Raw genomic sequence first — 112,261 nt, 5'->3', positions numbered from 1 at the left:
TGCCGCGGAATCCTGCGCTCGGGTCCGTCTTGGCGAAGAGCACGACAAGGTCGGCTTCCTTCGCGTTGGAGATGTACGTCTTGGATCCGGAGAGATGCCAGCCGTCGTCCTCGCGTCGAGCGACGGTACGCATCGAGGCGATGTCGGAGCCGGCGTCGGGTTCGGTGAGTGCAAATCCGGCCAGCAGTTCGCCCGACGCGAGCTGGGGCAACCAGCGGTGCTTCTGCTCTTCGGAACCGCCGACGAGAATCGGCTCGAGGCCCAGATAGTGCGCGGTGTAAATCGATGCCAGTGCGGCGTCGGTGCGTGCAACTTCTTCGATGGCGACCAGTTGGGTTCGTGTCGACAGGCCCAGACCGCCGAATTCCTCCGGCACGGAAATGCCCATGAGGTCCTGCTGTCCGAGGCGCTTGACCAGCTGCGCCGGGAACTCTTTGGACTCGTCGCGTGCGGCTGCTCCGGGTTGGATCTCGGCGTTGGCGAAGGCTCGGACGGTGCTGCGGAACTCAGCGAGATCAACGCTGTCGATGTCGTGCGCGGTCTGGGTGGTCACGGGGGCTCCTTCGAAGCGAGGTAGTTCACGAATTTCATCTAATGGAATCTAATTGCCACTAGTTGGCACGACTGACTATGGCTGAGGGTGGCGAATTTGTCCAGGGGTGGAGCTGTTGTGTCGCGGCTCACGTTCTGCAATGATCAACTTGTCTAATCCTGTATAGACAAGTTGATCGCGGATCGAACCCACTACAAGTCGGAAGCAGCGTGGCTTTCGGCGGAAGGTGCTGACATGAGCCTCGTTTCAGTCGACACGACACCGGACTCCGAGAATGTGAGGAGGGTGTGCAGTACGTATTTCGAGGGCTTGTCGGCTGATCGATACGCGGCGCTCGCCGAAGACCGCAAGCTTGCGCTGGTCGCCGCGCACATGGATCTTTCGCGCCGACGGGGACACAACTCGTCGATCTCGAGACTCGCGCCGGCCGGGGAGCTGGGGGACGGGCCGGCAATTCAATACGTCGGCGACGACATGCCGCAGCTCGTCGAAGCGGTTCTGGCGACACTTGCCCGCGCGCGCATGGAGCCGGAATTCGTGGTGCACCCAGTGCTTCGCACAGTCGTGCAACCGGCGCACAGCACTGAAGACACCCGGGTCGGGGAGCGTGCCGAATCATGGATCCACATAGGACTACCCGCACATTGTTCGGACGCGCAGGCGCAGGTGATCGCTGATGACGTCGCCGGAATCCTCGACCGTATCGCGCGTGCCTTCCGCGATACCTCGCCCCTGCGGGATCTCGTCGACGAGGCGCGCGGGCAACTGGCCTCGGGCGGTCACGCCGAAGAAGCTGACTTCCTCCAGTGGTGCAGTGCCGGAAACTTCAGTGTCGTCGGCGGTGCGCGAACAATCGACAGGCACGAGCCGTACACCCTCGGCGTGCTCCCCGATCCAACCGGCTCTTCGGATTCGAAGGCGGTGCCCCTCGCGATCGGAGTGGTGTACCTCGGGCAAGGGTTCGGTGGATCCGCATACGCCACAGAGATCGACGTGTCAGTCGGTGACCGTGAATACCGATTCATCGGGTCCTTCACCTCGACCGGACTTGTCGCAGACGTCAGGCGGACCCCCCTCGTGCGAGGGCGCGTCGCAGACATCTTCGACGCCTCCGGATCCACCGTGGATTCGTTTGTCGGACAATCGATGCTGGCGGTGATTCAGTCGATTCCGATCACAGTCCTCTTTGCCGCCGACCCGGCCCGAATTGCGGACGCACTGGACGAACTCACTTCTGTGGACGGCCGCACGTCGTTCCATCTGTTCCTGCAACCCGTGGGATGCTCTCCGACGACGGGGCAAGACCAGGAGCTGTCGGCTTTGCTGTTCGTTCCGCGCGAGAAATTCAGTACGACGATCAGAACAACGGCCGAGTCGGTACTCGCCGAGGCGCTTGGTGCCCGCACCATCGAGTTCTCCAGTCGAGTATCGGAATCTCCCTTGGCTGTCGTGCATTTCACGGCCACAGTCGGCGGCGGCGCGAACTTTGCATCGGCGCGACAAGCGCGGGAGATTCGGGATCTCGTCGTCGACGCGTGCCTGACGTGGGACGAGCGATTCGTTCTGGATGCTTCGCACTACGACGAGCAGCGCAGGCGTGCTCAGTTCGCCGAGCAAGTTCCGGTGGCATACAAGCAGGATTTCGACGCCGTCCGCGCCGCCGAGGACATGGCGGTATTCGACGGCCTCGAACTCGGAGAGGTGAGCCCACGGTTGGCCCGATCTGTCGACGGACCCGGTACTCACCGACTCGGGCTGTACGTATCGGGTGACCCGCTCTCGCTGGGCGAGGTGCTGCCCGTATTGCAGAGCCTGGGGGTCGACGTGGTCGACGAGCGTCCGTACGAGCTCGTCTCGGCAGGCTCGGAACAGTCCTGGATCTACGAGTTCACGCTCGACTATCCGAGTGCGCCGGTCGAAGGCTTCGACAACTTTGCCGCGCGGTTCGCGGCGACGTTTGCCGCGGTTCGAAACGGCTCCGCCGAGCCGGACTCGTTCAACGAACTTGTCGCGATCGCCGGACTCGGTTGGAAACAAGTAGTGGTGCTGCGGGCATACGCGGAGTTCTTGCAGCAAGCAGGATTTCCGTACAGCACCAGTCGCGTCGCCGAGGTACTTGCCGATCATCCCGAGATCGCCGCCGGTCTGTGCGAATTGTTCGAGAGCCGTTTCGATCCCGACGTCGTAGACGGAGATCGAGGTGCGCGTGCAGCAGCGGAGGTGGAAACAGCCGTGGCACAAGTGCAAGGACTCGACGCCGATCGGATCCTGCGCGCGTTGTCCGAGCTGGTCCGTAACACGTTGCGTACCAACTACTTCGTTTATGGCACCGAATCGCTCGGCGCACTCTCGTTGAAGTTCGATTCGGAGAAGCTGTCCGTATTGCCCTTCCCTCGACCGAAGTTCGAGATATTCGTGTACTCACCCGATGTAGCAGGTGTGCACCTTCGCTTCGGTACGGTTGCCCGCGGCGGCTTGCGCTGGTCGGATCGGAAAGAGGACTTCCGCACCGAGGTCCTGGGATTGGTGAAGGCGCAGGCAGTCAAGAACGCGGTCATCGTGCCTGTCGGTGCGAAGGGCGGATTTGTCGTCAAACGCCCGCCGGTTCCAGGACAGGGTGTAGACGCGGACCGAGAAGCCACGTTGGCGGCCGGGATCGAGTGCTACCGATCCTTCATTCGCGGACTACTCGATCTGACCGACAACGTCGACAAACAGAGCGGCGCCGTTGTCGCGGCGCGAAGGGTCGTTCGCCACGACGGGGACGACACTTATCTTGTTGTCGCCGCGGACAAGGGCACTGCAAAGTTTTCCGACATCGCGAACGACGTTGCCGCGCAGTACGGATTCTGGCTCGGCGACGCCTTCGCATCCGGCGGATCGGTCGGCTACGACCACAAAGCCATGGGTATCACGGCGAAGGGCGCCTGGGAGAGTGTCAAGCGGCACTTCCGGGAATTCGGCGTCGATACCCAGCACGACGACTTCACCGCGGTGGGGATCGGAGACATGAGTGGTGACGTCTTCGGCAACGGTATGTTGTGCAGCAAGCACATTCGTCTCATCGCGGCGTTCGATCATCGGCACGTGTTCGTCGACCCGAACCCGTCACCTGAGCGCTCGTACGACGAGCGATCACGTCTCTTCTCGCTCCCACGATCGTCGTGGGCCGACTACGACCCGACCTTGATCAGTGCGGGTGGCGGAGTGTGGGAACGCTCGGCGAAGCGCGTTCCGATCAGTGACGAGATGCGACAGGCACTGGGTCTCGACGCCGACGTCACCGAACTGACTCCACCGCAACTGGTTCGGGCGATTCTGCGGTCCCCGGCAGATCTCTTGTGGAACGGCGGCATCGGAACGTACGTCAAGGCCTCCGGTGAGTCCGACCTCGAAGTCGGTGACAAGAGTAACGACGCGGTTCGGGTGAACGGCAACGAAGTGCGTGCACGTGTGATCGGTGAAGGAGGCAACCTCGGCCTCACCCAAGCAGGACGAATCGAATACGCGCGTATCGGCGGACGGATCAATACAGACGCCCTCGACAATTCCGCGGGAGTCGATTGCTCCGATCACGAGGTGAACATCAAGATCCTTCTCGACTCCCTGATCAGCTCAGGCGTCGTCGCGGACTCACATCGCGACGCACTGCTCGAATCGTTGACCGATCAGGTCGCCGAACTCGTTCTTGCAGACAACCGTTCACAGAACGAACTGATGGGCACCACGCGTGCGGATGCGGGGGCAATGGTCGGCGTGCACGGCAGAGTGATTTCGAACCTCGAATCTCGCGGAATCGTCGACCGCGTCATCGAAGGGTTTCCGACCAAGAAGCAGTTCGCCGCGGCCGAGAAGACGGGAACGGGGCTGACGTCGCCGGAACTCGCCACACTGATGGCCCACGTCAAACTCGATCTGAAGTCCACGCTGTTGGCTGGAAGCTCGATCGACAACCAGATCTACCGCAAGGCGCTGGTGAACTACTTTCCGGAGGGCCTTCGAGATGCAGGGGGCGACGCTCTCGACCGGCACCCATTGCGGCGCGAGATCGTCGCGACCGTGCTGACGAACAACGTCATCGATCGGGGCGGCATCACCTATGCGTATCGGCTCGGTGAAGAGGTCGGCGCTGATCCGGAAGACGCGGTACGTGCCTTCACCGTGGTTTCCGAGGTGTTCGGACTGTGGAAGTTGTGGCACGACATCAGCAAAGCCTCGATCTCGACCGCCGTATCCGACGAGTTGATCCTGCTCACCAGGCGACTGCTCGACCGGGCGTCACGGTGGATGCTGACGCGTCGGCCGCAACCGCTGGCCGTCGGGGCCGAGATCAGCAGATTCGGTGATCGCATCGCGGAGGCGTCGACCGAGCTCGATGACTGGCTGGTAGGCGCAGATCAGCGGAACCTGGCTGCGCGAACGGTCCTCATCACGGACAAGGGCGCGCCGGAGAACCTGGTCAGGCGAGTGGAGATATTGCTCGATCAGTTCGGACTGCTCGATGTGGTGGAGATCGCTGACCTCGCCGATCGCGCAATCTCGGAGACCGGTGAACTCTACTTCCGGCTCGGTGAGCATGTTGGGCTCGTCCCGATGCTCAATCGAGTGTCGGCATTGAGCAAGGACGGAAAATGGAACGCATTGGCGAGGTTGTCGCTGCGGGACGAGTTGTACTCGACGGTGCGGGCCTTGACCCTCGACGTCTTGGCCGACGCGGAAGCGGGTGACTCGACAGCGGAAAAACTCTCCAGGTGGGAAGAAATGAATGCGTCGAGAATCGAGAGGTCGACTCTCGCGCTCGCCGAGATCGAGGCATCGGGGCAACACGATCTTGCTGCGCTTTCGGTTGCGACGAGCCAATTGCGGCGCATGGTGGGCTAGGCCCGGCGCGGACGCCCGCGGATTGATCGGAAAGGTGCGCGAGACGGATAGACTTCGAAGGCCGAACGGGAGAACCGACTCGGTGGTTTTCGACGAACGGGTGGTGGCGATGGCGATTGCTGAAGTGGACGCAGAACTCGCCGTGCTGTTCAACGAGGCAGGCGGCGAGTCCGCCCCTGCCTACGAACGGGTGAAGAACCTCGTGGTCTCGCAGATCAATTCGGGTCGGTGGACCGAAGGCGATCAGCTGCCTTCGGAAAATCAACTGGTCAGTGCGCTTGGGTTGTCACGTATGACGATCAACCGAGCGCTTCGTGAACTCACCAGCGACGGTCTGATCGTGCGGATGATGGGGGTCGGTACTTTTGTCGCCGCCACGAAGACCGCGTCCCCGCTGTTCGAAGTAAAGAACATCGCCGACGAGATTCAGCGCCGCGGCCACCGTCATCGAACCGAGGTCGTGTTCGTTCGTGAGGAAGAAACCGACCACGGGCAGACGTTCCTTCGTGAATCGGTGGGCAAACGGGTGTTCCATTCGCTGATGGTGCACTTCGAGGACGAAACCCCGATTCAGGTGGAAGACCGGTTCGTGAATCCGAACGAGGCGCCCGACTATCTGCGCCAGGACTTCACCGCGATCACCCCCAACAACTACTTGAGTGACGTTGCGCCTCTGGTTCGCGGCGAGCATGTCGTGGAAGCAGTGTTAGGGAGCCCGGACGAATGCGAGCTGCTCCGCATCGATCGAGGGGAACCGTGTCTGTTGATTCGCCGCCGCACCTGGTCGGCCAATGGGTTGGTCAGTGCGGCGCGCTTGATCCACCCCGGTTCACGCAATCGCTTGGAAGGAACCTTCGAGCGCTGATCGTTTCGAGTGGCGAGTCCTGAACGCAGGCTCGTCCGATCGCACCATTTTCGGGGTCGAGTTCGGTGCAATCGACCAGGACGTGACTGCGAGCACACTGAGATCATGGGTGGACGGTTATTGCTTCCGCAACCTCACTTCCCGACGAGTGAGACCTGAGCGGATCGCAGCAACGCTATCTACGCCACTGGCTTCCATGATCGAAGGAGTTCGACCTGTGACCGACTTGCCCAAGGACCTACTTGTCGCCCCGAAGTGGCAGGAACGCCTCGACGAACTGGCAGCCAAGCATTCGGTACCTGGCGCGCAGGTCGGTGTGATCGCGCTGGGCGAAGACGGTGCAGCGGATATCCGTGTCATCACCACCGGAGTGACGAGCCTGAACACGCGTGTCGACGTCGACGCCGACACCCTGTTCCAGTACGGATCCGCGAGCAAGATCTGGACGACGACTCTGATCATGCAGCTCGTCGACGAGGGCAAGCTGACGCTGGACACCCTGGTGGTGGAGGTGCTTCCGGAGTTCACGATCGCGGATCCTTCCAACACGAAGGAAATCACGATCCGCCAGTTGCTCACGCACACAAGCGGTATCGACGGAGACCTGTTCAACGACACCGGCGACGGCGACGACTGCGTCGAGAAGTACGTCGACGAACTCGCGACCGCGATCAGCGTCACCGAGCCCGGCGGGCATCTGAGTTACAGCAATGCAGGTTTCGCCGTTGCCGGCCGTATCGTCGAGGTTCTTCGTGAGATGACGTGGGACGAGGCGTTGGTCGAATACCTCTGGAAGCCACTCGGATTGACGCACATCATCACCAAGGCCAAGGATGCCCCGCTGTTCCGCACCGCCGTCGGTCATGTGGCGAACCCGGATCGGACGTCGCCGGACAAGGTGGTTCCGACCAAGCAGTGGCTGCTTCCCCGCGGTATCGGTCCGGCCGGGATCATCACCGGATCCGTCAGCTCGCTTCTGACCTTCGGCGCTGCACACATGCGTGACGGCCTCGCGTTGACGGGTGAACGCATTCTGTCCGAAGAATCCGCGCGTCTGATGCGCACCCCACAGTTCGACCTGACTGCGGTTTCGAGCGTCGATCAGGCCTGGGGTCTCGGCTGGATCCTGTCCGACTGGGGCGGTGTGACGTCCGCGCAGCACGGTGGTGCGACGATCGGCCAGATCACTCGTTTTCACACCTTCCCCGAGCTCGGCCTGGCCATGGCAGTTGTCACCAACTCGCGTGGTGGCGGTGCCCTGGCTCACGACATCGAGAAGGAGATCGCTCAGGAGCTCGATCTCGTTCTGCCGGAGCCGAAGTCCGAACCGGATGCAGCAGACATCGATCTGTCTCACATTCTCGGGACCTATGAATCGACAACCGTTCGAATCGAACTCACGCGTGGCGACGACGGCGGATTCCAGGTTCAGAACTTCGCCAAGGTCGAGATCGACGGCGAGCCGCCGGCCCCGCCCACCAAGGTCGTGCCTCTGTCTGCTTCCCGGTTCTCGATCAGTAACGAGAGCGCTTCTGGCGAGATGGCTCACCTCACGATCGATGGCGAGGAATATCTGTACATGACACGGCTTTTCAAGAAGATTTCCGACTAGCCGCGGCGAGATGATTCTCTCCGCTGAATGAAATCTCGGGCAGGTCGAGGGCGATGAGGGCCCTCGACCTGCCCGCACTACTTTCTCGAGGAAAACTCATGTTGAAACCTCTCGCTCCTTTTCCGGACGTGAATCACCCAGCGGCACTGGATGCTTACGGCCTTGCGCCGGTCATCGACGGTCACAACGATCTGGCATGGACGGCTCGCGAAACTGCCGCATACTCGGTGGAAAATCTGGAGAAGGATTCCATCTTCCAAACCGACATCGACAAACTCGGTCGCGGTGGCGTCGGTGCGCAGTTCTGGTCGGTTTACACCCCGTGTGGCAGGACGGAGGCCGAGGCTGTTCAGTACACACTCGAGCAGATCGACTACGTGTACCGGATGATCGAGCGGTACCCGGATACTTTCGAATTCGCGCGCACCGGTGACGACGTGCGTCGCATCTGGAGCGAGGGCAAGGTCGCGTCATTGTTGGGCGCGGAGGGCGGTCACAGCATCGGCAGTTCGCTCGGCGTCCTGAGAATGATGGCGCGCCTTGGTCTTCGGTACATGACTCTGACGCACAACGACAACACCGGGTGGGCGGACTCCGCGACGGACACGCGCGTACACGGCGGGCTGACCGACTTCGGTCGCGAGATCGTGCGCGAAATGAACCGGCTCGGCGTACTCGTCGACCTGTCGCACGTCTCGGTGGAAACGATGAGAGATGCCATCGAGACGTCGTCGGCGCCGGTGATCTTCAGCCATTCGTCCTGCACTCAGCTATGCGGTCACCCCCGCAACGTTCCCGACGACGTCATGAGGCTGCTCGCGGACAACGGCGGGGTCATCATGATCGCCTTTGTGCCCATGTTCCTTTCTTCCGAGTACAACGAGTGGTTCAAAGGCGGGCGGGTCGGCCCACGGCCGGCGATGACGGTGGACCATCTGGCCGATCACGTCGAGCATGCCCGAGACGTCGCGGGCATCGACCACATCGGTTTGGGTAGTGACTACGATGGGTTCGACGACTTTCCGGACGGTATGCAGGACGTATCCGGTTTCGCGGTGTTGATAGACCGTCTGGCGGAACGCGGTTGGTCCGCGGAGGACTTGGCAAAGCTGATGGGCAACAACGTGTTGCGTGTGCTCGACGAGACCAGTGCGGCCTCGATATCGAGCCTTTCCTAGCCGTATCGACGCCCGAGAAGATGAGGATGAGAATGAAGAAGATTCGTACCGTTGCACTGAAGGTGGTTGCTTCGGTGTCCGTAGTTCTGGTTGTGCTGGTATCGATAGCGCTCGTATTCAACGTCGGCTCCAGCAAGGCGAACGTTCCGACCGCGGAAACGGGCAACCAGTTCGTGTCCGTCGACGGCAAGAACATGAGCTACTCGATTCGCGGCAGCGGTGATCGGACCATCGTGCTGCTGCCCGGGTTCGGAACGTCCGCGCCGATCCTCGACTTCAAGTCACTCATCGACGAGCTTGCACCTGACTACCGCGTTGTCACGATCGAGCCCTTCGGCTACGGATACAGCGACGCAACCGACAAGGACCGCACGGCTGAGAACATCGTCGAAGAGATACACGAGGCTGTGCAGGCCTTGGGGATTGACGAATACATCCTCATGGGTCACTCCATCACAGGTGTTTATGCCTTGGACTACACCGCGAAGTACGGCGACGAGGTCACCGCTTTCGTGGGCATCGACAGCAGCGTCCCGGGGCAGCCGAACATGGACACCAAGTTCCCGATCGAAGTCTTCCGCGTTGCAAAGAAATTGGGCTTCTCCGACGTTCTGGCGAAACTCGGTGGCAGTGAGGAAACCGATGCCTACCTCGATGAAGCCGAGAAGGCAGAGATGAGCCGACTGGTCGCGAAGAACAACTTCAGCGACACGTATCTCAACGAAATGGATCACCTTTCCAGCAACTTCGCCGCGGCGATCGGCAAGACGTTCCCTGCCGATCTCCCGATTCTGTTGTTCGCTGTACAGAATTCCAAGGTCCAGGGCTGGACAGAGCTGCACGAAGAACAGGCAGCATCGGTCGATCATGGTGAACTGGTCTTGCTGGACGGAGACCACTACCTACACCACACCAAGTCGAAGGAGATCGCCGAGAACCTCGAAAGGTTCCTGGGCGAGCTGAACTGAAACTCGTAGGACGTTAATGTTGAATGCGGGGCCATCGAGTCGAGATGGTCCCGCTTCTTCTTTCTCTACTGATCGTTCGGAGGCATTGTGGCGCAGACCTTGTCACGTGAGGAACTGGCGAGTGCGCTGGACTCGGCGTATTCGAAACTCGACGCGTTACTCGACGGCGTCGCCGAGGCCGATGCGTTCGACGCCGTTGCCGTCGATGCGTGGACGGTGCACGACGTACTCGCTGTGCGTGTCTGGTGGGCAGAGGCCGTCGTAGAGTGGATAGGTGCCGGACTGCGAGACGAGACACCGCAGACGCCGGCTGCGGGTTACAAGTGGACGCAAACACCCGCGCTGAACCAGTCGGTGGTCGAGGCGAGTGCAGGTACCTCGGTTCGAGAGCTTCGGGATCGTTTGCGCGCGGCTGTCGCAGCGCTGCGTCGATACGTGGGAACTCTCGAAGACGATCAACTGCTGTCGGTCGGGGTTTTCTCGTGGACCCGGACGTGGCCGGTCTCGAGGTGGATCGCCGTCAACACGATCACCCAATACGCGTCGTTGTCGAAAATGATTCGGCGAGTGCTGAAGTCGAACAATCAGCCCTGAAGTCGATGCATCCGCCATACGTCCGGTCCGTCGGGGAGCGAGGTCTGGCCGACGATCGTGAAACCGAACCGTTGGTACAGCGGGAGATTTCGTTCGGTCGACGTGTCGAGCCAGCAAGCCTGTTCGGTTCGATCCAGTTCCGCCAAAGCATGTTTCAGTAGTGCAGAGCCCAATCCACTGCCCTGCGAACGCGGTGTCGTACCGATCGTTGCCAACGACCACGCGTGCTCGAGGGCGGGAAGCGCAGACAGTTGTTCGTCAGCCTGGAGAATGCGCTCGAACCGATCTCCGTGCAGTTCCACGATCTTCTCGACAGTCGCTTCATCAGGCTCCGGGGCGTCGGGCGGCAGGACTGCGATGACGCCGTTGCCTGAATCATCGATGTATGAACGTCCGAACGGTAGTGCCAGGTGTTCGAGGTAGATCCGTTGCAGAGCGGCGACCCGTTCCACGTGAGAGTCTTCGGCGACGCACCAGTTCGTCCAGGGATAGTCGGCAAAAGCCTCGCCGAGAACCTCGGCGGCACGGTCGAGGTCGTCGATGGACAGCGGTCGAACAGAATTCTGCATAGTGCCACTTCAGCACAGTGGAGTCTTCTGTCGCCACTCGATTTCGGCGGTGTAGCAGGTGCGCGGGGCCGTGGTCACGTACTTGTGAGTTCATTCAAGAAAGTTGGACGCGGCTGTCGATCCTGCGTTCACTGGTAGTGATCGGGTAATCGCCGAGCTGTCAATTTCGGGCACATGAGATCCGGGTACGGCGATTCCCCGCGAAGGGAATGAATATGAACAGGCTCGAAGGCAAAAATGTAGTGATCACCGGCGCCGCCAGCGGAATCGGGCGTGCAGCAGCACAACTCATGGCGGCAGAAGGCGCCAAGGTGCTGGTCGCCGACCTCGATCCAGCTCGAGCGCAGGAAGCAGCGGCGGCGATACGCGAGACCGGCGGCACTGCGCTGGGTTTCGGCGTCGATGTCATGAACGAGGAGTCCCTGGCAGCGATGATCGAAAGGGCGGTCGCCGAATTCGGTGGCATCAACGTCTTGTGCAATCACGTGGGCGGTAGTAATCCGCGCAAGGATCTCGACCTGCTCCGGATGGACCTGGACGAGTGGGATCGCGTGATGTCGCTCAACGTCCGCAGCACTGTCGTCGCTTCACGACTTGCCATTCCGCACATGAACAGTGCCGGTGGAGGATCGATCGTCAACACGGCCTCGGTAGGTGGATTGATCGGGGATTCCCTGCAGTCTGCCTACGGATCCGCCAAAGCGGCAGTCATTCGTCTGACGCAGTACATAGCAGTCCAGTACGGAGCAAACGGAGTTCGGTGCAACGCCGTAGCACCGGGCGCGATCATGACACCCGCACTCGTGGACAACATCCCCGCTGATGTCATCGACGGCATGAAGCAGGCAAACGCGCTGCCCTACCTCGGTGAACCCGAAGATATCGCACACGCCATGCTCTACCTGGCGTCGGACGAATCTCGCTACATGACGGGGCAGACCTTGGTGGTCGACGGTGGACTCACCAGCAAGAGTCCACTCGCGACCAGCCGTTCGTCGATGTTGAGCTGAGTCAGCTCCGCCAACCGCTGGGGCCGGCGCCCAGAACCTCGATGGATCCCTGACTGGCGTGTGAATGCTTGGTGCGGTGCGTCATTCGCCACCTTCCGTCGATTCGGGTCCACGAATCGTGGTAGTCGCCGAGGGTGAAGAAGTTCAGGTGAGCTTTGCTCCCGGTGCCCACATGCATGTCGCTGACATAGGAGCGGCTGGTGGCAATATCACCGACCACTTCGACCAGCACGTTGCCGATCAGATGTTGGGTGGGACCGCACTCGTCGAGGAACGAGCGGATGGAAGCCACCACCTCGGCAGGTCCACGAAGAGTTCCGGTTCCCAGTTCTGCCGTAGCGTCCGGAGTCATGATTCGGTGGAGTTCATCCCAGTCCCGCGCATCCATGGCTCGGGCGAACTCGAAAATGGAGCGGGTGATCTCGCGTTCGTCGAGAAGAGTGGTGATGTCGACGCCCATGCTGTGCGCCTTTCTTAACGTCGGGGGGTTAATAAAGGCGCACAGCAGAAGTCAGCGGTTCAGCAGCTTGCGCATCGCTTCGGCAGCGCCCTTGACCATCTTGTCGCGGGGGAAGCCGCTGCGCTTCTTGGCGCCTTCGTAGTTTCCTGCAGCAACCCAGATCGGGCCGTCGGCAAGGTGTTCGAGGCCTTCGCGTGCAACATCCTCGGGCTCTGCGACGTTCATGCCCGGGATGTCGAAGTTCAATCCCGCGCGAATCATGGCCGGCGTGCGAGTGACACCGAGAATGAACTCGACGACGTGAACGCCGTACGGCTGGAGTTCGAGCCACAGGCTCTCGGCAAAGATGCGTCCGAATGCCTTGGACGCTGCGTAGATGCTCTGGTGCTCGGAACCCATGAATCCGGCCAGCGAACCGAGCAGCATGATGCCGCCGCGTCCGCGATCCTTCATCAATCCGCCGAAGTGGTGCGAGAGTTCGAGCTGCTTGTTGATGTTCAGCTCGATGACTCCGGCAAATCCCGTCAGATCACCGGTGACGAACTCGTGGCCGTAACTGTTGGCGCCGGCGTTGAAGATGAGCAGGCCAACCTCGACGTCGTCGGTGACAGCCTTGATCTGATCGAGCGCGTCGGGAACCAGCAGATCCAGTGCCAGAGTGCGTACTTCGACGCCGTTGGCACGTGCCTTGGCCGCGGTCTCCTCGAGCGGGCCCGGCTTGCGGGCGATGAGCACGAGGTTGATACCGAGCTTGCTGAGCTCGTCGGCGAACCCCGCGCCGACACCTTCGGAACCGCCGGCGATGACTGCCCACGGGCCGTAGTACTGAGGATCGATCATTACTACCTTCTTCGAAAGATGTTGGCTTGACTAATGAAACGGAGCGGGAACTGGTTCGCTGTCGTCGACGATCGGCTTGGGCACCGGCTCGTCGTTGAGGATCTCGAGCTCGCCTGCCGTTGCAGCGTTCACGATGGACGCGATCAAGGCGCCGCACTCCTTGCGAGGAGCGCCTGGGCGTCCCTCACGTTGCCCGAATTCACGTTCGTCGGCGATCTCGAGGCACTTGGCGCGGGCCTGGTCACTCCACTGAACGGTGGTGTGTTCCCAACTGTTCTTCTGGACCAGGACCTGCGCCTTGCACTCAGCGCACTGAAGAGGCTGCATCTTCGTCTGCCTTCTTCGCAGCGAGGTTGTCTTCGACTTCCTTCTGCCAGGCGGCGACGGGGCGCGCGGTGTCGAGTTCGAATTCGAAGCGTTCGGTCATCTCGGGAGCGATGTCCGCGACGTCGACGTAGAACTGCTCGTACCAGCGACGGAGCTGGTAGACCGGGCCGTCCTCTTCGCACAGGAGTGGGTTCTCGATGCGAGTCTTGTTCTTCCAGATCTCGACGTCCTGCTCGAAGCCCTTGGCGATGAACGTGCCGAAGTTCGCTGCCATCGCGTCGGCGGCTTCACCCTGGAAACGATCCGACTTCTTGACGATGATGCCGTACTGGAGCACGAACTTGTCTGCGCTGACCGGGTAGTGGCAGTTGATGAGTACCGAGTCGACGTTGTAGTCCTCGTACTCGTAGGTCAGGTCGTCGACCATGAAGGAGGGGCCGAAGTACGTGGCGACGGAGTTGCTGCCGACCATCTTCGGGGTGCCTGCTGCGTGCGGACGCATGTCCGAGCGAGCGACGCCGCGCATGTACTGCGTTGCGGCGTGGCCTTCGAAGACGTTCTTGAAGTACGTCGGGAAGGAGTAGTGCACGTAGAAGAAGTGCGCCATGTCGACGATGTTGTCGACGATTTCACGACAGTTGGTGTCGACGGTCGTGGTGTACCAGACCCAGTCGCTCCACTCGTCGCTGAGCGCGCCTTCGATACGGGGGATGGCTACGTCGTCGGTCGGCGGGTTGCCCTCGGGGTCGTGCCAGACGAAGAGCATGCCGTCCTGGTCGAGGGTCTGCCATGCGCGCGTCTTGGCCAGCGGGGGAACGCGGCGTGCATAGGGAATCTTCTGGCACTTGCCGTTGCCGCCCCAGCGCCAATCGTGGAACGGACAGGCAATGGCGTCGCCCTTGATGGTGCCCTGGCTCAGGTCGCCACCCATGTGACGGCAGTACGCGTCGAGGATCTTGACGTTGCCTTCACTGTCGGCGAAGACGACGAGCTTGGTACCGAACGCCTCGATGGAGTGCGGCTGGCCGTCCTTGAAGGACTCCGTGAGCCCAATGCAGTGCCATCCACGTGCAAAGCGAGTAGGCGCGGTTCCAGCTTGGATCTCGCGAACTTCGTCGTTGTCGGACTGATTGATCGTCACGATGAGTCCCGTCCTTTCCAGGGTCAGTGTCGACGCCCGACGCTAGGGGAGCGTGAATTACCGCTGGGGCCTCGTCTCACTGGCCGGGACCAGCGGCGAGCGAGAGGATCCGGCGGCTGATCCCGGCCTCCGGGACTTCCGATCATCGGAACGCGTGACCGACATATCGTGACGGGGCAGCCGTTATGTCTATCTGCCGATCCGCTCCCTCACGGTTCGGTGCGAGGAGTGTCTTCCATGGTCAACAAGGTTCTGAGCTCAGTCCGTGATCTGCTTCCGAAGATCGCGGCCCGCGCTCAGAAGGTCGACGATTCGCGCAAGATCTCCGAACGGACCATCCGGGAGCTTTCCGAAGCCGGCGTCTTCTCCATGCTGGCGCCCAAGAGATATGGGGGCGCCGAGAGCGACCCGGTCCACTTCTACGAAGTGGTCAGGGCAATCTCCGCTGCCTGTGGTTCGACCGGTTGGGTCGCGTCGGTGGTGGGAGTGCACCCGTGGCATCTGGCGCTTTTCGACGACCAGGCACAGGCCGACGTGTGGGGAGAGGATCAGACGACGCTCATCTCGTCCGCGTACGCGCCGGTCGGTCGACTGACGGCGGTGGACGGTGGTTACGAACTGTCGGGCCAGTGGGGCTTCTCTTCCGGCTGTGATCACGCGAGTTGGGCATTGCTGGGCGCGATGGTGGTCGGGATGGACGGCCGGCCGGTCGATTTCATGACGGTGTTGGTGCCGCGTACGGATTACGAGATCCGAGATGTCTGGGATGTCGTGGGGATGCGCGGCACCGCGAGCAACGAGATCGTGGTCGACAAGGCCTTTGTGCCCGAGCACCGATTGAAGCGCAACTACGAGACCGCACAACTTCGCGGCCCAGGCCAAGCAGTCAATCCTGGTCCGCTGTACAAGCTTCCGTTCGGGAGCATCTTCACCTCGACGGTCGCGGCTCCGTGTGTGGGCATCGTCGCCGGTTGTTACGAGGGGTACCTGGACGTGATGCGTGAGCGGGTCCGTCTGAGCTTGGGTGGTGGGCGGTTCAGTGAGGACCAGTTCGCTCAGGTTGCCGTCGCGCGTGCGTCGTCGGAGATCGATGCCGCGATTCTGCAGATGGATCGCAATATCCGGGAGATGTACGAACTTGCTGTCGCCGGCAAGGAGCTTCCGCTCTCGATGAGGCTGCGCGCGCGTCGAGATCAGGTTCGCGCGACGGAACGTTCGGTGGAAGCGATCGACATGCTGTTCAAGACGGCAGGCGGGAACTCCCTCTCTCGTGGAAACCCGATCGAGCGTGCGTGGCGAGACGTTCATGCGGGCAGCGTTCACGTTGCCAACGAACCCGAGCGCGCGTTGGCGCTGTACGGCCGGGCGGCGTTCGGACTGCCGGTGGAGGACAACCTGATCTGACCGGTTGGCGTGCCGCCGAGTGGGGTATTTGCCTCTGGATGAGGGAAGTTCCGGCGCTGACTATCGGCTCGATCGTGGACATGGCGGGTGTCGCGCGGGCGAAAGTGATGCCGGCAGGCCGAAGCGGTGTCTTCGAGGAAGTCGGTGCGGGGGTCTCGCCGAGTTGGAATGTTTTCTGCAGCGACGATCGGATTGCCTTCACCGATTCCTTTTCCGTCGTGGGTGATCTCCGGTTGCGTATCGACCGCTCCGACCTCCGCGATCTCGGCGAGGGTGTGTCGTGGGCGCCGGCCACTTTGTACGAGCAAGACGGTTCGACGGCTGCCGTGTGCACTCGGTCCGCACTCACTGCCGTCGTGGCGCGGCTTGCTGCCGACGGACTGGAAGCTCGGGTGGGTCACGAGATCGAATTCACTCTTTTCGGTGATGCGTGCGACGGAGCGTGGTCGGCGTACGGGTTAGGTGCAGTCCTTCGCCGCGAGGACTTCCTCAAGGACCTTCTGCGCAATGCCGAACGCGCACAACTTCATATCGAGCAAGTTCATGCGGAGTACGGACCGGATCAATTCGAGATCTCCATCGCTCCGGCAACTCCCGTTCAGGCCGCCGATCTTGTGGTGCTGGCCCGGATCTTGATCAGCCGCACTGCCAGAGCCCATGGATTGGCGGCATCGTTTTCACCGATACCTACGATCGGAGGTGCCGGGAACGGTGCACACCAGCACTTTTCGTTGATCTCAGGTGGGCGGCCCGTCTTCTCCGGTGGTGGTCAGGACTACGGGATGACCGACGAAGGATCATCAGCTTTGGGTGGAATCCTTTCTCACCTCACGGAATTCACGGCCGTCTTTGCTTCCTCGCCGCTCTCCGGCCTCAGGCTGCGTCCGGACAATTGGTCGGGGGCCTACGTCTGTTGGGGGCTCGAGAACCGGGAAGCGGCACTGAGGTTCTGCACGGAGTCACCGTCGAATCCACACGGCGCCAACGCCGAAGTCAAGATCATCGATCCATCGGCCAATCCGTATCTGGCCACCGCTGCGGTACTCGGTCTTTCGCAGATCGGTATCGACAATGCCGCGCCATTGCCGCCTGAAATCGTGGTGAACCCGTCGACTCTCACAGAGGCGGAACGTGATGAGCGCGGGGTGACCCGAGTCCCCACCGATCTCGGCGAGATCGTGCAGAAGTTCAACTCCTCCTCGGTGGCGAGGGAAATCTTCGGGGAGTCGATCATCGAAGCGATGGTGTCCGTGAAGGGAGCTGAGCAGGAGACGTTCTCCCAGATGGACGAGGCGACAACCGTCGAGCGGCTTCGATACACCTGGAGTTGAAGGGGTTGACGCTTAGGATCGTGAATTCTATGTTTAAGTTATTCCTTAATTAAGGAGTTGCTTACATGGACGAGCGAAGTGGTCGACTCGATTCAGTGTTCAGCGCACTGGCCGACCCGACGAGGCGTGAAATGCTCTCTCGCCTGACGGATGGTTCGATGACCGTCGGTGAGCTGGCCGAGCCGTTCGAGATGAGTCGACCCGCCATCTCGCAGCATCTGAAGGTGCTCGAGCGAGCCGGTCTCATCGAACGAACCGCCACCGCGCAATGGCGCACGTGCACCCTTCGCGCAGAGGGTCTCGACGACGCCAGCGCATGGGTCGACGAACACCGGCGCGGTTGGAACGAACGCTTCGACCTCCTCGACGAGCGTCTACGTGAGCTGAAGCAACGTCGACCGAAGAAGGAGAAGAACAATGAGTGACCAGAATGCCGATGCCACCGCAAAATTCACCATCACCCGGATCTTCGATGCGCCGCGTGACCTTGTCTGGCAAGCGTGGACCGATCCCGACGAGGCGGCGCGGTGGTGGCACCCTGAGGGTGTCAGCAGCCCTCGGGAGCACGTCACGATCGACCCCAGAGTTGGCGGAACGTACCACTACCTGATGATCAACGACGAGAATGGTGCCGAGTTTCCCACCGGTGGAACCTATCTCGAGGTCGACGAGCCGAAGAAGCTAGTCTTCACCTGGGGGAATCCAGGAGATTCGGTGGACACCGCGCCTCGAATCACGGTCACGCTCGCAGATCGGGGAGACAAGACCGAGATGACATTCCATCTGGTCGGGATCCCGGGTTTCAAGGGCGACGGCAACGTCTACGACGGGTGGGAATCCGCGTTCGACGTGCTGGACAAGGTATACCGCGGCGAGTAGTCGGGAATCGGACACCGCCACCGGGGCACCGGTGATTGAATGGAGTGAACACACCATTCAATCACCGACGTGGGAGAGCCTGATGGCACCAGAGGTTGCGGTAGTTCTCGAGGGATATACCTACTTCGAATGCCCGCGCTGGCACGAGGACCGAATTTGGGTGTCGGACTTCTATACCTACCAGGTGATTTCGGCCCGTGAGGACGGGACCGACGTACGCGTCGAGGCGGAGATTCCAGGGCAGCCGTCCGGGTTGGGGTGGCTTCCGGACGGCAGATTACTGGTCGTCTCCATGCGGGACCAGAAGATTCTGCGGCGAGAATTCGATGGCGATTTGGTGGTGCACGCAGACTTGTCCGGGTACGTGAGTGCCAACGTCAACGACATGCTGGTCGACGCGCAGGGACGAGCGTACGTGGGCAACTTCGGGTTCGACCTGATGAACCTGGCCCCCGTCGAGACGGCAGATCTCCTCCGCGTCGACCCGGACGGATCGGTGCACGTCGTGGCGCGAGATCTCCACTTCCCCAACGGGATGGCTCTGGCGTCGACCGGAGATCTGCTCGTGGACGAAACGCTGGGAAATCGAATCAGTGCGTTTGCCGTCCAGCCCGACGGCTCTCTGGGCGAACGCCGTGATTGGGCGTCGTTCGGGCCGGTACCTGGTGGACCCGAGATGGAGACCACCCTCGCTGAGATCGTCGTTGCGCCCGACGGATGTTGCATCGACGGAGACGATTCGATGTGGGTGGCCGACGCACTCGGAAGTCGAATTCTCCACGTCGACCCGTCTGGCAAGACAATCGATGAAATTGCCTTCGACAGCGGCGTCTTCGCTTGCGGGCTCGGCGGTTCCGACGGTCGTACGCTGTTCGTCTGTGCCGCCCCGGACTTCAACGAACACGCTCGCAAGGTGGCAACAGAAGGAAAGCTGCTGTCGATTCGTCTGGAGCCTTTGGGCTGACATGGAATTGGTGACCTCGCTACCTGCCGACACTCCGCTGCGGCAGGTGGCTCAGCACGTCGAACGCATCGAGAACCTCGGTTTCGACACGGTGCACATCTCCGAGACCATTCGCGACCCCTTTGCCGTGGCGGCACTGGCCGTCGAGCACAGCAGTACTCTCACTGTCCGGACGTCGATGGTTGTCGCGTTTGCGCGCAGTCCCATGGTGACGGCTTTGGCTGCCTGGGATCTTGCAGGTTTCTCGGGTGGGCGATTTCAACTGGGGCTCGCAACGCAGGTGCGCGGGAACATCGTCGGGCGGTACTCGATGCCGTGGACCAATCCTGTTGCACAACTGCGCGATTACGTCAGTGCTGTAAGGGAGATATTTCAAGCGTTCCAGACGGGCGGCGAACTCGACTATGCCGGCTCGCACTACACCTTCAACCGACTGCAGCCCTACTTCAATCCGGGGCCGCTCGACGTTCCAGCTCCCGAGATCTGGACCGGGGGAGTGAACTCCCGCATGTGCTCACTGGCAGGAGCCGTCGCCGACGGCTTTGTTGCTCACCCCACCAGCTCCCATCCGAAGGTGCTCGCGGAGAGGATCATTCCATCATTGACGGCAGGCGGAAGGAAGCCGCGGCTGATTGCCGTTCCGAAGACGATCACCGGCAAAGATCGTGCCGCGATACTTGCTCGACGAGAAGCGGTGCGCAGTGAACTTGCCTTTCTCTACTCCACACCGGCATATCGAACCGCGCTCGAGGTTCTCGGCTTGGCGGGGATCGGCGAGAAGCTGACTGCGATGGCACGAACGGGTGATTGGGCTCGACTACCAGCTGTGCTCACGGACGATGTTCTCGACATCTTGGTCACGCAATGCACCTACGCCGAACTCCCCGGGGTGCTGAGTTCGAAATACGCGAGTCTCTGCGACGGCGTTGCACTGGCAGTGCCGGCGGATCCCGCCGACGACCGCGCCTTCGCAGCGATGTGTGAGGAGATTCGAGCCGCCGCAGCGTCTGCCCCGTGACGTCCAGTCGGCGCGAACTACACTCTCGACATGGGGCGCGTCTACGAAGGCATCGATGAAAAGCTCACCACGTGGTTGCAGGCCCAACCGCTGTTCGTCGTTGCTACCGCACCTTTGTCTCCTGACGGGTTGATCAATTGCTCACCCAAAGGGGGAGTCGGATCGTTCGTGGTGCTGACATCCACCCGCGTGGCGTACCTCGATCTCACTGGCAGCGGTGTGGAAACCATCGCGCACGTGCGCGAGAACTCGCGAATAACCCTGATGTTCATGGCATTTGACGGACCACCGAAGATCGTTCGACTACACGGTCACGGACAAGTTCTGCCCGCAGGGTCGGAACCGTTCAACGAGCTTGTCGGTAGGTTCCCCGAGCACCCGGGACTGCGGTCGATCGTCGTGGTCGATCTGACGCGCATTTCGGATTCGTGCGGATACGCAGTACCGCTGATGGACTACCAATCCGATCGTGACGTGCTCGACCGCGTAGCGGAGAAGAGGGGTCCGGAGCGGCTCATCGCCTATCGCGCCGAGAAGAACGCGAAGAGTGTGGACGGCTTACCTGGCATCGACGCGGAGTGATACAACATCGCGACGCCGTGAGAAAGAGTGTGGGGCAGGTGATTCTGACATTGCCTGCCCCACGACCTCGTTGTGCTGGTTACTTCGCCATGTCCTGAGCTGCTCGGTACGAGAAGACCATGGCCGTGCCGAGTGGAACTCCGGGGCCTGGGTAGAAGCGGCCGCTCAGTGACGCGCTCGTGTTGCCGGCGGCGTACAGGCCGTCGATGGCGCTGCCGTCAGCACGCAGGACTCGGCCGTTGACGTCGGTGACCAATCCGCCTTTGGTGCCGAGGTCACTGAGGACGATGCGGGCCGCGTAGAACGGACCGTTCTCGATGGCCGTCAGTGCCGCATTCGCGCCGCCGTTGGGTGGGCAGAAGAACGCGTCGTACGGGTCTTCGCCGCGATGGAACTCTTCGTCGACGCCCAGTTTTGCGGCATCGTTGAACTTTTCGACAGTGCTGCGCAATGCGTCGGCCGGTAGTCCGGTCTTGGCAGCGAGTTCTTCGAGAGTGTCGGCACCGACCCACGTTCCGGCTTCGAGGTGCTTGGCGGGCGCCGTGTTCGGGATGCAGATGGCGGGCAGTCCGCCACCCTCGCGCGAGTCGAAGATCATGAACGACGGCACGGCAGAACCGTTGTCGTCGTGAGCATCCATGGCTCGTCCGAACTGGTCGTACGGAAGCGACTCGTTGAGGTAGCGCTCACCGGCGCTGTCGACGACGAGCCCACCGCGAACGCCGACCATGAAGGCGGCGCTGCCGTCGGGCTGCTCGACGCCGGGGCAGAACCACGCCTGATCGAGCAAGGCTGTTGCGCCGCCGACAGCAATTCCGGCGGAGATCGCGTCGCCGGTGTTGGCGCCGAAGGGGCCCATACTCCAGATCGCCTTGCCGGGGGTGCCTGCCTGCTCACGCATCTCGGCGTTGCCTTCGATGCCGCCTGCTGCCATCAGGACACCGCGGTTCGCCTTGATTCGCTGGGTTTCGCCGCCGGATTCGACCTCGGCGCCGACAACCCGGCCGTCTTCCACGATCAGGGAGGTGAGGACGGATTCGGTGCGAAGTTCTGCCTTGCCGGTGCTCTGAACTGCGGCCAGCAGACGGCCGATCAGTGCGCGCCCACCGATCATCGGGCCGGGAGCATGATCCTGACCGGTGCGGTCTTGGTCCAGTTCCGGACGCACCTTGCCGGCGAGGTCACCGATGTCGGCGGGATCGAGATCGAGAGGGTTGATGGAGCGTCCCGTGTCCATCCGGCCTTCGGCTTTGTAGTAGTCGGGGAACGCACGGAACTCGAATTCGATGTTCGGGTTCTGCTCGAGTAGAGCGACGACAGCGGGAGCGGTCTCGACGTAGGCGTCCTGGCGCTCGGACTCGGCGTCACCGAGCAACGCGCGCAGATAGGTGCGGGCATTCTCGGTCGAGTCGGGAAGTCCGGCGCGTTCCTGCACCTGGGTACCTGGGAGCCAGATCGAGGCGCCCGAGTAGGCGGAGGTCCCGCCGAAACGATCGGTTTTCTCGAGGACGATCGTCGTCAATCCCTGAGCAGCGGCGGTATATGCGCCGGTCAGCGCTCCGCCGCCGGAGCCGACTACCAACACGTCGCACTCGCTGGTCCAGTCCTGCATCATTGCGTCCTTACTCCAAGAGGGTGGGGTGTCCACGGAATACCGCACGGCACTGGAAGGCCATGCCAGGTCCCACTGAGCGGGCAATATGCCGAGATGGGTGGTCCAGGTGAGAGAATTAGCGCGGTCGTTCGCGGCCGGGACACATAATCGATGATGGGGGCGACGTTGCCGAGAATTGCCGAGGTCAGGGACGCTGCTGAGCCCAGTTCGGACGAGCAGCGGGCGCGCCATGTGCGGATGCTGGAAGCGGCCGCCGAATTGGGGACCGAGAAAGAACTCTCACGGGTTCAGATGCACGAAGTTGCCAAGCGGGCAGGCGTGGCCATCGGCACTCTCTACCGTTATTTCCCTTCGAAGACGCACCTCTTCGTCGCTGTGATGGTCGAGCAGATCGATCAGATCGGCGACAGTTTCGCCAAGCACCAGGTGCAGTCGGCCAATCCGCAGGACGCCGTGTACGAGGTCCTGGTGCGCGCGACTCGCGGGTTACTGCGTCGGCCGGCCCTTTCGACTGCGATGCTGCAGTCGTCCAGTACCGCCAACGTCGCGACGGTGCCGGACGTGGGCAAGATCGATCGCGGCTTCCGGCAGATCATCCTCGATGCGGCCGGGATCGAGAACCCGACCGAGGAAGACAACACCGGGTTGCGTCTGCTGATGCAGCTGTGGTTCGGGGTCATCCAATCGTGCCTCAACGGTCGAATTTCCATCCCGGATGCGGAGTACGACATCCGCAAGGGGTGCGACCTGCTTCTGGTGAATCTCTCACGACACTGACGTGACCTCGCCCCTTCTCGGGGTGGGTTCGTCGTGTCCTCAAAATTGAAATCAATTCTATTATTTGAGTCAGGCTTGGTTCAAAGATGACGTTCATTCCGGCATTGCCCTGACATCAACAATAGAATACATTGCAGAAAAGTTGACGGTGAGTCAGCTCACCGACCGAAAACTCCACGAAGGAGCGCACATCATGGGTCATGCAGTCATCGTCGAGGCCGCTCGGACACCGATCGGCCGTCGTCGCGGCGCCCTGGCGGGGCTGCACCCCGCCGAGATTCTGGGAGCAGCGCAACTCGGCGTTCTCGAACGAGCAGGCGTCGCACCGGAAGACATCGGGCAGATCATCGGTGGCTGTGTCACCCAGGCAGGTGAGCAGTCCAACAACGTCACGCGGCAAGCGTGGCTGCACGCCGGATTGCCGTACAGCACAGCGGCAACCACCATCGACTGCGCCTGTGGATCTGCCCAGCAGGCAGTGCATTTGATTTCCGGCCTGATTTCCTCGGGTCAGATCTCAGCCGGTATCGGCTGCGGCGTCGAGGCGATGAGCCGTGTGTTCCTGGGCCAGGCAAACGCGCCCGGTACGGGAAACCCGTACCCGGACGACTGGACCATCGACATGGGTGACCAGTTCACCTCTGCGCAGCGTATCGCCGAGAAGCGTGGCATCACACGCGCCGACGTCGACGCCTTCGGCCTGGAATCGCAGCGCCGCGCAGCCCAGGCTTGGGCCGAAGGCCGCTTCGACCGTGAGATCGTGCCAGTCAAGGCTCCCGTCGTCACCAAGGAAGGTGTGCCGGCCGGTGAGATCGCCACTGTCACGCGCGACGGTGGCCTGCGCGAGACGACAGCCGAGGCGCTGGCCGGACTCAAGCCGGTCATCGAAGGCCATATCCACACCGCCGGAAACTCGTCGCAGATCAGTGACGGCGCGGCTGCGGTACTGCTGATGAGCGAAGAGCGCGCGCAGGAGTTGGGATTGAAGCCCCGCGCGCGGATCGTCGCGTCCGGCATGGTCGGATCCGATCCCTTCTATCACCTGGACGGACCGATCGAGTCCACCCAGATGGTGCTCGACAAGGCCGGAATGACTCTGAACGACATCGATCTCGTCGAAATCAACGAAGCGTTCGCCTCGGTAGTGCTCTCCTGGGCGCAGGTTCACGACGCAGATCTGTCCAAGGTCAACGTCAACGGCGGTGCGATCGCACTCGGGCATCCCGTCGGTTCGACCGGCGCTCGTCTGATCACGACCGCGCTGCACGAACTCGAGCGCTCGAACAAGTCCACGGGGCTGGTCACGATGTGCGCCGGTGGCGCTCTCTCTACCGCCACCATCATCGAACGCATCTGACCCGTACTCACACAGTCGAATTGACGAGGTAGACATGACCATTGGATTGAGTGAAGAAGATCGTGACCTCCGCGACTCCGTACGGGGCTGGGCGGCACGTCACGCAACACCCACCGCTATCCGTGAAGCGGTCGAGGCGAAGGTCGAAACTCGCCCACAACTCTGGAGCGGGCTTGCCGAGCAGGGACTTCTCGGACTACACGTGGCCGAGGAATTCGGCGGCGCTGGATACGGATTGGTCGAGCTCGCGATCGTCGTCGAGGAACTCGGGCGCTCCATGGTTCCCGGCACGTTCCTGCCGACAGTCGTGGTCAGCGCCGTTCTCAGCGACGCCGGAGTCACCGCTCCGCTGGCCGGACTGGTCGACGGCAGCACGCTCGGAGCCGTTGCACTGCAGCCGGGTTCGCTGAAGATCGCCCGCGACGGCGACACCGCCACCCTCAGCGGAACATCCAGCCAGATTCTCGGTGGCCATGTCGGCGACGTGTTCCTCCTCGCGACGGACAGCGGATTCGTTCTGCTCGGACGTGACCGCCTCGAGGTCACGGACTTGGCCAGCTACGACGTCGTACGTCGTAACTCCGAGGTCACCGTCGACGGTCTGATCCTCGCCGATTCCGAGATCCTCACCATCGATACGCAGCGTGTACTCGACATTGCCGCAACACTGTTCGCGGCCGAGGCATCAGGTTTGGCCGACTGGGCCGTCACGACCTCGGCCGACTACGCGAAGGTGCGTCAGCAGTTCGGTCGCCCGATCGGCCAGTTCCAGGGCGTCAAGCACAAGGCCGCTCGGATGCTCGCTCTTGCCGAGCAGGCGCGCGTCTGCGCGTGGGACGCTGCGCGCGCACTGACGCCCGCCAACGGCGTCGGTGCCGAAGAGGCTTCTCTCGCAGCAGCTGTCGCTGGAGCCACGGCCCTCGAAGCCGGCTTCTCCGTCACGCGTGACTGCATCCAGGTGCTCGGCGGAATCGGCTACACGTGGGAGCACGACGCGCACCTGTACCTGCGCCGCGCGCAGTCCCTGCGAATTCTGCTGGGTTCCACGGCATCCTGGCGTCGTCGCGTTGCCGAGCTGACCATTGCCGGCACCCGTCGCGTGCTCAGCATCGAGTTGCCGCCCGAGGCCGAGGCGATCCGCGCCGACGTCCGCGCCGAGCTCGCTCCTGCACTCGAACTCGAAGGCGCCGCGCAGAAGACGTATCTCGCGGAAAAGGGCTACACCGCACCGCACTTCACGGCTCCGTGGGGCAAATCCGCCGATGCCGTCAGTCAGCTGGTCATCGCCGAAGAACTGCGCGCTGCGAAGATCAAGCCGCACGACATGATCATCGGCAACTGGGTCATCCCGACGCTCATCGCGCACGGCAACGAAGAGCAGCTCGCCAAGTTCGTCCCGCCGTCACTGCGCGGCGACCTCGTCTGGTGCCAGCTCTTCTCCGAGCCCGGCGCAGGTTCCGACCTCGCGGCTCTGAGCACCAAGGCCACCAAGGTCGACGGTGGCTGGAAGTTGCAGGGCCAGAAGGTGTGGACGTCGATGGCACGCGACGCGCACTGGGGAATCTGCCTCGCGCGCACCGACGCCGACGCCCCCAAGCACAAGGGCCTGTCCTACTTCCTGATCGACATCAAGAACAGCGGCCTCGACATTCGCCCGCTTCGCGAGATCACCGGTGAAGCACTGTTCAACGAAGTCTTCTTCGACGACGTCTTCGTCCCCGACGAGTGCCTGGTCGGCGAGCCGGGCGACGGCTGGAAGCTCGCTCGCACCACACTGGCCAACGAGCGTGTCTCGCTGTCCAACGACTCGTCTCTCGGATCGGGTGGTGAGGCTCTTCTGAGCCTGGTCGACGGACTACCCGGTGGCATCGACGACGAGCAGCTGACGGTGCTCGGAAAGGTGCTGTGCGACGCGCAATCCGGCGGTCTGCTCGGTCTGCGCACCACGCTGCGCTCGCTCACCGGCGCGCAGCCGGGGGCCGAATCCTCGGTGGCGAAGTTGATCGGTGTCGAGCACATCCAGCAGGTCTGGGATGTGGCAATGGAGTGGGCCGGGCCGAGTTCACTTCTGGGCGACCAGCATCGGATGTCTGCAACCCAGATGTTCTTGAACTCGCAGTGCATGTCCATCGCGGGTGGTACAACCAATGTTCAGCTCAACATCATCGGTGAGCGAATCCTGGGTCTGCCTCGCGACCCCGAACCGGGAAAGTGACCTGCACATGAGCAATCGCACCTTCGTCATCGGCGTGGGCATGACCAAGTTCGAGAAGATCGAGACCCGCGACTGGGAATACCCGGACATGGTGACCGAAGCCGTCTCGAATGCACTCACCGATGCCGGGATCAGCTACGACCAGATCCAGCGTGCTGCAGTCGGTTACGTGTTCAACGCGTCGACAGCAGGCCAGCGTGCCCTGTACGAAACGGGTCTGTCCGGTATCCCGATCTTCAACGTCAACAATAACTGCGCCACCGGCTCGACGGCACTGATGATGGCGCGCGAGTGGGTACAGGCCGGACAAGCGGACTGCGCACTGGCCGTCGGCTTCGAAAAGATGACCAAAACGGCGCTGACCGGAACCGGTGAGATGCCCAAGGTCACCACTTTGGATTCGCAGCTGAAGATCATGGTCGAGGACTACGGCTTCGCCCGATCGCCCATGACCGCTCAGTTGTTCGGTAATGCCGCCGTCGAGCACATGAAGAAGTACGGCACCACGGTCGAGCAGATTGCAGCCGTGGCGGTCAAGAACCACAAGCACTCGGTCAACAATCCGTATGCGCAGTTCCGTGACGAGTACACCCTCGAACAGGTGCTCGGCGACAAGATGATTCACGAGCCGCTGACGCGCTCGCAGTGTTCACCGACTTCGGACGGTGCCGGTGCTGCCGTCGTCGTGAGTGAGAAGTTCGTCCGTGAGCACGGACTCGAGGACCGTGCGATCGAGATCGTCGCTCAGGCCATGACCACCGACACCTCGGCAGCGTTTGCCGAGAAGTCGATGATCGACGTAGTCGGCGCGCCGATGACGGCTGCGGCCGCCGAGCAGGTCTTTGCCGAAGCCGGCATCAGCATCGACGACGTCGATGTCATCGAACTGCACGACTGCTTCGCGATCAACGAGATCATCACCTACGAAGGTCTCGGAATGTGTGGCGCCGGCGAAGGCGGAAAGCTCGTCGAATCCGGTGCCACGACGTACGGCGGCCAGTGGGTCGTCAACCCGTCTGGCGGTCTGATCTCGAAGGGCCACCCGCTGGGTGCCACCGGGCTGGCACAGTGTGCCGAACTGACGTGGCAGCTTCGCGGGACCGCAGACGCTCGCCAGGTCGAAGGCGCACGAATCGGATTGCAGCACAACCTCGGACTGGGCGGCGCGTGCGTCGTGACCGTCTACCGAGCCGGAACTTTGGAGAACTGATGGCTATCGATCTCGAGGTGGCATTGTCCGCCGAACCGACTGTGCGCGAAGCGTCGTGGACCGACCGCGACGTCATGCTCTACCAGTTGGGGCTCGGCGCCGGCGTGAACGCTCTGGATCCCGCCGAGCTCACCTGGGTGTACGAAAAGGGTCTGAAAGTGCTCCCGACCTTTGCAATGGTTGCAGGCCAGGGAGTTTCGGCGGGTGTACTGCCCGCAGCGTCGATGAGTATGCCGGGAATCGACATCGACCTGCGCAAGATTTTGCACGGTGGGCAGTCGCTGACACTTCACGCGCCGATCCCGTCGACGGGTGCTGCTCGTATTTCCACTCGCATCGCTGCCGTGTGGGACAAGGGCAAGGCTGCCGTCATCGTGCTCGAGACGGCGGCCGAGGACCTTGACGGGAATCCGTTGTGGACCACCGGAATGCAGATCTGGGCCCGCGGCGAAGGTGGCTTCGGCGGCAGCGCCGGTCCCGAAGTTGTTGCGGGGGTGCCTGACCGGGCGCCCGACAAGGTACTGACGTCGAGCACGAGTACCTCACAAGCTCTGGTGTACCGACTCAGTGGCGACATGAACCCGCTGCACGCTGATCCCTCCTTCGCGAAGATGGCGGGATTCGACGCTCCGATTCTGCACGGTCTGGCGTCGTACGGCATCGTCTGCAAGGCGGTGGTCGACGGAATTCTCGACGGAGATCCGACGCGGGTGAAGAACTACTCGGTGCGGTTCGCCGGTTCGCTGTTCCCCGGCGAATCCATCACCACATCGGTATGGCAGGACGGCAACACACTGACCTTGGCGGCGACGTGCCCCGAGCGCGAGAACTCCCCGGTTCTCACACACGCAACAATGGAGATCAACTGATGGACCTCGGCACGCACCCCACGGCAGCCACACACCCGGGCGGCACGATTTTGACGTCGCAGCCGCAGGACGCCCCGGTCGACCGGGCCACGGCAGCAGCGCGTCGCGTTGTCGACGCGATGCTGCGCACCGACCGCGGAAACGCCAATCTGGATCGGGTTGCGGAGGAGCTCAACAGCATTGCCGAGCACCTCGAGCAGCACTCGCCCGAGGTGGCCGAGCGCTTGATCGACATGTGGAACGGTGAGGGCGTGACTCGTCACGATCCGGTGACCGGCCCCGAGAATGCCATTGCGCCGCCGCTGGTTCTGGAAGGGCTCGCTGACGGGTCGGTGCAGGGAGTGGTCACGTTGACGCTGCCGTACCAGGGCCCTCCCGGCCATGTACACGGCGGTGTTTCGGCGCTGCTGCTCGATCACGTTCTTGGCGTCGCGAACGCCTGGGGTGGAACTTCGGGCATGACAGCACAATTGAGCACTCGGTACCATCGCCCGACTCCACTGTTCGAGCCCCTCACGATCAGCGGCAAATTCCTTTCCAAGGACGGCCGCAAGATTCACACCGTCGGTGAGATCAAGACTGCGGACGGCGAATTGTGTGTGTCGGTAGAGGGATTGTTCATCGACAAGACCGTGCCGCGCCCCAGGTAGGGGTTCTGACGAAGGAGGGCCCAGTGGGCAAGCTCGACGGACGTGTAGCAGTGGTCACCGGTGCCGGTATGGGCATCGGGCGCGGAGTGGCAGGCGCGTTCGCGCGTGAAGGCGCGTCGGTGTTGGTTGCCGAGATCGACGAGGCAGCGGGCCTCGAAACCACCCAGTGGTTGCGGGACGAATGGGGCGCGGAGGCGGAATTCGTCCGGACCGACGTCACCGACAAAGCTCAGGTTGTTGCCATGGTCGACAAGTCCGTCGAGCGGTTCGGACGCCTCGACATCCTGGTCAACAATGCTTGGCGGACTTTCGGTTTCGCTCGGCTCGAGAAGATGACCGACGAGCAATTGCGCGGCGGTTTCGACATGGCAGTGATGGCCGCTTTCTGGGCCATGCAGGCTGCGTTGCCGGAACTCGAGCGTCACGGCACCGGCCGCGTGATCAACATGTGCAGCCTCAACGGCGTGAATGCTCACATGTACTCGGTCCAGTACAACGCGGCCAAGGAAGCATTGCGAACGCTGACTCGCACTGCTGCCCGCGAGTGGGCTCCCAAGCACGTGAACTGCAACGTCATCTGTCCCGGTGCGCAGAGTGCGGCGTACAAGCGTGTCGCCGAAGCCAATCCGGAAAACGCGGCAGTGATGGCCGCACAGAACCCGATGGGGCGGATCGGCGATCCCCTCGACGACATCGGCCCCGTTGCGGCCTTCCTGGCGAGCGACGACAGCCGTTACGTCACCGGCAACACTCTCTTCGTCGACGGTGGTGGGCACATCAACGGTGTGCAGTGGGCGCCGACCGTCGACTGATCGGCAGTAATTCGGCTCGAGAATCCGGCGTCTATTTGGCCGTGAATCCCGCATCGACCGGCAACGCGATACCTGTGACGTATCGAGCCTGATCCGAGACCAACCAGGCTATCGCGTTGCTGACGTCGGAAGCTTCGATCAGCCCGACGTCCAAGAGATTGCCGACGTCGGCTCCGCTCGATGCGGGGGAGTCTGCGAACAGTTTCGCGACGGCATCGTTGACGACCATCGGTGTATTCGCTCCCGCCGGATGCACGGAGTTGACACGAATGTTGTGGGGAGCAAGCCAGTGCGCCCACGTGCGCCCCAACCCGACGATGGCGTGTTTACTCGCGCAGTAGCCGTCGGATCCGCCGGTTCCATCACCTCCGCGGCCGACAAGTCCCAGTGTTGATCCGGTCAGGACTATTGCGCCGCCTGTCCCTTGCTCGATCATCGCGGGCGCTGCGGCCTGGACGGTATTCCAGACGCCGAAAAGATTGACCTCCATCTGGTCGCGGAAGGCGCGGGCATCGTCGATGTCCGGGGACATCATGCCGATACCGGCGTTGGCCAGGACGATGTCGAGGCTGCCCAACACTGCGATACTTTCGGCCACTGCAGCTCCCAGCGCGGGTAAATCGCGAACGTCGACTTCTCGCGCGACGGCATTTCGCCCGAGAGCCTCGATCATTGCCGCTGTCTGCCTCAAATCCTCGGCGGTACCCATCGGGTAGGCCACCGATTCGATCTGGCGGCAGATGTCGAGTGCGATGATGTCCGCACCCTCCTGCGCCAATCGCACGGCATGGCTTCGGCCCTGACCTCGGGCGGCTCCGGTGATCAGTGCGGTTTTGCCTTCCAACTGTCCGGGCATGGGTGCTCCGTCTGTCGTGAATCATGAGTACTCGGTCATGAGTACTGACTCGAGGGGACGGCGAAACTCGTCGCCGGCGACGTAGTCTGAGTTCAGATACAGCGGGAACTCGCTTCGGAAGAGAAGAGGCTCGGTATGTCCGATTGGGAGAAGAAGTTCGAAGCTGAAGCCAAGGGCCTCCTGGCCGAGGTTGAAGAAGAGCTGACCGTCCTCGAAGGTGTCGACACCATCGATCCGTTTGGTGAAGACGATCCGGACCCGGTTGCTGGAGACGATCCGTCAGCGGGAGATGACGACACCAAGCCGGCCTCAGACTGACCCGGCGACACGTCGACGCGCCTCGACGCCGCTCGGTATCTCAGAACGGTGGTGGGTCGTCCCCGTAGTCGATGGGTTCTCGGTGGGTTCGCGGTGATTTCCGCCGCTTACATTGAACGTGCTCCTCAGCTCGTTTCTGTATTCGCCGGCGTTGACGATTGCGTTCGGACTGGATACGGGCGGCCTTGTTCTCCGCCTGGGTCCGCCGATCTCGACCGCACTGCGGCGGTATCGGGCCATGCGGCCCGGCTATCAACCCTGCGGGGCGTGTTCGGTAGCAATGCCCGGTCGGCGATGTCAGCGACATGGTCCGATCCTGGTTCGACGCGAATCGCCACCGGTCGGAATGCTTGAGGCGATGGTGGTTGCGGCAGAACGCACTCATATTCGATTCGACTGTCTTGCCGCCACGTTCGGGGTCGCCATGATGGAACGGTTCATTGTGGTCCAGATCGGAATTCCAGGCCGGGACATCACAATGCAGCCATTGGCAGCTGCCCGCGATGATCCGCAACCAGGTATCGAGAACTGAACCAGGCCGGTAGACGTACGCCGAACCGGGCACCGATTCGGTGGCGGTATCAGCGGGTACTCGGACGTTTCGAATTACGGCGTCTTGGGCGATGTCGCGAGCATGCTCAGCGCTGATCACCCCGTACCCGTCGAGGTGAGCGGGCTCGCCGCCTCCGCGCAGAGTGGAATCAGTCATCACGACGTGAACCACGGGCCGACGAACGACAACACCACCGCTACGATCCTGCGGGCAATCAGCTCGGCCACAGTTGCACGGCAAGAACGGTGATCCGTTGGTCAACTCGAAGAGCGCGTCGGCTCGTCGCTGCTCGTATGTTCGAGAGTCGTTTCGGCATACCGACATTGCCAACTCGCGTAGTCGGCCGTCGAATGCCCGAGCCTGCTCTGCCGGAATGCTTCCCAAGATCTTTGCCATCCCGTCCTCGGCAGCGCTGACCCCGACGAAGCGATCGGTGAGAGCGCGGCGTCGACGTTCTCGCATACCTTCCGGGTCCACCATCGCCACGATCCGATCGATCGCCGCTGTCAGTCGCCTTCCCGTCAAGCCCGTTCCGCCGGCTACTGGTGGGGCGAGAACCTGCTCGAGCAGTAGTCGTTCCACTTCGTCGATCAATTCGTCTTTCACGTTCGCGGTCGCGGAATCGATCAAACCAACTCGGTACAGATCCAACTCGCCACGCGCCATCGCCGCTCGAGTGCGATGCAAACGAGTCTTCAACGAGAACCCCAACCCGATCAGCTTGCCTGCAGCCGCGCGGCCCATCGTCAGTGACGCACCGACTTCCGATTCAGCCAACTCGTGTGCGGTCGACGACCACGCACCACTGGCGGCATGCTCTGAGCTTCGCCGCGAAAAGAACTCGGCAATCACAGCGAGCTTGCGTTCGACCAGCATCGCCTCACATGCGTGCAGATCTGTCATGAGATCAACCAGCGCACAATCAGTTTCGGTACCGGTCAGCTGCGCTGAGATACCGAAGATCTCTGTTGTCGGGTTGAACATGCATCCATTCTATTCGAATGTGTGTTCGATATGAACTGAATTCTCAAATCAGTCGGAATAGTCCGAGTTTTCTGATTCTCAGCGAATTTCCAAGGCCTGTCGTAGTGCGCTCAGAGGATCCGAGGCGTCACGACGCCCACGCGGACCAGGCCCTTCGGGGTTGACGAAGCGGCCCTCGTCCGAGCGAGTCCACTCTCGTACGGCCCATCGCTCCTTGATCGCCCAGCGACCGTTGCGACGCTCCATGTGGTCGATGAATCGCGCACCGCTGGTGAAGTTGATCATCCCGATGCCTTCGGGCCCACCCCAGTGTGTGGACATCGAATAGGCCTCGCTGATCGCGTGGTCGCCGTGCAGTTCGACCAGGTGGTTGCCGATGTGATGCATCGTGCCGCCGATCGCCGAGAGTTTTGGTGTCACCCAGGCGATGTACTCGTCGATGTTGCCGTCGAATCCGGTGTGATGGTCGATCGCATCCGGGTGGTAGGCGCTGCGGACGAGATCGAAGTCGAGGCGGTCGATGCCACGGCAGTACGTCAGAACCACCTCACGGATTGCCTGCTTGTCGATGAGATCTTGCAGTGCCCGGTCCATGTCACGCCTCCTTGATGCTGGTCATCCAGTCGAGTAGTTCTGGTAGTTCTTCGGCAGCGCAATCGAATACGGCGGGTCGGAGAACGACGACGGAAGCGCCGCGGGCGAACCAGTCCCGGGCCTTGTCTGCGGTTGCCGAGAGGTCGACGGACCCGTTGTCGCGTCGAATCGGCGCCGCAGACACTTGCACGCGCGCCGACTCCGGGTCACGTTGGTGGGCTTCGAAGGTGTTGCGCAACAGTGCAACACTGTCGGTGAACGTTCCCAGATCGGTCGGGTTCACGGTCCAGCCGTCTGCGACGCGTGCGATGCGGTCGAAGTTCCGCCGGCTTGGTCCGAAACCGAAGAGCACCGGTATTCGGGGTTGGATCGGCAGCGGGAGGCTGTGGTAGTTCTCGAAAGCGAAGTCGCGCCCCTTGAAGGTGGCCGGTGCATTGGTCCACAGTTCGCGGCAGGCTGCGACGGTCTCCTCCATGCGCCCGAATCGCGCGTCGAAAGGCATGTTGGTGGCGGTGTATTCAGCTTCTTGCCATCCAACGCCGAAACCCATGACAGTTCGACCTTCGGACAATGAGTCGAGAGTGGCAACCTGCTTTGCAAGCAGGGCCGCCGGGCGAACAGTGGCGATCAGAACCGATACTCCGAGGCGAGCTCGTTCCGTCACCGCGGCGATCGAAGACAGAAATGAAATCGGTTCGTACCAAGGGTGATCCAACGGGAACAGGAAGTTGTGTTCGACTACCCGCTGGGCGTGAGCGTCGGCATTGAACCCGAGGTGGTCGCCGGTGCAGATCAGATCGATCCCGGCACTGTCAGCACCCGCGGCGAAGTCCAAGACCGGGCGGACCTTGCCGTCGAACAGGGCCTCGAGACCCAAAACATTGACACCGATTTCCACAGTCGTTCCTCTACAGTGCCCGCTTGGCATGAGCGGACATGTCGCCCATGTTGTCCAAACAGAAGAGCCTCGAGCTGAACTGCCAGGACCCGTCGATGCACGAGAAGCGATCGAAGTAGCGTCCCGACAAAATAGGTTGCAGGGCAAGATCTTCGGTACCTTGTATGACCGTGACGTACGAGAGTGCGGACGCCGATTCGTCGTCGACCACGATCCGCGTGTTGGTCAGCAGATGCTTGGTTCGTGGAACCGGCGGATCTCCGTACATCCGAATGAAGCCGCTGCAGGCTGCGAACACTGCGTCGGCGTCGGACGAAATGAGAGTGGTGGCAACCCCGTCCGGTCCGCACTGCCCGTAGTCGGACTGGGCGAACAATGCAGCGACTTCACGCAATCTGCCCTGATCGATCAGATGCGTGTACTCACAGAGCAGGTCACGGATCGCAGACTCGGCGACGATCCGTGACAGCTCCGCGGTCATACGGTGATCTCGCGCCGAACCATCTTGCCGGTTGCGTTGCGAGGCAACAGATCGCTGGTGATGCGCCACTTCGACGGCACCTTGAAGTAGGAAAGTCGCTCGGCGGCATAGTCGCGCAGCTCCGCCTCCGTGGTGGCAGCCCCGGGACGCAGTACAACCACGGCGGACACTTCCTGGCCGAGGTCGGGGTGCGGCATGCCGATGACAGCGCACTCGATCACGTCGGGGTGTTCGTCGAGCGTCTGCTCGATCTCGGTGGGGTAGACGTTCTCGCCACCACGCAGGATCAGATCGGAACGACGACCGGTGAGACGGAGACGTCCGTTCTCGATGACGCCGAAATCGCCGGTGCGGAGCCAGCGTCCAGGTGCAATTGCAGACTCGGTCGCCTCGTCGTTCTCCCAGTATCCGAGCATGACGAACGGGCTGCGCACGCACACTTCACCTTCGATGCCGTCCGGCAGCCACTCGCCGAAGGGATCGCGAATCTCCATCGAGACGGTGATGATCGGACGTCCGAGAGTGCCTGGGAACTCTTCGAGTTCGGCGCCGACGGCGACCGCAATGGCGGTGCTGCATTCGGTGAGGCCGTAGCTGTCGACCAGAGCATTGCGTGCGAACGGCACCTGCTCCTTGAGGCGTTCCTTGAACGCGGGCGACGACGGCGCAGACGCCAGCGAGAATGCAGTCAACGAAGAGACGTCGTACTTGGCGATGTTGCCGTGTTCGAGTAGCCGCGATGCCATCGTGGGGACAGCACCCCAGTTGGTGACGCGCTCGCGTTCGACCAACCCGAGCACCTTGTCGACGTCGAATCCGCCCTCGGTCAGGATGACGGCACTGCCCGTCGCGAGACGGGGGACCACCAGATTGTGCAGGCTGGCGATGTGGAAGAGCGGGGAGGTGAGTAGATAACGCAGTGGGCTCGGCTTGGAAGCGTCGTACTCACGGCCGGTGAATGCAGCGCCGATCGCGTCGCTGTACTTGTGGTAGTCGACGACGGCCATCACGTTGCGGTGCGAGTGGAGTGCGCCCTTGGGGCGGCCACTGGTACCGCTGGTGAACAGGATGACGGCGGGGTCGTCCTCGTCGATGTCGGTGCTCGGCACGTCGGAGCCTGCATATTCCGCGATGAGCGCGGGCAGATCCTCTTCCATGGTGAGGACCGTGATGTCTGCCGGCAGTTCGGGGAGGGCGGCGCCGCGCTTGGCGTCCACGACCAGAACCTTCGGACGTGAGAGCTCGATCCCGTGGGTGACCTCGCGCGGAACCCACCAACCGTTGAGACCGACAGCGATCGCGCCGAGCGCCTGCGTCGCGAAGAACGTCATGACCCATTCGGGAGTGTTGGCAGCGAGGATGCCCACACGGTCGCCCTTGCGGACTCCGTACTTGTCCCGCAGAGCAGTTGCCAGCGCGGCGACGGAATCGGCGTGCTCGGTGAACGAGATTCGACGATCGCTGGTGACGAGATAGTCGCCGTCGCCCCAGGCGCGAGATGCCGAGATGAGTTCACCGATGGCGTGACCACGATTCTTCATCACGGGCATGACGGTGCCGAGAACCTCTTCTTCGACGATCTCGAATGGCCCACCTGGACCGGTGAGGCGTGAGACCGCCTGGTCCAGAAGCAACTGCGGATCTGCGGGGGCAGTCATGGAATGGCCTTTCGTATTGTGGCGCTTTTCACGTCACAAAATCTCACGAGAAAATCATATCTGTGGCGGCGGTTACCACTGAGCGAGACTGGGACGGTTCCGGCTTTGAGGCGTCGATACGTTCGAGTCGTATCGCAGTTGGAGTAATCGACATTCCGATATCGACTAGGACACAGGACACGATGACGAACACCGCCACCGAAGCATCTTCGAATGCAGCTCTCGCAGCTCCTCAGCGCGAGGACGTCGCGCAGATGTTGATCGACCGTCTCGGTGATCAGCACCTGGGTCTGCGGACGCGGACGCAGGACTGGAGCTGGGACGAGGTGGTGCGCGAGAGCGCAGCGCGCGGCTCGCTTGCGAAGTCGCTTCGCGCGCCTGGACCGTTTCACATCGGAGTACTTCTGGAGAACGATCCCGAGTTCCTGTTCTGGCTCGGCGGCGCGGCACTGACCGGGGCCACGATCGTCGGCATCAATCCGACCAGGCGTGGAGCTGAACTCGAGGCTGAGGTTCGGTACGTCGACTGCCAGCTGATCGTCACCGACAAAGCGGGCTACGAGAAGTTGTCCGGCCTTGACCTCGGACTGACCGAAGATCGTTTTGTTCTGGTCGACGACGCGTCGTACCCGGACAAGATTTCCGCTCACCAGGTCGAGTCGCCTCAGATCGACCTCGGCGTCGACGCGTCGACGCTGTTCTTGCTTCTCTTCACCTCGGGCACCACCGGAATGTCCAAGGCAGTGCGGTGCAGCCAGGGGCGTCTGACGCGGTTGGCCTACGCGAACTGCGCCAAGTACGACATCGACCGCGACGACGTCTGCTACTGCTGCATGCCGCTCTTCCACGGCAACGCGTTGATGGCTCTGTGGGCGCCGGCCCTTTCGCAGGGAGCTACCGTCTGCCTCGTTCGCAAGTTCACGGCCTCTGGATTCATGCCGGACGTTCGGTTCTACGGCGCAACATATTTCACCTACGTCGGTAAGGCCTTGGGGTATCTCATGGCGACGCCGGAACTGCCCGACGACATCGAGAACACCCTCACGCACGGCTTCGGGACCGAGGCGTCGCCGGGGGACAAGGCAGAGTTCATCCGCCGTTTCGGTGCGCAGCTTTTCGAGGGATACGGTTCGAGTGAAGGTGCCGGTTCGGTCGTGCTCGATCCGAACCAACCTGCCGGCGCGCTTGGCCGTCCCGCGAGCGAGAACATCGTCATCGTCGATCCCGATACCCGCGAAGAGCGACCCCGCGCAATTCTCGACGAGCACGGTCACGTGCTGAACCCCGACGAATCCATCGGCGAGATGGTCGACAAGGCCGGATCGAAGAAATTCGAGGGGTACTACAAGAACGAAGACGCCATTGCCGAGAAGATTCGCCACGGTTGGTACTGGACAGGCGATCTCGGCTACGTCGACGAGGCCGGGTTCATCTACTTCGCCGGACGTAAGGGTGACTGGATCCGCGTCGACGGTGAGAACACCTCGGCTTTGATGATCGAGCACATCCTGCGTCGGCACCCCAAAGTGATTGCCACGGGTGTCTTCGCGGTACCGGATCCGCGTTCGGGCGATCAGGTGATGGCAGCTGTCGAGGTCGCCGACTTTGCCGATTTCGATCCGGCCGAGTTCGCTGCCTACCTTGCCGCGCAGGCGGATTTGGGTACCAAGGCAGCGCCGCGATTTGTTCGTGTTTCGACTGATCTGCCCGTCACGGGCTCCAACAAGGTGCTCAAACGTGAACTTCAAGCCGACCGCTGGCGGACGGACGAACCAGTGTTCCACTGGGTGGGCCGCGGTACTCCCGAATACACGTTGATGACCGAAGCTGACGTGGTGGACCTGGAGAAGGAGTTCGAGACGCACGGCCGCACGCGGTTCCTATGACACGGCCGCACGCGGTTCCTATGAGTGGTGTTGCGCTGGTTACCGGCGCTTCCCGGGGGATCGGCCGTGAGTGCGCGCTGGCATTCGCGCGCGCCGGATTCGACGTTGCAATCACTGCTCGCACCGTTCGTGAAGGCGAAGGGCGGGCGGCCCCGCGAACGAGGCAGGGGGAGCAGGTCATTCCGGTACCCGGCAGCCTGGAGACGACGGTTGCCGAGATCGAGTCCTTCGGTGTGCGCGCATTGGCCGTTCCGATGAACCTGCTCGATCTGGCCTCCGTCCGCGGCGCCGGTGAACGGGTGCTGGCGGAGTGGGGACATGTCGACGTGTTGGTGAACAACGCCTACGCCCAGACGGTCGGAAACATGGACCGGGTGCTCGACATCGAGATCGACGACGCCCAGGCGATGGCGATCGGCAACTATCTGCACCAGCTTGCGTTGATTCAGGTGATACTGCCGTCGATGATCAAGAGCGGCAACGGGGTTGTCGTCAACCTCGCATCTGGTTCGGCGACCCTGGATCCGCCTGCGCCTCCCGGCGAGGGTGGTTGGGGTTTGTCGTACGCCGCGTCGAAGGCGTCGTTCGGACGTATCGCCGGAGCGATCAACTCGGAGTATCGAGGCGCCGGAGTCAAAGCGTTCAACCTGAGTCCGGGATTTGTCATCACGGAATCAGGGAAAGCCCGTGGTGGCGCGGACGCGATAGTGGAAGCCGGATTTGCGGCCACACCGGCATCCGTGCCCGCCGCTGCTGCGGTGTGGCTTGCAACAGATCCGGATGCGGACCGGTTCCTCGGTCGCGTCGTGGACGGTCCGAAATTGATGGCGACACTGGAGGAAACGGTATGAAGCTCGGCGTAGTTGTTCCGGTCGAATTGGGTCGAAGTGGAGATCCCGACTGGATTCTGCAATTCGCCCGTGCGGCTGAATCGTTGGGTTTCGACGAGATCTCGGCCGTGGAACACTCGGTTGTCATCGCGGATACGGCGAGCGAATACCCGTACTCTCCGACCGGAAAATCTCACCTACCCGATGACTGTGACATCCCGGATCCACTGGAACTACTGTCATTTGTTGCCGGCGCCACAACGACTTTGGGTCTGTCCACCGGAGTTCTGGTGCTTCCCAACCACAATCCGGTAGTGCTTGCCAAGCGCTTGGCGACGCTGGATCGACTTTCGGGTGGGCGATTGCGCATCTGTCTCGGTCTGGGCTGGATGAAGGAAGAGATCGAAGCGTGCGGCGGTGACTTCGAGCGCCGCGGCAAGGTAGCCGATGAGGCCATCGCGGTGATGCGTTCACTCTGGGAGGGCAAGGAAGCAGTCGATTTCGACGGCGATTACTTCTCGTTCAAGGGTGCGTACAGCTGGCCGAAGCCGCACCGCGAATCCGGAGTTCCGCTCTACATCGGTGGACACAGTCTCGCTGCTGCTCGGCGAGCAGGCCGGTTGGGTGATGGTTTCCAGCCGCTGGGACTGGCCGGTGAAGATCTCGACAAGGCTGTAGCGGCGATGAAAGCGGCTGCGGTGAAGGCAGATCGAGATCCTGCCGACGTATCGCTGGTACTCGGTGCGACACTGCCCAGACTCGACGAAGCGAAACTCGACTGGGCACGCGGGTTGGGAGCCGATCGAATCGTGTTGTCCGCGAGCCGTCGTGGCACGTCGATGGAATTGATCATCGACGAAATGGCTGAATGCTCGAAGCGGCTGGGGCTCGGAGCGTAGTCCTTCGTCTGATCAGGGATGGGCCAGCCCGTTCAGGACCATCGCGCCCACGAAGCGCGAGCGATCGGGTGCGTCGATCCGGGAAGTCAGTCGAGGGCGGTGGCGTCGGTTGTCGGCGTCTTGGTGCCGGGAGTCGCTTCGATGTCGAGAACGACCTGGCTGTCGGTGGCTTCTTCGGGGAAGACGTACCGACGCATGGCCCACCAGCGGAAGGCCGTCGCCAGCAGGGTCCCGATGATCGATCCGCTGATGAAGTCCGCGAAGTTCTCCATCAACACCGACACCTCGGGTTGACGCAGGTGGAACACGTACCTGGAGGTCCAGAGAGGTACCTGGTTGATGGCCAAACCGATACCCGCGACGATGAAGAACAGAGCGGCCTCGTGATGGCGCTGTCGACCACCGCGCTGAGCAAACGACCATTCGCGGTTAAGGACGTAGGACAGAACCGTCGCGATCAGGACCGCAAGGATGTTGGCCGTCACCGGGTGCTGAGGCAGAACCGTCCACTTGATGCCGAAGAACAGCACCGTGGTGACGATGAAGGCGATGCCGCCGACCACCAGGAACTTGAGCATTTCTGCGTGCGGCAGGACGCGCACGAGAACCCGCTCAGGAAGCCTATTGACCATCTTTTCGACAAACGCCATTGTTCGAGGCTAACCCTGAATACGACCGACGGCACAAATCGTCGATGCCCGTGTCGGCAAGATCATCAGAATCCGTACCCGAGAATTGCGGGCTTCTCTGCGTTGAAAGCGAAGTCGAAATTCCGGATCTCCCGCGGATCGGACGCGTGGAGTCGGTGCGCCGCCGCGAAGGTCTTGGCCTGGTGCTCGCCCAGGTACAAGCTGCTCAGGACATCAGAGGGCATCGTGATCGCGGGCTCCGCGTCAGTGGCCGTACAGGTGGCCTTGCCACCCTTGACCTGAAGTGCAAAAGTTCCGCCGGCCTTCAGGAACGGATCTTCGACCTTGATGACGGTGTCCAGGTCAGCAGCATATTCGCGAGCCTCGAGAGCCGCGGGCACGTCCATGATGCGCAGCCACAGTCGATCGGAGCGCGTCGTCGTCCGGGCAAGACGGTAGTCCGTCAGCATCAGCCGGAGTGGATCGGCAGGATGTTGGCGTGTCTCGATCCGGGTGACGAGGTCGAGGCCGCAGATCGTGCGCCACAGCGCCGCGTGCGCGTCTTCGGTGATGGTGACGAACTCGTCGATCCGGGCGATGCTGTCGCGGCCCTCGTTCGTGTGCCGGTAAGCGATGTATCCGTCCGCGTGTGTCAGAAAGAACAGTCCGGAGGCGCCGTCACGATCCTCGGACGGGTCGGCGAACATGTGGTCCCAGAGCGGTTGCGGACGCAATTGAGCGCCGGGTGTCAGCAGTCGCCAGCGATCGTAGATCTCGGGTAGAAGCGTCGAGGCAGCTTTGACGTCGACGATCGACACGCCACCGTTGTCGGGCACCTCGGGGCGGAACCGCGCGAAGCGGCGATCGAGGGTGATGCCCTCGCTGAAGGTGGCCGGGCCGTATCCGAAGCGGTTGTAGATGCCGGCCTCGCTGGCCGTCAGGGCGGCAAGTGGTGCTCCGGTCGACTCGATGTGGGCGTGAAGTGCAGTGAACATCGAGCGTAGGACGCCACGGCGACGGTGAGTCGGTGCGACGGATACCCAGGTGATCCCACGCGTGGGGAGCTGGCGTCCGCCGGGCACGGTGAATTCCATGTCGATTTCGATGGCCACGCCGACGGGTAGGTCACCGTCGACGGCGAGGATGATGTCCTCGGGCTTGTAGAGCGCCTTCGTCAGTTCGCTGACCGCGGGAGACGGGTGAAAACCGAACCCCACCGAGTCGAGTAGTTGGAGAGCCGGCCAGTCGCTCTCGGTAGCGGTGCGGATGGTGATCTTGTTTTCGGGGCTCACGTATATCGACTTTGGCATAGATTGCGTGAAGACGCACATGAATATCGGGGCTGACGTTTCCGCACCGGCTCCCAGGGGTACCGCCCGACGGACCAGTCCTGCGGCACGGAGAAAACCGATACGGAGAAACACTGTGGCGATCACCGACATCAAGGAATATGCCCATCTCACCGAGGAAGACGTCGAAGCGCTCGGGCGCGAGTTGGACGCCATTCGGCTCGACATCGAGGAGAAGCGCGGCGCGCACGATGCTCGATACATCCAGCGGACGATCGCGTTTCAACGCTCTCTGATGGTGGCCGGCCGCATCGTCTTGTTCGCCAGCAAGAAGAAGCCTGCCTGGATTCTGGGGACTGCGCTGCTTGGGGTCGGCAAGATCATCGAGAACATGGAACTCGGCCACAACATCATCCACGGTCAGTGGGACTGGATGAACGATCCCGAGATTCACTCGAGCAACTGGGAGTGGGACAACACCTGCCCGTCCTCGGGATGGAAGCACTCGCACAACTTCACTCATCACAAGTTCACCAACATCGTCGGCCTCGACAACGATGTCGGCTACGGCATCATGCGCGTCACGCGCGATCAGAAGTGGCACGCCGACTATCTCTTCCAACCGATCACGAATTTCGTGCTGGCGACCCTCTTCGAGTGGGGCGTCGCACTGCATCACCTCGAGACCGACAAGCTTCGCAAGGGCGAGGTGAAGTGGTCCGAGAAATCGGAGATGGCCAAGGACGTCGGAAAGAAGATCGCGCGTCAGGTGGCGAAGGATTACATCCTGTTCCCCGCCCTGACCGGCCCGGCGTGGAAGACCACGTTGACGGCCAACGCCGTTGCAAATCTCATCCGCAACTATTGGAGTTACGCCGTCATCTTCTGCGGGCACTTCCCCGACGGTGCCGAGAAGTTCACGCTCGAGGAATTCGAGAACGAATCCCGCGCTCAGTGGTACTTACGACAGATGCTGGGGTCCGCCAACTTTCATGCCGGTCCCGTCATGGCCTTCATGAGCGGCAACCTCTGCTACCAGATCGAGCATCACTGCTTCCCTGACCTGCCGAGCAATCGGTACTCGGAAATCGCGGTGCCGCTGCGGGACTTGTGTGACAAGTACGACCTCCCGTACACCACCGGGCCGCTGTGGAAGCAGTACGGATTGACGTTGCGGACCATCTGGAAGTTGTCGCTGCCCAACAGGTTTCTCTCCGCGTCCCAGGACGATGCTCCGGAGACGCACTCGGAGTTGAAGTTCCGCATCCGCGGCGGAATCAAGGAAGTCTTCGGCGTCGATCCGCAGACCGGTAAGCGGCGAGGCCTGCGAACTGCGATCGCGATGGTGTCGAGCTGATCGGTTACCGCTTGTGGGCCATCGAACGAACTACGAGATCGCCGGTCGACTGGATCGCCTGAACCAACACGATCAAGATCACGACAGCGACGAACAACACCGGGGTGTTGAATCGTTGGTAGCCGTACTTGATCGCGAAGTCGCCGAGACCGCCGGCGCCGATGGCGCCTGCCATGGCCGAGAAACCGATCAGCATCACCGCCGTCAGGGTTGCTCCGGCTATCAATCCCGGAACTGATTCGGGCAGTAGCACTTTGACGATGATGTCCTTGTCGGTGGCGCCCATGGATCGTGCTGCTTCGACGCGTCCGGAATCGACCTCACGCAGTGCGTTCTCGACCACGCGAGCGAAGAAGGGCACCGAGCCGATGGTCAGCGGGACGATCGCTGCCGTCGCCCCGAGTGCTGTTCCGACGATCGCCCGCGTCGCCGGGATGAGGAGGACCAACAGAATGACGAACGGCAGCGAACGGCCGATGTTCACCACGGTGCCCAGTACCGAATTGAGAACGCGGTTCGGACGGATTCCGTCGGGCGCGCTCGCGTGCAACAGAACGCCGAGGGCGATACCGATGATCACGGTGAGCACGAACGAGACGCCGACCATGTAGAGCGTGTCGAGTAGGGCTTCCCATGCTTCGCCCAGGGAATCCTGCCAGGACGTCTTGTTCATGAGAACGTCACCTTCACTCCGCGCTGCGAAAGATGTTCTTCGACAGACTTTCTTGTCTCTTCGTCGTTGGCGAGTCCGGTGTGCGAGGCGAACTCCACGCGAAGGCGGCCGACCTGATGGGCTCCGATGTCCTCGATACCGCCGGAGATCACGGTGACGTCGACATCGAGATCACGCGAGAGTTGGGAAATCACGGGCGAGGTCGACAGCGAATCGACAAAGGTGAGGAGTGCCGGAATTCCGGTCGGGGACGTTCGCACCGTTCCGGTCGGCAGTAGCGCCTCGCCGAGGGGTGAGTCCGGGTCCGCAACCAGTTCGGTGAGCGTTCCCTCGTCGACGATGCGTCCCTGGTCGATCAGGGCGGCGCGGTGACAGATCCGTCGAACCACGTTGAGCTCGTGGGTGATCAGAACGATGGTCACACCCAGACGTCGATTGAGGTCGGCGAGCAGGTCGAGGATCGAATCGGTCGTATCCGAGTCGAGGGCGCTCGTGGCTTCGTCGCACAGGAGGACATCGGGAGAAGCCGCCAAGGCCCTCGCGATCCCGACCCGTTGTTTCTGTCCGCCGGACAGTTGCGAAGGGAAGGCGTCACGTCGGTCTTCCAGGCCGACCAACTCGATCAGCTCGTCGACGCGGGCACGGCGATCTGCCCGCGAGTACCCCGCCACTTCGAGAGGAAAGGCGATGTTGGCGGCGACCGAGCGGGAGTGCAGCAGGTTGAAATGCTGGAACACGACACCGATCCGCTTGCGTGCATCGCGCAACTGCGCCGGGCTCAACGCGGTCAGATCGGTGTCGCCCAACAGAATCCGGCCACTGGTCGGGCGTTCGAGCAGGTTGAGGCAGCGCAGCAGAGTCGATTTACCGGCGCCGCTTTTGCCGATGATGCCGAAGATTTCGCCGTCTTCGATTTTCAGCGACACGGAATCGAGTGCATGCAGAACTTTTGTGCCGCTGCCGTATTCCTTGGAGACCGATTCGATCGAGAAGACCATGACGGGTCTCGATCAGGTAGCGCTGGCCGGAATGACCGAGCCCTGGTAGGTCTGCTCGATGAACGTCGCGACGTCGGTGGACGTCAATGCCTCGGCCAACTTCTGCACTCGCGCATCGTTTTCGAGGGAGGTGCGAACGGTCAGGACGTTGGCGTACGGGTTGCCCTCGGCCTTCTCGAGCACCAGTGCGTCCTTGGCGGGATTGAGGCCGCCTTCGATTGCGTAGTTGCCGTTGATGATTGCGAGATCGACATTTCCGTCGTCGAGAGTGCGCGGAAGCTGCGGGGGATCGACCTGGGTGAACGTGAGTCCCTTGGGGTTGTCGATGATGTTCTTCTCGCTGATCTGCGTGATGTCGGTGCCGGGGGCGCCCAACTGCTGATCGAGCTTGATCAAACCGGCCTGCTGCAGCAGGTACAGCCCACGGGCGAAGTTCGTCACGTTGTTGGACAACGCGACCGTTGCGCCCTGGCGCAGGTCGGCCACGTTGGTGACCTTCTTGGAATATGCACCGAGGGGCTCGACGTGGACCTTCGCCACGGCGACCAGGTCGTCGACACCCTTTTCCTTCGACCACGATTCCTGGTACGGCACGTGCTGGAAGAAGTTGGCGTCGGTGTCGCCCGCTTCGAGCACCTCGTTGGCGTCGAGGTCGCCGGTGATCTCGCTGACCTCGATCTTGGTGTCGCCGAGCAGGCCCTTATCTTCGACGAACTTCAAGATCTCGGCGTGCGGAACCGAAGAAGCGACGATGCGAAGGGGCGCGTTCTCATCGGAGGAACTGTCGCTCGAGCACGCTGCGACGGTTCCGACTGCGACGGCGGCCACTGCGAAGGCAGCGAGGAATCTTCTGGTGCGCGAGCGTGACATGTGAATCTCCAAGACATAGCCGAACGTCACGCCGAGATGGCGTGACAGTTGCTGAACGCTAGCCCGGTAAACCTCCCGTGAGGAGATACAGAATCATCGCGATTTTTTCCTGTACCTATTGTCCGAGCAGGATGACCGGAACGTCCTCGGCAAAATCGACTACCAATTCACGACGCGAGAACAACCAGGTGCCGTCGACCTTTTCGAAGCTGTCCTGATAACGAATCTCGATCCGGTTGTCCCGGTGGCCCTCGCCCCGCGGATAGATGTGGTGAGCGGAGCAGTAGGCCTCACCGTGCGCGGTGGTGGGGCTGTCGAGGTCGAGGATCTGCTGCTCGACGATGTGCCGGGTCGAGTGCAGATGTGAGACGGCGTCGACCACCGAACTGCTGACGACGGTGTTCCCACGTATCTCCGTCGGCGCATCCGTTCCGTTCAATGCCGGCGGCAAGACGAATGCCACGTCGTCAGTGAAGAGAGCCGCAAGCGCGGTGGTGTTTCGGCGGTCGACGGCCTGTGCATACCTGGCGGCCAAGTCGGTGAGAGCGACGCGATCCGAGGAGTCCATGCGCATATCTCACCCTATGTGACGCCGCTCATGTTTCGGCTTCCCGCTCAACGAGACATTCACAGCGCCCACCTGGGCATCTGGTTAGCGTCCAGACCAAGAGTTGCCAGCCATGAATGCCATAGGAGAAACAGCGATGGATCTGAGGGAATCGCCCGAGCAGCAGGAGCTCCGCAAGGAGTTGCGCGCGTACTTCGCGGCGCTGCTGCCGGAAGAGAAGCGTCGCGCGGCCGGCGAGCAAGGTGTGGGCGGCGAGTACTTCCGCGAGATCGTGAAGTTGCTGGGTAAGGACGGCTGGCTCGGCATCGGTTGGCCCAAGGAATTCGGTGGACAGGGCCGCTCCATCGAAGAACAGTTCGTGTTCTTCGACGAGGTTCAGCGCGCGGGATTGCCGTTCCCCTTCGTGACGGTCAATACCGTCGGACCGACGTTGATGAAGTACGGCACCGAAGAGCAGAAGGAACGATTCCTGCCCGGCATTCTTGCCGGCGACATCGTCTTCGCCATCGGCTACACCGAGCCCGAGGCCGGCACCGACCTCGCATCACTCAAGACTCGTGCGGTTCTCGACGGTGACGAGTGGATCGTCGACGGCAACAAGATCTTCACCAGTGGCGCAAACACTGCCGACTACGTGTGGCTGGCCTGCCGCACCGACGCGGACGCCCCCAAGCACAAGGGCATCTCGATCCTGATCGTCCCCACGGAGGACGCAGGCTTCGAGTGGTCACCGATCAACACCGTCGGCGGTTTGATGGTGACGTCGACGTACTACTCCGGCATTCGTGTTCCGTCGAAGGACGTTGTCGGCGAGGTCAACGGCGGCTGGCAGCTCATCACGGCTCAGCTCAATCACGAGCGAATCGGCTTGGCGGCCATCGGTGGTCGCACTTACGGTCTGTGGAACCTGGTTCTGGACTGGGCCAAGGAAAACGGTGCCATCAACATCCCGTGGGTGCAGCAGGACTTCGCTCGTACACACGCCAAGCTCGAGGCCATGCGACTGCTGAACTGGAAGATGACGGCAGCCGTCGCACAGGACACGCTCTCCGGAGCCGACGCCGGCGCTACCAAGACGTACGGGACCGAGACTCACGTCGACGTCTACCGCACCCTGCTCGGAATTCTCGGCTCCGCCGGACGCATCCGCCCCGAGTCTCCGGGCGCTTTGCTTGCCGGTCAGATCGAGCAGATCTCCCGTCAGGGTGTTGTCAATACCTTCGGCGGCGGCGTCAACGAGGTTCTGCGTGACATGGTCGGCACCATCGGCTTGGGACTCGTTCGCGAAAAGAGGGTCAAGTGAGCGACATTTCGGCGCAACTCGACGCTTTTGTCGGCCAGACGCTTGTTCCCACCACCTGGGGACCCGACGAGGTCAACATCCCCATGATCCGGCATTGGGTCGAGACCATGGGCGATACCAACCCCGTCTACCTCGACGACGAAGCTGCCCGCGCCACCGGCCGTGACGGCGTCGTCGCTCCCGCTCAGATGCTTCAGGTTTGGATCATGCGGACGTTCACCGACAAGATGGCGGGCAACGACCCGTCACAGGTGTGGACCGATCTGATCGCCACCCTCGACGCTGCGGGCTACAGTTCCGTCGTCGCCACCGATTCCGATCAGGAGTTCTTCGCCGAACTGCGCCCAGGCGATCGCGTGAACTACACCGAGGTCATCGAGTCGATTTCCCCTGAAAAGAAGACCGGACTCGGCGTCGGACACTTCGTGACGACGCTCAAGACGTACCGCAACGGCGACGACGAAGTTGTCGGCACCCAGCGGTGGCGGACACTGCGATTCAAGCCGCAGGAAGCCAAGGCCCCGGAGGCTCCGCGCGCATTGCGTCCGCGTCCGGCTCTCAACGCGGACAATGCTTTCTGGTTCGAAGCGGCCAAGGAGCACCGTCTGGTGATCCAGCGCTGCACGTCCTGCAAGACGTTGCGTCATCCCACCGGCCCGATGTGCGGCGAGTGCCAGTCACTCGAGTGGGACACGATCGACGCGTCGGGGCGTGGCACGGTGTACAGCTTCGTGGTCAATCATCACCCCAAGATCGACGCGTTCGACTATCCGCTCATCGTTGCGGTAATCGAACTCGAAGAGGGAACCCGATTGATCGCCAACATGGTGGGTATCGCGCCCGAAGATGTCGTGGTCGACATGCCCGTGGAACTTGACTGGATCGACGCCGACCCGGATTTGACGCTTCCTGCGTTCCGGCCGGCCGCACGCGAGGAGCACTGATGGACTTCAATTTCAGCGAAGAGCAGGACGCGATTCGCTCACTGGCCGACGAGGTCTTCACCAGCAAGGCAACGATCGAGCGCACCAAGGAGATCGAACTCTCCGCCGAGCGTGTCGACCGTGAACTGTGGCGAGAACTCGCGACCACCGGCCTGCTCGGTATCGCCCTGCCCGAGGAGTTCGGCGGCGGCGGACTCGGCTTGTCCGAGCTGTACGCACTGCTGGAGGAGCAGGGCCGTCACGTTGCGGCCGTGCCGATCTGGGAAACGACCCTTGCGGCATTGGCTGTCAATGAATTCGGCTCCGATTCCCTTCGTGCCGAGCTCCTTCCGAGTGTTGCCGACGGCAGTCGATTCCTGACCGTCGGTCTCGAAGAGTTCGGTCCGTACACGGGCGGCGACCCACTGACCACGGCCGAGCAGGACGCCGACGGCAACTGGACCGTGACGGGTGAGAAGGCAGTAGTGCCGATGACTCACGTCGCAAACCTTGCTCTCGTTTCGGCAACCGCTTCCACCGGTACGGCACTGCTGCTTGTGGATCTGAGCGCCGAAGGAGTGACGCTCGAACAGACACAGTCCACCAACTGGGAGATCTGTGCCAACGTCACCTTTGCCGGTGCCCCCGCGCAGCTGATCGGTGCGGCCGATGGTACGACGGTTCCGTGGCTGATCGACCGAGTTGAACTGGCGTTGGCCGCAATTCAATGGGGTGTCGGCTCGGGTGCAGTCGCGCAGGCTGTCACGTACCTGAACGGCCGCAAGCAGTTCGGCCGTCCGCTGGCGACCTTCCAGGCCGTCAATCATCAACTCGCTGACTGCTACATCGATCTCGAAGCGATGAGGGTGACACTGTGGCAGGCCGCCTGGCGTATCTCCGAGGGATTGGATCTCGGCACCTCGGTACTGGTCGCCAAGTGGTGGGCAACCGACGGCGGACAGCGCGTCGTGCATCGCACCACGCATGTCCACGGCGGTATGGGCGTCGACACCGACTACCCGGTTCACCGTCACCTCTTGTGGGGCAAGCAGATTGCTGCCACCCTCGGCGGTTCCAGCTCCGATCTCGCGCGTCTGGGTGCGCAGCTCGCATCCGGTGTGGAGGTGCTCGCATGACCGTACTTGCCGGTCGCAGTTACGCAGACGTCGTTGTCGGAGAGGCATTGCCCGAGTTGGCGATCCCGTTGACCCGCACGTTGATCGTCGCCACCGCAATCGCCACCCGCGATTTCCAGGACGTGCACCACGATCCGAGCCTGGCCCAGGAGCGCGGCTCCAAGGACGTCTTCATGAACATCCTCACGAGCAACGGTCTTGTCGGACGATACGTCACGGACTGGGCCGGATCTGCATCGACCCTGCGCCGCATCGCCATTCGTCTCGGGGCGCCCAACTACCCGGGTGACACCATGACGATGACCGGTGAGGTCGTGTCCAAGGAAGACGGAGTGGTCGTGGTCAAGGTGCAGGGTGCAAACAGCCTCGGCAACCATGCATCCGGCACCGTCGCAGTCGCTTTCAAGGAAGAGGAGAGGCTCTGATGGCGATCAGCCCGCTCTCGGGAGCCGCCGCCATCGTCGGCATCGGATCCACCGAGTTCTCCAAGAACTCCGGCCGCACCGAACTGCAGTTGGCGTGTGAGGCCATCGTCGCGGCACTCGCTGACGCCGGTATCGATCCGTCCGAGGTCGACGGTCTGTCCACCTACACGTCGGAGACGAACGGCGAAGCCATTGTGGCTCGCAACTGTGGCCTCGGCGAGCTGAAGTTCTTCTCGCGCATTCACTACGGCGGCGGCGCCGCGTGTGCCACCGTGCAGCAGGCGGCCATGGCAGTTGCGACGGGTGTTGCCGACGTCGTGGTTTGTTACCGCGCCTTCAACGAGCGCTCCGGTGTGCGCTACGGCCTTGGGCAGCACGATCGACCCATGGACAGCACCGCGGATCGCGCGGCATATGCGTGGATGACTCCGCAGGGATTGTCGACTCCCGCTCAGTGGGTCGCCATGTTCGCCCGCCGCTACATGCACCAGTACGGTGCGACGAGTGAGGACTTCGGACGAGTTGCAGTGGTGGCGCGCAAGCATGCCGCCAACAACCCGGCTGCCTGGTTCTACGAGCGTCCGATCACACTCGAGGACCATCAGAACTCGCGCTGGATCGCCGAGCCTCTGCACCTGCTCGACTGCTGCCAGGAAACCGACGGCGGCCAGGCATTGGTCATCGTCTCTGCCGAGCGTGCAAAGGATCTGGCCAACAAGCCCGTCATCATCAAGGGCGCCGCTCAGGGCAGTAGCAAGGATCAGCACATGATGACCAGCTACTACCGTCCTGACATCTCGGGTATCCCGGAGATGGGCCTGGTTGCTCGTCAGTTGTACGGCCAGAGCGGCCTGACCCCTGATGACATCAACGCCGCGATTCTGTACGACCACTTCACCCCGTTGGTGCTTCCGCAGCTCGAAGAACTGGGCTTCTGCAAGCCAGGCGAAGCCAAGGACTTCATTCGCGAAGGCAACCTCGAGATCGGTGGACGCTTGCCGTCCAACACTCACGGTGGTCAGGTCGGCGAGGCATACCTGCACGGCGTCAACGGAATTGCCGAAGGTGTGCGACTGGTCCGAGGAACGTCGACCAATCAGCCCGATGGCGTCGAAAACGTCTTGGTCACAGCCGGAACGGCAGTGCCCACCAGCGGTCTCGTTCTAGGCGCTGTTTAAGAGAGGAAATGACAGTGACAACTTCGGAAGCTGCGAAGACCGCCGGCGATTGGCGCGGAGCCGATCTCGGCACCCGCACCGTGGCGTACACCGAGCGCGACGCGATCTTGTACGCACTCGCCGTGGGCGCCAAGGCAACCGAACTGGACCTCGTCTTCGAGGATCAGCTTCGGGTACTGCCGACTTTTGCTCTGACGCTGGCACAGTGGGCTCCCGACGCTCTGGGTTCGGCGGGCGCCTTCGACACCTCGACGGCACTGCACGGCTCGCAAGAGTTGAAAGTGCTTGCTCCGCTTCCGCGTAGCGGTGAGGTGACGTTGAAGGCTTCGGTCGGCGAGGTGTGGGACAAGGGTGCTGCGGCCGTTTTCGAAGTGAAGGTGGAGTGCGAATACTTCGTCGCGACCTGGTCACTTTTTGCTCCCGGTGCCGGCGGATTCGGCGGAGAACGTGGACCCTCACGTCCGGCGGAGCCGACCGGTGAGCCTTCGCTGACCGGTGTGCTGACCACAGCGGAGAACCAGACGGCGATGTACCGGCTCCTGGGCGACAAGCACCACATCCACATCGATCCCGAGGCTGCGGCGCGGATCAACCAGCCGCGTCCGATCATGCACGGGCTGTGCACGTTGGCCGCCAGCACACTCGAGCTTGCTCGGGTCGCCGGAGTGCATCCGGCTGATCTTGTCAGTCTCGAGGGCCGATTCGCTGCGGCGATCCATCCGGGTGAGTCGCCGTCCATCGTTGCGTGGGGAACTCCCGACGACCTGGCCTTCCAGGTCACCAAGGGTGATCAGGTAGCGATTTCCGGTGCACGAGTGAGCTTCTCCGCTCGCTAGTCCCTCCAGGCTCAACTGCGGGGTGCTTGACCCCTTGTCGCGCCCCGCAGTTGTTTGCACGAAGAAGCAGCCCCTGAGCGAATTCGCTCAGGGGCTGCTCTGTGCTTGTGTTCAGTCCTGATGGGTCGCCATGTAGCGAGCCGGGTATTCACCGCCGCCGTGAACGGCGATGTCGGCGCCGTTGACGTACGAGGAGAGTGGGCTCGCCAGGAACAGGCAGGAGTTGGCGATATCGGCCGGGACGGCCATGCGCTCCATCGGAATGGTCCTGGTGACCGCCGCGCCGCCGTCGGCGCCGTAGACCTCGGCGGCAGCCTCGGTACGGATCAGGCCGGTGGTGATGTGGTTGATCCGGACCTTCGGCGCCCATTCGAGGGCCAATGCCTTGGTCAGAACGAGGAGGCCGGCCTTGGCTGCGCTGTACGCCGCGGTTCCGGGCTGCGGATCGATTGCCGAGACACTGCCGATGTTGATGATGGCACCGCCGTCGTCCTGAGTCTGCATCACTGCGTTGGCGGCCTGGGCAACGTTGAAGGGTGCCAACAGGTTCAGGGCCACGATCTTCTCGACGAAGCGGGGTGACACCGTCGCAGCATCGGCATCGGGGGAGCCGCCGGCGTTGTTGACCAGGACGTCCAGACGGCCGAAGCGCTCGACGGCATCCTGGACGAGGGCTGCGGCGTCGGCGGGATCGCGGACGTCCGTGGCGCGAAAGGCTGCGCTACGGCCGTCGGCGGTGGGTAGGTTTTCGGGCTCGTTACGGCCACAGACCAGCACGTTCGCACCCGCGGCGAGGAAGGTTTCGGCGATGACATAGCCGATGCCTTTGGTGCCGCCGGTGACGATCACCGAGCGTCCGCTGAAATCGACGGGGTTGGGCAGTGTCACGGTGGAGCCTTCCTGGTGCGGTGCCGAGCTGAATTGCCGCCCAATGTGATTGACGCGACGTGGTCGCACACCTTAGGGTCAAGCAAGTGCTTGGTTGTTTTGTAGGTCGAGTGTAGACGACAAACGGCGGCAGTCACCAGAATCGACCGGTCCTTCCCGCAAAGGGACCTCTGCGTCGACAGACATTGGAGTAGTCACATGGGCAACCTCGAAGGCAAAGTTGCACTCATCACGGGTGCGGGTCAGGGAATCGGGCAGGGGATTGCCCTGGCCTTGGCCAAAGAGGGCGCCGTGATCGCCGTTGCCGGTCGCACCGAATCCAAGTTGCACACCACCTGCGGACTACTCGCTGACATCGGTGCGCGCGGTGAGGCCGTGGTTTGTGACGTCAGCAAGAAGGACGACATCACGGCGGCCGTGGACCGAACCGTCGAACTGTTCGGCGGAATCGACATCCTGGTCAACAACGCCAACGACTGCAAGCCAGGCCCGCTCTTGAGCGTGCTGGACGAAGACTTCGAGCGTTCTTTCGCGACGGGCCCACTCGCCACCCTGCGCATGATGCAGGCGTCGTACCCGCACATGAACAGTCGTGGCGGTGGCGTCATCATCAACATGGTCACCTCGGCAGCCGTGCGCTGGGATGCGAGTAACTACGGCGCTTACGGTTCCATCAAGGAAGGCATGCGCTCGTTGACCCGCGCTGCCGCCTGCGAATGGGGCAAGGACAACATCCGCGTTCTCAACGTCGCCCCGCACGCCAAGACCCCCGCGTTGCAGTGGTGGATGGACAAGAATCCGGAAGAGGCGGCGGCTTTTGTCGCGGGTATCCCGCTGGGACGCGTCGGAGATCCCGAGACCGACATCGGTCGTGCCGTCGTCTTCCTCGTCAGTGAAGACGCCGGTTACCTGACGGGTGCCACGATCCCGCTCGACGGCGGTCAGTCGCGCTGGGGCTGACCGCCATCGACTCGATCAGGTCATCACGGCGCCGCCGTCGACGGCAATCGTCTGCCCGGTGACGTTGCGAGCCTTGTCGCTGAGCAAGAACGCGACCATCTCGGCGATGTCTCCGGGCGTCTGGGCTCGACCCATCGGAACCATTTGGGCAACAAAAGAATCGAAGACATCAGCATCGGAAACGCCCGCTAGTGCAGCATCGCGCCGACGCAGTTCCTTGATGGTTCGCAGCCACATGTCGGTGAGGATCAGCCCGGGCATGACCGTGTTCGAACGGAGCCCTCGAGTCGCGCCGATCCGGGCGACGCTGTGACTCATCTCGATCACGGCGGCCTTCGACGGTCCGTAGTGCGCGAGCATGTCACCGCCCAAGCGGGCACCGATCGACGCCAAGGCTTTCCAGGCGTGCTGCGGTGTCGGCGAGTGCAGCCTCTTCGATGTCGAGTAGAAGCAGGGTGCCGAAGTCCTCGGCAAGCCGCTCGGCAATAGCGGCGCCCAACCCGGCCGCTGCGCCGGTGACAATGGCTACGGGCGCGCTCACGGCAGGTGCGTTTCGAGCAGTGGGGCAAGCAGTTCGGCTGCGCGCGCTGCCGTGATGACCTCGCTCGGGTCCACCTTGGTGACGACTTTCGAAGCAGAATCTTCGTAGACGTGCTCACCGATGAGTCGGCCCTGCTCGTCGTACGGCCAGACGAATGCCAAGGTCCGACGCACGAGATACCAACCGTCGGAGTCGATGCCCGACGACTGTTCGGGGGCTGCGGACGTGGATCCGCCCGATTCGTGCACCGCGCCGAACACCCCGTCTCCGAGGATCGATCCAGGAACGAATTGACTGAAGAGTGTCTCACCCGAGAACCCGCTGTCCGATACCGCGAAGTCGGACTTCCCGGTCCACATGACAAGGGTGTCCGTCTCGGCGAGTGACTGGTAGAAGTTGGTGACGGCGTCCATGCCGTCGAGGACAATCGACTGGCCGTCTTCGAACAACCGGTAGACGGGTTCTTCGACGGTCATGTCCGGCGAGAGGATTTCCTTGTAGCGGCCGGAGACCTCGAGCAACGCGTGGCGTCGGTAGTTACGGAGGATCTTCTGGTGCCGCGGATTGTCGATGGTTTCCAATTGCTTTTCGACGCCATCCATCATGTGGACGAATTCGTGCTCGTACTTGCTCATCACATCTCCTGGTTTCGCAGATTCGGCGGGCTGTCCGGATCTGCGACAACTGTGACCTGGCGAGGCATTCGCTGTACATGTAGATCTTCGTTCGAGAATTGCCAGTTTGCTTAACTCCGCTGTTCAGATACCGTGATGGTCGTCACTTTAAGTCGAGCGGCGGGCCGAAAACAACCGAATGGACGGTAATGAAGAAGGCGAGAAGAGGCGAAGATCTGAATCTGCGTTTGGTGTCCTCGTTGCTCGTCGTCGTGGCGGAAGGGCACTTCGGGCGAGCGGCAGACCGGCTGTTCGTCACCGCGCCCGCCCTCAGTCAGCAGATTCGTCGACTCGAGGAGCAGGTGGGAGTCGAGTTGGTCGATCGCAGTTCGCATCCGGTGGTGCTCACCGCCGCGGGTGAGGTGTTCGTCGCGGATGCGCGGCCCGCTCTCGAGTTTGCCGTTCGCGCGATGAACGGTCTCGACGCACTCGAGCGTCGGCGGGCCAGGCGGTTGCGGATCGGATTCATCAACGGGGCTGCCGGGAGTTTGGGGCGTGCGGTGATCGATTCGTTGCATGCGGAGGTGGAGCTCGTCCAGTTGGATTGGTCCCAACAGGTTTCGGCGGTGGCGAGCGCGACCGTCGACGCGGCATTCGTGCGACCGCCGCTGCCGGTGCTCGACGGTGTGGTGCTCGAACGGATAGGCGTCGAACCGCGGGTGGTGGCTCTGCCTCGAGGGCACCAACTGGCGGGTCGCGCGAGCATCGAGATTTCTGAAATAGATGGGACTGTGCAGGTTTCGAGTGACGGCGCACCACCCGAATGGGTGAAATGGTGGTCGGTGGACCCGCGCCCGAGTGGTGTACCCGTCCGGTACGGTCCCTCGGTCCGCACGATGGACGAAGCGCTCGAGGTTGTCGCCAACGGTCGGGCGGTGGTGATAACGGCAGCAACCATTGCCGAGTACTACACCCGCTCGGATATCAGTTTCGTGCGCATTTCCGACATCGAGCAGTGTTCGATCGATCTGTGTACCCGCGAGGGCGACAGCAGTCCGGCAGTGATCGAGCTACGCAAAGCTGTTTCAGCCCTCGGTGCCGCCAGGTGATTGCCGTGTCCTGATGTGATGCGCATGTACTCGGATGTAATACGCATTCTTGCCGTCTTCGTTTTAGTCAGTTAGACTAAAACTATGAAAACGATCAGCACGGCACTTGAAATCGTCGAGGCGGCACGAGTTTCGGCCGATGTGTTCGGGGGAGACTCCAGCGATCTCGACACCCGTCGCGCTGCAAAGCGTCGTTTTCATCGGCTCGCCTCCGCCATCCATCCGGACCGGGCGAAGCCCGAAGATCGGGTGCGATACTCGGCCGCAACATCTCGGTTGAACGAGCTTTACCGCAGTTGGGCAGCGGAGTTCGAACCGGCAGATTCTCGACCCGTTTATGTCGGCGAGCGGGGCGAGTACACGTTGGGTGGACTGGTAGCGCGCGGCTCGGTCGCTAACCTGTACCGGTCCGATGCCGGTGTCGTACTGAAGATTCCGCGAAACCCTCGGGCGAACTCGATGATCGAGGCCGAACGGAATGTGTTGACGGACATCGAGAATTCGTGCGAAGCCGGTTGGGCAGTCTCGTACTTCCCGCGATTGATCGATCAAATCACCCATGTCGGCAGCGGCACGAGACGTCAGATCGATGTGCTGGACGATCTGACCGAAGGTTTTGTGAGTCTCGCCGACGTCCGTGAGGCGTATCCAGGTGGCCTCGATCCACGGGACTGGGCGTGGATGCACCGACGGCTACTTCGGGCTCTGGCAGCAGCGCATACGACTGGTTGGGTGCACACCGCGATTACCGCGGAGAACGTGCTTATCGAGCCTGACCGGCACGGGGTGGTGCTGGTCGGCTGGTCCTTTGCCACCCGTACGGGCAGCCGCCCGGTGGCGACGATCGGTTCCGATCGTGATTCGTACCCACCGGAACTCGGCGAAGAAGCGTCTCCGGCCTGGGACGTCTACATGGCTCATCATTTGATGCTCCGAATGCTGGGCGAGCAGGCCCACGAACGGATGAAGGCGTTTGCCGACGGCTGCATGCAGGACAACCCGAGATTGCGTCCCGACGCGGTCGACCTACTTGGCGAGTTCGACGAACTCCTCGATCTTCTCTATGGCCAGCGGACATTTCGTCCGTTCGCCGTTCCATCCACGAAAGGACAGTGATTGTCATGGGCTACGGATACTGGGACGACAACACCTATTTGGCGGGCAAGACTTTTCGTGCCGCACGCGGTGTCGACGATTTCGGTTACACCGATTCGCTTCGGTCGCGTCCGCGAAGCAGTTGGAAAGCGGACCCGACCCTCGACCCCTTCGGCGTCGACAAGCGTGAATGCCGAGACTCGGACGGGCACCCCGATTCTCTCCCGATAGCAGTGCTTTTCGATGTCACCGGCTCGATGGGCGCTGTTCCTCGAATCATGCAGGACAAGCTCGGAAAGCTGCACGGGCTACTGCAACGCAAGGGATATGCGGATGATCCGCAGATCCTGTTCGGTGGTATCGGCGACGCCGATTCCGATCAGGTGCCACTACAAGTCGGTCAGTTCGAGTCGGGTAACGCGATGGACGAGCAGCTTCGGACGATCTTCCTCGAGGGCAACGGTGGTGGACAGAAGTCGGAAAGCTATGAATTGGCAGCATATTTCATAGCACGTCACACCAGTACGGATGCCTGGGAGAAGCGTGGAAGGAAAGGCTACCTCTTCATCATCGGTGACGAGCTGAACAAGCCGCGGCTCTCGGCTCGTCACATCCGTTCGGTGATCGGGGACAAGGTACGTCAGGACGTATCGGTTCCGTCGATCTACCGTGAACTCGAAGAAAGATGGAATGTCTACTTCGTTCTGCCCGATCAGTCGTCGTACTTCAACGATCCGGAAATCGCGGATCACTGGAAGACGTTGCTCGGTGAACGCTTCGTCAAACTCGACGATCCCGCCGCGGTGTGCGAACTGATCGCGCTGACGGTCGGAATCGGCGAGGACCGCATCGACCTGCGTGACGGACTGGCGGATCTCCGCGACATCGGTTCAAGAGCTGAAGCCGAGACTGTCGGCAAGGCTCTCGCTCTGATTCCAAGGCGCAGCACCGCGACGGTGGCCGGGTTGCCCCACGATCTCGGAACCGGCACGGACGATGTCGATTTCGCCTAGAAGGAGAACATGATGGAGCCGTTCGAAGACCGCGATATCGTCGTCGTAGACCTCGGGTTCGGAGATGCAGGGAAGGGGGCAACCGTCGATTGGCTTTGCTCCGATCGAGCCGATCTGGATGTGGCCGCAGTGGTCCGCTTCAACGGTGGGGCACAGGCAGCGCACAACGTGACGGTCGGCGAGCGCCACCACACGTTTTCGCAGTTCGGCTCGGGAACGCTGTCCGGCGTCCCGACGTTTCTCTCGAGATTCGTGTTGGTCGAACCCATCGCGCTCGCACGGGAAGCACGTGCACTGGAAGCGCTCGGAGTTCGAAATCCGTTCGACCTGATACGGATCGACGCGCGCGCACTGTTGACGACACCGATCCACGTGGCCGCCAACAGGGCCCGTGAGGATGCTCGCGGCGGTAACCGACACGGCTCGTGTGGCAAGGGGATCGGTGAGACCGCGGCGTATGCGCTCGAAGTTGCCGATGCGCCGACGGTGGGAGACTGCCGGCGACCTGAGTCCTTGCGTCGTAAGTTGTCGGCGTTGGCCACATTCTACGGACCGTTGATCGCGGAGAGTCGCCACGGTTTTCCGCCGATCGACGACATGGTCGACATGTACGCGGAATTCGGTGCCGTCGTGGACATCTCCGACCCGGATGCGCTGGGCGCGTTGGGTGCCGGTGGTCGTCTGGTGTTCGAGGGGGCACAAGGTGTCCTTCTCGACGAATGGCGGGGGTTTCACCCACACACCACGTGGTCGACGGTCGAGCCGTCCAACGCGCGAGCGATGATCGACGAGTTGGGCCGGGACAGTTACGTACTCGGCGTCACCCGCACGTACATGACACGACACGGAGCTGGGCCGTTCCCGACGGAGGATCCGGAGCTGGCGAAGGTGTTGCCCGAGCTGCACAACGGGACGGGTGAGTATCAAGGCGGATTCCGGACGGGTCACTTCGACGAGTTGTTGTTGCACTACGCAATCGAGGTGAGCGGTGGCGTCGACGGCTTAGCGCTTACTCATCTCGACGCGATGGATCGCGCGCGGGCTGCAGGCATCCCGATCCACGGGGTGCACGCGTACGAAGGATTGCCGTTCGTTCCCGTCGGAGAGTGGAAGGATCTCGATCACCAGCAGGCGCTGACAGATTCCCTGAAAGCCGTAGGGGTCGTGCCCAAGGAACTTCCGGCCGACCCGGAGGATTTCGCCCGGTATCTGAGCGAGGAAATGGGTGCGCCGGTAGTGCTGACCGCGAACGGTGCCGACCGGGTCGATCGTCAGGTGCGATGCCCAGTGCCTGCATGATGGACGGTGTGGACCAGTCACTTGTCTCGATCGATGTCATCGCGCTCCGGTTCGGCAATCCGGAACCCGGGATGTTGCGATTTGCCGTCACTCCGCGGCAAGCGGAGCCGTACACCGGGCAGTTGGCGCTGCCCGGTGTACTGCTGGGCGCCGGTGAGCGGTTGCAGGACGCCGCCAGGCGAGCCGTGACCACCAAGCTCGGAATTCCCGACGAGAAGATCCTCGTCAGCGGTCAATTGACCGTGTTCGACGAACCCAATCGCGACCCCCGCGGTCCGACGCTCTCGGTGACCATGTGGGCAGTGATCTCGTCGGACGAGGTGCCGGGTTCGGCCGAATGGGTGAGCTGGGACAACCCGGGAGACCTTGCGTTCGACCACAATCGGATAGTCGCCGATACCCGCCCGATCCTTGCTGACACCCTGTTGTGGCGAGATCAGGCTTTCACGCGTGCACTACTGGGTCCGTCGTTTCCGGCGTCGTACGCGCTGGCCGTGGCGGAGGAGCTTTCCGGTGTGCGTCCGGACCCGGGCAACTTGAACCGGACGCTCAAAGCGTTGCCAGGGCTGGAACGTACGGACGAACGAGTCCGGGTCAGTGCCACCGGGCGACCCGCGGTGGTCTGGGCGTGGACCGAAAACAGCTGACCTGCCTCAGAAGTTGCCCCGCGCGGCCTGCTCACGCTCGATCGCTTCGAACAGGGCTTTGAAGTTTCCCAGTCCGAATCCCAGTGAGCCGTGGCGTTCGATGATCTCGAAGAACACGGTGGGACGATCTCCGATCGGCTTGGTGAAGATCTGAAGAAGATAGCCGTCCTCGTCGCGGTCGACGAGGATGCCTCGCTTCTGCAATTCCTCGATCGGAACTCGAACCTCTCCGATACGCGCGCGCAGTTCGGGATCCTCGTAATACGAAGCAGGAGTGGAGAGAAACTCGATTCCTTCGTCGACCAGAGCGTCGACTGCTCCGAGGATGTCGTTGGTCGCAAGTGCGAGATGCTGAGCGCCGGGACCTTGGTAGAACTCGAGGTACTCGTCGATCTGTGACCGCTTCTTCGCGATGGCAGGTTCGTTGAGTGGGAACTTGACTCGGTGATTGCCGCTCGAGACGACCTTGCTCATCAGCGCGGAGTAGTCGGTGGCTATGTCGCCGCCCACGAACTCGGCCATGTTGGTGAATCCCATGACCCGGTTGTAGAAGCCGACCCACTGGTCCATCTTGCCGAGTTCGACATTGCCGACGACGTGGTCGAGGGCCTGAAAGATTCGCTTGGGCGCGCCGTCACGCTTGCGGTACGACGACGTCCGTTCGACGTATCCGGGAAGGTAAGGGCCGGTGTAGCGGGAACGGTCGACGAGGGTGTGCCGAGTCTCGCCGTACGTCGCGATGCTGGCCAGGCGAACGGTGCCGTGCTCGTCGGTGACGTCGTGCGGTTCGCTCAACACCGTCGCGCCTTGGGTGATGGCGTGTGCGATGCACTTGTCCACGTCAGGGACGCTGAGCGCGATGTCGCGGATACCGTCGCCGTGACGGCTGTGATGTTCGATCAGCGGACTTGCCGGATCCACAGCGCCCTTGACGACAAACCGCACGGCCCCGCTTTTGAGTACAAACGCGTGGTGGTCGCGGTTTCCCGTCGACGGGCCTGAATAGGCCACCAATTCCATGCCGAACGCGGACTGGAAGAAATGTGAAGTCTGCGTGGCATTTCCGACGATCCATTCGAGGCCGTCCCAACCGCTCACGGGGAAGGGATCGTGATCGCTGTCGTACTCGACCAAGCCGACCAACTGGCGCAATTGCTCCAGATCCAGGCCGGCCAGCTGTTCGTCGTCGGTGAGAGTCTGTTCGACGGTCATGATGAGTCCCCTCTGAGTGCGATGTACACAGCGCGGTGCTCGAGTTATGTTCGGCACTGCCAGTACAAACAGATAAGTCCTTCAGAGGTTGGGTAGTCAACGGAGGTAGTTGAAAGTAGACACAGCGCCGGAATGCGAAGATGGTGGCACTGTTTTGTAGGCAATTTGCATAGTTGAACGACGGGTGGAGCGGACGTGAATCTCGACGCAGTGGATCTGGCTCTGTTGGACGCGATGAACAAGCACCCGAGGGCCGGTGCGTTGGAGCTTTCGCGTCAGGTCAAGGTGGCGCGGGCGACAGTGCAGGCGAGATTGAAAAGGATGGAAGATGCGGGCGTCATCGCCGGATACGCGCCACACATCAATTTGGCTGCAGCGGGTTTCGGAGTACAAGCATTCGTGACTTTGCAGATCGCCCAGGGGGCGCTCGACACCGTCACCGCGGAACTCGAGGCAATCCCCGGTGTGCTCGAAGCCTTTGCCACCACAGGCTCCGGCGACGTGCTGTGCCGGATTGCCGCTGCGTCGCACGAGGATTTGCAAGCGACGCTGCTCGAACTGAATCGGTCGGGGATAGCCACCCGGTCGACCAGCGTCATGGTTCTCTCGGTTGTGGTGCCGCTCCGGTCGATGCCCCTCCTGCAGACTCTGCAATCGGAGCAGACGACCAAGGCCCCGGCATACCGACGAGGCGGTCAGTCTCGCTGACGACCCGGAGCCCAGAATCCCAGAACGATCGCGGATACCCACATGATCGCGGCGAGCGTGAGTGCTCCTTGATCCATGCCTTTGATGAAGGCTTCACGGGCGAATTCGGCCAACTGGGCACCCTGCGGTCCGGCTGCTTCGGCGACATGGAGAGCGGCGGCCAGAGAACCGGATACCGGTTCCTTGGCGGGTTCGGGCAGCAAGTCGACCGCGGGCTGGACGTGATTGCCATAGCCGGCGGCGAGGATACTTCCCGCCAGTGCAACGCCGATGGCAGAGCCGATCTCACGGGTTGCGTCGTTGACTGCTGAGGCAACACCCTGTTTGGAGTCTGGTGCGTTGGAGACGATCGCAGCAGTGGCGGGGGTTGTCGACAAGCCCAATCCGATAGCGGCTACTACCAAGGGGACACAGACCTCGGCGTAGGTCGAACTGGCGTCCAAGCGCGTCAAGAGTGCAATTCCGGTTCCGAGGAAGGCAACACCGGTGGCGGTGAGAGCGCGAAGGCCGATACGCGGAATCAGTAGGGGCGCAACCACGGACAACGCCATCACTGGCACAGCGATCGGCATGAGGGCGAGCGCCGATTGCAGTGGGGAGTAGTCGAGCACCAGTTGGAGATACTGCACGATCAGGAAGAACAAGCCGAAAGTCGCCAGGAATTGCAGGGTCAGTGACGCTGCGCCGCTGCCGAATGCGCGATTGGCGAACAGTCTCACGTCCAGAAGTGGATGGCGAGTACGTAATTCGACCCAGCTGAATACCGCGGCCATGGCAATTCCGCCGACCAGCAACGCGAGAACTACCGGATCGAGCCAACCACGGGCCGGCGCCTCGATCATCCCCAGGACGAACAGTCCGATCGAGCCGGCGATCAGCGCTGTACCAGGTAGATCGAGTGGAGTTGCCTCCGTGTCCTTCGACGTCACGATCGTGAACGACACCACGAGGATGAGGACCGAGACGACGGCCAGGCTGACGAAAATCGAATGCCAGGACCATTTTTCGAGGAGTAGCCCGGAGACGACGAGTCCGGCGATTGCACCGGACCCTGCGACGCCGGACCAGACTCCGACGGCACGGGCACGCTGCGCCGGCGGGAAACCTGCAGTGAGTAGAGACAGCGTCGCCGGCATGACAAATGCGGCGCCGACGCCGGAGATCACGCGGGAGACGATGATCCACGACGGTTCGTCCGCGAAGACCGGAATCGACGAGCCGGCAGCAAAAACGAGTAGTCCGAACATGAGCAGTTCTCGTCGACCGTATCGATCGCCGAGTGCGCCCGCCGGCAACAAGAGACAAGCCAGCGTGAGCGTGTACCCGTCCACGATCCACGTGAGCTGGCTCTGTGTTGCACCGGTATCGCGGGCCAAGTCGGGAAGGGCCGTGTTGAGAGCGGCCATCGCTGCGACGACCAGCGCGACGGCGCAGCACGCGACCGTCAGCATCCAGATCTGTCGGATGGTCCACGTGGACTGTTCGAGCGTCGTATCGCTACTCACGAAACCTCCCGATAGAAACAAGACCATCAGTATCGTTACAAGAACAGAAGTTCCACAACCCCCAAGTGGGTATAACTGAGGTTGTGACGGCGGGAATCGACAAGCAGGAAATCGACAAGCAGGTCAGCGACGAGGATCCGCGTAAACAGCGTTCCAGGTCCAGGTTGCTCGACGCGGCGACCAAGCTGCTGGCAGAAGGCGGCGTGGACGCGGTGACGATCGATGCCGTCACCAAATTGGCCAACGTCGCACGTGCGACGTTGTATCGGCATTTCGACAGCGGCACGGAGTTACTCGCCGCGGCATTTGCTCGCCTCTTACCGCCGGTGCCCGAGATGTCCGGGGAAGGTGACCTCCGCGCGCAATTGCTCGAGTTGTTGACCAGTCAGGGCAAGGCCATCGAAAGCGCACCGATCCAGGTGACGGCCATGTGCTGGCTCGGCTTGGGGCCGGAGCTGAAGGGTTACTCGAGCGTCGACGCCCTGTCGACGGACAAGCCCGAATTGCGATCGTTGCGCCAGACGGTCTTCGAGCAGTACCGTCACGCGTTCGATCGGATCCTGCGCTCGCCGGATGCGATCGAAGCGTTGGGGGAGTACGACTACGACGTCGCACTTGCTCAGTTGGTCGGACCTTTGGTGCTCACCAAGCTGGCCACGCTGACGCCTCTCGGGGAGGCCGCGTGTGAGCAGATCGTGGACGATTTTCTGGCTGCACGCGGAGTGTCGAGCTGACAGCTCACGGCTCCAGATTGCGTCGTAGCACGTACTGCTCGAGGCGGTCGATGCCGCGCACTCGTCGCGGACGAAGGTGTCGCAGTTTGAAATTGGCGTCCGAGCCGAGCTGGGTGGCCAGCTCGGAGTCGATCAGCACGGTGCCGGGGCGAGCGGAGCTGGTCAGGCGCGCGGCCTTGTTGACCACCGAACCGTAGAGATCTCCGAAGCGAACCAACGTCGGACCCATGGCCAGACCTACCCGAAGCTGTGGATCGTCGTGATCGGCGAGGACCGCCTGCTGGATCTGCAAGGCGATCTCGGCGGCGTGGTGGGGGCTCTCGGCGGCAAACATGACCTCGTCACCGACGGTCTTGACCACCCAGCCGTAGTTGCGTCCGATGATTTCGGTGGACGCGGACTCGAACCGCTCGAGCAGATCGTTGAGTTCGGCGGAGTCGAGGCCGCGAGTCAGCGAGGTGTACCCGACGATGTCGGCGAAACCCACGACCAGAACGCGACTCGCGACTTCTTCGCCCGGGTTTCCCACGTTGCGGCCCGTCGACGACGCGACGTGACGCTTCCATACGTACGTCTGCAGAGATTCGACAGCGGGAATGATCTCGGCGCCGAGGCTCAGGACGACATTTCTGATGGCGTCGGGTTCGTGATCCACCGAGTCCGCAAGCTGATCGATGATGTGTGTGCTGATCAGCGATACCTGCCACTCCGCCAACCTCGACATCGACTGTCCGAGAGAACGGGCAGCTGCCACCTCACTGTTCTGCGAGATGACGCCTCGATTGACCATGTCGGTGATGGTCTTGAGGGCGTCGGCGTCTTGCTGCGTGAACATGACCGCGTCGGGATCCTCGTCGACGGCAAAGCCCATCGCCACCCACAGACGATCGGCGCGCTCGCGTGTCACCCCGGCGAAATCCGCGATCTGCGACTGTGTGAAGCAGCGCGGTCCGCCGAGGAGGGACTCCTCGATGTCGGCTTGAATCCGGCTGAGCAGATGAGCATCGACGTCGATCGGCTCAGCAGCGTGAGATTCAGCAGCGTTAGATTCAGCAGGGGCGGGTTCGGTGACCTCGTCGATCCACTCTGACTCCGAACTGCTCACCGTGCTCCTTCTTGCCGCAACGAATTTCTGTCCACCATCTTCCACGCGGTGCCCCGAGAACAGTACTGAATTGGCCGAACCGCCTACGGATCCTCGGGCTCAGGCGGGCGGTGAGAGTCAACACGTCGGTGGCTTGTGCAAGAGTTGCCCCGAGAAAAGCACTGTCGATACTGAAATGCACGAGATACTTCTGAAAGGACCTGCGCATGCCACCCCGTAGACGTTCCGGCGCTGCCGCATCAACGCCGGATCACCTCACTGCGGACAATCTGGCAGCGCTCGCCACGGCTGTCGCCGAAGGCAAGCGCGCCACCGTCTATCTGCGCGAGGCGACTCCCAGCCTGGGGATCGAAGCCGGTACCTCGGCGAAAGTCGTGTCGGTGGACGGCAACACCGTGATGATCCGCCCCAAGGGCGTGAACGACGAATTGCCTTTCGAGGCAGAGGAATTGCGCATCAACCGCGTCTCCGCGGCGCCGGCCAAMCCGGCSCCACGGCCCAAACCAGTTGTGGAGTCCGAGCCCCTGATGGAGCCACTCGTAGAGCCTGTTCGACCGAAGCCGCGTGCGCAGCCTGCACCCGCTCCGGTACCGACTACCACTGCTGCCCCTGCCGCGACACCTCGTCCGGCCGTCAAGCGTGCGAAGAAACTGCCGGCCGGAATCAGCGTCACCATCCATGCGGGCGCGGACAACGACTGGAGCGTGACGGTCACACAGGGCGCCAAGCGTCCGGGCAAAGCAGTTCCGGTCGCACCCGATGCGGTCGAGCGAGCTGTCCGCGAGTTGGGTGAGCCCACCGCAATCGAGGCTGTCGAGTCCATCATCGTCGCTGCACGGGACATGGCTGCAGCGCGAGTCGACGAGTTGAGTCGTCAGCTCGAGGAGGCACGCAAGATGCTCGAAGCGCTCGGAGCTACCGACTAGAAACGCTGCGTAGGTCCGCACTTTCCGGGGTATGCGTTTTTTGCAGCGGGGAGATTACCGGCGGAGAGATTGTGATGTTGCAGCGAATTGTTTCGGCTCTGGCAGCGTTGGTCTTGGCACTCGGACTCGGGTTCATCGTCAGCAGCAACGCTGTTGCTGCACCCACGCCCATGGGTGGTGGTTCGGGCATCATCATCGACAATCAGCTGGTCTGCACGTTGACCACTATCGGGCACGACAACGGCGGCAGACTCGTGGGTATCACCGCAGGTCACTGCGGTGGTCCTGGATCGTTCGTGATCCCGGAAAGCAACGAGGACGCAGGCGTGGTCGGCACGTTCGTCGAGTCGAACCCGGACCTGGACTACGGGGTCATCCAGTTCGATCCGGGCAAGGTCACGCCAGTTCGAACGGTGGGCGCGGCAACCATCACCTCGATCGGCGCTCCGGCCAGCTTCCCGGCTACAGCCTGTAAGGAAGGCCGTACGACGGGCACGACCTGCGGCGTCGTCTGGGGAGACCTGAGCGCCGACGCATCCACCTGGACTCAGATCTGCGTCGACCACGGTGATTCCGGAGCCCCGGTCACGGTCGGGACGACGCTGGTCGCGATGGTCAACGCCTACCTCTGGGTGCCGTGCCTGGGGCCGGAACTCGGCACCAACATGACCTCCATCGTGGACACGATCAATGCCCACGGAGGCGTCGGCGCCGGGTACCGGCCCATCTAGCAGCGAGCTGGGATCAGCCGCACACTGCTCCACCCGAGGCTGATCCCACGAGCTTGGAGTACTTGGCCAACACACCGCGTGTGTAGCGAGGCGGCAACGGCTCCCAGCCCTTCTTGCGGGCTTCCAATTCGGAGTCGTCGACCAACAATTCGAGTTGTCCGGTACCCACGTCGAGCCGGATCTGGTCGCCGTCGCGAACGAACGCGATGGGACCGCCGTCGACGGCCTCGGGCGCAACGTGTCCGACACACAGGCCGGTGGTGCCGCCCGAGAATCGTCCGTCCGTCAACAGCAGGACGTCCTTGCCGAGACCCGCACCCTTGATCGCGCCCGTGATGGCCAGCATCTCGCGCATTCCGGGACCACCCTTCGGGCCCTCGTAGCGGATGACGACGACGTCGCCACCAGTGATGGTTCCGTCTTCGAGCGCGTCCATTGCGGCGCGTTCACGTTCGAAAACCCGTGCAGTGCCGACGAATACATCAGACTCGAATCCTGCCGACTTGACCACCGCGCCGCCGGGAGCTAGCGAGCCCTTCAGGATCGTGATGCCTCCGGTCGGGTGAATGGGCTTGTTCATCGCCCGCAGGACCTTGCCGTCCGGATCGGGCGGGGTGATGTGCGCCAGGTTCTCCGCAACAGTCTTGCCGGTGACGGTCAGGCAATCTCCGTGCATGAGTCCCGCGTCGAGCAATGCCTTCATGATGACGGGGACGCCGCCGATACGGTCGACGTCCGTCATGACGTGCTTTCCGAAGGGCTTGACGTCGGCGAGGTGCGGGACCTTCGCGCCGACGCGAGCGAAATCGTCGAGCGTCAGCGGAACGTACGCTTCGTGCGCGATCGCGAGGAGATGGAGCACCGCATTGGTGGATCCGCCGAACGCCATGACTACTGCGATGGCGTTCTCGAACGCCTCTTTGGTGAGGATGTCCCTGGCGGTGATGCCCCGACGAAGGAGTTCGACAACGGCTTTGCCGCTCTCGCGGGCGAATCCGTCGCGGCGACGGTCCGGTGCGGGCGGTGAAGCGCTGCCGGGCAGCGACATTCCCATGGCCTCGGCGGCGCTGGCCATCGTGTTTGCGGTGTACATGCCGCCGCACGCGCCTTCGCCCGGGCAGATCGCCCGTTCGATGGTGTCGACGTCGGCGCGGCTCATCAGTCCGCGCGAGCAGGCGCCCACGGCCTCGAACGCGTCGATGACGGTGACTTCCCGCTCGCTGCCGTCGGAAAGTTTGGCGACGCCGGGGAGGGTGGAGCCGGCGTACAGGAACACGCTGGCGAGGTCGAGGCGGGCCGCCGCCATCATCATGCCGGGCAACGACTTGTCGCAGCCGGCGAGAAGAACCGATCCGTCGAGACGCTCGGCCTGCATGACGGTCTCGACGCTGTCCGCGATCACTTCACGAGAGACGAGGGAGAAGTGCATGCCCTCGTGACCCATCGAAATGCCGTCGGAAACGGAGATGGTGCCGAATTCGAGGGGGAATCCACCGGCCTCCCGGACACCTTCCTTGACGGCCTTGGCCAGGCGATCGAGGGACAGGTTGCACGGCGTGATCTCGTTCCATGACGAGGCGACGCCGATCTGCGACTTGACCCAGTCGTCGTCACCCATTCCTACTGCACGCAACATGCCGCGCGCTGCGGTCTTTTCGAGTCCGTCGGTGACGTCACGACTTCTGGGCTTGATGTCGGGTTCGGTCATTTTCCAAGCATAGGCGTCAGCAGGATGTCTTTCCGGCAGACGAGCGACTCGAGTTGCCAACAGACGTCGTCCGTCGTGAATAGACTCGTCGCATCGCAGTCGGGGCTGAGTGTGCAGGTGATTGACGTACAGGGGGATTCAGGTGGAGTCGGAACTGATTTCAGCTTTCGGGTTTGCAGTTCTGGCGGCCGTCTTGACCGGTAGTGGTGTCTTCCTGGTTGTTCTGACGGTTCTGCACGAGATTGCCCGGTGGAAGGGCCGCTTCGTATCGGTGTGGGTGACTTTCTTTGCCGCACTGCTGATACTGCCTGTGCTGTTCGGTGCGTTGATCGCCGGCTATTCCGCGTTCTCCGAGATCGACGGGTCCGAGGCTCTGATTCCGCCGGCGTTCTGGATCCTGATCGCGGCCGGGGGTGCACTCGGCGGTTACATCGGAGTCAAGGTCGGTGTGGTTCGAGGCTCGGCCCTCGACTACCGGTTGTGATCGGGATCGACTCGGTCAAACTTTCAGAGAATCGCAGGCGAAGCCTGGGTGAACATCCCGAAGCTCTCTTGAACGGCCGTTCAGGTGCGGGTTCACTCCTAGCGTGCACACGAATGCCTTCGATCGAATATCCAGACGTGGCCTACTGCAGGGATCGGCGGCTCTCGCCGGCGCAGTAGGTCTCGGTGTCGCTTCGGCGAGCCACGCCGGTGCCGAGGTTCCGGGTGGCAGCCCGGGATTCGCGCACGGCGTGGCATCCGGTGACCCGTTGCCGGATGCCGTGATCATCTGGACCCGCATCACCCCAACGGCAGACGCAACGCCAGGTTCGGGCGTCGGGGCGGCGGTGACGCTCAACTGGCAGGTCGCGACCGATGAGGGGTTCGCGAGCGTTGTGGCGTCGGGAAGTGTTGCTGCTTCGGCAGAATCCGATCACACCGCGAAGGTCGACGTCACCGGACTCGATTCGTCGACGACGTACTGGTACCGATTCACTGCGGGTTCGGCTGTTTCTCCGGTGGGACGCACCCGCACGGCCCCCTCGAACTCGGCAGATCTCGATCGTCTCCGCTTCGGCGTCGTGTCCTGCTCCAACTGGGAAGCAGGATATTTCGGTGCTTATCGCCACCTCGCATTCCGCGAAGACCTCGACGCGATCATTCATCTCGGTGACTACATCTACGAGTACGGGCAGGGGGAGTACGGCGCGCGGAACGGATCCGTTCGCCTTCACGAGCCGGCCCACGAGATCATTTCGCTGGCCGACTACCGAATTCGGCACGCGCAGTACAAGACCGACCCGGATCTGGCTGCTCTTCACCTGAAACTCCCGTTCATCACTACGTGGGACGATCACGAATCGGCCGACAACGCGTACCGGGACGGCGCCGAAAATCACACTCCCGGTATCGAAGGCGATTGGGCAGATCGAAAGGCGAACTCGGCCAAGGCATATTTCGAGTGGATGCCTGTCCGCCCGTCGGGTAGTGGTTCGAGCGTTCAGCTGTATCGACGGTTCCGCTTCGGGAATCTGGCCGAGATCTCGATGCTCGACCTGCGTACCTACCGCGACGAGCAGCCGACGATGAAGCAGGTCGACGATCCGTCACGCACCATTACCGGACGCGCACAGATGGATTGGTTGACCAGCGGAATCGTCACCTCCCCGACGCAGTGGAAGATCGTCGGCAATCCGGTCATGATCACGCCCTGCGTGTTCCCGCCGCTGGAACCGGCGACCACCGCGGCGTTGACCGAACTGGTGGGAGTGCCGCAGGCCGGTGTCCCGTACAACACGGATCAGTGGGACGGGTACACCGCCGACCGCACCAGGCTTTTCGATGCGATCACCTCGAACGGTGTGGACAACACCGTCTTCATCACCGGTGACATCCACACGTCGTGGGCTTGCGACCTACCGACCAATGCCGCGAATTACCCAGGCGGGCCGACTGTCGGCGCTGAGTTCGTCGTCCCGTCGGTGACGTCGCCCAACATCGACGACATGCTGAAAGTGCCGCCGCGAACGGTAACCGTTGCGGCAGAAGAAGCATTCAAGGCAGTGAACCGACATGTGCGGTACGTCGAACTGGATTCGCACGGCTTCGGCGTATTCGAAATCGCCCGCGAAGGTACTCAGATGGATTGGTACTACGTCGACGATCTCACCAATCCACAGAGCAATGCGCACTACGCCGTGAGCTACCGTCTACCGGCAGGCGCGGGCAGTAGAGTCTCGCCCACTTCGGCCGCCCTCGATCAGGCCTCGTACCGACCAGGAGTCGACCAGTGAGTATCGAAGTTTCGCGTCGTAGCGTTCTGATCGGTGGAAGTGTTGTCGCCGGAACGGCATTGCTCGGAACGCCCGCTCGCGCGAGCGTTCCCACCAGCGCAGGCATCCCAGACCTGGACGTGCATGTCATCGTCGTCGACGGCATGCGTCCGGACGAGCTGCGATCGGAGCTCACCCCGACGCTGACCGGGCTTGCGGCCGGCGGTATTCACTACCCGGACGCCAGCGCCATCACGATCGCGGAGACGCTGCCGAATCACACGGCGATGATGACGGGAGTGCTGCCGGCGCGTTCGGGAGTGCCTGCAAACTCCGTCTACGATCCGTCCATCGACAAGAAGCGTGACCTCGATCGGCCTTCCGACCTGCAGGCATCGACGGTTCTTGATCGGGTGCGCACCGAACTCGGATTGACCACTGCGAGTGTGCTGTCGAAGCACTACCTCCACGGGCTGTTCGGTGACCGCGCCTCACTGGTGTGGGATCCCCAGCCGCTCGTTCCCGGCACGGAGCACGCGCCGGACAACTTCACGATCGACGCCTTGATCCGTATCGTCGGCGGGAACTCGCCGCGGCTCTCGTTCACCAACCTCGGTGACGTCGATCGGGTTGGGCACCTGGATCTGTCCGGTCCGTCCATCCGGATCGCTCGCACGGCCGCACTTCAGAACACCGACAACCAGGTTCGCCGCTTCGTCGACTTCCTTCATGACACGGGTCGCTGGAATCGGAGCATTCTGATCGTGTTGGCCGACCACTCCATGGACTGGTCGGAGCCCGCGCGGCTCATCGGACTCGATCGACCGCTGAACGCGGACCCGTTGCTGGCAGGCAAGATTCGAATCGCCCAGAACGGTGGCGCAGACCTGATCTACTTCGTCGGACCCGATGGCGAACGGGCGGAAGCCGTCAGCCGGATTCAGCAGATCGTGGATGGTGTGGACGGCGTCGAATCCAGCCACCTCCCCGCCGAATTCGATCTCGGCACCAATGCCGGTGACGTCGTTGCGTTTTGCGCTCAGGGCTGGCGGTTCAGTGATCCGACTCCACTGTCCAACCCGATTCCCGGCAACCACGGCCATTTCGTGACACTGCCCATCCCGTTCTTCCTCAGCGGCGGGCATCCCGCTCTCGACGGTGGACGGAAGATCGACACGCAGGCTCGCACGATCGACGTCGCGCCGACGGTTGCGGCTCTGCTCGGCCTCGGTGCACCTGCCGGCGGCTGGGACGGCGTCGCCCGCACGACGGGCGTGACGCTGAACGTCTAACGAGGATCGCGGCCGGTCAGGGCAATCAGCTTGTCCTGCAACGACGCATCGTCAGGAAGATCGACGGGAGCGGAGAACAGGCCGCTCTCGGCGAGCATGTCGCGCTGCCCGTCGAGGTCGGACCAGACGGCCTCGACGAGGTCTGGATCGAGTCGCTCGTCTGCTCCGACCGCTCGCGCGAGATCCCAGGTGTGGATCGTGACGTCCGAGGTCTGCTGGCGCAGATAGGGTTCCACCTTCACTGTGCCGTACGAGAGGTGAACGTGGGCACTGAGGTCCGTCGATTTCCACGCTTTGATGGCGGCATCGGAGTACTTCTGCCATTCGGTCCACAGGTCGTTCCCGACGGGAACGATGTCCGGTGTCGCCTCGCCGACCGTCAGTCCGGCCAGGAGCGGCGGTACCCACTGCTGCTCCTCGATGACGTGGCGGACGAGGTGTTCGACGTGCCAGTCGGAGTCGGGCGTGGGTGCGTTCCAGTCCTCGACTGCGGCGAGTCGTGAACCGAATTCGCGGTGGGCGGTGAGCACGAGTTCGAGCCAATCGAATGCCATCACTCGAGGGTAACCCGATCAGCGTGACGTTAATCGGTGCGTGAGGCTTCGATTCGGTGAAGACTGTCGAGGTTGTCGCTTAGTCGAATCGAGGAGTTTTCATGACCGTCCCCACCGTCACTCTGGCCGAAGGTCTCACTGTCAGCGCCCAGGGATACGGCGCGATGTCCGTCGCCCCTGTCTACGGCCCGGTGGATCCGGCCGAGGCGCTTGCCACATTGCACCATGCGGTGGACATCGGGATCACGTTCATCGACACCGCCAACGTGTACGGCGAGGGCTCGAGCGAGCGTGCGGTGGGAAAGCTTCTCAAAGACCGCCGGGACGAAGTGCAGTTGGCGACGAAGTTCGGTCTGGTCGGCAACATCGCCAACGGTCAGCGCGGGATCAACGGAGACCCGGCCTACGTACCGCAGGCACTCGACGAATCTCTGGGACGACTCGGCGTCGATCATGTCGACCTCTACTACTTGCACCGGGTCGACCCGAACGTTCCGATCGAAGACACCGTCGGCGCGATCGCAGAGCAGGTGAAGGCGGGCAAGGTCCGCAACATCGGCCTCTCCGAGGCGACCGGCGATGAACTGCGTCGTGCGTACGGGGTGCATCCGATCGCGGCGATCCAGTCCGAATGGAGCATCTGGAGTCGGGACGTCGAGAACAAGGTAGTACCCACCGCCGCGGAACTCGGAGTCGGATTCGTGCCCTTCTCACCTGTGGGCCGAGGCTTCCTGGCGGGATCGTTCGACGCGGAGACGCTCGGTGACAACGACCTGCGCCGACGCTTCCCACGCTTCTCGGACTCCGCGCTCCCTGCTAATCAGAAGGTTCTCGACGTGGTCCGCGCCGTCGGTGAGGAGCTCGGCGCGACGCCTGCACAGGTTTCCCTGGCATGGCTCGATGCCAAGGGCCGTCAGTACGGGTTGCCTTCCGTTTCGATTCCCGGCACGCGGTTCGCTGCACGAGTCACGGAAAACGCCGGAGCGTTGGACATCGTTCTGAGCGAAGACCAGATCGCTCGCCTCGACTCCCTCGCCGCGATCACCGAAGGCTTCCGTTCGGCTGATTTGAATTGGGTCTCTCAGGGCCGCGAATAATCATGTCCTGAGCCTTGCGAAAGACAGGAGTAACATACAGACCCGATGAAAAAAGTGTGGTTGGTCTGGGGTGTCGGTGTTTTTGCCTACGTGATCGCCGTGCTTCACCGCACTTCGTTCGGTGTCTCGGGTCTGTCTGCTGCTGATCGGTTCTCGATCTCGCCCAGCGTTCTGTCGAGCTTCGTCGTGCTGCAGATCGTCGTGTACGCCGGTATGCAGATTCCGGCGGGAGTTCTCCTTGACCGCTACGGTTCGCGGATCATGATCGCAGTCGGTGCGTTCATCATGATGTCCGCGCAGTTGGCTCTCGCCTTCACCGAATCGCTGCCCGTCGCGATCGGTGCACGTATTGCCGTCGGTGCCGGGGATGCACTCACGTTCATCTCGGTGTTGCGGTTGGTACCGCAGTGGTTCCCGCCCCGGCAGGTGCCGTTGGTCTCGCAGTTCACGGGCATCCTCGGTCAGCTGGGCCAGGTGATGTCTGCGCTCCCGTTCATGTTGCTGTTGTCCGGACCGGGCTGGACTTTTGCCTACGGCAGCGCTGCCGCTGTCGGACTGTTGGCGTTTGCACTGGCGTTGAGTGTCATCCGCGACGCTCCTCCCGGTGCCGACGTGGTCGCCGTGCCGGCCGGTGCCAAGGAGATCGGGCGACAGATCAAGACGGTGTGGATGCGGCCCGGCACCCGCCTCGGGTTCTTCAGCCACATGGGGACTCAGTTCTCGATCACGACGTTCGCGCTGCTGTGGGGTGTGCCGTACCTGAAATCGGCTCAAGGCCTCGACTCCACGACGGTCGGCTCGCTGCTGACGCTGTCGGTCATCTCGGCAATCGTGGCCGGCCCGATCCTCGGCATTCTCACCGGTCGCTATCCCATGCGTCGATCGTGGTTGGTTCTCACCATCATGGTGGCCAGCGCGCTCATGTGGACGATCGTGCTTTCACGAAGCGAACCGTCTCCGCTCTGGTTGTTGACGATCCTGGTGGTCGTCATCTCGGTGGGTGGGCCGGGTTCGGTGATCGGCTTCGACTACGCGCGTACGTCCAACCCGAGTTCGGCGATGGGCACCGCGCAAGGCATGGTCAACATCGGGGGATTCCTCGCTTCCCTCATCGTGATTCAAGTGATGGGCGTAATCCTCGGACACATGGGTGGCTACACGTTCGACGGATTCCGCGTCGCCTGGATGGTGCAATATCCGGTCTGGGTTCTCGGTATCGTCGGTGTGCTCGTCACTCGAGGCAAAGCCCGGCGAGCCCTCGCGGCAGAAGGCGTACACGTACGGCCGATTCGCGAAGTCATTCGTCGCAACAAATAACTCGATCGCATCGGGTAATTCATCCCCTGCGGGTGAGGTTCCCAAGCGTCCGAGCCACCAGGCTTGATGGATGAACGACGCAATGAACATCGGACCGGTCGAGCTCGTGGTGCTGGCATTCCCAGGTTCCACTGTGGATCCTGAAGCCGTCGCCGCGCTGCAAAACGTGGTGGAACGAGGTTTTGTCACCCTGCTCGACCTCGTGTACATCGCCAAGGACGCCGACGGACAGGTGTCACAGATCGACGTCGACGAAGATCTCACAGAGATCGGACTGGCGATTCTGTCCATCGAAGCCAAGGCATTGATCAGTGACGAGGATCTGGACGTGGTCCGTGAGTCACTCGAACCAGGAACGTCCGCCGCAGTCATCGTCTACGAGCAGACGTGGGCGCGTGAGCTCGCGTCGACGGTTCGCGGCGGCGGCGGCGATGTAGTCCTTCACGTTCAGGTACCGCGCGAGGTAGTCGTCGCAGCGGTCGAAGCAGCATTTCAGTAGCGACAATTACCCAAGGAGTTCGGCATGGTTTTTCGAGGTGGACGCAGAGGGCGGCCGGGGTTGCTCGGCACGGTGGCGCGCACTGCGGTAGTGGCTGGAACCGCAAAAGCGACGTCCAACGCCATGGATCGACGGAGTCAACGGAAGGCCAGCGAGCAGCAGCAGGAATACCAGCAGGAGTACCAGCAGCAACAGCCGCCGCCGCAGGTCGCACCCGTGCAGTCCGTTCCCCCTTCTGGCGCGGACGATCTGGTCTCCAAGCTGCAGGAGCTGGGTCAGCTTCATCAGACCGGCGTGTTGACCGACGCGGAGTTCGCCGCGGCAAAGTCGCAGTTGCTGAGCTAGTGCCCGCTGGTTCTTGAAGCCTTGAACGGGTTTACCACACTGGACAATTGAGCATGAAAGGCTGATCTATGATCGACCCACGCGCAGCATCGGCCGCAATCGAAGCGGCGAACTCCCGAGTCACCGAGATCCTGCCGTTCTCCGACAAGACCGATTTCACCGATGCCGAGCGCGGGTTCATCGGCGCGCTCGATCCCGGCGTGGTAACCGGACCCGACGGAAAAGTGCTGTGGGACAACGACTCGTACTCATTCCTGGATGAAGAGTGCCCGCCGACCGTCAATCCGAGCTTGTGGCGTCAATCGAGGTTGGTGGCCAAGCAAGGGCTATTTGCGGTGACGGATTCGATCTATCAGATACGCGGCCTCGATCTGTCGAATATGACCCTGATCGAGGGGGAGAGCGGGATCATCGTCATCGATCCACTGATTTCTCGGGAAACCGCGGCCGCTGGTCTCGCGTTGTATCGGGCGCATCGTGGTGATCGACCGGTTGTCGCGGTGATCTACACGCATTCGCATATCGACCATTTCGGTGGGGTCAAGGGGGTGACCACCGAAGACGACGTCGCTGCCGGGCGATGCGTGATCTATGCCCCAACCGGATTCGTGGAGCATGCCGTCGAGGAAAACGTCTATGCGGGAACGGCAATGGCTCGACGCGCGGCATACATGTACGGGGCGGCATTGCCTCGCGGTCCTCGAGGTGGTGTCGGTGCAGGGTTGGGCCAGACCACCTCCACCGGTACACCGACGCTGATTTCACCGACGGTGTCGATCTCGAAGACTGGTCATACAGAGACGATCGACGGCGTTCGGATCGAGTTCCAGATGACCCCAGGCACCGAGGCGCCGTCCGAGATGAACTTCTACTTCCCGGACTTTCGCGCACTGTGCATGGCGGAGAACGCAACTCATAATCTGCACAACCTGCTCACACTTCGTGGAGCGTTGGTGCGAGATCCGCATGTGTGGTCGGCGTACCTGACCGAATCGATCAATCGCTACGCCTCACGATCCGACGTCGTGTTTGCATCCCACCATTGGCCGACGTGGGGGACCGAACGGCTCACCGAGTTCATGTCATTGCAGCGCGATCTCTACGGGTACCTTCACGATCAGACACTTCGTCGAATCAATCAGGGGTGGACCGGTCTAGAGATCGCCGAATCCATCGAACTGCCAGCCGCCTTGGCGCAGGCGTGGCACACACACGGGTACTACGGTTCCGTCAGTCACAACGTCAAAGCCATCTACCAGCGCTACATGGGATGGTTCGACGGCAACCCAGCGCACCTGTGGGAGCATCCACCCGTCGAATCGGCCAAGCGTCACGTGGAGTTCATGGGCGGATCGGCAGAGGTGCTCCGAAAAGCTCGGGAATCGTACGAGCGCGGAGACTTTCGGTGGGTCGCGCAGGTGGTGAACTACGTCATCTTTGCTGAACCGGACAACGCGGAGGCCAAGACCCTGCAGGCCGATACCTTCGAGCAACTCGGGTACGGCGCCGAGAACGGCACCTGGCGAAACTTCTACCTCACGGGTGCATACGAACTGCGCAACGGTTCGGTGGGTACGCCCACAGTTGCTGCAGCTCCTGATATCACCGCAGCGTTGTCGGTGAAGCAGGTGTTCGACGCCGTGTCGCTCCGCGTCGACGGAGTGAGTGCAGCGAATTCCCACATCGTCATCGATTGGAACATCACCGACGAAAACATCGTGCACCGAACGGAACTGAGCAACGGAGTGCTGATCCATTTCGACGTGGAAGGTGGGTCTGCAGATGCTGGGTCTGTGGATGCGACGTTCAGTTTGAGTCGTCTCGGCTTACTCGGTGTGCTGCTCGGTGGTGCGGACCTGGGCGCCGAGATTGCGAATGGCAGTATCACGGTGGCCGGCGACCCGGCGAAGCTCGCAGAACTTGCGGGGCACCTCGACGAGCCTGACCCGAACTTTGCGATAGTCACGCCGACGTAGCAGCGTGTGGCAGTCGAGAGAGGCTGTATTTCAACGAGTCTCGAGTTCTTGGCGCTCGTGAAGTTGTCCGTTTTGTCTCTGGTTATAGAAAGTATGTTCGATTAAACTTTCGGTATGGACAGTCGGGATGCGTGGCAGCTGGATGGTGAGGGCCTCAAGTGTGAGGTTCTGGATCTGGTGCGTGTCCGGCACGAGTTGCAGTCGCGGTTGGTGTTGTTGATTGTGGAGATGTTTTCCCGTGAGGTTCTCGGTGGGAAGGGGTTTCGGGTGATCGCGCAGTGGTTGCATGGTTCGACGAATCTGGAGATCGGTGAGTGCAGTCTGCTGGTCGGGTTGGCGCGGTTGTTGATGCTCGAACCTGTTGTCGCGGATGCGTTTCACCGGGGTGATGTGGATGCGTTGAAGGCGCGTCAGGTGGCGTCGTTTTGTCAGCATCCGCCGAAGAATATGACCCTGGCGGATGTGGACAAGGCCCGGGGGATTCTGCTTGGCCTGGCGTCGAAGAATATCGCGGATTGTGATGCGGTGCGGGCAGCGATCCGCCGAATCGAGAAGCAGTACGGCAAGCGTGAGGACGGTGTTCCGGTCGGGGAAGATTCGGAGCGGAACGAGTTCTACGCCTCGAAAGGCTTGTACGGGCGGGTGTCTGTGAAGGGTGATCTGGATGCGGTGAACGGGGCACGGTTGATCACGTTGCTGTCGAGCCTGTCTGCTCCGACGCCGGAGAAGGACGGTGTCAAGGACGCCCGCACGCCGGCATTACGGCGGGCGGACGGGTTTTGTGAATTGTTGCGCCGGTATGAGCGGGCGGGGTTGGGTCCGATCGAAGGTGGAGTGAAACCGCACATCACGGTCACCGCGTCCGCGAAAGACATGACGGACCTTAAAGTTCTGAAAGACCTCCTGCCGTCGACGGAGGAACTCGGATTCGCGTGGACCGATTGGGTAGGCCCCATCAGTATCGACACCGCCCGGATGCTCGCCTGCGACTGCACAGTCACCCGGATCCTCCTGGATGAGAATGGTGTTCCGCTCGACTGCGGTAAGGAAGCGAGAACAGCGACGGTGCCGCAGCGGCGGGCTCTTGCGGTCCGGGATGGTGGGTGTGCGTTTCCGGGGTGTGGGACGCCGTCGGGGTGGTGCGATGCCCATCATATTGTTCACTGGAATGATGGTGGCCCAACAGATCTCGACAATCTGATCTTGTTGTGCGGTCATCATCATCGGACGATGCACCACACGGAGTGGCGGGTGGAGATCGGCCCGGATCGGAAGTCGGTGTTCTATCCACCGATGTCGATCGATCCGTATCAACAGCCGATCGGCGGGAACAGCCCACCGACAGCAGCCTGAAGTGAAACAACTCGAGACGCGAGCACCGGGGCACAACAATGCCCCGGTGCTTGCTCAATCCAGGATTTAGTCAAGACAACGTGATGTCGGCAATCAGGCCGTGGTGATCGGATCCCTCGATCTCGATCCGTTCCAAGGATGTCGCCACGGCGCCTTTGGTGATGATGTGGTCGATACCGACCACCGCCGGATACCACTTGTCGGTCGGGTACGTCGGGATCAGGCCGGAACCCAATTGATCGGCGGCGCTGGTGTATCCGTTGCTGAGGAGATTCCGGAACTGTTTGTTCGAGTACGACGCATTGAAATCGCCGCTGACTATCACATTGTCCATCCCGGCGACTTCGTCCATGTAAGACCCAAGCTTCTGCTGCTCGGCCGCCCACACCGAAGCCGGCGAGATGTATGCCGGTGCCGGATGCACGGCGAACAATGTGGCTGGCTGCGCCAAGCCGACATTCAGCTCTGCGGACAGCGTTTCGGGTGAGAACCCGTCGAGGCTACGTGGATTGGAGAGAGGAAAGCGACTGTAGATTCCGGCCCCGCCACCGCCGTCGGCGTAGGGGATCAGGAACTGGTGGCTCAGAACCTCTTCAAGCCCGGCGGCTTCGAGCGCCTCGGCTTCCTGGTACGTCAACTCCTGGACCGTCACCACGTCGACGTTGCGTTCGCGGACCATCGCCACAAGCGACTCCGGATCCGCTGCACCGACCATCAAGTTGGCCTGCATCAACCGAATCGATGGACCGTTCGCAGACGTCGACTCCCCAGTTCCGCCGATGTACAGCGGGCTCACAGACCATCCGAACAGTGCAAGGACGACAAGGGATGCGGCACAAACGATCCACTGACGCCCGATACCCGAGACGACGGCACCGATCAGCGGAGCAATCATCAACAAGGGTGCCACTGACGCCAGAACGATCACGATGTTGTGATCGACGTCCAGCTGAGTTGCGATCAAGGCAACCAAACCCGTCACGATTCCGGCCACACCAACCACGGCCGAAAGGCGGCGAAGAACCAGTCGACGAGGGGTCACGGTATCGGGTTGCATGACATCCATCGAAGCAGAAAGGCGCCGTAGCTCCGGGGAAGCGCAGGTGGAGTCGGTGCGCCCTATTGTTTGCGCCCTATTGTTTGCGCCCTACTGTTGCGGATACGGCAGATGGCTGCTGCTGTTCTGACTGACGGAGATCGAGCGGCCGAGTTGGGGGAAGGCGCGTTGAGAGCACGCCGGTCTGTCACAGACTTTGCACCCCGCGCCGATCGGCACGATGGTCGCGGGGTCGTCCGTCTGAATTCCGTGGGAGTAGACCATGCGATCGGCGTAGCCGATGTCGCAACCGAGTCCGACGGCGAAGTTCCGCTCGGGGGCGAGGTACCCGAGCCCGCCGCTGTGGGTAGTGCGCGCCACCCAGAGGTATGTCCGGCCGTCGGGCATCTTCGCGACCTGGGTGAGGATGCGCCCTGGGCTCGCGAATGCCTCGTGGATGACCCACAGCGGGCAACTGCCGCCGACTCTGGAGAAGTGAAAAGCGGTAGCGGACTGACGCTTCGAGATGTTTCCGGCGCGATCGGTTCTGACGAAGAAGAAGGGAATGCCGCGCTGGCCGTGCCGTTGGAGTGTGGACAACCGGTGGCAGACGGTCTCGAAGCCGACCTCGAACTTGAGGCTGAGCAGATCGATGTCGTATCGCAAGGCCTCAGCGGATTCCAGGAATTGGGTGTACGGGAGTAGTAGCGCGCCGGCGAAGTAATGCGCGAGTCCGATGCGGGCGAGAGCTGCGGATTCGGCACTCAATGATTCATCCTCGGCGACAAGGGAATCGATCACGTCGGCCTGCGTGAAGAAGGCCAACTGCATCGCGATCTGGAATGCGCGTTGGCCTGCCGACAGACGCCGCGCCAGGGTCAGGATCGACTTCTCCGGATCGTAGAAGCGCTTGGGGCCGAGCTTGTCTGGTTCGTCCGTGCGGATCGTCACGGTGACGCCGTGCTGATCGCGAAGCAGTCGTGCCAGCTGCAGATCCACTGCTCCCACGGACAACCCGTTGTCCACGAACATCCGCTCGGCAGCGTCGTCGAGAACGGCGATGTGGTTCTTTCGGTCGTAGAAGAAGTCCCGAACTTCTTCGTAAGGCATGGGCACCAGCGACACGTCAGAAGCTGCCTCGCCGGACAATTGCGTCGAGAACTGGTCCAATTGCTCTGTTGAGGCGTGAAGGCGGCGGTGCAACATCACGAGGGTGCGTCCGACCGCCGGCATTCGGGCCACCAATTCGTCCACCTCTGCCAGCGATACGTCCCCGGATTCCGAGGTTTCGGCCAAGGCGTGATGAACGTCCGCAACGAGTCGTGCGTCGGAATCGGAAGCGAAGAATTGCACGTCGAGATCGAACTCGGCGTTGAGCTTGAGAAGGACGGGGACCGTCAGCGGTCGTTGATCGTTCTCTAGTTGATTGACATAACTGGGGGAGAGTTCGAGCGCCTTCGCCAGTGCGGACTGTGACAGGTTTCGTTCTTCCCGCAGTCGTCGCAGCCGCGCTCCCGCGTACATCTTCTTCATCGAATCTCCTCGGTGCCGATCGCGTTCACCCTACCGAGAAGCCATTCGCAACATTCGCAACATTGCAGGATCGTTATTGCACAAATAGGCAATTGCGAGGGCCTATTCCGAGGTGAACGAGCTGCGTAGCGTGCAAATAGATACCGAAGCACGTGAGAAGAGGATCGATGAAGACGCATCTCGTACGCACCCACCGCTCTGCCGAAGAGTTCCCCAAGGAAGACCACCTCGCGTGGAAGATCGCGGAAGTTGCGACGGATTCCGTCGAGGTCACCGACGCCACGTCCGACATGATCGTCAACCGGATCATCGACAACGCGGCAGTTGCCGCAGCTTCCCTGGTGCGCCGCCCCGTAGTGAATGCGCGTGCACAGGCGCAGTCTCATCCGTACACACCCGGTTCCACCGTGTTCGGTATCTCGGGTACCTTCTCGCCTGAATGGGCCGCATGGGCAAACGGCGTAGCGGTTCGTGAACTCGATTTCCACGACACGTTCCTGGCCGCCGAGTACTCGCACCCCGGTGACAACATCCCGCCGATCCTTGCCGTCGCTCAGCACGCCGGGCGTGACGGCAAAGACCTGATTCGTGGTCTGGCGACTGGCTACGAGATCCAGATCGACCTGGTTCGGGCTATCTGCCTGCACGAGCACAAGATCGATCACGTCGCACACCTCGGCCCTTCGGCCGCGGCAGGTATCGGAACCTTGCTCGGCCTGGGCACCGAGACGGTCTACCAGGCAATCGGTCAGGCGCTGCACCTCACGACGGCTACACGGCAGTCCCGCAAGGGCGAGATCTCCAGCTGGAAGGCCTACGCGCCGGCGCTGGCCGGCAAGGTTGCCGTCGAGGCAGTCGACCGTGCGATGCGCGGTGAAGGTGCGCCGTCACCGATCTGGGAAGGCGAAGACGGCGTGATCGCCTGGCTGCTCGGTGGCCCGGACAAGGAGTACCACGTTCCGCTTCCGGGTTCTGGTGAGGCGAAGCGCGCCATCCTCGACTCGTACACGAAGGAACACTCCGCGGAGTACCAGAGCCAGGCACCGATCGACCTCGCTCGCCGGATGCGTTCTCGCGTCGGTGATCTCGACCAGATCGCCTCGATCGTCTTGCATACCAGTCACCACACCCACGTCGTCATCGGCACCGGTTCCGGCGATCCGCAGAAGTTCGACCCCACCGCATCGCGTGAAACTCTCGACCACTCGGTGATGTACATCTTTGCCGTTGCGCTGCAGGACGGTACGTGGCACCACGAGCATTCCTACGCGCCAGAGCGTGCACAGCGCCCCGACACGATCGAGCTGTGGAACAAGATCTCCACGCGCGAAGATCCCGAATGGACACGCCGTTACCACTCGACGGATCCGGACGAGAAGGCTTTCGGTGCTCGCGCCGAGATCACCTTGAAGAGCGGCGAGGTCATCGTCGACGAGCTTGCGGTGGCTGATGCGCACCCGCTCGGCGCACGTCCGTTCGCTCGCGATCAGTACGTCGCGAAGTTCCGCACCCTCGCCGAGGGCGTCATCGAGCCGAGCGAACAGGACCGCTTCCTCGACGCGGCACAGCGCACCGCCGAATTGAAGGCAGGCGAACTCGATCAGCTGACCTTCACCGTTTCCGAAGACGTTCTCGCTCGGGCCCCCAAGGTCGCCAAGGGACTCTTCTGATGACGGGCCTCATCGCAGCAGCGACGTCTGCAGCCGACAAGCGGATTGCCTTCCGGGCCGGGCTGACGTCCGGAAAGATTCAACGACTCCCCGGTGCGATCAATCCGTTGACAGCCAAGCTCATTCAGGAAATCGGGTTCGAAGGTGTCTACGTTTCGGGTGGTGCGTATTCCGCCGGATTGGCGCTTCCCGACATCGGGCTGACCACGTTGACCGAGGTCGCCGCCCACAGCAAGCAGATCGCGCGGGTCACCGACCTCCCGACGCTGATCGATGCCGACACCGGTTTCGGTGAACCCATGAGTGCTGCCCGCACGGTCACGGTCTTCGAGGACGACGGTATAGCCGGTCTGCACCTGGAGGATCAGATCAACCCCAAGCGCTGTGGGCACCTCGACGGCAAAGCGATCGTGCCTACCGAAGACATGGTTCGCCGAGTTCGTGCTGCAGTCTCGGCACGCCGTGACCCGAACTTCGTCATCTGCGCGCGCACCGATGCTGCCGGAATCGACGGTATCGACGCAGCGATCGAGCGAGCAAAGGCCTACGCGGATGCCGGTGCCGATCTGATCTTCACCGAAGCTCTTGCCACCGAAGCAGACTTCGAGAAGTTCCGCGCAGCAGTCGACACTCCGTTGCTCGCCAACATGACCGAGTTCGGAAAGTCGAACCTCATTTCGGCGAAGACATTGGAAGAGATCGGTTTCAACGCCGTCATCTACCCCGTGACCACCCTTCGGCTGGCGATGTTCGCTATCGAAAAGGGTCTGCGCGAGATTTTTGCGGAGGGCACGCAAGAAGGACTGCTCGGCGAGATGCAGCAGCGCAGCAGGTTGTACGAGATTCTCGAGTACGAGCGCTACAACGAATTCGACAGTGGCATTTTCAATTTCAGCTTGGAGGGGAGTAGGACATGACCGAACAGATTCCGACGATCTACAAGGGCTTGGCCGGAGTTGTCGTCGATACGACGGCTATCTCCAAGGTAGTGCCCGAGACGAATTCGTTGACGTATCGCGGTTACGCAGTGCAGGACCTTGCCGCGAACTGCAGCTTCGAAGAAGTTGCGCACCTGCTGTGGTACGGCGAACTGCCGACTCCCGAGCAGCTCGAATTACTCTGCCTGCGTGAGCGTGCGGCTCGCCGTGCCGATCGCTCACTGCTCTCGCTCCTGACCAAGATGCCGGACAACTGCCACCCCATGGATGTTGTCCGGACGGCGATCAGCTACCTCGGCGCCGAGGATCCGGCGGAGGACGACAACTCCGAGAAGGCCAATCTAGCCAAGGCACTGCGGATGACGGCTGTGCTGCCGACCATCGTCGCAGCCGATTTCCGCCGCCGGCGCGGTCAGGATCCCATCGCGCCGCAGTCGGACCTGGGTTTCGCCGAAAACTTCTTGAACATGTGCTTCGGTGCTGTTCCGGAGCAGGCGATCGTGAAGGCCTTCGAGGTCTCGCTGATCCTGTACGCGGAGCACTCCTTCAACGCCTCGACGTTCGCCGCTCGTGTTGTGACGTCAACACTTTCGGACATCTACAGCGCAGTGACGGCTGCGATCGGCACGCTCAAGGGCCCGTTGCACGGCGGCGCAAACGAAGCTGTCATGCACGACATGCTCGAGATCGACGACCCCGACCGCGCAGAAGCCTGGATGTCGGAGAAGTTGGCTGTCAAAGAGAAGGTCATGGGTTTCGGGCACCGTGTCTACAAGAACGGTGATTCGCGTGTTCCGACCATGAAGCAGGCGCTCCTCGACGTAGCGGCAGCGACGGGCGGCGAGAAGTGGGTGCAGATGTACGAGATCCTCGAGAAGACGATGGTCAGTGCCACCGGAATCAAGCCGAATCTCGATTTCCCCACGGGCCCTGCGTATTTCCTTATGGGCTTCGACGTCGAGATGTTCACGCCGATCTTCGTGATGAGCCGCATCACCGGATGGACGGCGCACATCATCGAGCAGGGGCAGTCGAATGCACTGATCAGGCCGCTGAGTCAGTACTCCGGTGTGCCGCAGCGGACCGTTGTGGCATAACGCTTTCAACAATCGTGGCATGACACCCACTAATGCTGCGTCGGCGAGGTTCGGTTCTGGCATCACCGTCTCCTGGCCTCGTCGACGCTTCTCCGTTCGCACTATCTGCAACTTCGCACCGAATATTCGCAAAGATACTCGAGTGCAATGTGTTTCGTTTGTTCCTTGTCGGTAATAGCGTCAGTGTCATGACTGAAACGCACGAAGACATCTCGATTATCCGTCGTGGCGAGACGCTTGACGTCGTGTTCAACCGGCCGGAAAAACACAACGCACTGACTCCTCAGATGTACGACGCCATTGCCGGAGCCTGCCGGAGCGCCGACTCCGACCGCGAGATCCGGTTACTCACTCTCCGAGGTGCTGGGGGAGAGGCGTTCTCGGCGGGTTCCGACATACGCCATTTTCAGACCTTCTCGAGTTTTCACGACGGGCTCGACTACGAAAGTCGGTTCGTCGGCGTGCTGACCGAACTCGAGAAAGTGCGGGTTCCCACGCTGGCTGTCATCGACGGTGTGTGCGCGGGAGCCGGGCTGTTGTTAGCGGCAGCGTGCGATGTGCGGATCGCGACGCACGGGTCCCGCTTCTGCCTCCCGATCGCGCGCACGCTCGGAAACTCGTTGTCGGTCCATTCCGTGGCGTTGCTGGCGGACAGGATCGGCAGTTCGCGTCTGATGTCGTTGGTCGCTCGGGCGGGGGTCATGTCGAGCGACGAGGCTCTGCGGAACGGCTTCCTCAGCGACTGTGCAACAGAGACAGAGTTCGCGAGCCTGACTGCCCAGGTATCGCGGGAACTCCTTGCGGCTGCCCCGATGACCGTGTGGACGATTCGAGAGTCCCTGCGCCGCATCAGGACCCGATCGATCACCGACAACGATGATCTGATGCGCATGATCTACAGCAGTGACGACTTCAAAGCCGGTGTCGACGGTTTCCTTCGCGGCGAGCGACCGGTTTGGGCCGGCGCGTAGCTCGGCTGTAGAACCAAAGGCTTGCGTTGGAGCGCGCTCTAACCCCTAGCGTTGCCCACCATGACAACAAAAACCTGGATCATCACTGGAGTTTCTCAGGGTTTCGGCCGCGAACTTGCAGTGTCCGCACTTCGAACCGGGGACGCGGTAGTCGCGGCAGTTCGTAGGCCCGAGTCCGTTGCAGATATCGCGTCGGAGCATCCGGATCGGTTCTCGGCGGTGACGTTCGACGTCCGCGACACCGCGGCGGCACCCAGCGTCGTCGAACATGCGCTCGAGCATTTCGGTCTTGTCGACGTGCTGGTCAACAATGCCGGTCGCGGGATGGTCGGCGCGGCGGAGATGGTGGACGATTCGACCTTGCGGGATCTCATGGAACTGCACCTGATCGGACCCGCCGCGTTGGTGCGCGCCGTCCTCCCTTCGATGCGAGCGCAGGGCAGCGGAACGATCGTGCAGATGAGCAGTCAAGGCGGCCGCATGTCGTTTCCCGGCGTCGGGGCGTATTCGGCGTCCAAATTCGCGATTGAAGGCTGGTCGGAGGCCCTTGCCGGTGAGGTCGGGCAGTTCGGCATCCGGGTCATGATCGTCGAGCCCAGCCGATTCCGTACAGCATTCAACACACCTGGCGTTCTGAGCTTCGCCGAATCATCCTCGGACTACCGTGATTTGCTCGATCCTGTTCTGCGGGACATGGCGGCGGCAGACGGTGTTCAGGAGGGTGATCCGGAGAAGGCAGCAGAGATCATCACCTCGCTGGTGCACAGCGAGAATGTGCCACTGCGTCTGCCGCTGGGAAAGGAAGCCGTGGAGCGGATATCCGCGTCGTATCGGAAGAATCTCGCCGAGGTATCCGTCTGGGCCGACCTCGCTCGCAGCGCCGATTTCGCGGATGCTGCCGGACCTGTCCGCCCGTTCTAGGCTGGGAGTCATGGCTACCGAAGACTTGATGCGCAAGGCACTCGAGGCACTTGGGGAAGTGGACGGGCCTATGTCGATCGAGGTGATCCATCGACTCGTCGATACAGGGGATGTTCAGGACCCGATGTCGATCGCCGAAGTGTCAGACCTTCTGGATGTTTCGGCGCATACCCTGCGCTACTACGAGAAGATCGGCTTGGTTGCGGTGGATCGTGATTCGAGCGGACATCGTGTGTACGGGCCGGAATCTATTCGCAGGCTGGTGTTTCTGACCCGCATGCGTATCTCGGGCATGGCGATTCGCGACCTGCAGCATTACGTCGAACTGGTCGACGCCGGTGAAGGGACAGTTCCGGAGAGGCTCGACATGCTGCTCGAGCACCGGGACACCGTTCGTCGGCAGATCAAGGAGCTCACGTTGTCTTTGGCTGCGACGGAGTACAAGATTGCGACGTACGGCGGGCGGACCGGAGAGCAGGATACTCAGCCGAGTGTCACCGGAAGCAGCCCTCGCGGGGTCTCCTGAGCGATCTGTTCCAGCGCAGACTCCAACGTCGGAAATTGATACTGGAAGCCGCTGTCCGCGAGCACCCCTGGTAAAACCCAGCGACTCTTCGTCACCAGTTCAGCCTCGGTGCGGATGATTCGTGCGCCGAACTCGAGCATCCAGTCCGGCGTCGGAAACCCGTATTGTCGGCCAAGTTTCGCTCGTACCATACGCATCATGTCGGTGTTGGTTACCGGATACGGGGATGCGATATTGACCGGGCCTGAGATCTCCGGATGCTCGTAGATGTGGATGACCGAGCGAACGACATCGGAAATGTGTATCCAGCTGAACATTTGTCGTCCGTCGCCCATTCTTCCGCCGAAACCCATTCGGGCCAGGTTCACGAAGGGGTTGATTGCTCCGCCGCCGGCTCCGAGAACGATCGACATTCGTAACGCCACTTTACGAACGGGGGTTGGGGCTGAGAACAATTCGTGTTCCCACGCCCGCGCGACCGCGACGGAGAATCCCTTACCCAGTTCTCCGTTCTTCTCGTCCATCGGTCGATCCCTCGCGTCTCGGTAGATCGTGCCGGTACTGGCGTTCGCCCAGAGCGAGGGTGGCTGCGGTGTACGGGCCAGTGCGCGACCCAACAGTGCGGTCGTTTCCACGCGGGAGGAGAAGATTTCGTCGGCATTGCGCTTGTTGTATCGGCAGCTCACAGAGCGTCCGGCGAGGTTGACCAGCAGATCCGCGCCGCTGAGTACGTCGGCGACACCTTGCTCGTCGGACCAGGTGGCATCGCTCGTTCCTCCCCGGCCGATCGTTCGTACGTCCACCCCGTTGGGTTCGAGCGCTCGAACGAGAGATTGCCCTATGTAGCCCGACGCACCGGATACAACGACAGTCTTCATGATTTTGTGTTCCCCTCTGGAGAAACGACTTTGGTCATCAGGGCGGCGACGTCACCGACCAGGCCGCGGGCCACCGGTAGCCGGGCGAGGGCGAGTGTTTTCGCGATGATCGGGACCAGGCCGTCGACCAGGGATCGGGTACGAGTTTGCCCCGGAGACGAGTCGGTGACCCAGTGCAGCGTCACGCCCAGATAGCTGAGCCACAAGAGTGTGGGGAGCTGGGTCTCCAAGGACGCCGGCGTCTTCTGCTTCGACGCCGCCAGTGCTTCGCGCATCAATTCGACGGCCATCGATCTCGCATCACTCGACTCGGCCGAGAACGGGCTGGACGGCGATGCGGTGGGCAGGGCGACGTGCAGAAACGCGCTACCGAACCCGTGATAGGGCCCCATGACATCGAGTCCGGTGTGCAGAACGATCGCGAGATTTTCCGCGAGTGAGCCACCTTTGCGTAGGAGTGGGAGCGCACGCTCTCGGTGATCACGTTGGATGACGAGATACAGCTCGTGAACCAGTTCGTCTTTGCTGGCGAAGTAGTAGTAGGCATTCCCGAGGGAGACACCTGCCTCAGTCGCGATCTTGCGCATGGTCGTCGCTGCGAAGCCTTCGTCGCGGAAGAGCCGCAAAGCTGTTTCCACCAGCTTTTCCCTGGTTTCGATCCCGCGACTGCTCATGGGCTCCCTTCCTTTGAACGTGTTCAAGTTCAGCGTACGCCTTGAAGTTGAACACGTTCAAGAGTCGATCTGTTGCGAGGAATATAATAAGCGCGCATACTAAAATCATGATTGAACTTGCGCTCGGTTCGCCAGGTGGTCGGCGATGAACGCCTGGTTAGGGGTTGTCTCGGCCGAACATGTGCGTCGCGCAGTGGATCTCGGAATCGCACAGATCGGGCACGGGACGAGGTCCGGATTGGCGCGGATGAAGGCGGGCGATGTGCTTGTCTACTATTCGCCGGTCGAGTCCCTTGGTGATCGAGATCCGTTGCGCGAGTTCACAGCCCTCGGTGTGATCGAAGAGGGTGAGATCTGGCAGGCGGACGAAGGGTGCTTCAAGCCGTTTCGGCGTCGAGTGCGATACGAGGAGTTCACGCCCGTTCCTCTCGAGGCAGTTCGGAGTCGTTTGGCATTGACCTCGACACCGAACTGGGGGTATCAGCTCCGCCGAGGCTTGATTCCGTTGGATGGCAACGACGTCGAGATTCTGCGCTCGACAACGAGATGACACACTGACGCTGTGGCGAAGAAACTGGAAACCGACTTCGAGAACGCGGGCGACAGTCCGGGTCTGATGTTGTGGCGTGTCACCAATGCTTGGCAGGCCTCGATTCGCGCGGCGCTGCGGCCTTTCGACCTGACTCACGTGCAGTTCGTTCTGCTCGCCGCACTGACGTGGCTGGACGCGGAAACACCGATAACTCAACGCGATCTTGCCGAGTATGCGCGCACTGATCCGATGATGACGTCACAGGTGATACGGACCCTCGAATCCAAGAAATTGGTCGAACGACGTCCACACCCGACGGACGCTCGGGCACGCTCGGTGGTGGTGACCCAGGCGGGTGCGGCCCTGGCAGGCAAGGCAAATCGTGCGGTCGAAGCATCGGATCGGGAATTCTTTGCCGCTCTCGGGGATCGTCAGGCGGCCTTTGTTGCGATGCTCGGCGTGCTTGACTGAAAGTAGCAACCCTCAGTTTTCGAGGGATAACTCTGAAGTGGTCTGCAGCAGTGCATATTTGGCTTCCAGCCCGTCCAGCAGGGATTCCAGCGCGAGTTCGAAACTGGCACCATCGATTTCCGTAGCACGCTCGCGCAACAGATGTGCTCGCGTGAGGTGCGGGTAACGCTCGGCGTAGATCGCCGGATCGTCCACGAATCCGCCGGAGAACGTCGCTGTCGCAGCGCCCATGACCACGTACTTGACGGAAGCGCCGATCAGCGTTGCCGTGCGCTGCGGCCATCCGGCCCGCACCAGGCCGCCGTGGATGGCGTTGGCGCGGTCAAGGGCGATGGGCCTGACGCTCGGACCGTAGGCCAAGTAGGGAACGATATTGGGATGCTTGCCCAGGGCGGCGTGGTAGGACCGCGCCCACGTGCACAGCGCACCGCGCCAATCGTCAGAGTCGAAGCCGCTCACGTCGACGGACTCCATGATGACGTTCGCGACGTCGTCGAGTAGCTCGTCCTTGTTGGCGTAATGGCTGTACAGCGATGGTGCTTGCACGCCGAGAACGGTGGCGAGTTTGCGCATCGAGAAGTCGGTCAAACCGTGCTCGTCGACCAGTTTCAGGGCGGTGTCCCTGATGATCGGCTTGCTCAGTAGTGGAATCCGCGGTCGCGCCATCGCACACCCTTTCGTGTGAAAGTACTGGACAACCTTACACCGTGAGTTTATTATCCAATTAACCTAACAGTGTTCGGGAACGTGGAGGATCAGATGACGCGGGTGTTCGAGAACAAGGCCGATCTCCTGGGGGCGGTCGGTGAAACGCTGGGCTCGAGCGAGTGGGTCGAGGTCACCCGCGAGATGGTCCATCAATTTGCCGACGCGACCGGTGACCATCAGTGGATTCACGTCGACGACGAAAGGGCAAAGCGTGAATCACCTTTCGGCGGTCCGATTGCCCACGGGTATCTGACTCTCTCGCTCCTGCCGCTTCTGTCGAAGTCCGTGTACCGCATCGACGGGGCGAAGATGGTCATCAACTACGGGTCCGACAAGGTTCGATTCCCGAGTCCGGTGCCGGTCGGAGCCAAGGTTCGAAACACTGCAGTGCTCTCCGCGATTGAAGAGTTGCCGAACGGTTCGCTGCAGAGTCAGATCACCAACACCGTCGAGATCGAAGGCGTGGACAAGCCAGCCGTTGTTGCGCAGACCGTCGCACGAATCTTGTTCTGAAATCCTGCCAGAAGAAAGCAGACTCCATATGAATCTCGAATTGACCGGTGAGGAAGTTGCGTTCCGCGAGGAGATGCGAAAGTTCTTCACCACCGAATTCTCGCCCGAACTTCGTGCACGTGCAGCGGGATTCGGAAAGCTGACGCGTGAAGACATCGTTGCGGGCCAACAGATTCTGAATGCACACGGACTGGCGGTTCCGCACTGGCCGGTCGAATGGGGTGGCAAGGACTGGACTCCGGTACAGCGCCACATCTATTCCGAGGAAATGCAGTTGGCGTCGGTACCCAACCCGTTGCCGTTCAACGTGAGCATGGTTGGGCCCGTTATCGCAGCCTTCGGCTCGCAGGAGCAGAAGGAGAAGTTTCTCCCGGCGACGGCTAACGCCGATATCTGGTGGTGCCAAGGTTTTTCGGAACCAGAAGCCGGTTCGGATCTCGCTTCACTCAAGACGGCTGCTGTCCGTGACGGCGCGGATTACATCGTCAACGGTCAGAAGACGTGGACTACTCTCGCGCAGCACGCCGAGTGGATCTTCTGTCTGGTTCGGACAGATGCCAGTGCCCAGAAGCGTCAGGCAGGAATTTCGTTCCTGCTCATCGATTTGGCGACTCCCGGCATCACGATTCGTCCCATCAAACTGATCGACGGCAGCGTCGAGGTCAACGAGGTGTTCTTCGACAACGTCCGTGTTCCTGCGGAAAATCTTGTCGGCGAGGAGAACAAGGGCTGGGACTACGCCAAGTTCCTGCTCGGTAACGAACGCACGGGGGTCACACGGGTCGGGTTCTCCAAAACCCTTGTCGCCACGGCAAAAGAGAAGGCGCGGGAGGTTCGCGTCGGAACCGGCACCCTCCTCGAGGATCCGTTGTTCGCGGCTCGGTTGGCCGAGTTGGAAAACGAATTGCTTGCACTGGATCTGACTCAACTGCGAGTTGTGGCGAGTTCGGCAGACGGAAAGCCGAATCCGGCATCCTCGCTGCTCAAGCTCCGTGGCTCCGAATTGCAGCAGGCAGCAACGGAATTGCTGATGGATGTCGCCGGACCGGACTCTCTGCCGGTAGATATCGCCGACATCGACTCGCCGGAGTGGGCGCAGCAGGCGGCGCCGCGCTACTTGAACTACCGGAAGGTTTCCATCTACAGCGGATCAAGTGAGGTGCAGCGCTCCATCATTGCCTCCTCGATCCTCGGATTGTGAGCATCTGACATGAATTTCGAACTCGACGACGAACAGACGATGCTTCGCGACACAACGCGCGAATTACTCAGCCGCAGCTACGACGCGGAGAAGCGCAACGCCACCTCGGCCACTGACGAGGGATGGAATGCCTCGGTGTGGAAGCAGTTCGCCGAGCTCGGGCTGCTCGGCCTGCCGTTCGCGGAGGCCGATGGCGGGATGGGGGCTGGGCCGGTCGAGACCATGGTGGTGATGACCGAACTGGGCCGCGCGCTTGCACCCGAGCCGTATTTGGGTGGTGTTCTGATCCCCGGTGGGTTGATTGCTGCGATCGGTTCGGCAGATCAGCGGGCGCGACTCCTGCCGGCGCTCAGCGACGGGACCACGTTGTCGGCATTTGCCCATACGGAACCTGGGACGCGCTGGCCGGTCGCCACTGTCACGACCACTGCATCGAAGGCGGGATCGGGGTGGACGATCACCGGCGTCAAGAACCCGGTTCTGCAGGGCGACAGCGCGCACGTCGTGATCGTCAGTGCCACACTTCCAGGCGGCGGCACCGGGCTCTTCCTGGTGGATGCGGAAGGCTCGGGTGTCACACGGAGCACGTACGCGACCCACGACGGCCGTCGCGGCGCGCAGTTCACGTTCACCGATGCCGCGGCCGAACAACTTGGTGAGGGCGGCGATGTCACGGCGGCGATCGTTGACGCAGAGGTCCGGGCGCAGGCAGCTCTGTGCGCCGAGGCGATCGGAATCATGACCGAGGCGCTGCGACTGACGACAGATTACCTGAAGCAGCGCAAGCAGTTCGGTGTTCCGCTCGCGAAGTTCCAGACGCTGACTCATCGTGCGGCCGACATGTACGTGGCGCTCGAACTGGCGAGCAGCATGAGTCTGTACGCGACCATGGCCATCGCCGACGGAGTGATCGATCCGACCATCGCGTCGCGAGCGAAGCTGGCTGTCGGTCGTGCCGCGCATCAGATCGGTCAGGAAGCAATTCAAATGCACGGTGGTATCGGTATGACAGCCGAGTATCCGGTCGGGCACTACGTCTCGCGGCTGGTGGCCATCGAACACACTTTGGGCGCATCGGACGATCACCTCAGGGTGCTGGCCGGCGGCGTCTCGAACTATTCGATGGTTGACGTCACCGAGTAGATCGGTGGGTGAAGATAACGGGAGGTCATGCGCAGGTCGCGTGGCCTCCCTTGTCTGTGCGGGGGCCGGCCCGCGGTATTCGAGGTCGAGTAAAATCCCTGTGATCAGTCCGAGAAGAGAAAGGGATCGAAGTGACCGCGCATACCGAGCAGCTCGAGTTCCAAGCAGAAACACGTCAGCTGCTGGATCTGATGGTTCATTCAATCTATACGAACAAGGACAGCTTCCTTCGTGAGTTGATCTCCAACGCTTCGGACGCGCTGGACAAACTTCGCCTCGAGTCGTACCAGGACAAAGACCTCAACGTCGACGTCTCCGATCTGCATATCGAGATCGACATCGACAAGGCGGCACGCACCCTGACCATCCGCGACAACGGCATCGGAATGTCGCGTGACGAGGTCGTCGACCTGATCGGCACGCTCGCCAAGTCCGGCACCGCCGAGGTGCGTCGTAAGCTCAAGGAAGCCAAGGATGCAGCGGCATCGGAAGAACTGATCGGTCAGTTCGGCATCGGCTTCTACTCCACGTTCATGGTGGCGGACAAGGTCACGCTGCTGACCCGCCGCGCCGGTGAAGATCACGCGACGCGCTGGGAGTCGACCGGCGAAGGCACGTACACGCTCGAGCATGTGAACGAGGCGCCGCAGGGCAGCTCCGTGACCCTGCACCTGATGCCCGAGGATTCCGAGAACGGCCTGCACGACTACACGTCGGAATGGAAGATCAAGGAACTGGTCAAGAAGTACTCCGACTTCATCGCGTGGCCCATCCGCATGGATGTCGCTCGTACGTCGACGCCGGCCGAGGGCGAAGAGCCCGAGGTCACCATCGAGACCGAGACGATCAACTCGATGAAGGCACTGTGGACTCGCTCCAAGGACGAGGTGTCCGAGGACGAGTACAAGGAGTTCTACAAGCACGTCAGCCACGCCTGGGACGAGCCTCTCGAGGTCATCCCGATGAAGGCCGAAGGTACTTTCGAATACCAAGCGCTGCTGTTCATTCCGTCGACGGCGCCGTTCGATCTGTTCATGCGTGAGCGCAAGGCCGGCATCCACCTCTACGTCAAGCGCGTCTTCATCATGGACGACTGCGAAGAGTTGGTGCCCGATTACCTGCGCTTCGTCAAGGGTGTGGTCGACGCACAAGACCTCTCGCTCAACGTCTCTCGTGAAATTCTGCAGCAGGACCGGCAGATCGCTGCCATCCGTCGTCGTCTGACCAAGAAGGTCCTCTCGACCATCAAGGACATGAAGGCGAACGAGCCCGAGAAGTACTCGACCTTCTGGACCGAGTTCGGACGCGCGCTCAAGGAAGGCCTGATGGCCGATGCCGACAACCGCAAGACGCTGCTCGACATCTCTTCGTTTGCCTCGACCAACAGCGAAGAGGGCGTGACCACTCTCGCCGAGTACGTGGAGCGCATGAAGGACGGTCAGGAACAGATCTACTTCATGACGGGCGAATCTCGTCACCTGATCGAAAGCTCTCCGCACATGGAGGCTTTCAAGGCCAAGGGCCTCGAGGTTCTGGTTCTCACCGACCCGGTGGACGAGATGTGGGTCGACGCTGTCTCGGACTTCGACGGCAAGACCTTCCAGTCGATCGCCAAGGGCGAGGTCGACCTCGACACCGAGGACGAGAAGAAGGCGGCCGAGGCCGAGCGCGAAGAGAAGGAGAAGGAATTCGGCGAGCTGCTGACGTGGCTGACCGAAACCCTGTCCGACGACATCAAGGAAACGCGTCTCTCGACGCGACTGACCACCTCGGCTGCCTGCATCGTCGGCGACGCGTTCAGCATGTCTCCGACGCTCGAGAAGATGTACAAGGCTTCGGGTCAGCCTGTTCCGCACAGCAAGCGCATCCTCGAGCTCAACCCGGAGCACCCGCTTGTCTCGGGTCTTCGGGAGGCGCAGGCCGCCAACGACAATGCGGAGAACCTGACGGAGACGGCTCAGTTGCTCTACGGCATGGCGTTGCTTGCCGAGGGCGGCGAGCTGAGCGACCCGGCGCACTTCACGCGTCTGCTGGCCGATCGATTGGCCCGCACGGTCTGATCTCGCGCAGTCCGATCTCGTCGTAGCTCGCTCGAACTCCCGGCACTCACCTTCCTGGTTGGGTGCCGGGAGTTTTTTCTTGATCGTTTTCTATTGAGGACCGTTTCTGTCCGCAATGACTTCTAACGTAGTTCTCACAGGCAAGAACCCACGAGCGAAGGAAAACATCATGAACGCATCGACTGTCACCGTCACCGGCGAGCGCGCGGATCTCCTCCAGAGCCTGCGTCAGCATCGTGAATTCCTGCTCTTCACGGTCAAGGACCTCACCGACGAGCAGGCTGCTTCGAGGCCGACCGTGAGCGAACTGTGCCTAGGCGGATTGGTCAAGCATGTAGGTCAGGCAGAAAAGGGTTGGGTCGACTTCATTCTGGAAGAGCCGGCCGGACTTGGTGGTGACTTCGACCCGACCCAGTGGTCGGAAGAGATGCAGCAGGAACGGGCGAACGAATTTGCCATGGTCGACGGTGAAACCTTGGCAAGCATCGTGTCCGAATACCAGGGGATCGCGGCCAGGACCGACGAGTTGGTGGCCTCGCTGGACAGCCTCGACATCTCGCATCCACTGCCGTCGGCGCCGTGGTTCGAAGTGGGAGCTCGCTGGTCAGCGCGGCGCGCATTGCTGCACATCATCGCCGAGACGGCCCAGCATGCGGGCCACGCAGACATGCTTCGTGAAGCCATCGACGGATCCAAGACGATGGGTTGATCGACAGCTCGATCAACCGGGATGTTTACACATCACACAAATATGTAACACTAGTGTCTATGAGCACCGAAAAGTCTGCCTTGCAACCGCCGATGCAGTGGGACGCCTGGGGCGATCCGGCCAAGAAGCGTGAACTGTCGGACGCAGTCACATCATTGTTGACCGGATTTCTCGGTGTGTCCGCACCGACTCGCTCGCGCCTCGCCATCGAAGACGTTCAGGTGACTCCGTCCGCCCTGGCTCAGTCGCACGTCGAGGCGCTGGCTGGGCTGGTCGGGGCCGAGTACGTCAGCACCGAGGATTCGGATCGAATCCTTCGGTCCGGTGGCAAGAGCACCCCGGATCTGCTTCGCCGTCGTAGCGCCGAGCCGCAGGACGCACCGGACGCAGTCGTCACTCCAGGGACAGACGCAGAGGTCGAGCAGGTTCTCCGATACTGCTCTGCCAACCGGATCGCAGTGGTCCCGTTCGGTGGTGGCACCAGCGTCGTCGGCGGGCTCGATCCCATTCGTGACGGGTTCGACGCAGTTCTATCTCTCGATCTGCGCAGGTTCGATCAGCTCGTCGGGTTGGACGAGGAATCGGGCATTGCGACGTTCGGCGGCGGAACGACCGGCCCACGGGCCGAGGAGCTTCTGCGTGAGCACGGTTTCTCGGTCGGGCACTTCCCGCAGAGCTTCCTGTTCGCCACTCTGGGCGGGTTTGCCGCCACCCGGTCTTCGGGGCAGGCGTCGGCTGGATACGGACGTTTCGAGGACATGGTTCAGGGCCTCACTGTTGTCACCCCGAGTGGTGTGGTCGAGACCGGGCGTGCGCCGGCATCTGCCGCAGGCCCCGATCTGGGTGAGCTTTTTGTCGGCTCCGAGGGGACATTCGGCGTCATCACGCACGTGCGTGTGCGGGTTCATCGCCTGCCCGAGACCACCGTGCGCGAAGGGTGGAGCTTCCCCGACTTCGCCACCGGCGCAGCAGCATTGCGTGAGCTGGTCCAGGAAGGATCGGCTCCGACAGTACTGCGGTTGTCCGACGAGGCCGAGAGTGGCGTGAATCTGGCGACTACCGACAAGATCGGCGAGAACGCTTTCACGGGTGGTTGCCTCGGCATCACCACCTACGAGGGCACCGCTTCGCACACCGCTGAACGGGTGGCGGAGGCCCGAGCAATTCTCACCGCTCACGGTGGGACTTCGCTCGGTGAGGAGCCCGGAAACAGTTGGGAACACGGGCGATTCGATGCGCCGTATCTGCGTGACGCTCTTCTCGACGTCGGCGCACTGTGTGAAACCCTCGAGACAGCAACCACCTGGGGTAACCTCGCGAACCTGCGCTCCTCGGTCACCGAAGCGCTGACCAAGGCTCTCGTCGAGCAGGGGACTCAGCCGCTCGTGATGTGCCACATTTCGCACACCTACAAGACCGGTGCTTCGCTGTACTTCACAGTAGTCAGCGCGCAGACCGAGGATCCGATCGCTCAGTGGCACAAGGCGAAAACTGCCGCTGGCGATGCGATCATCGCCGCCGGTGGCACGATCACCCATCATCACGCAGTCGGAGCTGACCATCGCCCGTGGATGAAGGACGAGATCGGCGAATTGGGCGCGAATATCCTTCGCGCAGTGAAGAATGCAGTGGACCCTGCCGGCATCCTCAATCCTGGAAAGCTGATTCCGTGACCGAAACCCGCAGTCAGATCGAGAAGGTTACCGTCCTGATCAATCCGATGGCGGGACATGGTCACGCGCCTGCAGCCGGACGCAAAGGTGTTGCGCGACTGCGTGCTCGGGGAGTTGCCGTCACCGAGATCATCGGAACCGATGCCGACGACGCCAAGAAGTTGGCGCGTCGTGCGATCGAGGAGGGTACCGACGCGCTGGTGGTGGTCGGCGGTGACGGTGCCATCAGCATCGGATTGCAGGCTGCCGCGTTGACCGATACTCCTATCGGGCTCATCCCGGCGGGCACCGGTAACGATCACGCCCGTGAGTTCGGCATTCCCACAGGCGATCCCGAGGCAGCCGCCGATGTGATCGCCGACGGCGTCGTGCAGCAGTCCGACCTGGCGAAGATCACGCTTGCCGACGGTTCCGTCGTCTGGTCGGGAACGATCATCGCGAGCGGATTCGATTCGCTGGTCAGTGAACGGGCCAATCGGATGTCGTGGCCCAAGGGACCGATGCGCTACAACTTGGCGATGCTCGCCGAGTTGGCGAAGATGAAGCCGCTGCCGTACCGGATCGAACTCGACGACGAGGTCATCACGGTGGACGCGACGCTCGTGGCTGTCGGCAACGGGCGCTCGTACGGTGGCGGCATGCTCATCACTCCGGGCGCGTCGAAGTCTGATGGGTTGCTGGATCTGACCGTCGTCGGGCACGGTTCGAGGTTGCGTCTGGTGCGCCTGTTTCCGCGGGTGTACAAGGGAACTCACGTCTCCTTGGATGCGGTACAGACGTATCGGTCGAAGAAGGTCCGGTTGGTCTCCGAGGGCATCATCGCCTACGCGGACGGTGATCGGGTGGGGCCGTTGCCCATCACGATCGAGGCAGTTCCCATGGCGCTCAACATCTTGACGCACACTCGGATCTGAGTTGGTTCTGCCGGTCACGCGGTAGCAGTGGTGTAAGACTTCTCGGATGAACGAATCAAGGAGGTCGGTGCACCACCGCACTGCGTGGACGTCGAAGCGGTGGCAGCTCACCACCGACATCCCCTTGACCGCTGCGGCCTGCCTGTTCTTGGTGGCGTACGCGTACCAAGTCCTGGCGCAACCGACTGGCTTCCCGCATCGCCTGACCGAATGGATCATGTGGGCCGCGTGGGTCGTATTTGCCGTCGACTACGCAGTTCGCCTGTGGTTGGCTCCTGCTCGCGGTCGCTGGTTCGTCAGGCATCTCTTGGATTTGGCGATGGTGGTGCTACCCATGCTGCGTCCCTTGCGCCTCCTTCGGTTGGTCACCCTGCTTGCAATAGTCCACCGCTCGAGCGGGCAAAGCTTGCGTGGGCGAGTGGTTGTCTACGCCACCGGGGCCACGGCCTTGCTGATCGGTGTCGCGGCACTGGCCATGCTCGACGCCGAGCGGCACGCTGAGGGCGCCGCCATTACGTCGTACGGGACGGCGTTGTGGTGGGCGATGGAGACGGTTACGACCGTCGGTTACGGAGACATGGCTCCTGTCACTACAACCGGGCGCCTGATCGCCGGAGCGTTGATGATCGGCGGAATTGCATTGCTGGGCATCGTGACTGCCACACTCGCTTCCTGGTTGGTCGAGCGAGTGGCGGAACAGGACGAGGCAGGGCAGGCCGCGACGCGTAAGCAGGTGGCAGATCTGTCCGTGGAGGTCCGAGCATTGGCCACCCGCACGCACCGAGTCGATCTCGCGTCCGTCGATACCGATTCGCTGCGTCGCGAACTGGCGTCGAGGGGAGTCGTGCCGCAGCATGCACCTTCGGACAATTGACCCGCAGTACAGCAAACAATAGAACGATGGTCTGATAATCTTGCGTGATGGTGGCGACCCATGGATTCCAGCGCGCGCGCAGGCCCGAGCAGATCGAAGCACGTCGGTGCGCGATTCTCGACGCAGCTCGCGCGATGCTCGGGTCCAAGCCAGTCGCAGACATCAGTCTGCGTGAGCTCAGTGAGAGCGTCGGCCTCGCGAAGTCGAACGTGCTCCGGTACTTCGACAGTCGCGAGGCCATCTTTCTCGAAGTGCTCGACGAGAACTGGGTAGCGTGGCTGGACGGGTTGTCCGAGTCGTTGACTCCGACCAGTGACGACTCACCGTTTGCCGCTGAAATTCATGTGGCATCCGCGGTTGCGGAATCGCTTGTCTCACAGCGGTTGCTGTGCGAGTTGATGAGTGTCATGGCCGGTGTCCTCGAAAGAAACATCTCCGTCGACTTCGCCCGTGACTTCAAGAGGCGGGCGACGGTCAACTCGGGAAGGTTTGCGTCGCTGGTTCATTCGCAACTGCCCCATCTCTCGGAGGGCGACGCCGCTCAATTCGCCAAGGTAACCCTGGTGATCGTTGCCGGCTTGTGGCCGACTGCCGAGCCGACTGAATCCATGGTCGTCGTACTGAACGAGATGCAGGCGCCCCCGGCCTCCGACATGTTCGCAGTCGGCCTGCGTGAAGGTCTGATCAACCAGCTCGTCGGGTTGTCGGCGCGAGCGGCAACCCGAACGAGCTGAGAACGATCAGGCGCTGTGCAGCGTCAGAACGGTTATCTCGCTCGGTGCGAACACCCTGAAGGGCGGACCCCAGAATCCGGTTCCCCGGCTGGTGTACAGCTGCGTACGTTCTCCGTGCCTGGTAAGCCCGTGCACCGACGGTTGATCGAGTTTCACCAGAAAGTTGAAGGGCCAGATCTGTCCGCCGTGGGTATGACCGGCGAGCTGCAGATCCACTCCCGCGGAAGCGGACTGAGTAACCTGCTTCGGTTGGTGGGCGAGCATCAGGATCGGCAATTCGGGGTCGGAGCCGGCCAGGGCCATGTCGAAGTTCGCGCCGTGCCCGTCCAGTTTCGATCCCAACGCTGTCGCATCGTCGACTCCGGCGATGACCAGTCTGTCTCCGCCCTTGGTGACGACGAGGTGGCGGTTGTGCAGCGCGTCCCAGCCGATCGAGGTCATGTAGTCGAGCCACTCCTGAGCCTCGTGGAAGTACTCGTGATTGCCGGTCACGTAGACGCGAGCGAGCCCGGCTTCGACCGATGCGAGGGGGGTCGCTTGGCCGAGGCGCTGCTCTACCGTTCCGTCGGCGATGTCACCGACGTGGGCCACGATGTCGGCGTCGAGATCGTTGACTGCCGCGATCACGCGCTCGGACCACTTCTCGCGATTGATCGGCCCGAAGTGAGTGTCGGTGATCGCGACTACCCGAAGTTTGTCCATCCCCGCACCAAGGCGGGGGATGGTGACGTCGACCTGCTTGATCCGTGGCAGTCTCATGGCTTCCCGGTAGCCCCAGATCAGCAGAAGGGCCGAGATGATCAGTGCGGCAACGGCGACGATTCTCGATCGAAGCGGGTCATCCACGCCGCCGACGAGCAGTCCGAGCCTCAGGACTTCGCCGAGCAGGGTCCACACGAACACGACCCAGATGATTCCGAGGAGTGCGTCGCCGATCAGGCGAACTGGATCGCGGTCGGTGTGTCCGTGGCTGAGCACCATACTGGCAGGCAGGGCGATCAAGAGGGCGGCAAACAGAACGGTGCCGAAAACTGCCACCGCCGTCGGCCAGTCCGGCCGGATGAACAAGCTCCACCATGGGTACACGAACAACAGAGCCAAGATCGACGCGACAATCGCGGATATGGCAACGATCCGCAACGGTCTGCGGCGCGGAACTCGAGCGACGTCGGTCGCCTGGGGTGTAGTCACCCCGTCCAGAGTAAAGGTCCACTGGTCTATTAACAAGGGGACAGTGGTCCGCTATCGGGATGTCGGTGTTCTCGGATAGGTTTCCGAATGTTGAAACTCGGCCAGTGATCAGGTGGGTGGCGCATGGAGAAGTACGACGTCAAGAAGGCATACAAGGATCTCTACTCGCCTGGGCGCCGCGATTTTGCCCTCGTGACCGTTCCCCGCTTCGGCTACTTCGCCGTCGACGGTCACGGCGACCCCAACACTGCCAACGAGTACTCCGAGGCGCTCGAAGCGCTGTATTCGGTGTCCTACTCGGCAAAATTCGCGAGCAAGAAGGAATTGGATCGCGACTTCGTCGTTGGCCCGCTGGAAGGGTTGTGGCGGGCAGATGACCCCGAGGTGTTCGTGACACGGGACAAGGCGGCCTGGGATTGGACGATGATGATCTCGCAACCGGAGTGGATCACGGCGGCCGAACTGTCTGCGGCGATTGCAGCAGTCCGAGCCAAGGCAGTGCGGGCCAAGAAGGAGATTGCCGCTCTCGACAAGGTCAGGTTTCTCGAGTTGGAGGAGGGTCTGTCCGTCCAGATTCTTCACGTCGGCTCGTACGACGACGAAGCTCCCACCCTGGACCGGCTGCACAACACGTTCATCCCGTCGAACGGCCTGAGCTTCAACGGCGATCATCACGAGATCTACCTCAGTGATGCGCGCCGGACGCCGCCCGAGAAACTGAAGACGGTTCTGCGTCAGCCTGTTTCGAGGTCGTGACGCGTTCGAGGCGGTGGTTACGGCTCGAGGCCGCGCAACTTCTCGAGGTCACGTCGCTCGCGCTTGGTCGGTCTGCCGGCGCCGCGATCACGTCGCGGAATGGACGCAATCAGTTCGGGCGGTGGTGGGGGCGGCGAATTGTCCTGCAGGCAATCGGCGGCCAGCACCGCGCTGACTCGCTTCGTGATCGGCTTGACCACGACGACAATGCGTTCGATGCCGGATACACGCACCCGCACATCGTCGCCGGCTTTCACCTGCTGAGCCGCCTTTGCCGACGTTCCATTGACCCGAACGTGTCCCGATCGGCAGGCCGTCGCCGCCTGCGAGCGTGTCTTGAACAGCCGAACCGCCCACGTCCAGCTGTCCACGCGGACACTGATCGCGTCGGAGGGGAGTTGGGCTGGCACGCACTCCAGCCTACCGACGAGTGCTCACAGACCCTGCGCGCGGATGCCCGAGTAGGCGCGCGGCGCATACCGCAGTCGTAGCGGCAGCAGATGCCAGAACCGATCTGTCAATGTCAGGAAGCGGGCGAACCAGAAGTACATCCGTTCGTCGCGCGGCGTCCATTCCCATTCAAGGGTCTTGCGTGCCTTCTCCGGCATCAGTGCCTTGCCGATCCAGTTCGCCACGGCCATCGTGGGGCGAGAGCTAAGACGCCACAGCCACGTCGGAACCTTCGGAGCCGGTGCGATGTCGTGCTCGGCGATGCGCGTCGACCATTTTGTGGTGTGGGTGTTGATCAGGTGGTTGTCGAGCATGTCTTCCCAATACGTGCGGAAGCTGGCGTAATCGTCGAAAGCCGGTCGATCGGTGAGTCCGTAACAGCGCCACCAGGTTACGGCCTCACGGACAAGTTGGTCCTTCTGCTCCTGCGTGAACTTCTTGTACGCGAATCGCTCGTTGAAATCGAGAATCACCTCGAAGAACGTGACGTGTGTCCACCAGAAAGTGTCAGGAGTGAGGGCGTGGTAGCGCCCGCCAGTTTCGTCGATTCCTTTGAGATCGGTGTGGAAGTTGCGAACGAGCGTGCCTGTGCCCTCTTCGGTCCGGTCGTACACGACGCCGTAGATGGGCGGCAGTGAGCGGAACAGGCGGTCGAGCGGGTTGTCGAAGAAATTCGAATGATCTTGCAGCGCTCCACTTACCGCGGGGTGCATGTTCTGCAGGGTGCCTGCGCGTCCGAGATACAGCAGACCGCGAATATCGCCGAAGTGTTTCCACGTCAGGGAACCGGGGCCGATCGGATCGGCTCGCAGTTCTCGGGACTTGGGTAGTTCCCGGGGCTTCGGCCGACGAGTACCGGTGTCTGCATCGCTGCTCATCTGGGTGACCCCTCCGCCTGCGTTCATGTGACAACGGTTGTTGTCACATGATGACTTTTGCCGCGCTACACGAATTTGTCAATCGATTCGACAAGATCTGTCCGAAAAACAACTCCGGCCCCTCACCTGCAACAGGTGAGGGGCCGGAAGGGTGAAGCGGTCGGACTCAGGCGTATTCGTAGAACCCGCGACCGGTCTTCTTGCCGAGACGACCGGCGTCGACCATGCGGCGAAGCAGCGCCGGCGGAGCGTAGTGCGGTTCTGCGAATTCCGCGTACAGGGACTCTGCCGCTGCAAGGGCAATGTCGAGACCGACGGTGTCGAGCAGCGTCAGCGGACCCATCGGGTAGCCGCAGCCGCCCTTCATGGCCTCGTCGATGTCTTCTGCTGTGGCGTAGCCGGATTCGAGCATCCGGACTGCCTGGCACAGGTAAGGGATGAGCAGAGCGTTGACGATGAAGCCCGAGCGGTCGCCCGCGCGAACCGTCTTCTTACGCAACGTGTTCTTGGCGTAGTCGGTGACGGCGAGGACGGTCTCTTCGGACGTCGTGAGGCTGACCACGATCTCCACGAGCGGCATGACCGGCACGGGGTTGAAGAAGTGAACGCCCACAACCTGGCCGGGGCGCGAGGTGGCCTTGGCGATCTTGATGACGGGGATCGACGAGGTGTTGGTCGCCAGAATGCCTGCAGGCTTGACGATCTTGTCGAGCTTGCCGAAGATCTCGTACTTGAGAGCTTCGATCTCGGGAGCCGCCTCGATCACCAGGTCGCGATCGGCGAACTCTTCCATGTCCAGGGTGACGCGAACGCGTGCGATGGCGGCGTCGGCGTCTTCCTGCGTGATCTTGCCCTTGGCTACGCCGCGGTTGATCGACTTGGCGATCCGTTCGCGAGCAGCGGCGGCAAATTCTTCCTTGGTTTCGAGCACCAGTACCGAGCTACCGGCTTTTGCACAAACTTCGGCAATGCCGGCACCCATGGTGCCGCCGCCGATTACGCCTACGAGTTCCACGATTCTCCTCAAGATTCTTCAGACAGGGGACAAGCCCCCGTGCGCGGTTAAGGAGTCTATGGACTGCCTAACCGCGCACAGGGCCGGAGGCCCTACTTCAGTAGCGCACGCGACATCACGACGCGCTGAATCTGGTTAGTGCCTTCGTAGATCTGCGTGATCTTGGCGTCGCGCATCATGCGCTCGACCGGGAAGTCGGTGGTGTAGCCGGCGCCACCGAACAGCTGTACGGCGTCGGTGGTGACCTCCATGGCAACGTCGGAAGCGAAGCACTTCGCCGCAGCGGAGATGAAACCGAGGTTCTTCTCGCCGCGCTCGGCGCGAGCAGCGGAGGTGTAGACCATCAGACGTGCGGCTTCGACCTTCATTGCCATGTCCGCGAGCATGAACTGAACAGCCTGGAAGTCGCTGATGGACTTGCCGAACTGCTTGCGATCCTTGGTGTATGCCAGAGCTGCGTCGAGTGCGCCCTGGGCCAGGCCGACAGCCTGAGCGCCGATGGTGGGACGCGTGTGGTCGAGGGTCTCGAGTGCCGTCTTGAAGCCGGTGCCCGGTTCGCCGATGATGCGGTCACCGGGGATGCGGCAGTTCTCGAAGTACAGCTCAGCGGTGGGGGAGCCCTTGATGCCGAGCTTCTTTTCCTTCGGTCCGACGACAAAGCCCTCGTCGTCCTTGTGGACCATGAAGGAGGAGATGCCGTTTGCGCCCTTGTCGGGATCGGTGACAGCCATGACGGTGTACCAGGTCGACTTGCCGCCGTTGGTGATCCAGCACTTGGAGCCGTTGAGGATCCAGTCGTCGCCGTCAGCCTTCGCGCGGGTACGCATCGAAGCGGCGTCGGATCCGGCTTCACGCTCGGACAGTGCGTACGACGCCATTCCGCCGTTCACGAGGTCCGGGAGCACCTTGGACTTGAGCTCTTCGGAACCCTTGAGGATCAGGCCCATGGTGCCGAGCTTGTTCACGGCGGGGATCAGCGAGGAGGAGCCACAGACGCGGGCGACTTCCTCGATGACGATGCAGGTGGCGACGGAGTCGGCGCCCTGGCCGTCGTAAGCCTCGGGAACGTGGATGGCGTTGAAGCCAGACGCGTTGAGGGCGGTGAGCGCTTCCTCGGGGAAACGTGCGTTCTCGTCGACGTCCTTGGCGTACGGCGCGATTTCCTTCTCGGAGAGTCCGCGGATAGCAGCCCGCAGTTCGTCGTGCTCTTCGTTCAGTGCGAAGAGATTGAAATCCGGGTTTCCTGCCATGGGAACGCTCCTTGGTGAAGGTTGCTTGAAGGCGGTCGGTGCGGCTCCGGCGTTACCAACGAGAGTCGCGGACAGGCCGGTGCCAATGACCCCAGTCAAACACGGCACTGAGTGCCAGGTCAAGGGATGGGAGTGTGAAGTTCCGGTGCACGAGCGGTGTCAGCCGAGTTGTTCGTGGATTTTTCTGCTGATCTCCTCGGCGGACGTTCCCGGGGGAAATGCTACTACCAGCACAGACTTCGATTCTGGCGTGCTGGTCTTGGACCCGGATGCCACGCCGTACGTCCGCCGAACGTCGAGCAATGCCTGGCTCAGCGCTTCGGCTGTGGCGTCTTCGTCGCCTTTGATCATGCTTCGCAAGAGGTAGTTGTGGCACGCGGTGACAGCTGCGGCAAAACCGACAACCTCGAGGACCGGTTCGCGGGGAACAGCGCTGCGCAGGTAGTCGACGAATAGGCGCTCATAGCGGAATCCGGTGACGAGTTCGCGGTCGCGAAGAGCCGGAACATGCTGTACGACGCGGTATCGCCGCATCGAAAGGTCACGGTTCCGGCGGAAGAAGTCGAAGACCAGTCCCGCGGCCTCGCACACCGACGCCCAGGGGTCGGCGGAATCGGACGCGAGGAACTCGGCCACGTGTTCGAGGAGGGACTCGTGATCGGCGAAGATCACGTCTTCCTTGGAGCGGAACTGCCGGAAGAACGTCCGGCGCGACACACCGGCGGCAGCGGCGATCTGCTCGACGGTGGTGGCTTCGTACCCGTTCTCCGAGAACAACCGGATCGCTTGAGACGCGACGTGTACCCGAAACTGTGCGGGGTCAGTTCCGGGCAGGTCTGCGCGTTCACTCATGGGGACAAGTATTGCGCCTGTTCGCGCCATCCCGGTGTGGCGGGCAGCAACCGCATGCCGATCGGTTCCATCTCAACGGTGTGCGGTGGACGTGAATTGGTAGGTTGCCGCCTCGACGATCTCGTCAGGGGTAATAGCGATCTCCTCGTTCAGCCACGCGGTGACCAATTCGGCAAGGCCCCCGACGAAGAGCAGTCCGTTGATCTGACCTTGATGAGATGGCCAAGCTCGGTCGCCGTACATTCGCGAGGCTTCGTCCGCGACCATTTGCGCGAAGCCGTGCAGTACCGCGCGCCGGTGTGCGCGAAGGGGCTCGTATGCAGCGGATTCGATCATTGCCACACGCCCCTTGCGGGGATCGTCGGTGAGGAGGGTGACGAACGACGTGATGGCATCTCGTACGCGCTGCTCGAGCGTCCCGTCGCTCGCTCGTAGTGCGGTCAGGCCGGCGTCGCGAACCTCGTCGGCAATTCCGTCCAGGATTGTTTTCAGCAGTTCGTCTCTGCTGGAAAAACTTTCGTAAAAGTAGCGTTCCGTCAACTTGGCTCGCGCACAGATCGCGGTCATCGTGGCGCCTCGACTGCCTGCGACAGCGAATAGTTCCAGCCCTGCCTCTAGCAAGCTCTCGCGCCGCAATGCTGAGCGCTGGTCGCCGCTGAGGCCGGCATACCGCCGCGGCGTCGGAGAAGTCATAGGTCGATATTGACAGACGCAACCACTGTGACGCAGACTACAGTCCATCTGACAGGATGCACTGTCAGATTGAGCGAGAGTAGAGGTCGCAGTGTCCAAGATCCTGGCTCGTCCCCCCGTGAACTCGCAGTTGCACCCGATTTCGGGCCGTTCCGGGCTGCCTCTCGTCGGGCACGCTCTTGCATACATCCGCGATCCACTCGCATTGATGCAAGAGAACTGGGATCGATACGGCGAGGTCTCTTGGTTCTCGATGGTCGGTCGGCAGTGGATCGCTGTTCTCGGACCCGACGCGTGCCAGGAAGTGCTGCAGAACAAAGATCGGGCTTTTGTGAACAGCGACGGCTGGTCGGTGCTTATCGGCCCCTTTTTTCACGGTGGGCTGATGCTTCTCGATTCGGAAGAACATCTACGGCATCGTCGAATCATGCAGCAGGCGTTCACTCGGACTCGGATCGAGAAGTCTGTCGACGTTCTCAATCCGGCAATCGACTCGGCGCTCGACACATGGACCCCCACTGACGGATTTCGTGCATACACAGCGCTGAAGACACTCACCCTCGATCTCGCCACCGACATCTTCATGGGCGGTGCGGAAGGAAGTACCGAAAGCGAAATATCTTCGGTGAAAAAGGCTTTCGTGGATTGTGTGCAGGCGGCTACTTCTCTGGTCCGCTACCGCGTGCCGGGGACCAGATGGAAGCGAGGACTCGACGGCCGCCGGGTCCTGGAAGACTTCTTTCGTCGCTACCTGCCGGCGCGTCGAGCTCGCGCAACCGATGATCTGTTCTCCGTGCTCTGTCACATCGAATCCGAAGCAGGACAACGCTTCAGTGACGACGAAGTGATCGACCATATGATCTTCCTCCTGATGGCCGCACACGACACTTCGACGATCACCCTTTCCACGATGATGCAATATCTAGGTCAACATCCGAAGTGGCAGGACAGGTGCCGTGCCGAGTCGCTCGCTCTGGGGACCTCGACGCCCAGCTATGCAGATCTCGACGGCCTGAGCAGCCTTGACCTGGTGATGAAGGAATGCCTCCGACTCGTCTCTCCCGTACCGGTCATGGCGCGGCGAGCGGTCCGCGACACTCAAGTACGGGGTCACTTCGTGCCTGCGGGAACGTATGTTTCTGTCGCCCCTCACTTCACGCACCACATGGCGCAGTACTGGCCTGATCCCGAGCGTTTCGATCCCGAACGTTTCGCCGAGAATCGACGCGAAGACAAGGTTCATCGGTACGCGTGGGAACCGTTCGGAGGTGGAGTGCACAAATGCCTGGGAATGCACTTCGCCGGCGCCGAGATCAAGGCAATCATGCACCACCTCCTCATGCGCTTCGACTGGAACGTCGACGCAGATTACGTCGCTCCGCTCGACTTCACGTCCTTGCCGTTCCCTTCGGACGGGCAACCTGTCGATCTGCGCCGGCGTCACAGTTCGGTGCGCTGAGACCCTACGGCCGAATTACTTCGACGCACGCAATTGGAACTTGAGAACCTTGCCGGTCGGGGTGCGAGGAAGGTCGAGTGGAAAGACGATGTCGCGGGGAACCTTGTACCCGGCCAGCAATGCACGGGTGTGCTCGACGATGTCTTCGGCGGAAGCCTGTAATCCCTTGCCCAGCACCACGAATGCCTTCGGGCGCTCGCCCCACTTCTCGTCGGGAACGCCGACGACTGCCACGTCGATCACGGCAGGGTGACTCATGATCGCCTGCTCCACCTCGACGGTGGAGATGTTCTCACCGCCCGAGATGATGATGTCCTTCGCGCGGTCCTTGAGCTGGATGTAACCGTCGGGATGCATGACGCCGAGGTCGCCGGAATGGAACCAACCACCGGCAAATGCTTCGGCGGTCGCGGCCTCGTCACGGTAGTAACCGAGCATCACGTTGTTGCCGCGGAGCACGATCTCACCCATGGTCTGGCCGTCGGCGGGAACGTCGTTCATCTCGGCATCGACAACGCGAGCATTTTCGGCCTGCACCATGCCGACTCCCTGACGGGAGAGAAGTGCGGCGCGCTCGGACTGCGGCTTGTCGTCCCAGGCTTCCTGGTACTCGCAGATCGTGTACGGGCCGTATACCTCGGTGAGACCGTAGACGTGGACGACGGTGACACCGATGTCTTCGAGTTTTCCGATGATCGTCGGTGACGGGGGAGCGCCGGCGGTGGTGATGCGCAGGGCTTCGACCTTGTGGGCCTGGTCTGCGTCGGCGATGGTGGAGCAGACGGTAGGAGCGCCGCACAGATGCGTCACGCCCAGATTGTCGATGGCGTCCCAGATCGCGTCGGCGCGGACCGCGCGCAGGCAGATGTGTGTGCCTGCGGCCTGAGTGACGGCCCACGGCGTGCACCACCCGTTGCAGTGGAACATCGGCAGTGTCCACAGATACTTCGTCGCTCCGTCGAAGCCGTTGTGGAAGGTCTCGCCGAGCGAGTTCAGGTACGCCCCGCGGTGGGAGTACATGACGCCCTTGGGTTTTCCGGTGGTGCCAGAGGTGTAGTTGATGGCGATGCACTGCTGCTCGTCGTCGACGCCCCAGTGCAGTGGCTGATCGGTGAGAGCCTGACCTTCGGCAATCAGATCGGCGTACTGCCCGGTGACGATTCCGGTGGGAACCTCCGGGGACGGGACGGTGGAGTCCGGGATCTCGATGATCTCGCGCAGGCTCGTCACGTTCGCCTTGGACGAGGTGACCGAGCCGACGAATTCGGAGTCGACGAACAGGATCGTGGTTCCCGAGTGATCGATGATGTACTCGAGTTCGGGACCGGCGAGGCGTGAGTTAAGGGCGATCAGGACTCCGCCGGCGAGTGGGACGGCAAAATGCGCGAACAGCATCTCGGGAACGTTCGGCGCCAGGTATGCAACGCGGTCACCGGGCTGAATGCGTTCACGCAGGACGCGGGCCAGCGCTGCGACCTCGTCACCGAACTCTCGGTACGTGTAGCTCCGGTCGCCGTGAATGACGGCGGTGCGATCGGGGAACACCGCAGCGCTGCGCTCGAGAAAGCGCAGCGGACTGAGCGGGGTGTTGTTGGCTGCGAGAGCTGTCGAGACAGACACGGTTCCTCCGAAGGC

General features: G+C 62.0%; 111 protein-coding genes (1 of these 111 only partly in view). 70 read left to right on the top strand and 41 right to left on the bottom strand.

What is annotated here, in order from left to right; genetic code table 11:
* Positions 1–553: the 5' end (the start) of an acyl-CoA dehydrogenase family protein gene (locus tag AC1DVN_RS02475; RefSeq protein WP_019745344.1), read on the bottom strand. It extends 617 nt beyond the left edge of the window; 553 of the gene's 1,170 nt are visible here — the first part of the coding sequence; the start codon lies at positions 551–553; its stop codon lies off the left edge, out of view.
* Between the two features lie 234 nt (positions 554–787).
* Between AC1DVN_RS02475 and AC1DVN_RS02470 the strand changes: the two genes are divergently transcribed.
* The 6 genes from AC1DVN_RS02470 to AC1DVN_RS02445 all read left to right on the top strand — a co-directional run bounded on the left by AC1DVN_RS02470 (position 788) and on the right by AC1DVN_RS02445 (position 10,651).
* Positions 788–5,434: an NAD-glutamate dehydrogenase gene (locus AC1DVN_RS02470; RefSeq protein ID WP_477993321.1), complete on the top strand. Its 4,647-nt coding sequence runs from the start codon at positions 788–790 to the stop codon at positions 5,432–5,434.
* 109 nt (positions 5,435–5,543) lie between these two features.
* The gene (gene hutC / locus AC1DVN_RS02465) at positions 5,544–6,299 is read left to right on the top strand and encodes a histidine utilization repressor (protein ID WP_024487384.1); all 756 of its coding nucleotides are present in this window, start codon (positions 5,544–5,546) and stop codon (positions 6,297–6,299) included.
* A 217-nt stretch (positions 6,300–6,516) separates the two neighbouring features.
* Positions 6,517–7,911 carry a serine hydrolase domain-containing protein gene (locus AC1DVN_RS02460; protein ID WP_029537034.1) on the top strand — a complete coding sequence of 465 codons (1,395 nt, stop codon included), beginning with the start codon at positions 6,517–6,519 and terminating at the stop codon, positions 7,909–7,911.
* A 98-nt stretch (positions 7,912–8,009) separates the two neighbouring features.
* The gene (locus AC1DVN_RS02455; protein WP_084324936.1) at positions 8,010–9,089 is read left to right on the top strand and encodes a dipeptidase; all 1,080 of its coding nucleotides are present in this window, start codon (positions 8,010–8,012) and stop codon (positions 9,087–9,089) included.
* Positions 9,090–9,121: 32 nt separating this feature from the next.
* The gene (locus AC1DVN_RS02450; RefSeq protein ID WP_029256278.1) at positions 9,122–10,057 is read left to right on the top strand and encodes an alpha/beta fold hydrolase; all 936 of its coding nucleotides are present in this window, start codon (positions 9,122–9,124) and stop codon (positions 10,055–10,057) included.
* An 87-nt stretch (positions 10,058–10,144) separates the two neighbouring features.
* Complete coding sequence (locus tag AC1DVN_RS02445) at positions 10,145–10,651, top strand: ClbS/DfsB family four-helix bundle protein (protein WP_019745339.1); 507 nt, start codon at positions 10,145–10,147, stop codon at positions 10,649–10,651.
* Here AC1DVN_RS02445 and AC1DVN_RS02440 read toward each other — a convergent pair.
* On the bottom strand, positions 10,642–11,220 hold the full coding sequence (locus AC1DVN_RS02440; protein ID WP_133727115.1) for a GNAT family N-acetyltransferase: 579 nt from the start codon (positions 11,218–11,220) through the stop codon (positions 10,642–10,644). The two genes, AC1DVN_RS02445 and AC1DVN_RS02440, sit on opposite strands and share 10 nt — an antisense overlap.
* A gap of 215 nt (positions 11,221–11,435) precedes the next feature.
* Here AC1DVN_RS02440 and AC1DVN_RS02435 point away from each other — a divergent pair, with 215 nt between their 5' ends.
* A complete protein-coding gene (locus tag AC1DVN_RS02435; protein WP_477993318.1) occupies positions 11,436–12,230 on the top strand; it encodes an SDR family NAD(P)-dependent oxidoreductase in 795 nt (264 codons plus the stop codon).
* A gap of 1 nt (position 12,231) precedes the next feature.
* On the opposite strand, the gene AC1DVN_RS02430 is transcribed toward AC1DVN_RS02435, so the two are convergent.
* Genes AC1DVN_RS02430 through AC1DVN_RS02415 form a run of 4 tightly spaced genes read right to left on the bottom strand, consistent with a single transcriptional unit; the run spans position 12,232 to position 14,998 of the window.
* Positions 12,232–12,690 (bottom strand): nuclear transport factor 2 family protein, encoded by a 459-nt coding sequence (locus tag AC1DVN_RS02430; protein ID WP_021331968.1) that lies wholly within the window; start codon positions 12,688–12,690, stop codon positions 12,232–12,234.
* Between the two features lie 51 nt (positions 12,691–12,741).
* Positions 12,742–13,530 carry an SDR family NAD(P)-dependent oxidoreductase gene (locus AC1DVN_RS02425; protein WP_197940935.1) on the bottom strand — a complete coding sequence of 263 codons (789 nt, stop codon included), beginning with the start codon at positions 13,528–13,530 and terminating at the stop codon, positions 12,742–12,744.
* Positions 13,531–13,560: 30 nt separating this feature from the next.
* On the bottom strand, positions 13,561–13,857 hold the full coding sequence (locus AC1DVN_RS02420; RefSeq protein WP_033233220.1) for a hypothetical protein: 297 nt from the start codon (positions 13,855–13,857) through the stop codon (positions 13,561–13,563).
* Positions 13,835–14,998, bottom strand: a complete 1,164-nt coding sequence (locus AC1DVN_RS02415) for a 3-ketosteroid-9-alpha-monooxygenase, oxygenase component (protein WP_019745333.1) — start codon at positions 14,996–14,998, stop codon at positions 13,835–13,837. Before AC1DVN_RS02415 ends, AC1DVN_RS02420 begins: the two co-directional genes overlap by 23 nt.
* Positions 14,999–15,235: 237 nt before the next feature.
* On the opposite strand from AC1DVN_RS02415, the gene hsaA reads away from it, so the two are divergent.
* From hsaA to AC1DVN_RS02380, 7 genes are all read left to right on the top strand, one after another.
* On the top strand, positions 15,236–16,402 hold the full coding sequence (gene hsaA / locus AC1DVN_RS02410; protein ID WP_020970820.1) for a 3-hydroxy-9,10-secoandrosta-1,3,5(10)-triene-9,17-dione monooxygenase oxygenase subunit: 1,167 nt from the start codon (positions 15,236–15,238) through the stop codon (positions 16,400–16,402).
* Between the two features lie 38 nt (positions 16,403–16,440).
* The gene (locus AC1DVN_RS02405; RefSeq protein ID WP_019745331.1) at positions 16,441–17,733 is read left to right on the top strand and encodes a type I glutamate--ammonia ligase; all 1,293 of its coding nucleotides are present in this window, start codon (positions 16,441–16,443) and stop codon (positions 17,731–17,733) included.
* Between the two features lie 65 nt (positions 17,734–17,798).
* Positions 17,799–18,158 (top strand): ArsR/SmtB family transcription factor, encoded by a 360-nt coding sequence (locus AC1DVN_RS02400; RefSeq protein ID WP_070795664.1) that lies wholly within the window; start codon positions 17,799–17,801, stop codon positions 18,156–18,158.
* On the top strand, positions 18,151–18,612 hold the full coding sequence (locus AC1DVN_RS02395) for an SRPBCC family protein (protein ID WP_477845654.1): 462 nt from the start codon (positions 18,151–18,153) through the stop codon (positions 18,610–18,612). The genes AC1DVN_RS02400 and AC1DVN_RS02395 overlap by 8 nt, the downstream gene beginning before the upstream one ends.
* Before the next feature lie 82 nt (positions 18,613–18,694).
* Positions 18,695–19,576 carry an SMP-30/gluconolactonase/LRE family protein gene (locus AC1DVN_RS02390; protein ID WP_477845655.1) on the top strand — a complete coding sequence of 294 codons (882 nt, stop codon included), beginning with the start codon at positions 18,695–18,697 and terminating at the stop codon, positions 19,574–19,576.
* 1 nt (position 19,577) lies between these two features.
* Positions 19,578–20,594 carry a TIGR03617 family F420-dependent LLM class oxidoreductase gene (locus AC1DVN_RS02385; RefSeq protein WP_477993316.1) on the top strand — a complete coding sequence of 339 codons (1,017 nt, stop codon included), beginning with the start codon at positions 19,578–19,580 and terminating at the stop codon, positions 20,592–20,594.
* A 30-nt stretch (positions 20,595–20,624) separates the two neighbouring features.
* Positions 20,625–21,176 (top strand): pyridoxamine 5'-phosphate oxidase family protein, encoded by a 552-nt coding sequence (locus AC1DVN_RS02380; protein ID WP_172932600.1) that lies wholly within the window; start codon positions 20,625–20,627, stop codon positions 21,174–21,176.
* 79 nt (positions 21,177–21,255) lie between these two features.
* Here AC1DVN_RS02380 and AC1DVN_RS02375 read toward each other — a convergent pair whose 3' ends face one another.
* The gene (locus AC1DVN_RS02375; protein ID WP_020909157.1) at positions 21,256–22,788 is read right to left on the bottom strand and encodes an FAD-dependent oxidoreductase; all 1,533 of its coding nucleotides are present in this window, start codon (positions 22,786–22,788) and stop codon (positions 21,256–21,258) included.
* 153 nt (positions 22,789–22,941) lie between these two features.
* On the opposite strand from AC1DVN_RS02375, the gene AC1DVN_RS02370 reads away from it, so the two are divergent.
* The 7 genes from AC1DVN_RS02370 (at position 22,942) to AC1DVN_RS02340 (ending at position 30,681) form a co-directional block, all read left to right on the top strand.
* Positions 22,942–23,568, top strand: coding sequence for a TetR/AcrR family transcriptional regulator (locus AC1DVN_RS02370; RefSeq protein WP_019745323.1), 627 nt, complete (start codon positions 22,942–22,944; stop codon positions 23,566–23,568).
* Between the two features lie 193 nt (positions 23,569–23,761).
* On the top strand, positions 23,762–24,925 hold the full coding sequence (locus tag AC1DVN_RS02365) for a steroid 3-ketoacyl-CoA thiolase (RefSeq protein ID WP_477845656.1): 1,164 nt from the start codon (positions 23,762–23,764) through the stop codon (positions 24,923–24,925).
* Between the two features lie 34 nt (positions 24,926–24,959).
* On the top strand, positions 24,960–27,140 hold the full coding sequence (locus tag AC1DVN_RS02360; protein WP_477993314.1) for an acyl-CoA dehydrogenase: 2,181 nt from the start codon (positions 24,960–24,962) through the stop codon (positions 27,138–27,140).
* Positions 27,141–27,147: 7 nt separating this feature from the next.
* Positions 27,148–28,350, top strand: a complete 1,203-nt coding sequence (locus AC1DVN_RS02355) for a lipid-transfer protein (protein WP_020970808.1) — start codon at positions 27,148–27,150, stop codon at positions 28,348–28,350.
* Positions 28,350–29,219, top strand: a complete 870-nt coding sequence (locus tag AC1DVN_RS02350) for a MaoC/PaaZ C-terminal domain-containing protein (RefSeq protein ID WP_477993311.1) — start codon at positions 28,350–28,352, stop codon at positions 29,217–29,219. Before AC1DVN_RS02355 ends, AC1DVN_RS02350 begins: the two co-directional genes overlap by 1 nt.
* Positions 29,219–29,869 (top strand): PaaI family thioesterase, encoded by a 651-nt coding sequence (locus AC1DVN_RS02345; RefSeq protein ID WP_477993309.1) that lies wholly within the window; start codon positions 29,219–29,221, stop codon positions 29,867–29,869. Before AC1DVN_RS02350 ends, AC1DVN_RS02345 begins: the two co-directional genes overlap by 1 nt.
* Before the next feature lie 23 nt (positions 29,870–29,892).
* Positions 29,893–30,681 (top strand): SDR family NAD(P)-dependent oxidoreductase, encoded by a 789-nt coding sequence (locus AC1DVN_RS02340; protein WP_029256266.1) that lies wholly within the window; start codon positions 29,893–29,895, stop codon positions 30,679–30,681.
* Between the two features lie 31 nt (positions 30,682–30,712).
* Here AC1DVN_RS02340 and AC1DVN_RS02335 read toward each other — a convergent pair whose 3' ends face one another.
* Positions 30,713–31,537: a mycofactocin-coupled SDR family oxidoreductase gene (locus AC1DVN_RS02335; protein WP_097386868.1), complete on the bottom strand. Its 825-nt coding sequence runs from the start codon at positions 31,535–31,537 to the stop codon at positions 30,713–30,715.
* Positions 31,538–31,672: 135 nt separating this feature from the next.
* Here AC1DVN_RS02335 and AC1DVN_RS02330 point away from each other — a divergent pair, with 135 nt between their 5' ends.
* Positions 31,673–31,855 (top strand): hypothetical protein, encoded by a 183-nt coding sequence (locus tag AC1DVN_RS02330; RefSeq protein ID WP_020909150.1) that lies wholly within the window; start codon positions 31,673–31,675, stop codon positions 31,853–31,855.
* A 40-nt stretch (positions 31,856–31,895) separates the two neighbouring features.
* On the opposite strand, the gene AC1DVN_RS02325 is transcribed toward AC1DVN_RS02330, so the two are convergent.
* The 5 genes from AC1DVN_RS02325 to casG all read right to left on the bottom strand — a co-directional run bounded on the left by AC1DVN_RS02325 (position 31,896) and on the right by casG (position 37,023).
* Entirely contained in the window at positions 31,896–33,392 is a 1,497-nt protein-coding gene (locus tag AC1DVN_RS02325) for a DUF222 domain-containing protein (RefSeq protein WP_477993306.1), read from the bottom strand.
* 78 nt (positions 33,393–33,470) lie between these two features.
* On the bottom strand, positions 33,471–33,986 hold the full coding sequence (locus tag AC1DVN_RS02320; RefSeq protein ID WP_042952939.1) for a nuclear transport factor 2 family protein: 516 nt from the start codon (positions 33,984–33,986) through the stop codon (positions 33,471–33,473).
* Position 33,987: 1 nt separating this feature from the next.
* Positions 33,988–34,884, bottom strand: coding sequence for a TIGR03619 family F420-dependent LLM class oxidoreductase (locus AC1DVN_RS02315; protein WP_477993304.1), 897 nt, complete (start codon positions 34,882–34,884; stop codon positions 33,988–33,990).
* A 10-nt stretch (positions 34,885–34,894) separates the two neighbouring features.
* Entirely contained in the window at positions 34,895–35,365 is a 471-nt protein-coding gene (locus tag AC1DVN_RS02310; RefSeq protein ID WP_020970803.1) for a nuclear transport factor 2 family protein, read from the bottom strand.
* A complete protein-coding gene (gene casG, locus AC1DVN_RS02305; RefSeq protein WP_007732670.1) occupies positions 35,362–37,023 on the bottom strand; it encodes a steroid-24-oyl-CoA synthetase in 1,662 nt (553 codons plus the stop codon). The genes AC1DVN_RS02310 and casG overlap by 4 nt, the downstream gene beginning before the upstream one ends.
* A 254-nt stretch (positions 37,024–37,277) precedes the next feature.
* Here casG and casI point away from each other — a divergent pair, with 254 nt between their 5' ends.
* From casI to AC1DVN_RS02290, 3 genes are read left to right on the top strand one after another with little or no spacing between them, the layout of a single operon-like run.
* Positions 37,278–38,909 (top strand): steroid-22-oyl-CoA synthetase, encoded by a 1,632-nt coding sequence (gene casI / locus AC1DVN_RS02300; RefSeq protein WP_030245657.1) that lies wholly within the window; start codon positions 37,278–37,280, stop codon positions 38,907–38,909.
* A gap of 20 nt (positions 38,910–38,929) precedes the next feature.
* The gene (locus tag AC1DVN_RS02295) at positions 38,930–39,760 is read left to right on the top strand and encodes an SDR family NAD(P)-dependent oxidoreductase (RefSeq protein WP_020970801.1); all 831 of its coding nucleotides are present in this window, start codon (positions 38,930–38,932) and stop codon (positions 39,758–39,760) included.
* Positions 39,757–40,638 (top strand): LLM class F420-dependent oxidoreductase, encoded by an 882-nt coding sequence (locus AC1DVN_RS02290; RefSeq protein WP_477993301.1) that lies wholly within the window; start codon positions 39,757–39,759, stop codon positions 40,636–40,638. The genes AC1DVN_RS02295 and AC1DVN_RS02290 overlap by 4 nt, the downstream gene beginning before the upstream one ends.
* A gap of 86 nt (positions 40,639–40,724) precedes the next feature.
* On the opposite strand, the gene AC1DVN_RS02285 is transcribed toward AC1DVN_RS02290, so the two are convergent.
* Together AC1DVN_RS02285 and AC1DVN_RS02280 are read right to left on the bottom strand one after the other, a co-directional pair.
* The gene (locus AC1DVN_RS02285) at positions 40,725–41,288 is read right to left on the bottom strand and encodes a GtrA family protein (protein ID WP_003939753.1); all 564 of its coding nucleotides are present in this window, start codon (positions 41,286–41,288) and stop codon (positions 40,725–40,727) included.
* 65 nt (positions 41,289–41,353) lie between these two features.
* Positions 41,354–42,559, bottom strand: coding sequence for an enhanced intracellular survival protein Eis (locus AC1DVN_RS02280; RefSeq protein WP_070795671.1), 1,206 nt, complete (start codon positions 42,557–42,559; stop codon positions 41,354–41,356).
* 133 nt (positions 42,560–42,692) lie between these two features.
* Between AC1DVN_RS02280 and AC1DVN_RS02275 the strand changes: the two genes are divergently transcribed.
* Positions 42,693–43,913: a fatty acid desaturase family protein gene (locus tag AC1DVN_RS02275; RefSeq protein WP_003939858.1), complete on the top strand. Its 1,221-nt coding sequence runs from the start codon at positions 42,693–42,695 to the stop codon at positions 43,911–43,913.
* A gap of 4 nt (positions 43,914–43,917) precedes the next feature.
* On the opposite strand, the gene AC1DVN_RS02270 is transcribed toward AC1DVN_RS02275, so the two are convergent.
* The 4 genes from AC1DVN_RS02270 to AC1DVN_RS02255 all read right to left on the bottom strand — a co-directional run bounded on the left by AC1DVN_RS02270 (position 43,918) and on the right by AC1DVN_RS02255 (position 47,028).
* The gene (locus AC1DVN_RS02270) at positions 43,918–44,586 is read right to left on the bottom strand and encodes a methionine ABC transporter permease (protein ID WP_020909139.1); all 669 of its coding nucleotides are present in this window, start codon (positions 44,584–44,586) and stop codon (positions 43,918–43,920) included.
* Positions 44,583–45,584, bottom strand: coding sequence for a methionine ABC transporter ATP-binding protein (locus AC1DVN_RS02265; protein WP_020970795.1), 1,002 nt, complete (start codon positions 45,582–45,584; stop codon positions 44,583–44,585). Before AC1DVN_RS02265 ends, AC1DVN_RS02270 begins: the two co-directional genes overlap by 4 nt.
* 12 nt (positions 45,585–45,596) lie before the next feature.
* Complete coding sequence (locus tag AC1DVN_RS02260) at positions 45,597–46,454, bottom strand: MetQ/NlpA family ABC transporter substrate-binding protein (RefSeq protein ID WP_378504426.1); 858 nt, start codon at positions 46,452–46,454, stop codon at positions 45,597–45,599.
* Positions 46,455–46,569: 115 nt separating this feature from the next.
* On the bottom strand, positions 46,570–47,028 hold the full coding sequence (locus AC1DVN_RS02255; RefSeq protein ID WP_019745302.1) for a nuclear transport factor 2 family protein: 459 nt from the start codon (positions 47,026–47,028) through the stop codon (positions 46,570–46,572).
* A gap of 130 nt (positions 47,029–47,158) precedes the next feature.
* On the opposite strand from AC1DVN_RS02255, the gene AC1DVN_RS02250 reads away from it, so the two are divergent.
* Genes AC1DVN_RS02250 through AC1DVN_RS02225 form a run of 6 tightly spaced genes read left to right on the top strand, consistent with a single transcriptional unit; the run spans position 47,159 to position 52,823 of the window.
* Positions 47,159–48,325, top strand: a complete 1,167-nt coding sequence (locus tag AC1DVN_RS02250) for an acyl-CoA dehydrogenase family protein (protein ID WP_020970792.1) — start codon at positions 47,159–47,161, stop codon at positions 48,323–48,325.
* The gene (locus AC1DVN_RS02245; protein ID WP_477993297.1) at positions 48,322–49,269 is read left to right on the top strand and encodes a bifunctional MaoC family dehydratase N-terminal/OB-fold nucleic acid binding domain-containing protein; all 948 of its coding nucleotides are present in this window, start codon (positions 48,322–48,324) and stop codon (positions 49,267–49,269) included. Before AC1DVN_RS02250 ends, AC1DVN_RS02245 begins: the two co-directional genes overlap by 4 nt.
* Entirely contained in the window at positions 49,269–50,384 is a 1,116-nt protein-coding gene (locus AC1DVN_RS02240; RefSeq protein ID WP_021345543.1) for an acyl-CoA dehydrogenase family protein, read from the top strand. Before AC1DVN_RS02245 ends, AC1DVN_RS02240 begins: the two co-directional genes overlap by 1 nt.
* Complete coding sequence (locus tag AC1DVN_RS02235; protein ID WP_020909133.1) at positions 50,381–50,809, top strand: MaoC family dehydratase; 429 nt, start codon at positions 50,381–50,383, stop codon at positions 50,807–50,809. Before AC1DVN_RS02240 ends, AC1DVN_RS02235 begins: the two co-directional genes overlap by 4 nt.
* Entirely contained in the window at positions 50,809–51,987 is a 1,179-nt protein-coding gene (locus AC1DVN_RS02230; RefSeq protein ID WP_020909132.1) for a lipid-transfer protein, read from the top strand. Before AC1DVN_RS02235 ends, AC1DVN_RS02230 begins: the two co-directional genes overlap by 1 nt.
* 14 nt (positions 51,988–52,001) lie before the next feature.
* Entirely contained in the window at positions 52,002–52,823 is an 822-nt protein-coding gene (locus AC1DVN_RS02225) for a MaoC/PaaZ C-terminal domain-containing protein (protein ID WP_477993295.1), read from the top strand.
* 111 nt (positions 52,824–52,934) lie between these two features.
* On the opposite strand, the gene AC1DVN_RS02220 is transcribed toward AC1DVN_RS02225, so the two are convergent.
* Complete coding sequence (locus AC1DVN_RS02220; RefSeq protein WP_003940546.1) at positions 52,935–53,711, bottom strand: SDR family oxidoreductase; 777 nt, start codon at positions 53,709–53,711, stop codon at positions 52,935–52,937.
* 198 nt (positions 53,712–53,909) lie between these two features.
* On the opposite strand from AC1DVN_RS02220, the gene AC1DVN_RS02215 reads away from it, so the two are divergent.
* Positions 53,910–54,671 carry an SDR family NAD(P)-dependent oxidoreductase gene (locus AC1DVN_RS02215; RefSeq protein WP_477993293.1) on the top strand — a complete coding sequence of 254 codons (762 nt, stop codon included), beginning with the start codon at positions 53,910–53,912 and terminating at the stop codon, positions 54,669–54,671.
* 15 nt (positions 54,672–54,686) lie between these two features.
* On the opposite strand, the gene AC1DVN_RS02210 is transcribed toward AC1DVN_RS02215, so the two are convergent.
* Genes AC1DVN_RS02210 through AC1DVN_RS02200 form a run of 3 tightly spaced genes read right to left on the bottom strand, consistent with a single transcriptional unit; the run spans position 54,687 to position 55,847 of the window.
* Complete coding sequence (locus AC1DVN_RS02210) at positions 54,687–55,031, bottom strand: SDR family NAD(P)-dependent oxidoreductase (RefSeq protein ID WP_019745294.1); 345 nt, start codon at positions 55,029–55,031, stop codon at positions 54,687–54,689.
* A 1-nt stretch (position 55,032) separates the two neighbouring features.
* The gene (locus AC1DVN_RS02205) at positions 55,033–55,212 is read right to left on the bottom strand and encodes an SDR family NAD(P)-dependent oxidoreductase (protein ID WP_020909129.1); all 180 of its coding nucleotides are present in this window, start codon (positions 55,210–55,212) and stop codon (positions 55,033–55,035) included.
* Positions 55,209–55,847 (bottom strand): hypothetical protein, encoded by a 639-nt coding sequence (locus AC1DVN_RS02200; protein ID WP_021345538.1) that lies wholly within the window; start codon positions 55,845–55,847, stop codon positions 55,209–55,211. The genes AC1DVN_RS02205 and AC1DVN_RS02200 overlap by 4 nt, the downstream gene beginning before the upstream one ends.
* 188 nt (positions 55,848–56,035) lie before the next feature.
* Between AC1DVN_RS02200 and AC1DVN_RS02195 the strand changes: the two genes are divergently transcribed.
* From AC1DVN_RS02195 to AC1DVN_RS02175, 5 genes are all read left to right on the top strand, one after another.
* The gene (locus AC1DVN_RS02195) at positions 56,036–56,935 is read left to right on the top strand and encodes a LysR family transcriptional regulator (RefSeq protein WP_020970785.1); all 900 of its coding nucleotides are present in this window, start codon (positions 56,036–56,038) and stop codon (positions 56,933–56,935) included.
* Positions 56,936–57,019: 84 nt separating this feature from the next.
* A complete protein-coding gene (locus tag AC1DVN_RS02190; RefSeq protein WP_477993290.1) occupies positions 57,020–58,051 on the top strand; it encodes a hypothetical protein in 1,032 nt (343 codons plus the stop codon).
* A 5-nt stretch (positions 58,052–58,056) separates the two neighbouring features.
* Positions 58,057–59,043, top strand: a complete 987-nt coding sequence (locus AC1DVN_RS02185; RefSeq protein ID WP_477993288.1) for a hypothetical protein — start codon at positions 58,057–58,059, stop codon at positions 59,041–59,043.
* 9 nt (positions 59,044–59,052) lie between these two features.
* A complete protein-coding gene (locus tag AC1DVN_RS02180; RefSeq protein WP_477993286.1) occupies positions 59,053–60,342 on the top strand; it encodes an adenylosuccinate synthetase in 1,290 nt (429 codons plus the stop codon).
* Complete coding sequence (locus tag AC1DVN_RS02175; protein WP_020909123.1) at positions 60,339–60,989, top strand: NUDIX hydrolase; 651 nt, start codon at positions 60,339–60,341, stop codon at positions 60,987–60,989. The genes AC1DVN_RS02180 and AC1DVN_RS02175 overlap by 4 nt, the downstream gene beginning before the upstream one ends.
* A 6-nt stretch (positions 60,990–60,995) precedes the next feature.
* Here AC1DVN_RS02175 and hppD read toward each other — a convergent pair whose 3' ends face one another.
* Entirely contained in the window at positions 60,996–62,201 is a 1,206-nt protein-coding gene (gene hppD, locus AC1DVN_RS02170) for a 4-hydroxyphenylpyruvate dioxygenase (protein WP_477993282.1), read from the bottom strand.
* A 195-nt stretch (positions 62,202–62,396) separates the two neighbouring features.
* Here hppD and AC1DVN_RS02165 point away from each other — a divergent pair, with 195 nt between their 5' ends.
* A complete protein-coding gene (locus AC1DVN_RS02165; RefSeq protein ID WP_003939810.1) occupies positions 62,397–62,909 on the top strand; it encodes an Lrp/AsnC family transcriptional regulator in 513 nt (170 codons plus the stop codon).
* On the opposite strand, the gene AC1DVN_RS02160 is transcribed toward AC1DVN_RS02165, so the two are convergent.
* Positions 62,897–64,441: an MFS transporter gene (locus tag AC1DVN_RS02160; protein WP_019745285.1), complete on the bottom strand. Its 1,545-nt coding sequence runs from the start codon at positions 64,439–64,441 to the stop codon at positions 62,897–62,899. The two genes, AC1DVN_RS02165 and AC1DVN_RS02160, sit on opposite strands and share 13 nt — an antisense overlap.
* A gap of 56 nt (positions 64,442–64,497) precedes the next feature.
* Here AC1DVN_RS02160 and AC1DVN_RS02155 point away from each other — a divergent pair, with 56 nt between their 5' ends.
* Positions 64,498–65,148: a TetR/AcrR family transcriptional regulator gene (locus AC1DVN_RS02155; protein WP_477993280.1), complete on the top strand. Its 651-nt coding sequence runs from the start codon at positions 64,498–64,500 to the stop codon at positions 65,146–65,148.
* A 4-nt stretch (positions 65,149–65,152) separates the two neighbouring features.
* On the opposite strand, the gene AC1DVN_RS02150 is transcribed toward AC1DVN_RS02155, so the two are convergent.
* Positions 65,153–66,253, bottom strand: coding sequence for an adenylate/guanylate cyclase domain-containing protein (locus AC1DVN_RS02150; protein ID WP_020970778.1), 1,101 nt, complete (start codon positions 66,251–66,253; stop codon positions 65,153–65,155).
* Positions 66,254–66,459: 206 nt separating this feature from the next.
* Between AC1DVN_RS02150 and AC1DVN_RS02145 the strand changes: the two genes are divergently transcribed.
* A complete protein-coding gene (locus AC1DVN_RS02145) occupies positions 66,460–67,179 on the top strand; it encodes a DUF6319 family protein (protein WP_477993278.1) in 720 nt (239 codons plus the stop codon).
* Positions 67,180–67,253: 74 nt separating this feature from the next.
* Positions 67,254–67,910 (top strand): S1 family peptidase, encoded by a 657-nt coding sequence (locus tag AC1DVN_RS02140; protein WP_007732621.1) that lies wholly within the window; start codon positions 67,254–67,256, stop codon positions 67,908–67,910.
* Between the two features lie 13 nt (positions 67,911–67,923).
* On the opposite strand, the gene ilvD is transcribed toward AC1DVN_RS02140, so the two are convergent.
* Entirely contained in the window at positions 67,924–69,618 is a 1,695-nt protein-coding gene (gene ilvD / locus AC1DVN_RS02135) for a dihydroxy-acid dehydratase (protein WP_003940201.1), read from the bottom strand.
* 142 nt (positions 69,619–69,760) lie between these two features.
* Here ilvD and AC1DVN_RS02130 point away from each other — a divergent pair, with 142 nt between their 5' ends.
* The 3 genes from AC1DVN_RS02130 (at position 69,761) to AC1DVN_RS02120 (ending at position 73,165) form a co-directional block, all read left to right on the top strand.
* Positions 69,761–70,102 (top strand): hypothetical protein, encoded by a 342-nt coding sequence (locus AC1DVN_RS02130; RefSeq protein ID WP_019745280.1) that lies wholly within the window; start codon positions 69,761–69,763, stop codon positions 70,100–70,102.
* Between the two features lie 103 nt (positions 70,103–70,205).
* Entirely contained in the window at positions 70,206–71,894 is a 1,689-nt protein-coding gene (locus AC1DVN_RS02125; protein ID WP_020970775.1) for an alkaline phosphatase D family protein, read from the top strand.
* The gene (locus AC1DVN_RS02120) at positions 71,891–73,165 is read left to right on the top strand and encodes an alkaline phosphatase family protein (RefSeq protein WP_029256241.1); all 1,275 of its coding nucleotides are present in this window, start codon (positions 71,891–71,893) and stop codon (positions 73,163–73,165) included. Before AC1DVN_RS02125 ends, AC1DVN_RS02120 begins: the two co-directional genes overlap by 4 nt.
* Here the strand turns inward: AC1DVN_RS02120 and AC1DVN_RS02115 are convergent.
* The gene (locus AC1DVN_RS02115; protein ID WP_477993275.1) at positions 73,162–73,719 is read right to left on the bottom strand and encodes a TIGR03086 family metal-binding protein; all 558 of its coding nucleotides are present in this window, start codon (positions 73,717–73,719) and stop codon (positions 73,162–73,164) included. The two genes, AC1DVN_RS02120 and AC1DVN_RS02115, sit on opposite strands and share 4 nt — an antisense overlap.
* Before the next feature lie 101 nt (positions 73,720–73,820).
* Between AC1DVN_RS02115 and AC1DVN_RS02110 the strand changes: the two genes are divergently transcribed.
* The 6 genes from AC1DVN_RS02110 to AC1DVN_RS02085 all read left to right on the top strand — a co-directional run bounded on the left by AC1DVN_RS02110 (position 73,821) and on the right by AC1DVN_RS02085 (position 80,306).
* Positions 73,821–74,816 carry an aldo/keto reductase gene (locus AC1DVN_RS02110; protein WP_069145608.1) on the top strand — a complete coding sequence of 332 codons (996 nt, stop codon included), beginning with the start codon at positions 73,821–73,823 and terminating at the stop codon, positions 74,814–74,816.
* 45 nt (positions 74,817–74,861) lie between these two features.
* Positions 74,862–76,133 (top strand): MFS transporter, encoded by a 1,272-nt coding sequence (locus AC1DVN_RS02105; protein ID WP_019745275.1) that lies wholly within the window; start codon positions 74,862–74,864, stop codon positions 76,131–76,133.
* Between the two features lie 70 nt (positions 76,134–76,203).
* Positions 76,204–76,632 (top strand): DUF6325 family protein, encoded by a 429-nt coding sequence (locus AC1DVN_RS02100; protein ID WP_019745274.1) that lies wholly within the window; start codon positions 76,204–76,206, stop codon positions 76,630–76,632.
* A gap of 24 nt (positions 76,633–76,656) precedes the next feature.
* Positions 76,657–76,977, top strand: coding sequence for an SHOCT domain-containing protein (locus AC1DVN_RS02095; RefSeq protein WP_021332003.1), 321 nt, complete (start codon positions 76,657–76,659; stop codon positions 76,975–76,977).
* Positions 76,978–77,045: 68 nt separating this feature from the next.
* The gene (locus AC1DVN_RS02090; RefSeq protein ID WP_477993272.1) at positions 77,046–78,953 is read left to right on the top strand and encodes an alkyl/aryl-sulfatase; all 1,908 of its coding nucleotides are present in this window, start codon (positions 77,046–77,048) and stop codon (positions 78,951–78,953) included.
* Between the two features lie 114 nt (positions 78,954–79,067).
* A complete protein-coding gene (locus tag AC1DVN_RS02085; protein ID WP_477993270.1) occupies positions 79,068–80,306 on the top strand; it encodes an HNH endonuclease signature motif containing protein in 1,239 nt (412 codons plus the stop codon).
* 70 nt (positions 80,307–80,376) lie between these two features.
* Here AC1DVN_RS02085 and AC1DVN_RS02080 read toward each other — a convergent pair whose 3' ends face one another.
* Together AC1DVN_RS02080 and AC1DVN_RS02075 are read right to left on the bottom strand one after the other, a co-directional pair.
* Positions 80,377–81,372 (bottom strand): endonuclease/exonuclease/phosphatase family protein, encoded by a 996-nt coding sequence (locus tag AC1DVN_RS02080; RefSeq protein WP_051296084.1) that lies wholly within the window; start codon positions 81,370–81,372, stop codon positions 80,377–80,379.
* 81 nt (positions 81,373–81,453) lie between these two features.
* A complete protein-coding gene (locus AC1DVN_RS02075) occupies positions 81,454–82,875 on the bottom strand; it encodes a short-chain fatty acyl-CoA regulator family protein (RefSeq protein WP_477993267.1) in 1,422 nt (473 codons plus the stop codon).
* Positions 82,876–83,042: 167 nt separating this feature from the next.
* On the opposite strand from AC1DVN_RS02075, the gene prpD reads away from it, so the two are divergent.
* The 6 genes from prpD to AC1DVN_RS02045 all read left to right on the top strand — a co-directional run bounded on the left by prpD (position 83,043) and on the right by AC1DVN_RS02045 (position 88,998).
* Positions 83,043–84,545, top strand: a complete 1,503-nt coding sequence (gene prpD / locus AC1DVN_RS02070) for a 2-methylcitrate dehydratase PrpD (RefSeq protein ID WP_029256234.1) — start codon at positions 83,043–83,045, stop codon at positions 84,543–84,545.
* Positions 84,545–85,462, top strand: a complete 918-nt coding sequence (prpB, locus tag AC1DVN_RS02065; protein ID WP_477993265.1) for a methylisocitrate lyase — start codon at positions 84,545–84,547, stop codon at positions 85,460–85,462. Before prpD ends, prpB begins: the two co-directional genes overlap by 1 nt.
* On the top strand, positions 85,459–86,580 hold the full coding sequence (locus tag AC1DVN_RS02060; protein WP_477993263.1) for a bifunctional 2-methylcitrate synthase/citrate synthase: 1,122 nt from the start codon (positions 85,459–85,461) through the stop codon (positions 86,578–86,580). The genes prpB and AC1DVN_RS02060 overlap by 4 nt, the downstream gene beginning before the upstream one ends.
* A 188-nt stretch (positions 86,581–86,768) precedes the next feature.
* The gene (locus AC1DVN_RS02055) at positions 86,769–87,551 is read left to right on the top strand and encodes an enoyl-CoA hydratase (RefSeq protein WP_031330816.1); all 783 of its coding nucleotides are present in this window, start codon (positions 86,769–86,771) and stop codon (positions 87,549–87,551) included.
* A gap of 60 nt (positions 87,552–87,611) precedes the next feature.
* Positions 87,612–88,472: an SDR family NAD(P)-dependent oxidoreductase gene (locus AC1DVN_RS02050; protein WP_195790456.1), complete on the top strand. Its 861-nt coding sequence runs from the start codon at positions 87,612–87,614 to the stop codon at positions 88,470–88,472.
* A gap of 10 nt (positions 88,473–88,482) precedes the next feature.
* Positions 88,483–88,998, top strand: coding sequence for a MerR family transcriptional regulator (locus AC1DVN_RS02045; protein WP_070795684.1), 516 nt, complete (start codon positions 88,483–88,485; stop codon positions 88,996–88,998).
* Here AC1DVN_RS02045 and AC1DVN_RS02040 read toward each other — a convergent pair.
* Entirely contained in the window at positions 88,956–89,876 is a 921-nt protein-coding gene (locus tag AC1DVN_RS02040; RefSeq protein WP_477993260.1) for a TIGR01777 family oxidoreductase, read from the bottom strand. The two genes, AC1DVN_RS02045 and AC1DVN_RS02040, sit on opposite strands and share 43 nt — an antisense overlap.
* Entirely contained in the window at positions 89,873–90,550 is a 678-nt protein-coding gene (locus AC1DVN_RS02035) for a TetR/AcrR family transcriptional regulator (protein WP_264613330.1), read from the bottom strand. Before AC1DVN_RS02035 ends, AC1DVN_RS02040 begins: the two co-directional genes overlap by 4 nt.
* A 145-nt stretch (positions 90,551–90,695) precedes the next feature.
* Between AC1DVN_RS02035 and AC1DVN_RS02030 the strand changes: the two genes are divergently transcribed.
* Positions 90,696–91,100, top strand: coding sequence for an EVE domain-containing protein (locus AC1DVN_RS02030; RefSeq protein WP_477993258.1), 405 nt, complete (start codon positions 90,696–90,698; stop codon positions 91,098–91,100).
* 12 nt (positions 91,101–91,112) lie between these two features.
* Positions 91,113–91,553, top strand: coding sequence for a MarR family winged helix-turn-helix transcriptional regulator (locus AC1DVN_RS02025; protein ID WP_477993256.1), 441 nt, complete (start codon positions 91,113–91,115; stop codon positions 91,551–91,553).
* 12 nt (positions 91,554–91,565) lie between these two features.
* On the opposite strand, the gene AC1DVN_RS02020 is transcribed toward AC1DVN_RS02025, so the two are convergent.
* Positions 91,566–92,219 (bottom strand): TetR/AcrR family transcriptional regulator, encoded by a 654-nt coding sequence (locus tag AC1DVN_RS02020; protein ID WP_029256223.1) that lies wholly within the window; start codon positions 92,217–92,219, stop codon positions 91,566–91,568.
* A gap of 93 nt (positions 92,220–92,312) precedes the next feature.
* Between AC1DVN_RS02020 and AC1DVN_RS02015 the strand changes: the two genes are divergently transcribed.
* The 9 genes from AC1DVN_RS02015 (at position 92,313) to AC1DVN_RS01975 (ending at position 102,082) form a co-directional block, all read left to right on the top strand.
* On the top strand, positions 92,313–92,774 hold the full coding sequence (locus AC1DVN_RS02015; RefSeq protein ID WP_020909091.1) for a MaoC family dehydratase: 462 nt from the start codon (positions 92,313–92,315) through the stop codon (positions 92,772–92,774).
* Positions 92,775–92,802: 28 nt separating this feature from the next.
* On the top strand, positions 92,803–93,975 hold the full coding sequence (locus AC1DVN_RS02010; RefSeq protein WP_060938003.1) for an acyl-CoA dehydrogenase family protein: 1,173 nt from the start codon (positions 92,803–92,805) through the stop codon (positions 93,973–93,975).
* Between the two features lie 9 nt (positions 93,976–93,984).
* On the top strand, positions 93,985–95,118 hold the full coding sequence (locus tag AC1DVN_RS02005) for an acyl-CoA dehydrogenase family protein (RefSeq protein WP_046379265.1): 1,134 nt from the start codon (positions 93,985–93,987) through the stop codon (positions 95,116–95,118).
* Positions 95,119–95,249: 131 nt separating this feature from the next.
* Positions 95,250–97,178 (top strand): molecular chaperone HtpG, encoded by a 1,929-nt coding sequence (gene htpG, locus AC1DVN_RS02000; protein WP_020909088.1) that lies wholly within the window; start codon positions 95,250–95,252, stop codon positions 97,176–97,178.
* A gap of 169 nt (positions 97,179–97,347) precedes the next feature.
* Positions 97,348–97,887, top strand: a complete 540-nt coding sequence (locus tag AC1DVN_RS01995) for a DinB family protein (protein WP_477993253.1) — start codon at positions 97,348–97,350, stop codon at positions 97,885–97,887.
* 92 nt (positions 97,888–97,979) lie between these two features.
* The gene (locus AC1DVN_RS01990) at positions 97,980–99,560 is read left to right on the top strand and encodes an FAD-binding oxidoreductase (protein ID WP_378667047.1); all 1,581 of its coding nucleotides are present in this window, start codon (positions 97,980–97,982) and stop codon (positions 99,558–99,560) included.
* Positions 99,557–100,474 carry a diacylglycerol kinase gene (locus AC1DVN_RS01985; RefSeq protein WP_003940547.1) on the top strand — a complete coding sequence of 306 codons (918 nt, stop codon included), beginning with the start codon at positions 99,557–99,559 and terminating at the stop codon, positions 100,472–100,474. Before AC1DVN_RS01990 ends, AC1DVN_RS01985 begins: the two co-directional genes overlap by 4 nt.
* 46 nt (positions 100,475–100,520) lie before the next feature.
* A complete protein-coding gene (locus AC1DVN_RS01980) occupies positions 100,521–101,348 on the top strand; it encodes a potassium channel family protein (RefSeq protein WP_477993250.1) in 828 nt (275 codons plus the stop codon).
* A 47-nt stretch (positions 101,349–101,395) separates the two neighbouring features.
* Positions 101,396–102,082, top strand: a complete 687-nt coding sequence (locus AC1DVN_RS01975; RefSeq protein WP_060938009.1) for a TetR/AcrR family transcriptional regulator — start codon at positions 101,396–101,398, stop codon at positions 102,080–102,082.
* A gap of 6 nt (positions 102,083–102,088) precedes the next feature.
* On the opposite strand, the gene AC1DVN_RS01970 is transcribed toward AC1DVN_RS01975, so the two are convergent.
* Positions 102,089–103,273 (bottom strand): metallophosphoesterase, encoded by a 1,185-nt coding sequence (locus AC1DVN_RS01970; protein ID WP_020970747.1) that lies wholly within the window; start codon positions 103,271–103,273, stop codon positions 102,089–102,091.
* 123 nt (positions 103,274–103,396) lie between these two features.
* Here AC1DVN_RS01970 and AC1DVN_RS01965 point away from each other — a divergent pair, with 123 nt between their 5' ends.
* Positions 103,397–104,029, top strand: coding sequence for a GyrI-like domain-containing protein (locus AC1DVN_RS01965; protein ID WP_477993248.1), 633 nt, complete (start codon positions 103,397–103,399; stop codon positions 104,027–104,029).
* Positions 104,030–104,046: 17 nt separating this feature from the next.
* Here the strand turns inward: AC1DVN_RS01965 and AC1DVN_RS01960 are convergent, their stop codons facing one another.
* The 6 genes from AC1DVN_RS01960 to AC1DVN_RS01935 form a co-directional block, all read right to left on the bottom strand.
* A complete protein-coding gene (locus AC1DVN_RS01960; RefSeq protein WP_477993246.1) occupies positions 104,047–104,439 on the bottom strand; it encodes an RNA-binding S4 domain-containing protein in 393 nt (130 codons plus the stop codon).
* Between the two features lie 24 nt (positions 104,440–104,463).
* Positions 104,464–105,384: an oxygenase MpaB family protein gene (locus tag AC1DVN_RS01955; protein ID WP_317830465.1), complete on the bottom strand. Its 921-nt coding sequence runs from the start codon at positions 105,382–105,384 to the stop codon at positions 104,464–104,466.
* 139 nt (positions 105,385–105,523) lie between these two features.
* Complete coding sequence (locus AC1DVN_RS01950) at positions 105,524–106,372, bottom strand: 3-hydroxybutyryl-CoA dehydrogenase (protein WP_020909078.1); 849 nt, start codon at positions 106,370–106,372, stop codon at positions 105,524–105,526.
* Positions 106,373–106,464: 92 nt separating this feature from the next.
* A complete protein-coding gene (locus tag AC1DVN_RS01945) occupies positions 106,465–107,622 on the bottom strand; it encodes an acyl-CoA dehydrogenase (RefSeq protein ID WP_003939784.1) in 1,158 nt (385 codons plus the stop codon).
* Positions 107,623–107,781: 159 nt separating this feature from the next.
* The gene (locus tag AC1DVN_RS01940; RefSeq protein WP_020909077.1) at positions 107,782–108,474 is read right to left on the bottom strand and encodes a TetR family transcriptional regulator; all 693 of its coding nucleotides are present in this window, start codon (positions 108,472–108,474) and stop codon (positions 107,782–107,784) included.
* Between the two features lie 72 nt (positions 108,475–108,546).
* Positions 108,547–109,167, bottom strand: coding sequence for a TetR/AcrR family transcriptional regulator (locus tag AC1DVN_RS01935; RefSeq protein WP_021345503.1), 621 nt, complete (start codon positions 109,165–109,167; stop codon positions 108,547–108,549).
* Between the two features lie 91 nt (positions 109,168–109,258).
* Between AC1DVN_RS01935 and AC1DVN_RS01930 the strand changes: the two genes are divergently transcribed.
* Positions 109,259–110,626, top strand: coding sequence for a cytochrome P450 (locus AC1DVN_RS01930; protein ID WP_060938012.1), 1,368 nt, complete (start codon positions 109,259–109,261; stop codon positions 110,624–110,626).
* Positions 110,627–110,641: 15 nt separating this feature from the next.
* Here AC1DVN_RS01930 and AC1DVN_RS01925 read toward each other — a convergent pair whose 3' ends face one another.
* Positions 110,642–112,246 (bottom strand): acyl--CoA ligase family protein, encoded by a 1,605-nt coding sequence (locus tag AC1DVN_RS01925; protein ID WP_141488395.1) that lies wholly within the window; start codon positions 112,244–112,246, stop codon positions 110,642–110,644.
* Positions 112,247–112,261: the final 15 nt, after the last annotated feature.

The sequence above is a fragment of the Rhodococcus sp. P4_E4 genome, assembly GCF_056401575.1.
This window is presented reverse-complemented; position numbering and strand designations above follow the sequence as displayed.

Excerpts from the sequence above, each read along its gene's own strand:
- AC1DVN_RS02470 (WP_477993321.1), top strand. The coding sequence starts at position 788 with ATGAGCCTCGTTTCAGTCGACACGACACCGGACTCCGAGAATGTGAGG.
- hutC (WP_024487384.1), top strand. The coding sequence starts at position 5,544 with ATGGCGATTGCTGAAGTGGACGCAGAACTCGCCGTGCTGTTCAACGAG.
- AC1DVN_RS02455 (WP_084324936.1), top strand. The coding sequence starts at position 8,010 with ATGTTGAAACCTCTCGCTCCTTTTCCGGACGTGAATCACCCAGCGGCA.
- AC1DVN_RS02450 (WP_029256278.1), top strand. The coding sequence starts at position 9,122 with ATGAAGAAGATTCGTACCGTTGCACTGAAGGTGGTTGCTTCGGTGTCC.
- AC1DVN_RS02440 (WP_133727115.1), bottom strand. The coding sequence starts at position 11,220 with ATGCAGAATTCTGTTCGACCGCTGTCCATCGACGACCTCGACCGTGCC.
- AC1DVN_RS02435 (WP_477993318.1), top strand. The coding sequence starts at position 11,436 with ATGAACAGGCTCGAAGGCAAAAATGTAGTGATCACCGGCGCCGCCAGC.
- AC1DVN_RS02430 (WP_021331968.1), bottom strand. The coding sequence starts at position 12,690 with ATGGGCGTCGACATCACCACTCTTCTCGACGAACGCGAGATCACCCGC.
- AC1DVN_RS02425 (WP_197940935.1), bottom strand. The coding sequence starts at position 13,530 with ATGATCGATCCTCAGTACTACGGCCCGTGGGCAGTCATCGCCGGCGGT.
- AC1DVN_RS02420 (WP_033233220.1), bottom strand. The coding sequence starts at position 13,857 with ATGCAGCCTCTTCAGTGCGCTGAGTGCAAGGCGCAGGTCCTGGTCCAG.
- hsaA (WP_020970820.1), top strand. The coding sequence starts at position 15,236 with ATGGTCAACAAGGTTCTGAGCTCAGTCCGTGATCTGCTTCCGAAGATC.
- AC1DVN_RS02405 (WP_019745331.1), top strand. The coding sequence starts at position 16,441 with ATGAGGGAAGTTCCGGCGCTGACTATCGGCTCGATCGTGGACATGGCG.
- AC1DVN_RS02400 (WP_070795664.1), top strand. The coding sequence starts at position 17,799 with ATGGACGAGCGAAGTGGTCGACTCGATTCAGTGTTCAGCGCACTGGCC.
- AC1DVN_RS02395 (WP_477845654.1), top strand. The coding sequence starts at position 18,151 with ATGAGTGACCAGAATGCCGATGCCACCGCAAAATTCACCATCACCCGG.
- AC1DVN_RS02390 (WP_477845655.1), top strand. The coding sequence starts at position 18,695 with ATGGCACCAGAGGTTGCGGTAGTTCTCGAGGGATATACCTACTTCGAA.
- AC1DVN_RS02385 (WP_477993316.1), top strand. The coding sequence starts at position 19,578 with ATGGAATTGGTGACCTCGCTACCTGCCGACACTCCGCTGCGGCAGGTG.
- AC1DVN_RS02380 (WP_172932600.1), top strand. The coding sequence starts at position 20,625 with ATGGGGCGCGTCTACGAAGGCATCGATGAAAAGCTCACCACGTGGTTG.
- AC1DVN_RS02375 (WP_020909157.1), bottom strand. The coding sequence starts at position 22,788 with ATGCAGGACTGGACCAGCGAGTGCGACGTGTTGGTAGTCGGCTCCGGC.
- AC1DVN_RS02370 (WP_019745323.1), top strand. The coding sequence starts at position 22,942 with ATGATGGGGGCGACGTTGCCGAGAATTGCCGAGGTCAGGGACGCTGCT.
- AC1DVN_RS02365 (WP_477845656.1), top strand. The coding sequence starts at position 23,762 with ATGGGTCATGCAGTCATCGTCGAGGCCGCTCGGACACCGATCGGCCGT.
- AC1DVN_RS02360 (WP_477993314.1), top strand. The coding sequence starts at position 24,960 with ATGACCATTGGATTGAGTGAAGAAGATCGTGACCTCCGCGACTCCGTA.
- AC1DVN_RS02355 (WP_020970808.1), top strand. The coding sequence starts at position 27,148 with ATGAGCAATCGCACCTTCGTCATCGGCGTGGGCATGACCAAGTTCGAG.
- AC1DVN_RS02350 (WP_477993311.1), top strand. The coding sequence starts at position 28,350 with ATGGCTATCGATCTCGAGGTGGCATTGTCCGCCGAACCGACTGTGCGC.
- AC1DVN_RS02345 (WP_477993309.1), top strand. The coding sequence starts at position 29,219 with ATGGACCTCGGCACGCACCCCACGGCAGCCACACACCCGGGCGGCACG.
- AC1DVN_RS02335 (WP_097386868.1), bottom strand. The coding sequence starts at position 31,537 with ATGCCCGGACAGTTGGAAGGCAAAACCGCACTGATCACCGGAGCCGCC.
- AC1DVN_RS02330 (WP_020909150.1), top strand. The coding sequence starts at position 31,673 with ATGTCCGATTGGGAGAAGAAGTTCGAAGCTGAAGCCAAGGGCCTCCTG.
- AC1DVN_RS02325 (WP_477993306.1), bottom strand. The coding sequence starts at position 33,392 with ATGTTCAACCCGACAACAGAGATCTTCGGTATCTCAGCGCAGCTGACC.
- AC1DVN_RS02320 (WP_042952939.1), bottom strand. The coding sequence starts at position 33,986 with ATGGACCGGGCACTGCAAGATCTCATCGACAAGCAGGCAATCCGTGAG.
- AC1DVN_RS02310 (WP_020970803.1), bottom strand. The coding sequence starts at position 35,365 with ATGACCGCGGAGCTGTCACGGATCGTCGCCGAGTCTGCGATCCGTGAC.
- casG (WP_007732670.1), bottom strand. The coding sequence starts at position 37,023 with ATGACTGCCCCCGCAGATCCGCAGTTGCTTCTGGACCAGGCGGTCTCA.
- casI (WP_030245657.1), top strand. The coding sequence starts at position 37,278 with ATGTTGATCGACCGTCTCGGTGATCAGCACCTGGGTCTGCGGACGCGG.
- AC1DVN_RS02295 (WP_020970801.1), top strand. The coding sequence starts at position 38,930 with ATGAGTGGTGTTGCGCTGGTTACCGGCGCTTCCCGGGGGATCGGCCGT.
- AC1DVN_RS02290 (WP_477993301.1), top strand. The coding sequence starts at position 39,757 with ATGAAGCTCGGCGTAGTTGTTCCGGTCGAATTGGGTCGAAGTGGAGAT.
- AC1DVN_RS02285 (WP_003939753.1), bottom strand. The coding sequence starts at position 41,288 with ATGGCGTTTGTCGAAAAGATGGTCAATAGGCTTCCTGAGCGGGTTCTC.
- AC1DVN_RS02270 (WP_020909139.1), bottom strand. The coding sequence starts at position 44,586 with ATGAACAAGACGTCCTGGCAGGATTCCCTGGGCGAAGCATGGGAAGCC.
- AC1DVN_RS02265 (WP_020970795.1), bottom strand. The coding sequence starts at position 45,584 with ATGGTCTTCTCGATCGAATCGGTCTCCAAGGAATACGGCAGCGGCACA.
- AC1DVN_RS02260 (WP_378504426.1), bottom strand. The coding sequence starts at position 46,454 with ATGTCACGCTCGCGCACCAGAAGATTCCTCGCTGCCTTCGCAGTGGCC.
- AC1DVN_RS02255 (WP_019745302.1), bottom strand. The coding sequence starts at position 47,028 with ATGCGCATGGACTCCTCGGATCGCGTCGCTCTCACCGACTTGGCCGCC.
- AC1DVN_RS02250 (WP_020970792.1), top strand. The coding sequence starts at position 47,159 with ATGGATCTGAGGGAATCGCCCGAGCAGCAGGAGCTCCGCAAGGAGTTG.
- AC1DVN_RS02240 (WP_021345543.1), top strand. The coding sequence starts at position 49,269 with ATGGACTTCAATTTCAGCGAAGAGCAGGACGCGATTCGCTCACTGGCC.
- AC1DVN_RS02235 (WP_020909133.1), top strand. The coding sequence starts at position 50,381 with ATGACCGTACTTGCCGGTCGCAGTTACGCAGACGTCGTTGTCGGAGAG.
- AC1DVN_RS02230 (WP_020909132.1), top strand. The coding sequence starts at position 50,809 with ATGGCGATCAGCCCGCTCTCGGGAGCCGCCGCCATCGTCGGCATCGGA.
- AC1DVN_RS02215 (WP_477993293.1), top strand. The coding sequence starts at position 53,910 with ATGGGCAACCTCGAAGGCAAAGTTGCACTCATCACGGGTGCGGGTCAG.
- AC1DVN_RS02210 (WP_019745294.1), bottom strand. The coding sequence starts at position 55,031 with ATGCTCGCGCACTACGGACCGTCGAAGGCCGCCGTGATCGAGATGAGT.
- AC1DVN_RS02200 (WP_021345538.1), bottom strand. The coding sequence starts at position 55,847 with ATGAGCAAGTACGAGCACGAATTCGTCCACATGATGGATGGCGTCGAA.
- AC1DVN_RS02195 (WP_020970785.1), top strand. The coding sequence starts at position 56,036 with ATGAAGAAGGCGAGAAGAGGCGAAGATCTGAATCTGCGTTTGGTGTCC.
- AC1DVN_RS02190 (WP_477993290.1), top strand. The coding sequence starts at position 57,020 with ATGAAAACGATCAGCACGGCACTTGAAATCGTCGAGGCGGCACGAGTT.
- AC1DVN_RS02185 (WP_477993288.1), top strand. The coding sequence starts at position 58,057 with ATGGGCTACGGATACTGGGACGACAACACCTATTTGGCGGGCAAGACT.
- AC1DVN_RS02180 (WP_477993286.1), top strand. The coding sequence starts at position 59,053 with ATGATGGAGCCGTTCGAAGACCGCGATATCGTCGTCGTAGACCTCGGG.
- AC1DVN_RS02175 (WP_020909123.1), top strand. The coding sequence starts at position 60,339 with ATGATGGACGGTGTGGACCAGTCACTTGTCTCGATCGATGTCATCGCG.
- hppD (WP_477993282.1), bottom strand. The coding sequence starts at position 62,201 with ATGACCGTCGAACAGACTCTCACCGACGACGAACAGCTGGCCGGCCTG.
- AC1DVN_RS02160 (WP_019745285.1), bottom strand. The coding sequence starts at position 64,441 with ATGGTCTTGTTTCTATCGGGAGGTTTCGTGAGTAGCGATACGACGCTC.
- AC1DVN_RS02140 (WP_007732621.1), top strand. The coding sequence starts at position 67,254 with ATGTTGCAGCGAATTGTTTCGGCTCTGGCAGCGTTGGTCTTGGCACTC.
- ilvD (WP_003940201.1), bottom strand. The coding sequence starts at position 69,618 with ATGACCGAACCCGACATCAAGCCCAGAAGTCGTGACGTCACCGACGGA.
- AC1DVN_RS02115 (WP_477993275.1), bottom strand. The coding sequence starts at position 73,719 with ATGGCATTCGATTGGCTCGAACTCGTGCTCACCGCCCACCGCGAATTC.
- AC1DVN_RS02110 (WP_069145608.1), top strand. The coding sequence starts at position 73,821 with ATGACCGTCCCCACCGTCACTCTGGCCGAAGGTCTCACTGTCAGCGCC.
- AC1DVN_RS02105 (WP_019745275.1), top strand. The coding sequence starts at position 74,862 with ATGAAAAAAGTGTGGTTGGTCTGGGGTGTCGGTGTTTTTGCCTACGTG.
- AC1DVN_RS02100 (WP_019745274.1), top strand. The coding sequence starts at position 76,204 with ATGAACGACGCAATGAACATCGGACCGGTCGAGCTCGTGGTGCTGGCA.
- AC1DVN_RS02095 (WP_021332003.1), top strand. The coding sequence starts at position 76,657 with ATGGTTTTTCGAGGTGGACGCAGAGGGCGGCCGGGGTTGCTCGGCACG.
- AC1DVN_RS02090 (WP_477993272.1), top strand. The coding sequence starts at position 77,046 with ATGATCGACCCACGCGCAGCATCGGCCGCAATCGAAGCGGCGAACTCC.
- AC1DVN_RS02085 (WP_477993270.1), top strand. The coding sequence starts at position 79,068 with ATGGACAGTCGGGATGCGTGGCAGCTGGATGGTGAGGGCCTCAAGTGT.
- AC1DVN_RS02080 (WP_051296084.1), bottom strand. The coding sequence starts at position 81,372 with ATGGATGTCATGCAACCCGATACCGTGACCCCTCGTCGACTGGTTCTT.
- AC1DVN_RS02075 (WP_477993267.1), bottom strand. The coding sequence starts at position 82,875 with ATGAAGAAGATGTACGCGGGAGCGCGGCTGCGACGACTGCGGGAAGAA.
- prpD (WP_029256234.1), top strand. The coding sequence starts at position 83,043 with ATGAAGACGCATCTCGTACGCACCCACCGCTCTGCCGAAGAGTTCCCC.
- prpB (WP_477993265.1), top strand. The coding sequence starts at position 84,545 with ATGACGGGCCTCATCGCAGCAGCGACGTCTGCAGCCGACAAGCGGATT.
- AC1DVN_RS02060 (WP_477993263.1), top strand. The coding sequence starts at position 85,459 with ATGACCGAACAGATTCCGACGATCTACAAGGGCTTGGCCGGAGTTGTC.
- AC1DVN_RS02055 (WP_031330816.1), top strand. The coding sequence starts at position 86,769 with ATGACTGAAACGCACGAAGACATCTCGATTATCCGTCGTGGCGAGACG.
- AC1DVN_RS02050 (WP_195790456.1), top strand. The coding sequence starts at position 87,612 with ATGACAACAAAAACCTGGATCATCACTGGAGTTTCTCAGGGTTTCGGC.
- AC1DVN_RS02045 (WP_070795684.1), top strand. The coding sequence starts at position 88,483 with ATGGCTACCGAAGACTTGATGCGCAAGGCACTCGAGGCACTTGGGGAA.
- AC1DVN_RS02040 (WP_477993260.1), bottom strand. The coding sequence starts at position 89,876 with ATGAAGACTGTCGTTGTATCCGGTGCGTCGGGCTACATAGGGCAATCT.
- AC1DVN_RS02035 (WP_264613330.1), bottom strand. The coding sequence starts at position 90,550 with ATGAGCAGTCGCGGGATCGAAACCAGGGAAAAGCTGGTGGAAACAGCT.
- AC1DVN_RS02030 (WP_477993258.1), top strand. The coding sequence starts at position 90,696 with ATGAACGCCTGGTTAGGGGTTGTCTCGGCCGAACATGTGCGTCGCGCA.
- AC1DVN_RS02020 (WP_029256223.1), bottom strand. The coding sequence starts at position 92,219 with ATGGCGCGACCGCGGATTCCACTACTGAGCAAGCCGATCATCAGGGAC.
- AC1DVN_RS02015 (WP_020909091.1), top strand. The coding sequence starts at position 92,313 with ATGACGCGGGTGTTCGAGAACAAGGCCGATCTCCTGGGGGCGGTCGGT.
- AC1DVN_RS02010 (WP_060938003.1), top strand. The coding sequence starts at position 92,803 with ATGAATCTCGAATTGACCGGTGAGGAAGTTGCGTTCCGCGAGGAGATG.
- AC1DVN_RS02005 (WP_046379265.1), top strand. The coding sequence starts at position 93,985 with ATGAATTTCGAACTCGACGACGAACAGACGATGCTTCGCGACACAACG.
- AC1DVN_RS01995 (WP_477993253.1), top strand. The coding sequence starts at position 97,348 with ATGAACGCATCGACTGTCACCGTCACCGGCGAGCGCGCGGATCTCCTC.
- AC1DVN_RS01990 (WP_378667047.1), top strand. The coding sequence starts at position 97,980 with ATGCAGTGGGACGCCTGGGGCGATCCGGCCAAGAAGCGTGAACTGTCG.
- AC1DVN_RS01980 (WP_477993250.1), top strand. The coding sequence starts at position 100,521 with ATGAACGAATCAAGGAGGTCGGTGCACCACCGCACTGCGTGGACGTCG.
- AC1DVN_RS01975 (WP_060938009.1), top strand. The coding sequence starts at position 101,396 with ATGGTGGCGACCCATGGATTCCAGCGCGCGCGCAGGCCCGAGCAGATC.
- AC1DVN_RS01965 (WP_477993248.1), top strand. The coding sequence starts at position 103,397 with ATGGAGAAGTACGACGTCAAGAAGGCATACAAGGATCTCTACTCGCCT.
- AC1DVN_RS01955 (WP_317830465.1), bottom strand. The coding sequence starts at position 105,384 with ATGAACGCAGGCGGAGGGGTCACCCAGATGAGCAGCGATGCAGACACC.
- AC1DVN_RS01945 (WP_003939784.1), bottom strand. The coding sequence starts at position 107,622 with ATGGCAGGAAACCCGGATTTCAATCTCTTCGCACTGAACGAAGAGCAC.
- AC1DVN_RS01940 (WP_020909077.1), bottom strand. The coding sequence starts at position 108,474 with ATGAGTGAACGCGCAGACCTGCCCGGAACTGACCCCGCACAGTTTCGG.
- AC1DVN_RS01935 (WP_021345503.1), bottom strand. The coding sequence starts at position 109,167 with ATGACTTCTCCGACGCCGCGGCGGTATGCCGGCCTCAGCGGCGACCAG.